This window comes from Streptomyces sp. NPDC001604 (assembly GCF_042893475.1).
Classification (GTDB): Bacteria; Actinomycetota; Actinomycetes; order Streptomycetales; family Streptomycetaceae; genus Streptomyces.
Map to the genome: position 1 here is coordinate 1 of NZ_JBIAUY010000010.1, position 111,948 is coordinate 111,948.

Here is a 111,948-nt window from a genome sequence, read left to right on the forward strand (position 1 = left end):
GGGCTCCGGCAGATTCAGTACCGCAGCAACCTCATCGACGGCTGCCTCAAGGAAACCGGCCTCACCCCCACGACATCACGGCAACAACGTCAGTAGTAATCAGTTGATGTGGTTTCGACAGTGTGAATTGACCCCACCCCCGACGGCTCGTTGATCACTGCTGGCCGGAATCGCGGAGGGCGGGCGGGAGGTGGTCGAGGTGGCGGACAAGCGAGGCGAGGGACTCATGCGGGTCTTGTCCGGCGGTGTCGACGATGACGTGCTCCCGATCCCATGGTTCGTAATCGCGGTTGAGGACCTGCTGCCAGTCGGGCAGTGGCAGGTCGGGGATATCGATTGAGCGTGAGGTCAGGCGGTGTCGGTGCTCGGCCGGATCCGAGCAGATCACTTCGACCTCAATGGCGGGGACACCCGCTTTGGCGCCCACGTCCCGCCAGGTGTCGCGGGTAATGGCCAAGGGGTTCACCGACTCCGCGATCACGGTGAGTCCTTGCTGGAGGTGCTCCTCGGCCAGGGCGTATCCAACCGTGTAGCCGACCGGTCCGAGGGGGTGCTGGGCAAGGCCCGAGCGGACGATCGCCTGCTCGATCGTGTCAATGCGCAGGTGGACCGCGCCGATGCGTGCGGCCAGGAGCCGCGCCAGTGTGGTCTTGCCGGTGCCGGGCAGTCCGCCGATGACGATGAGCATGGCCGCATGCTGCCGCAGGCGGCGGAGACGTGCGGCGTTTTGGGCTGGTGAGTACGGTCATTGCGCCTGAGCACGCTGCTGGGCATAGGCCAGGCGGTAGGAGTCGGTGCCGGTCTCGATGCTCCCACCGCCACAAGGCCAGTGGGGCCAAAATTCGCTCACATCAACCTTGCCGTCAACACCGGTGGAGCCAGCCCTGACCGTCAAATGGGGCCACCAACCAGTGTCAAAGCCAAGGGGGCGTCGCAAGTTCTCGACGGGCGGCCCCGTGCTCGTACCGGGCGGCGGTCAGCCGGGCCAGGTGCCGGTCGGGCTGCGGGTGGCGGTGGCGTCGGCGCGGTCGACGGTGGCTTTGACCGCGGCGAAGATCGCGCCCTGCAGGGTGGCGGCGAGCAGGACCTCGGTCCAGGTGCGCTCTTCGTCGGTGGCGTCGGGGCGTCCTCTTCGTGGCCGAGCATCTTCCACGCCTGCTTGAACAAAGCTCCGGCGAGCATGCCGCTGACGGCTCCCAGGGCCAGACCGACCGGCTTGTAGGCGATTTTCGAGGCTTTCATCGGCTCACCCCTTCCTGCGGCGGTACGCCAGCCATACCAGGGCGGCGCCGGTTGCCGCGGCCAGCAGCAGGGCGCGCTTGTCCCGCGCGGCCTGCACGCCCTGGGCTGCCGTGTGCCGCACGGATTCGGGCGTCTTCTCCTGCAGGAGGTGGCCTGCCTCGGTGGCCCTGGTGCGGGCCTGCTCGGCGGCGTGGGCGGCCTTGTCCTTGACCGGGTCGGGCAGCTTGTCCTGGACCTGGTGCGCGACGTCGGCAGCCTTGGTCTTCAGCTGTCCGGCCTTGGCGGCGGCCTCGTGGCGGACCTCGGTGGCCTTCTCCTGGGCGCGTGTCTTGACGTCGGCCTTGCCCGCGAGCGCCTGGACGGTCTCCCCGAGTTCCTCGCGGGTCTGCTCGACCTGCTCGCGCAGTTCCTCGGGGCTGGGGTTCTGCTCGTCGTGCGGCTGGGTCATCGCTGTGCACTCCCCTTGATCTCGGCCACGTCGGCCTTCACGCTGTCGATCGTCTGCTCCGGTGCGGGTGTCCCGGCCTGGTCGACCTGCTTCTTCCCGGTCAGGGCCATCACCGCGGCGACCACACCCAGCGCCGCGGTCACGATCAGCGCCGCGACCCACACCGGCAGCGGCACCGCCAGGCCGGCAATCGCGGTGGCCACCATCGCTTGCAGCATCAAAAAACCGACCAGTCCGGCGCCGCCGAACAGGCCGCCGCCCTTGCCGTAACGCCTGCCCTTCTCCTTCATCTCCGCCTGCGCCAGCCTCAGCTCTCCGCGCACCAGCTCCGTCAGCTGCTGCGCGGCCCGCTGCACCAGCTCACTGACCGGCTCCGTTCCCGAGCCGTGAGTGTCCTTGCCTGGGCCGGCGTACTGCGGTGGTGTGAGCGACACGGCTCTCACCTCCCATCTGCCCTGTTCGCGCGAACCGGGCCGCGCCATGACGGCTGGCCGAGCGTCTCTGCCGGTCGTGCGAGTACCCACAATCCGCAGAACCCGGCACCCTCTCGCTGCCCTTCCACCCGTACTGTTCGCCAACGCCTCACACCTCACGCGCGGGAGTCGGCCCGGCCCGCTGGGTGTCCAGGCACCTGCGGTCACCAGACCTTCACAAAGCTCCGCCGGATTCTGACCCCCGGCGGGCACCCGAAAGGGGGGAGTTCGCCGTCCAGGAGGGGGCTCTGCGTCGTGATCATCGTGGCTGTGCTGCTGCTGCCGATGCTGGGATTGCTGCTTTACGGGATGGACCGCCTCGAGGATCGGCTGTTCGGCACGCCGCCGCAGGCCCTCCCCGCTCGCGGACACCGTCTCCGCCTGATCCATAACGCAAGCCGGCCGCCGACTGACCGCCGCACCGCGGGGCGGGATGCGGAGGCGGCCTGACGCCCGAGCCCGCCGTCGCCGCACCTTTGAGCGGCGCGCGTGAGCACGCCCGGCCAGTCGCCTGCCATGGCGAGCGGTGCCCGGTGACCAGCCGCGCACGTGGTCGCCGAGCACGACGGAGCGGTGATCTGCTCCTTGAACCGCAGCTCCGCGCCGCGATAGGGGTGAGGGAGGGGGTACCCGGCGCCCATGACAAAATTGCATCTTCCAGGACGAAAAGAACACCACGCCCGCGATGAGGCACCCGCGTCGGTCGAGGCCGCGCCCGGACCCGGACCGGAGGTGGAGCGCAGGGCGCCTGATGCGCCGACGGAGCTGCCGAAAGGGTCGTGGGGCAGGATCCTCAAGGGCGCCCTGCGGGAGTTCAAGGACGACGAGCTGAGCGACCGGGCGGCGGCGCTGACCTACTACGGAATCCTGGCGCTGTTCCCGGCGCTGCTGGTGCTGGTCTCGGTGCTGGGCCTGACCGGCAGGTCGACCACCGACAAGGTGCTGAACAACATCCGGCAGTTCGCCCCCGGCTCCGCACGCGACATCATCACCAACGCCGTGCACCAGTTGCAGGGAAATGCCGGTATCGGCTCCCTCATGGCAATCGTGGGCCTGGTGCTGGCGGTGTGGTCGGCCTCCGGCTACGTCGCCGCCTTCATCCGCGCCGCGAACGCCGTCTACGACATGCCCGAGGGCCGGCCGGTGTGGAAGATCCTCCCCGTGCGGGTCGGGGTGACGGTCGTGCTGATGGTGCTGGCCGTGATCAGCGCGCTGATCGTGGTCTTCACCGGCAGCCTCGCCCGCCAGGCCGGGAAGGTGCTCGGGATCGGGGACACCGCCTTGACGGTGTGGTCGATCGCCAAGTGGCCGGTGCTCGTGGTCCTGGTCACGGTGATGATCGCCATCCTGTACTGGGCCACCCCCAACGCGAAGGTGAAGGGGTTTCGGTGGATCACCCCGGGCAGCTTCCTGGCCCTGCTGATCTGGATGATCGCCTCCGCCGCCTTCGCGGTCTACGTCGCGAACTTCGCCTCGTACAACAAGACCTACGGCACCATGGCCGGCGTGATCGTCTTCCTCCTGTGGCTGTGGATCACCAACCTGGCCATCCTGCTGGGCCTGGAGTTCGACGCCGAGACCGTACGCCAGCGGGCCGTCGCCGGCGGCCATCCACCCCAGGCCGAGCCCTACACCCAGCCACGCGACACCCGGAAGTGGGACGAGGAGGACCGCCGCCGCCTCGGCGACGTGTGACCGGACACCCTATGATCTTGAGTGTAGGCTGGTGACCTCGGGATACTTCCCCTCTCATGAGGCTAGTGACGGGGTTGCGTGACGCTGATCGGGCAGTGACCAAACGGGTGGGCTCTTGCATACCGTCCCGTATCGGGATGGTGCTCTCCGCCGTGGAGGAGAGCGTCGAGAGTTCGAAGCTGTGGTGCGGCGTCGCCGTCGCGATGGCATTACTGGGCGGGTGGCGCGGCCGCAAGGCGGCGGCCACCGGCCTGACCGCGCTGACGATGGCGCAGCTGATCTCGAACGGCCTGTGCAAGCAACTGGCCGACCGCCCGCGCCCACCGAAGGAATGGTTCCCCCACGACGAGGTCGACGACCGCCCCGACTCCTCCTCCTTCCCCTCCGGTCACACCGCCGCGGCGGTCGCCTTCACCGCCGCCGTGACGCCGGCATGGCCGGCCGCCGGCGCCGCGTGTGCCCTGCCGACCGCCATGGTGGCGCTGCAGCGGGTGCAAAGCGGCGCCCACTACCCCAGCGACGTGGCCACCGGCGCAGCCATCGGCCTGGCCACTGCCTGGCTCACCGGCCGCACCCTGCACCTGATCGCGCGGGACTGGCTCTCAGCCTGAGGGGAGCGGTCGCATCTCCATGATCAGCAGATTGAGCTTCCGGAAGCGGGCCAGCAGGCCGAACAGATGCGCCTCGTCGATGACGTCACCGTAGAACAGCGTCTGGCTGCCCATCGTCACAGCTACCAGGTCCGGGAACGCTTCTGCGACGTCCTCCGGGACGGGGCCGAGGACACGGAACTCGTATCGACGTGCCGTACTTCCAGCAGGCATAGCCTCACACTGCACCGGACTGGGCGCCTCAGACATCCCCCGTACCGGGTGGTCCCGCCGCTCCTGAGGCAAGGCGGCACAACTCCTCCCCTTCCGGCTGGGCCGGCACGGCTCCAGACGCTACCGCGGCACCGCCTTCGGCCTTCTGCGGCGAGGGGGCATCGCGAACCTGTAGAGCGGCAGACAGACCCGGGGAAGGTCGATCCGACCCACCCGCCCGGTGGCCACCCAGGGGCCTTTGTCTGCAGACATGACCACCATCATGAAGCGTGCTGCCCCCCGCCGAAGCCAGGCCCCCCTGTGTGGAGCTCTACTTGGGAAATGGCTCGCGTGGCGTCTCAGCGCGCCTGGCGAGCTGGGTCAGTTCGATGCCACGCTTTGCCCGCAGCCAGCGCAGGAACGCGAAGGCCCCGGTGCCGATCACACCGACACCGACACAGTCGGTGCTCAGGAAGACTCGCGGGCCGTCGCAGTCGATGAGGTACCCGGCCACGGCTCCGCAACAGGAGGCCACGACGGCGTTAACCCGACCGTCCGAGCGCAACACCCAGTCCACCGGGCGCCACAACGGCCGCGTGGTGTCGCTCAGGCGAATCCTGACGGCAGCGACGAGGAATCCCACGGCATAGGCGTCACGCTCCCGGGCCGAGAGCTCCGTGCCGGAATCCGAAGGGCCCGCCAGATGCGCCGTCCATTCGGATCGCAGATGAGCGTGGCGCTTTCCGGCCACCGCCGCCGCCAAGGAGGCTTCGGCGGAGTGCACTCGCGCTCGTATCGCCGATCCCACACGCCTGCGCGTCTCCGTTTCCGGTACCACGACGCTAATCAGCATGAGTGGGATAAATACCGCCAGGTACAGATGATTTGGGTGGTTTTTGGTTCCAATGAACCGTTGGAGGCCCACGCCGATCGCATAGACCCAGCTCTGCGGCAGAGCCTTGAACAGCGCGATTACGCCGACTGTCTCGCCCCAGGCGATCCCGAACAGGGCGCCGGCCGCCAGGAGCAGTACGGCGATGCACAGCACAGGTACTTTCATGCGGACCAATGCCGCATGAACCGGTGCGAGGGCCGTCGTCATGCCGTCCCCCCAGCCCAGCGGGCGCTGGAGGAGGACCGACGGGCCCTGCGGGCTTCGAGCGCCGCATGCGCGGAGGCACGGCCGGCGCCGGTGAGTTCGTAGTAACGACGCGGCGGTCGGCCGGGGTGATCGCCGGTCTCCTCCCGAGCGGTGATCCAGCCGTGGGCGAGGAGGCGTTCGAGGATGGGGTAGACAGTGCCGGAGCCGAGGTCGGTGTCCTGGCAGATCGAGAGGCCCCAAGCCGGCTTATCCGAGGTGGTGGCCAGAAGGGCTTCGAGGACTCGAATCGTTGTTGTGGTGAGTCGAATTGACGCCATGTCACCAGTGAAGCACCGCGCCAACCATATGTCGAGAACGAGATATGGAACCGCCTGTACTGGGCGCTCCTGGCTTCAAGTGCCGGGTGCCAGAGGCTCCGGCGGAGCCGTCTGGCTAGCCCGAGAAGGCATCCCGCTCCGCACGACGCGTGCCGGCCCGCCCGGAACCTGCTCGAGCGGGCCGGCGTGTGTGCCCGGCAGCCCCAACCACCAGACAGCATGTCCACCGGTGCTGGCAGCAGCTGCGAACACGCGCCGACCCGCCCGAGTGACCTGCGTCTGGCCTGAGCCTGCGACGGTCCCGGCAAAGCACCGCGGCCCGATTGCTTCGTCAGCGGGGCCGACGTGCAAGACCCCGAATCGGCGGCGATGCCGGCGCCGTCGCCAGCGGCGTGGTCGCCTGTGCGGCCGTACGGGCGCCGCCTTACTCTGGCCGTCGCTGCCTCCGCCGCTGCAGTGCAGCCTCCAGCTCCTGACGGACCTGTTGCGGCATCTGCTCGCCCAAGGCCCAGGCAATGACCTCATCCGCGATGAGCGCGGAGGAGCTGAAGCTGCGCCAGCTCGCCCCGTTGTTCGGGATCTCGAAGTCGGCTTCCCGAGGGCACGGGATCATTTTGGCCGCGGAGGCCCGAGTCGCTGACGCGTGCTGTGTCACCGGTTGTCGCCCGTCAGAGCTTGACGAGGGAGGCATCTTGGTAGCAGCCGCCCAGCCATCCGGGGTCTTCAGGGAGGACCGGCCGCCAGGCGGTGGGTCCGGGGCTGTCGGCCCGTTCAAAGTAGCCGCCGCGCAGGAACTCGTGCCGGGGCACGGCTTCGACGGCGGCCCGCCATGGGTCGGTGCGCAGGTGGCCACTGTCGGCCAGACGCTCGGCGAGCGCGAGACGGAGGCCCTTGTCGTCGTCGGTCACGTCGCGGTCTTCCTCTCCAAGAGGTCGGCCAGGGCTGCGCACATGGGCAGACCCGTTTCAGGTTCCAGCCAGTACCACTGACCGGAGGGGTTGCACTCCAGGAACCACCATTGCCCGTCCTCGGCCACGCAGAAGTCGAAAGCCCCGAAGACAAGCCCGAAGTGGTCCATGTAGTGGCGCAGCGCTGGAGCGATGCCCGATGGCGGCTCCACGGGCGTGTAGGTGAGCCGGTCGTAGTCGGTGCGCCAGTCCAACAGGTCGGAGTCGATGCGGACACAGAACGCCCAGGTGCCGATGACGGTCACCCGTACGTCCGCGGTCTTGGCGACGCGCTTCTGGAACAGGTGCGCCGTGCCCGCCACGCCGTCATCGATGTCCGCGGCGGACACCTCGGCGACCTTGACGACGTTCGACACCCCGTCCACCCGGTACACCGGATTGTGGAGCGGCTTGTAGATGACCGCGCCCTCCCGCTTGATGAAGGCCCGTGCCGCGTCTGGGCTGGAGGTGATGAGCGTGGGAGGCACCAGAAAGCCGGCTTCCACCGCCGCGGCGAGACCGGACGGCTTGAACTCCGCGTCCCGGATGCGGTGCGGATGGTTGACGTACAGGCAGCCGGGCAGGGCGGCCAGCACCCCGCCGAGCCCGTACCGGGCCTGCATGATGGCGAACCGCGCGTCCTGGTCGCTGAGGTGCGGGAAGGCGAAACCAGTCGGCCGGCGGTAGTACATGGCGCGGACGTGGGACAGGTCCGCGGTGCGGGAGGGGGTGAGGAGGCGGCCCTCGATCCCGTGCGGGGTGATCTCTGCCTCCACCGACAGTGATGCGGGGAAGTCCCCCGAGTCGATCCGCACGACCGGGATGTCCCGGCCGTGCAGCTCGCGGATCACCACGTCGGCGGTGGGGTCGTGCAGGCTGGTGACGACCAACACCGGACGCGTGCCAGTCACTGGTCGCTGTCGCTCCCGGTGTCGCTGTCCTGGGTGGTGCCGTGATCGGGGACAGCGGTGGCCGCGGCTTTCTGCTGCTTGGTTCCTGCTCGGGTCATTGTCAACGCCTTGGTCAGGGCGGAGGGGGGAGCCCCGACCGCGGGCCTCGGGGAAGTGGCCTGCGGGCGGGACAGCCGAGGGGGAACGTTCACGGGTGCATCCCTCGTGGCTGCAGCCAGTCAACGACGACCGGGCCAGGTAGGGAGACTCCACAAGGTGACTCCAACACGGAGTCATCGCATAGTCGTTGGACATAGCATCGAGTCACCGCTACTCGGGGGAGCCGTAGATGAGCCATCAGTCACCGGATCCGCGGGTGATCATTTCCGGCCTGCTCGGGGCGACCGTCTGCTGCGCGCCCTGGCCGAGCGGGACATGGGCACGGTATTCCGCATGCTCAACAGCCGGGGTGTGAGCACGCGGCGGCTCGCCGCGGCGGTCGACATCACACAGGGGCGGCTCTACGACTACATGAACGGCAAGAGCCGGGTAGAGAAGCTGGCCCTGTTCGAGCAGATCGCAGACGCCTTCCACATCCCCGGCCACTTACTGGGTCTGGCCCGCCGGACATGGGAACCCGCCGCCGTACCGGAGCACCAGCGAACGGACCATCCACCACCGGACGGTGACGATCTCGCGGCCATGGACCACTTCCGCAACGCGGACCGGCAAACCGGCGGCGGCCGTCTGTACGGGGCCGTGGTGCGGCATCTGACGGACCAGGTGGCGCCCCGACTCGTCGCCACGGCGAGCGGTCCGCAGGTGTTCGCTGCAGCGGCGGCTTTGACGGAGATGGCCGGCTGGATGGCCCACGACTCCGGCCAGGATGATCTTGCCGGCCTGCACTTCGCGCGGGCTCTGCCTCTGGCCCGTACCTCCGGTGACCTCCCCTTGGCCGCCCATGTCGCTGCGAGCAGCAGCCACCTCGCGCTTCAGACCGGTGACCCGGCGGCGGCCGTGGAGTGGGCGCGCACGGGGCTGGACCTCGCTACGCAGGGGCCGAAGATTCCGGCGCTGACCGCGCGGTTGTACACGATGCAGGCTCGCGCCCTGGCCGCCGCCGAGCAGCACGCCCCGGCAGCCAGCGCGCTCGAAGCGGCACAGCGGGATCTCGAAGGCGGCGCGGATGCTGAGCATCCGCGGCTGAGCCCGTTCGACGCCGCCGCCCTGGCGAGCGAGTCCGCGCTGATCCTCCGCGACCTGGAACGGCTCGACGACGCCCTACAGCATGCCGAACAGGCCGTCGCCCTGCGGGAGACCGGGCGGGCGCGGTCGCTGGCACTGCGCCAGATCAGCCTCGTGGACATCCAAGTGCGGCGCAGAGAGTTGGACGCCGCGGTGCACGCCGCACACGCACTGTTGAGTACGAGCCCGACCCTGGGGTCTGTCCGGCTCGTCCAGCAACTCGACGAGTTGCGCCGACTGCTGGAGCAGCACAAGGCGTATCGGCCGGTTCGTGAGTACCTGGTGCGCTTCGACGATGCGCGCAGGGCCAGAATGCTTCTCTTGGCCGATCTGATCCCGCCATCACCGGGAGGCAAACCCGTATGAGGCCCACCGCACCCGACCCCGGCGACACAGAAGCCTGGAACGCCTATCTGGCCGAAGGCAACGCCAAGCAGGCCCGTAAGCGCGTTGCGGCTGACGTCTTGTTGCGTGATCCGGCCGGGCGCGTACTCCTGGTGAATCCCACCTACAAACCGGACTGGGACTTGCCGGGAGGCATGGCAGAGGCGAACGAGCCGCCCGAGGAGACAGTGAGCCGCGAACTCCTCGAAGAGCTCGGTCTGACGATTACGGTGAGTCGCCTGCTGGTGGTGGACTGGGTGGCACCGCATGGCCCATGGGATGACCAGATCGCCTTCATTTTCAACGGAGGCACACTGCCCCAGGACCATGCCGACCGGCTGCACCCACGGGACGAAGAGCTTGCCGAGGTCGCGTTCGTCGAGCCGGAAGAAGCCCACGCCCGGCTCGGCGAACGCATCCAGCGCCGCTTCACAGCCGCGATGGCCGCCCTCGCGGCGGAACGCCCTCTCTATCTCCACGACGGCGTGGCAGCGCACTGAAGCGTTGTCCCCCGGCGCGGGCCTTCTGCGGGTCGGTCCTTGCGGTTCGTGGGGCAAGAGGAAGCAAGCCCCGTCGCCAACCGGCCGCAATGACGAGGACCAGAGCTGCAGCGGCTCCCCCGCGGCAGGCGGCCTCGGCTGGTTGCGGGAGTATCGACGCCGGTCGACGCCGGGGCTGTGCGCATTGGCCGGGGTGACGCGCGACGCAATCGAATGCACATTCCGTGCCGAGAAGCCAAACTACAGCGGAAACAAGATGACGGGCGTCAGCGGCGGCGGAGTCCCGCTGGTGACCGGGGTGCTGCTGGCGACAGCCGGGCCGACTTCTCCGAGGACCGCCGCCGCCACGGGATGAATGTGCAGGCAGTGGCCGACCCCGCGGGCAACCTGCTGTGGATCTCGCCCCCTCTGCCCGGCCGCACCCACGACCTGATCGCGGCCCGCTCCCACCGCATCATCCGGATCCGCGAACGCCAGGGTGCCCCCGTCCTCGCCGACCGCGCCTACATCGGAGCAGGTCCCTGGTTGACCACGCCGGTCAGACCCCCACCGAAGGGTGAACTCACTTCTATACAGCAGGCCGTCAACCGAGCACCGACGGCGGCGCGAGCGCCGGTCGAGCGAAGCGTCGCGAGGCTGAAGTCCTGGCGGACCTTCCGGAAGCCCCGGTGCAGCCCCAATCGCCTCTCGTCGATCGCAGCCGCTGTCCTCACCCTGGAGAGACAATGCTGAAAAGGCTCAGTAACTCATACGATTCAGCGACGCGGCCGAACCAGAGCTCTCGATGCACCGCTCGGTCAGCGTCGGGCTTTGGGGATGCGGGTTGCGTCCCGGATCAGCCAGTCCCGGTGGTGTTGATGGCGGAACTGCAGCTCCTGCCCACTCATCCGGAGCAGGCCCACGTCGATGCACCAGTCCAGGAACTCCGCCGTACGCCGTGGCAGGACGCCGTGGCGTGCCGCACTCCGGGTGCCGATGAAGAAGGTCAGCCAGCCATTTCCCTTTCCGATTGTCAGGCTCATCAGGACTGTGAGGGCACTCCAGTCGATCAGATTGTTCAGCCACGAGACCTTGACATAGAGAAGCGCGTTGCACAGGACTGACAAGAGCGCTCCGATCAGCAGCGAGTAGCCCAGCGACTGCCGGAGCAACTGCCTGATCGAGGCGGCGTTGACGTCCACCACCAGGTCAGTGGTGATCACGCTCAGAAGGGCACTGGCCAGCACAAGCGCGGCTGTGGCGGGCAGTGCCTGGAGACCGCCGAGGAGATATCTCATCATGACGAGTCCTTGGATCGAGCCAAGGACCCAGGCGCAGGCGATGAAGGTAGCGCGGTGACGGACCGCCCGAGCGCGCAACGCGTTGACATTGATCCGGCTGAAAGTAAGCCTGTGCGGGATCGACAGCCCGATGCCCGCGGCGACAGGTAACTCAGTCGCCGCGAAGGCCGCGTTGAGCACCGATATGTCGGATCGGCCGGCGGCATGCCAGGCAAGATAGACGATGCAGTTGGTGGCCACGCCGCCCAACAGCAAGGCCAAGCCGATAAGTCGCATCATCCGCCTGTGCGTAAGCCTGCCCAGCGAGGGCAGGTCGATGGAGGACCCCTTCGTCTCATCCGTGTCGGCCAGGGCCTGCTGGTAACAGGCGATCGTACCGAGCCACGAGGTCACCTGCTCGGGTGTCCCCCCGGGGTCACGCTCGCTGGTGGCGTATTTGTGGACGGCCGGAACGAAGCCAGCGAGCAGGTGATTGCGCAGTTTGTCTGGGCGCATGCCGATCAACTTTGCAGGCTTGGTGCGATGTCCGGCATATAAGGTCACCGCCAAATGCAGGTAGAGCGGTACACACAGGGTCTCCCACAGTCTTTTGCCGCGCCGTACCTCGGCCAGGACGGACTTCCAGCGGGCAGGTTCGTGGAAACGAAAACGATGACTGATATAGGACGCGACTGCCTGGGGGGTCAGCGGTTGCAAGACGACGTGACGGGCGTCGTGTAGCAGGCCGGACAGCCCATCCCGGCCGGCGATCTTGCTGGCGTCTTCCAGGCGGCAGGCCACTACGACGCGTCGCCGCTCATGATTGAGCGTGGCCAGCATGGCGGTAGCCTTCGCCCGCATAGCCCCCCGCTTTCCGGAAGCGTCCATTTCGTCGAGGCCGTCCAGAATCGGGAGTATACGTTCGGCGCGGACCAGGGACTGTGCCTCTGGCAGGCGCAGCCCGTAGCGCTGAGCCAGAGCCCCCTCCAGCCACGATGTGAAGTGGTCGTATTGCTCCTGCGACGTGCCGCCGATCGGTGTGAAGCCGCTCAGGCTGAGCAAGACAGGGATCACGCCGGTCGACGGATCGGCGGGCATCAGATCGAGGGTGAGCTGGGTGAGCAGCACGGTCTTGCCCATGCCGGGGTCGCCGAGCACCATCAGCCGGCCATCGGCCTTCTCCAAGAAAAAGGTGGCCACGTCGCACAGCGTGCCGGCGTCATTCCCGGCGAGGTCCTGCCACTGCAGCAGCAACTCTTCGGCCGCGTCCGGCAGGTCGTCCGGCGCCCAATTGGAGAACGGCTGGTCGGCTGGCCGAGTCTTACTGGTACGGCTGCCCAGTGCCAGATCGAGGAAGCGTTGTTGCTCCGCCGCCACGGCTCTGGCCAGCTTCGTTGCCGCCCATCCGGCATGGAGGTGGCGTGCGGGCCTCAGGAGCCATCCGGTCGTGATCACAAAGGCGAGCGCAGCCAACGCGAGGTAGAGGCTCGTACCCTTCTCGCCGCTGCCATGCAGGACGATGAGGAGCACGGCAGTCAGGGCAGTGACACACGCCAGGGCTGTCCAGCGCCATTTCCCCATGTACAGGCGGTCGGCGTCGGCGGTGAATGGCGGTGCGTCGTTCGGCGCCGGTGCCGCGTAGTACGTGACCTGGCCGATCTTATGAGCTGCGATCGCATGTGCGATGACCGCCTTGTCGGTGACGGTCTGCGCGGCGGGGGTAGTGCCGGGCGCGGTCAGCTCTGGTCCGGGCCCGGCCGGTAAGGGTCCGCCGGGCGGGCTCCGATTGTCACGTCGCCCATCGTCATTGCGGCGGCCCCGCCGTCCCCTGCCGTGATGGTCACGTGGCCACCCACTGCCTGGCCGCTGCCGAACGCCGACACCCCACCATGTGCAGCCGCCGCGGCCTTCTCGGTAGCCCGCAGCTGCTCCACCAGCTCCTGCAGCACCTGGGCGAAGTCCGGGTCGCGCTCGGCGGCGTCCTCCAAAGAGTCAGCCAGCCGGCGCCGGGTGCGCTCACTGGGCTCGCCCTGCCCGGCCTCGGCCTCCTCGACGGCGCGCTCCAGCGCGGGATCCTTCCCGAGCTTGGTACTGACCAGGTCGTGCAGGCGGTCCATCCCGGCGTCCAAGCCTCGGTCGACCTCGGCGTCTGCCCGGCCCGCCACGCGCTTACCCTTGCGGACCAGGTAGGCGAACACATAGCCCACCGCGACCTCGATACCCGTCACCGCACACCCCCCACTCGGTGCTGCCCACGCATCTGACTTCGCATCAGACCCTATCGCGACCCCTACTTCGCAAGGGGAGGATCTGCCCGATTGAGCCGATATGCATCCGCACTACCCCTTGCACGCCGGCTTGCGCCGCCCCACGCGGCAGGGCGTCCCGGTCGATGCACCGATGCGAAGGACCGGCCTCCCGGGCCCATGTCACGAACCGGAGAACGAACTCGTCCAGCGTGGTGTCGGGGGTCCCGTAGAGCTCCTGCACCCACCGCCACCGCAACTCGGCCACGGCGGTTAACTCATGGGCTGGGCAGGGCGGCAAGTGATGTCATCCACGACGTCATCCCGACGCAGGTTCATCAGCACGGCGGCCGCTTCCACGACTCCCGCACCATCAGGGCGGTAGCCAAGGCCCCGCTTCGTTAAACGACAACTCAGGTGAGTTGATCGCGACGAGTTCGACTTCGAAGCCGTCGTCGTTCTCCACGTAGGCGGCGTAGTGCTGTCGGCCGCCGGCGTAGGGATGCTGCTCGGGAAACATCAAGTGCCAGCCGTGCTGGGTGGCGTGGGCCACCAGTCTGTCCACCGTGCTGGCGTCTCGATCTCGCGGCAGGCGTCGCCGACGCGCAGGCCGCTGTCGTGGAGCTTGGGGCGGCGGCCGTCTTCGCGGACGGTGGTGGCGAGGATGTGGATGTGGTCGTCGGCGTGGCGCACGGCGATCCAGCGGCAGGCCAGGTCGTCACCGGCAGGGGCGATGCCAGCGGCTCGGACGATGCGCTGGGCGATCTCGGCCCACTCGGCGTCGGAGAGGTAGCGGTCCTCGGGGGCGGCGCGGACCGGGCAGTGCCAGACGTGTTCGGTGACCGGTTTGCCGAACTCGCTGTTGCGCAAGGAGACCGGCTCGTCCAGGTAGCGGGCGAGTTCGGTGAGGGTGGCGTCCTCCACTCGGCCGGGGTCGGGCATGCCGAGCATGGCGAACCCCGCCACGATGTGCGGGTCGAAGTGCTCGTCTTGGCGGCCGGGGCCGTAGAGGTAGGCAAGCAGACCACGGGTGTTGGACCCAGCGGGCTTGATAGCGGCGACCACGCCGACGCCTCCGTCTCCGGATCGACGGGCCGGCGCAGGGCTTCGGCGATCAGCTCCAGCAGGTCGTGGAGTTCGGTCAGGCGCTGACGGATGTCGGGTGAGGTGCGGTCGCTGTTGAGAGCACGGGCAATCTGGTTGACGTTGACGCCGATCCGGTTGAGCTGACGCAGGACCTGGGCGCGGAAGACGTGGGTGCGGCGGCGGTCCTCGGACAGGGGCAGGTTGGCGGTGAACCCGCCGGTGATGAAGGCGAGGACGATGTCGGCGGCGAAGCCGGAGTCGCCCTTGTAGCCGTGCTCGGCGGCGGCCTCCTGGAGCTGGGTGTGCTCGTCACCGGTGAAGCGCAGGGGACCGACGCGGACGACGCGCTTGGTGCCGGTGAAGCGGCGGATCGTGGGCTGCACGCTCGGCACGGCGGGTTCGCCGGCAGCAGTCTCGGCGGCGCGGGCAGGCTGGAGCACTTCGCGCTGAAGGGCATGGAGCATGTCCGGGTCGGGGCTGCCCTCAGCCCTGGCCCCCTGGTCCGGCGCCCCCTGGCGCGGGGTCGTCTCCGCCACCCCCGGGGCGGAGACCCCCGAAGACCGGCCTTGAGTCGGACTCGGGGTACTACTGGCTCCGCCCGGGGCAGCCCGTCCGAACGCGCGGCGCCAACGGTCCATCAGCGTAGGGGACTTCGTCAGAAGCGGCGGCTCATCGGGAGTGTGGTCGGCGCGGTAGCGGTCGTGCGTCATGGATAGTTCTCCGGAAAGCGGCGGGGAGGGCATGCGGGTCAACGCGAAGATCAGACGGAGTTTGGGCGGCTGCCCCCTCATCCACAGGTGTGGACGATTGCGCGGTGCGAGGGGCGGTGACCGGCAGGCCGGGTGACCGAAAGGGTTCCGGTCACCCGGCAGTGGTTCCGGTCAGCCGCCAGCCCGATCGGTCTCGGCGGAGGGTTCGAGTTCGGCCCGGAGGATCTCCATCACCTCGGTCAGCCGCCTACTGCCGATCGTCAGCCCTGCAGGCGTCGCGCCCCGCCCCAGGTTTCTCCCGGTCCGGTAAGCGGAGCGCGACGGCCCTCAGCGCGACGATGTCGCCGCGCCGGCCGCCTGGGTCAGCACGGCGGGCAGTTCGGAAGCGGCGGCGACACATGGCGACGGCCCCGACCAGACACATCTGGTCGGGGCCGTCGCGCATGCCGAGGTCGGTTTCCGGCGCGCAGGTGTGTCTGTCGGGCATAAACCAGGCCGCGCCATGCGGTGCGAACGGCGGCTCCGCTCTTGGCCCAGCGGATGATCGAGGGCTCAGGCGGGAACAGGCCGGCCATATGTACGTCGCCGGCATCAGTTCCCCGGCCGACCGCAGCGTCTACCCCCTGGCATTCATCGCGCTCGGACACCACAAGTGGAGTGAACTCATCGAGGCCGCCGCCGCATACACGGACCACATCCACGGCCGGCGAACCCTGCACATCTACCCCGGCGACGACCCGACGGAGGTCACTCCCCCGCATCCCGCGTGCGGGGCCGGCAAGGGGCGAGACCGGTCAGGAATGGAGAAGCCCCGGCCACCGTCCAGCCCCTAGCGTGATGGACATGGCAACCACCACTTCCACCGCAACCCACACGAGCCTCGCGTCCGTCACCCTCGAGGTGGCCGACCCCGAGGCCGCCCGCCGCTTCTACGGCGCCTTCGGCGTGGACACGTACATACGCCTGCGGGCGTCCGAGACGCACTCGACTGGATTTCGCGGCTTCACCCTGGCGCTCACGGTGTCCGGGCCGGCCACCGTCGACGGCTTCGTCGCCGCCGCCGTGGACGCCGGAGCCGCGGTGCTCAAGCCGGCCACGAAGTCGCTGTGGGGTTACGGCGGCGTCGTCCAGGCCCCGGACGGGACGATCTGGAAGATCGCGACTTCGGCGAAGAAGGACACCGGACCCGCCACCCGCGAGATCGACGAGGTCGTCCTGCTGCTGGGTGTCGAGGACGTGAAGGCCACCAAGCAGTTCTACGTAAGCCGGGGCCTGAGCGTGGCCAAGAGCTTCGGCGGCAAGTACGCCGAGTTCACCCCCGGTCAGTCCAGCCCCGTCAAGCTGGCCCTGTACAAGCGCCACGCACTCGCCAAGGACCTCGGCGTCCCCGCCGACGGCACCGGCTCGCACCGCATCGCTCTCGGCAGCACCGCCGGCTCCTTCACCGACCCGGACGGCTTCACCTGGGAAGCCGCCGCACCGCCCGCTCCCACACCCTCCTGATTCCCGATCCTGTGCCACCGCACCGCCGCGTCTCACCTTGTACGAGAGGAAAACCTGCCCTCCCGTCCACGAAGCCGCCCGCAGAAAACTCCGGCACGACCACCGACAAGTACGCCGGATTCACCGCGCAGGAGCAGGCCGCGATGAAGAAGCACGCACGCGAGCGGAACAAGACTGCCGCACGGCGTGGTTCGTCCCCGGCGGAGAAGGAGGCCGCAGCGGAAACTGGACGTGCTCGCGCAGATCACCGAGACGCCGGAAGCGGACCGGGTCCTCGCCGAGCGGATCCACTCCACGGTCAGGGCCGCACCGGCCATCGCGTTCAGAAACGTCTGCAGCGCCTTGTACGTCGCGGGTCCGGTTGCGCCGTCCTGGACGAGCCCGGCGTTGGACCAGACGTTCAGGTGGTGCTGGAGCGCCCGCTAGGAATCCGGCCCCCACCGGCCGTCCACGGTGACGCCGATCGCGGGCTGCGTCGCCCGAATGGTCGCGGGCCCGAAATCGCCGTCCACGACCGGACCGGCGCCGTCGTCGATGTACGCGCAGTACGCCGCCTCTGTGGCCGGGCCCCACAGCGCGTCGGCGCTCAACACGGACCTTGCCCTGCAGCCAGCGCACACAGGTGGCCGTCAGCGGTCCCAGGCACCGTCTTCGTCCTGCGTCGGGCTGTGGCCCAGGCCGTTGACCGGCTCGGGGCGGAAGATGCTGCCGGCGGCGAGGCAGGCGACCGGCCTGGCGCGGCTGATGGTGCGGTTGGCGAGGTGCGTGCGTCGGCTGTGCAGGGCTGGGTCGCAGCGGTACAGGCCACCGCCGAGCTACGGCAGGACGTACACCCACCGTGGGAGAGGAAAAGTTGCTCGCCAAGTAGCCGCTGTGGTAGCCGAGTTACCGAGTTACCAGGAGGAAAACGGTCCTGACAAAGCGTCACTGCTCGCTGTGGTGCGCATGTAACCTGACGCAATCATCCGCCAAGGAGTCGTCGGGGCTACACGAGGGGGCCGATGAGTCTGCAAAGGTCGAAGCGTACCGGGGGACTTGTCGCGAGACCCGAGGACGAACGGCGGCGGTTGTCGGTCTACCACCTGGTCGGCCTCGCGGCCGGCGGGGTGATCGGTTCCGGCTGGCTGATCGGCCCGGGCCAGGCGTATGAGCGGGCCGGGTCGTACGCCTGGTTGTCCTGGCTCCTCGGTGGTCTGCTGACGCTGCTGATCGCCTGGGTCATGGTGGAGCTGGGAACAGCCGCGCCCAAGACTGGTGGTCTGGTGTTCCTTCCCCTGCAGAGCAGCGGCCCGCTGGTGGCGACGGTGGTCGCGGCGGGCCTGTGGATCCTGTACGCCGCCAACGCGGCCGGCGAAGCGATCGCGATGACCAATGGGCTCGCCTGGAGGTTCCCGGGACTCCACGACCCCGCGCGCACCCCGTACTGGATCTGCACGGTCGCCTTCACCGCGCTCATCTGCGCGGTGAACCTGCTGGTCCCGCGGATCTTCTTCGCCTTCAACTCCGCGTTGACGGTGGCGAAGGTGGCCGTCCCCGTCCTCACCTGCGTACTGCTGCTGGTCTCCGCATCCCAGCTCGACGGGACCGGCGTGACCGCGCAGCATCCGCAACCGAGCGTGAGCGGGGCACTGGCTGCCGTCGTCGACGGTGGCGTGATCTTCGCCTATGTGGGCTTCCAGGGGCCGCTGGACTTCGCCGGGAACATCAAGCGCCGAGGCATGGGCGAGTCCGCCCGGCTGCGCTGGGCGGTCTTCGGCACGATCGTCGGCTCGACCGTGCTGTACACGGCCCTCCAGTTCGTCTACGGCAGTCACGTCGGGGCGCTGACCGGCAGCAGCCTCCAGACTCCGTGGGGCCAGTTCGCGCTGGCCGCGCAGATGAACGTGCTGCTGTGGGTGATCCAGATCGATGCGGTCGTCTCGCCGATGGGTGCGGGGCTCGTCTTCGCTCACTCGCTCACCCGTGAGGTGGCGGCGCTGAGCCGGGCCCATCTGACGCACCGGGGGCTGCAGACGAGCCGCAACGCGTCGCTGCGGGGACGGTACGACGTGTACTGGCTGGTGCTGCTGGTGGACTTCGTCGTCGGGGTGGTCCTGCTGGTGGCGTTCCGCGGGGACTGGGGATCTTTGACGTCCGTCATAGGGGTGCTGGTCCTGGTCGTCTACGCCGTGCCGGGTGTGGTGCTGGTGGCGCTGGGGGACCGCCTGCCCAAGTGTTCCACCGGGCGGCGCAGGCTTCGGGTGGGTCTGGCTGTGCTGGCCTTCGTCCTGATTGGGCTGATTCTGTACTTGGCGGGCGAAGGCAACGTGCTGCGCGCCATGGCGACACTGGCAGCGGGGTGCGTCCTGCTGCTGGGGCTTCCGGTGCTGTCCCGGCGGCGGCCCGCCCTGGGACGGTTCTACGACGCCAAGGAGCACGTGACGGCGTTCCGGGAGTGGCGCACTCATCCGGCCGCCCAGGCCGCCCTGGTGCTGATCGGTTACCTGCTGGCTCTGCTGCTGTTCACGGTGTGGGGTTCCACCGGGCACGCCGCCAAGATCTCCGGCGGCTGTCTGGTCGTCGTCGCGGCCTGCGTGGCGTTCTGGGGCCTGGTGGTGCTGTCGAACCGCTACATGAGCGAAGTGGCCCCGCTGCTTCCCAGACCGGCGGACTGGACCACGCAGGCCGGGCCGTCGCGCTCGCCGGTCAGCGCAGCGAGCGAATGACCTGGTCGGCCTCCGCGTCGAATCCCTGGTCCTTCAGCTCGTCGACCGTCTGGTCACGGTGCAGTACGTCGGACCAGCGGCCGACCGTGGCCCGCAGCACGAGGAACCTTGCCTCCTCGGGCATCGCACTGTCGCGCAGCTGCCGGACGATCGCGCACACGTCCTCGGGGGTGATGAGCTGTTCGTTCTCCAGACAGCGTTCGAGCAGGTCCTCGCCGTCGCGCATCAGCCGCCGGTCGTAGAGCCCGGCGACGATCCTCCCGACGATCCTGGCCGATCCCTGGGCCCAGTCGGCCGCGGACGGGTCGGCCAGCTCCTTGCGGGCGAGGTGCACGGCGGTCTCGGCGCCCGCGCCGGAGGATCTGCGCAGCGTGTCGACGTAGTCGACGAACAGGTCGGCTTCGGCGTCCTCCTTGAGGAGGTGGACGGCGAGGCGCCGGGCGATGGTGCGTTCCGCGCGACGGCGGTCGGACGACTGCTCGACCTTGCACAGCAGATGTGCCAGGTCCGCTCCTGAGCGACCCTCGGTGTGTGCGGCCGCCGCGTTCCAGAGCAGCCGCCTGCACTCGGGATCCGCGTTGACATTGCCCAGGGCCGTGGCCAGGGACTCGAGGTCGGCCACCGGTCGCGGTCCGGCCCTCCCGGCCCCGCCCCGAGCCACGACGTCGGCGAGCAACTCTTTCGTCGTCCCGGCCAGGACCCCGTCGGGACGGTGCCATTCCTTGACGATCTTGGCCAGGTCGTCGAGATTGACGCGTGCCGCCACGTGCTCCCGGATCAGCCGGCACTTCGCGGGCGCCTCTTTCGTCAAGTGGCTGCAGATCCCGGCGACATGGTTCTCCGACAACCGTGTGCCGACGTGTTCGGCGAGCGTGTCCTCGCCGTCCTGCGAGCCGGCGATCAGGGCCGCGACGATACGTCTGGTGGGCGGCACGTGATCCGGCACGTCCAGCTGTTTGTCGACCCACTTCTCCAGGATCCGCTCCGAGGGGCTGAGCCTGCGCAGCGAGCCGACCAGGTCGCGGAACTCCGCCGGATCGGCTTCCGCGGTCCCGGTGGCACCGTTCGTGTCGATCGCCTCGAGGGTCCTGTGCAGGAGGTCGCCAGCCGCGTCGTCGCATCCCTCACCGCGCAGCGCGATGTGGAGCAGCGCCTTGTCGAGGTGCGTGCGTCCCGAGCTGGGCCTGATGAACGCGTCCAGCGTCTTGTCCACCAGTTGCGGCCTGTCCGATTCGCTGCACTTGCGGATGAACGTCGCGACGTCCACGGCGGTCCGCTGGCATGCGACGTCGTGGATGATGCCGTCGGTGTACGGAGTGGCCCGGACGCCTCCTTCCTCCCGGAGCTCGGTGTCGTACTGCTCCACTGCCAGTGCCGCCGCTTCCCACGGCTCCCGGCACAGCGCCGCCACGGCCAGCATGTTGATGGCGTCCTGAGGGTGATCGAACTTCGTTGCCGACTGGACGAGTTCGTCGATGCGGCGCAGGACGGCGAAGGCGTGCAGGGCCCGGACCGCGTTGGCGGGCTGTGGCTTCATCGTCGCCCCGCCCTCGCGGAAGGACTTCATACGGCTCACGAAGGTTTCGACCGAGCAGGTCGAGGTCCACTTGTACCGCTGGATCCACGACTCGGGGCTGTGCTTGGGCTCCGCCCCCTCCTGACTGTCCGTCATGCCTGGGGTGACCGTGTCGGCTCCACGTGGCTCCAGTAGCGGGCGAAGGTGTCGGGCTCGACGAAGAACTCGTTGGCCTTGGCGTCTATGTCCGCCGCGAGGTCCTGGCTCTCCGGGTCGGAGAGGCTGCTCAGGTGACGGACGACATCGCCGGTCATGTGTTCGTCCTTCAGCAGGTCCGCGAGGGGCGAGAGGCGGTCCACCTTCAGGAGCCGGACCCAGTCCGCGGGCTCGACGGGCGCCGGACGCTCGCGGCGTTCGCCCTCGTCCATCCGGTTGGTGAACAGCGGAGTGCTCTCCCGGGCGTTGTTGAGGGACATCCTCGGCGCCCTGTGCCCTGTCGGGCACCGTTCCATCTCGGTCCGGACGGCCTCCCGCAGGTGGCCGATGGTGAGCTGGTCCGTGTCGTCCCTCGTGCCCTGCTCGAGCACCTTCAGCAGATGTCCGCTGAACGGCGTGCAGCCGGCGAATCGCGTCGGCAGCTTGGTGCAGCCGGCGGCGGGTGCGTAGGACTCGCGTTCGTCTTTGAGAGCGGTGAAGACGCACGTGCCCTGGTCGCGCTCGCCCAGGACGCCGGGCAGGACCGACTCGCCCCCGAGGTGGGGCAGCCGGCCCGAGAAGCAGCAGTCGGCGATGAGGACCTTTAGCCGTGCGTCGGCCTTGCGCATGACGCGGTAGACGTACCAGCTGGACAGCCAGGTCCACGGCCTGTCCTTGTACGAGGAGCCCACGGCGAAGTGGACCTGGTCGCTGACGGGGAGATCGCTCCAGTACTTGCCGTGGCCCACGTAGACGACGAGGAGGGTGTCGTCGGGGCCCGTCGCGTCGGCCGTCTCCTGCAGCGCGGTCATGACACCGTCGGCCGTCCGCAGCTCTTCCTCGGTGAGGATGCGGCATGCTCCCGGTCCCCACATCGCGTCGCTGCTCAGGACCTCCAGGTACCGCCGGGCACTCTCGGTGATCTCGTCCCAGCTGCCGATCTCCGGGTCGGCGTACTTCCCCGCTCCGATGACGAGCGCGCGAGATGCCATGTCAGCCGTCCAGCCCTTCCGCGTCCGTCGCCCCATCGTCGCTCTGCGGTTCGGGGTCGGTCCGGATCGACGCCTCGGGAGGGTCCAGCCTCTCCTCGCGCCAGCGCCCGATGACGTCCTTCACGGCCTGGACGGCAGCCTCCACCGTCATGTCGGCGGTCTTGGTGACCACCGCGATGAGGACGATCTCGACGATCCCGCCGAGGTTCTTTCCCCTGTCGACTTCCTGCTGGTGCCACGGCAGCCGCGTCCTGGCAGCAAGCTCGTCCAGAAGGCGCTCGGGCTCGTCCAGCCCGAACAGCCCCTTCACGGACACCGAGATCCTGGTTGCCACGCTCGCGCCCCCACATCGAGGAAGACCAGTACCCGACCAGAGTACTCACGGTGGCAAGACCTGCCGTGGCTGCTCAGGTAGTTGACGGAGCGTCAGTAGCCTGTCGGTTGCGTGTTCGGGGCGTGTCCGACCCGCTCTGGCGGGGCCGACACGAGCGCCTGGACGCGGGACTGGGGGGACCGGAGGCAGTCCCCCTCCGCGTGGCGGCACTTGCCGCCCTGGGAGCAGACGCGATGGCGGGCGGCATGCTGCCGTTTTCGCTGCATCTGCGGCCGCGGGGCGGAAGCCAGAGCGAACCACAAGGGCTGCGAGGCGCAGAACTGCTGCGGGGTCCGACGAGTTCCGCCCGGCTCCACAACAGGGACGCCGAGCCCACCGTGCTCTACCGGCACCAGCAGCACGTCCTGCGCCCGTGACGCACACGACCGCCACTGCGCCCCGCACCGACGCCGCACCGGCGTCCGGTGCATCCGACCGCGGCCGTCCTCGCTCGCACCGCCGGCCAAGGAGCCGGGGGCGCCCTCGTCATCCCGGCTACCCAGCCTGCTGATGATCCCCGATGTGGCGGCAGCACCCGGTGGGCGGCGCCCTGGCCGACTTGGTGCGCCGGTGTCGTCTCTTCGCCCCCCTACTCACCGGAGGGCTCACCAGCCTTCTGGGCGTGCCTGCCACGACTGAGGCGGCCACCGGCGGGTCGGAGAAGGTCTTGGTGTCTGAGAAAGCGCAAGGGGGAAGGGCCGCTTCGACCTCCCCAGGCTTGGGCGGCCCTTCCCCGGCAGGCACCGTCCGGATACCCGGAAGATCCGCACTCATGCCCGACCGGCCCGCCAAGTTTGTACGGCAGCCTCCACATGCTCCTGCCGCGGGCCAGGCATCGGCTTCCCGGTCGTAGCCGAGGTGATCGCCTCGGCTGCTTCCGGCAGTTTGACATTGGCGTGCTGGGCGACCGTCAGCAGGATCTTCCAAGCCTCCTCGGATCCACAGGCGAAGTTCGCCATCGGGAGGCCGCATCGCCCATGTTCGCCAGGGTCCCTTGCATGATCGAGGTCTGTCCGGATTCATCCTGTGAGGCCGAGGGCGGTCAGGAGTCTGCGGCTGCCGCGGGCGGTGAGGCTTTTCCAACCTCACCGTGACACTGCGAGGTTGGATCAGCCTCAGGGCGTGTGGAAAGTAGTGTCGGCTCAAGCCGCGTTCACCGCTTCGGCACTCCCCCATCTCCCGTGCTGGTGATAGACGCGGTTCCAGTCTTCGCCGGTGGCATCATCGGGGACCGCTACGAGCATCGATTTCGCTTCGTTACAGATACGACCGGCCTGAGCAGCGGTCAAGCGTCGGCAGTTCGAAAGCAGCCCCGCAATCTCGCCCACCAGCGGATCGTCGGGCCGTGACGATTCGGGGAGCTCGACACCGATGATGGCGGCGAGGTCACCAGCGAAATGCCGAGGGCGGACGCGAAGCCCGTCACGAAGTCCTGAGTTAGAGATCTTTATGGGTGCGGGTTACGTCGGCTGGGTGTGACTGCGCTTGATCGAGCGGCGACGTGAGCCGGCGACGGAGCACTGCGTTCCGACGGCGCGGGACGGCCGGTGGGTCCTGGCGTTGATTGGCGACTCTGGGGGCTGTTGTGTCAGTGGCGCCGGTTATGTTGCTGGGCATGACAAGTTGGATCGACTGCGGCGTCATGGCGTGGGTGGACGAAGAGCGATATCGGGAAGACGAAACCGTCCTGGTGTACTTCAAGGGGACCAGCCTGGCCGCCATGGCCGAAGGTCTGTCGGCGCAGCAGCGGCCGCCGTTCGCCTACGGCAACGACACAGAACCCGGCGACTGGGGCGTGATCGTGCACCACATGTTCAACCGTGACGACTATGACGAGATCGACTACCGCGAGCTGTGCCCTTCGGGCGCTGAGCTGATGGTGTTCGTTCCCAATCCGTGCGTTGCCAAGGCCCACGGGCCCAAGGCGTACCACTACAAGGACGGCCAGGCATCATCCTGCATCGACTACGAGGACCCCGACCACGTCGGAGAGTACTGGCCCAACAAGATGGCCCCTCTCATCACGGCGGCCGGTCTGGACCGTCAGAGCGAGACCTACGAGGAGCAGCTGACCCAGCTGATCTGTGACCACATGGGGCTGCCCGCACTGGATCGCGACACCATCACGGTGGACCGCGACCTGGTGGCCTCCTACTACTAGGAGGTCTGTGACCTCCGGGGTTACGGCGGTTGGATGTCGAGTCCGCTCTCGGCGATGAGTCCTCGATGAGGCGGGGCCGGTACTGCATTCGTTTCAGCCGCGTCTTCACCAACGTGGTGAGTTGGTCGAGGCTGTGTCTGGTGAGGTTGGCCAACGACCTCTTCAGGCGCGACCACACCCTCTCGACGGGGTTGAACTCGGGAGCATACGGCGGCAGCTGGTAGACGGTCAGCCATGATCGGGCGGCGATCAGACCGTCCATGGTGCGGCTGACGTGCGTGTTCAGATGGTCCCAAACCAAAACGATCGGCCCGCCGAGCTGCCGGTGCGCGGCATCCAGCAGGCGGGCGTATTCGGTCTCGGTGAAGCCCTTACGACGGCCCTTGGCAGGGCCGCGGTCGAGGTGGATGCGGTAGATCAGCCGGGCCGGTGGTCGGCTTTAATGCAGATCAGCGCCGCCATGGAGACACGTTTGCTGCCCTGGGCGGTGACCCGCACGACCGGGGTGCGGCCGGCCCCGCTGGCCCCAGGTGCGGCCCTTGGGCGGCCTCAAGACCTGATCAGCTTCGTCCTCGAAGCAGAGCCAGGCGCCCAAGTCCCCCGCCCTCTTTTTATGGCGGGCCACTGCTCGTCCTTCCAGGCGGCGATCTTCGCCTCGTTGCGCTCGGTGCCGGTCTCGGCAGCGAGGCCGGCGAGCTGGGTCTTCCACCCGCGGGTGCGGTAGCCGTTGGAGCCCCCGCCATCGGCGGTGATCAGCAGCCGGCGGGCGCGGGGGTAGTCGTGCCGACCGCGGGTCTGCTACCAGCGCCGGATGGAGGCGACGGCGAAGGCCGCGGCTGCCACGCCGACAGTTCGACGAGCACGACCTGCACCATGAACTTCCAGGTCAAGGCCGGCACTCGCGACATGACCAACGTCGTGTCGGACGCGAAGGCCGGCACGTGGCACATCTACGCCAGCGCCTTCGGGACCTGCGAGCTGAGGACCACCGTCGAGGCCACCGCCGACGACTACTACCGCTGTGCCTTCCCCAACACCACGACCACGCCGGCCATCAACGCCGCCGGCGACTACGTCGACGTGACGTACAACGTGCCCGGAGGGGTTATTCCTAACAGCCCTACTCGTGACGCCCGGCGGCACCGGCACCAAGACCCTTCGACCGCCGCAAGGACAGGGCCTGGAAGTGCAATGGTCGACGCCGGATGAGCTGGACGAAGGGCCCGTAGGGTTGAGTCGGGCCGGCCCTTTCCGCCGCCGCAGTAATGCCAGCAAGCCCACTGGTGTGCACTGATAAGCTCCCGTCGCCCACTCAGGGCATGCACATTTCATTCACAGGCTGTCGGGGCTCTCGGGGCCGCGGCCGGCAGGGTGAGGGGCCGGGGGGTTCCGTGGAGGTCAGCAAGGTCGTGCGACGCTGTCTGTTCGGCAGAGGGGGTGCGGCCCTGGTAGTGACCGTCGTCCTCGCCGCGGGTGCTCCGGGCGCCGTGCCCACCGGGATGACGGCTGTCGGGGCTGACCAGGTCGTCGGGGCGGGCGAGGTCGTGCTCCCCGCTGCGGACCGCAGAGCCACGCGCAACCCGGTGTTCATCGGCTTCGGCGACACCGGTGTGTTGTCGAATCCCGAAGGCTCCAGCGGCTGGCTCTGGACCGACTACGCGACGCGCCAGACCCGGCAGGTGACCGAGTTCGCCGGCACCCAGCAGCCCAATGGACTCGCTCAGTCGGACACCACCTACACCCTGTCGACCGACGCCGAGGGCCGACGCGTCGTGCGGTTCCGCGCGATGGGCTCCGGCGAGGACCAGGGCTCGGTGACCGTCCCGAACGGTCTGACCTATGCGGGGGCGGCCGGCAAGGGTGTCGTGGTCGCCTACCTGGGCGGCTCGACCAACGTACGCGAACTGCACCTGCTGAAGCAGGCGGCCGGGGGCGGCACCGAGGACACGAAGGTGACCGGCTGGCCCGCCGACGCGAAGCTCCTCGCATTGAGCGGGATTGACGACCGCTCCCTGCTGCTGCGCTACCGCGTGCCGACCGAGGACCCCCAGGTCTTCCTCTACCAGCTCGTCCTCGTCGACGTCCGCGACGGGACCTGGACCAAGCTGTTCGCCCCCTACAACACGAACTCGGCCCGACTGCCCGTCCTGAGCGAGGACTACGTCGGCTGGTGGTACCCGGGAGCCGGCGCGCGGCTGCTGCGTCGTGACGCGCTGGACGGACCGGTGACCACCGTTCCGGCCCAGGGCACCGTAGGGAAGACCGACTTCACGGTCATCGGTGACGACGTCGTGGTGGCCACCTACGGCGACGAGACACGTGCCGTGCTCACCCGGCCCCTCACCGACGCGGGCGAATGGCGCACGCTGCTCCCGGAGATGGACGGCTGGGTCCACGCGTCGGCGGATGGATCGGCTGTCGTGGTGGGCGGTCCCGACAAGGCGCACTGGGCCATGCACCGCATTTTCGAGGCGTCGGACGGGCAGATCGTCACCGAGGAACTGATGGACCTGCCGCCGGTGCCCGCGCCCGTCGACGGACTGTCGCTGACAGGCGGCACCCTTGCCTGGACCGACCAGACCGCGCCCCCGTCCTACGACGTCATGTTCAACACGCGCACCGTGTCGGCCGACGCGGTCCCCCAGGTGGGGCCGGTCCGCCCGGCCGGCGGATGGGTCAAGCCGTGCATTTTCACCTACAGCTGTGTGCGGCTGTTCGGCACCGACGACGGATCCGTGGTCTACAACGACTTGGACAACTCCCAGCAGGTGCACCGCCGTACACCCGCCGGCGAGATCCAGACGCTGACGGTTGACGGCTTCTACGGCGAGGTGAGCGCTGCGCAGGGACGGTACGCGCTGCTCTCGGGCGGTGCGAACCACAAGCAGTTCCTCGTCGACTGGACGCAGTCCAAGGTCGTCTCGACGCGCACGGCGACGGCTGCCACCCTGTGGGACGGACAGATGTGGACCACCACGTCCACCGCCGGACACCTGTCGATGAGCCGCCTCGGCTCGACGGCCGCGGCGGTCGACGTCAACGTCGGCTCGGCGTGCGTGCCCAGCGAGCTGCAGGTCAACGGCCGGTTCCTCTACTGGGCGTGCGCCGCACAGAAGAAGGCCGGCGTGTTCGACCGCTCCCGCGGACGGTCGGTGGCCGTACCCGTGGGGGACGCGCTGCTGGCCGACGGGTTCCTGGTCCGCCATGACAACGAGCGCGGAAAGCTGGTGCGCACCGACGTCCGCTCCGGGCAGGCGGTGAACTTCGACCTGGCCGATCTGCCCGCGACGAAAAACCTCATGCCCGAGGGCAGCACCTCGGACCGACGCGTCCGCTGGACCCTGGATCCTGACAGTGGCCGCGTGGCTTTCGTGGACGCCGACGAACGCATCCATCTGATGCCCGCCGGGACTCTCGCTGCTCCCGTGCGGCGCGATCACGCGGGCCGCGACGGCATCGGCGACCTGCTCACCCTCAGCTCCTCCGGCGCTCTCACGTTCCAGCAGGGCACCGGCAACGGAACGTTCTCCGACGCATTGAGCGGCAGCGGTTGGCCGACCTCCATCAAGGCCGTGCCGTTCGGCGACCTCAACGGCGATCGCTGCAACGACGTCCTGGTGCGGCTCAGCAGCGGAGCCCTTCGCGCCTACGAGCCGGGGTGCGGCGTCGCGCTGACGCCTTCGACGTCGTACACCTCTCTGGGCACGTCCGGCTGGAACCAGTACGACGTGCTGACCGCGCCCGGTGACGTCACCAAGGACGGCCGCCCCGACCTGATCGCACGAAACGCCTCGACCGGGACGGTGTACCTCTACAAGTCCACCAGCACCGCGACGTTGTCGGGACGGGTGAAGCTCTACGACAACTGGAAGGCGTACAAGAAGGTCGTCGGGGCCGGGGACCTGAACGGTGACGGCATCGGCGACCTGCTCGCCCAGGACACCGCGAACAACCTGTACCGGTACTACGGCACCGGCACCGGCACGTTCGGCGCCCGCACGAAGATCTTCTCCAACTGGGGCGGCTCCTACAACGTGATCGTCGGCGTCGGTGACATCACCGGAGACGGCAGGGCCGACCTGGTCTCCAGGGACAGCGCCGGCAACCTCTGGCGCAACAACGGCGACGGCAAAGGATCCTTCGGAGCGCCCGTGAAGATCGCCACCGGCTGGCAGGGCTACAAGGGCCTCTTCTAGGAGGGCACTTCTTGGCCACCGTCGCGACGTGTGTCATGCCCAGCACTGACGCCTCAAGCGCAAATGCGTGGAGCCGGCCGGGACCGGACACGTCTCGAAGGAGACGCCGGCGGAGCGCTCCTGTGGTTGTGCACCTCGCGCATACTCTCGCCGACCCTCCCTGTTCTTCATCGAAGGTCCAAGGAGAGGCCTGTCGAGGGCGAGGAGCAGACGAGGAGCAGACGAGGAGCAGCCGCACGTCGGCTACCAGGGCACGGTGAGGCGCAGAGGGGCGGGCCCCGAGCGGTCCATGGGGATGACCACGTCGGCTTCGAAAGGTTGCATGCGGTCGAGGAGGGCGAGGGTGTCCGTGTGATGTCCCAGATCGGCGGCGATGCCCAGGTCTTCGATGTCCAAGGGCCGGCTCTCGCGGCGCGGCCGTTCAAGGCGGCGATGAGCAGGATGAGCGGCTGCCCCAGGGACTCGGTCATGGCGGTCCGTTTCAGTTCGAGCGACACCGCCTCCGCCGACACCGCCTCCGCCTGGTCGGGCTGCGACAGCCAGCGGAAGGGACGGCTGTCACCGCGCGTGCCGCACACCTGCAGGCTACCCGCCGCGCCTGGCCGACCCGGCTGTCGCGGAGGCGGTCGAACGGCAGACCGGAGCGCTGCGCGAGCTCGGCGCCCCTGCGCTTCCCGAGTCTGAGACTGCGCCGGATGGTGCGCCGGCCGCGATCGCAACGGCGCGTGCCTGGCGTCGGCGTGACCACGTCCCGACCTCAAAGAACTACGCGCCGCGGTCCGGAACGTGCGTGGCTGACGGCGCTCCGAGGGGCTCTTTGCAGTGCGCGCCGGTCCGGCAGACACAGACCGGCGTGGCTCCGGGGCTGCGGGGGCCGCCGCAGCCAAGGCCGAGGTCCTGCGCGTCAACGGCATCGTCGACGCGTACCACGGTGAAGGGCGCCCGGTGACTGCCGGGCGCCCTTTGTTCGTTCATGGCCGAACAGCAGTGCCTCCTCTGCTCCTGCACACCCCCTTTCGGGACCTTGGCGTCGCTTTTCGGCCGCATCAACAATCCCCATGGGAGTGCACGTAGCGCACATATGAGCCAGAGGAGACACAGCATGGGGCGGGATTCGATCAACCAGCAGAAGTACCCGAGCCGGAGAAGACGGGTCGGCCTAGGTGTGGCAGCGCTGGTGGGCGGGTGGCTGCCACCGATGGTGGGCGCTGACAGTGCCGCGGCTCAGCCACCCCAGCAGTTCAGCTTCACGTCTCCAGGGCAGTTCACCTTCACGGTTCCCGGCAGTCCCACTTCGGGCGCCCCGAAAATCCTGACCGTCAGGGTCTGGGCTTCCGGGGCCGGCGGGAGCGGTGGAGCCGGAGCAGGCGGCGGAGGCGGTGGCGGGGGAGGTGGAGGCGGAGGCGGCGCAGCCGGCGGAGGCGGAGGCTCCGGAAGCTTCGTGAAGTGCACCGAGGTGGCCGTCGCCGGGGAATCCCTGACCGTCGTGGTGGGAGCCGGTGGCGCCGGCGGCAACGCGGGGACCGGCGGGGCCGGTGGCTCCGGCGGCGGCAGTGGCGGCCCCTTCGGCGGCGGTCCCGGCAGCACAGGCACCTCCGCCGCCCTCGGCACAGCCGGTGCGGAGAGCAGGGTGACCGTCACCACGGGTGTGGACCTGGCCTTCGCCCCGGGCGGCAATCGCGGCACCAGGGCCGCCACGGGCGGCTCGGGCGGCGGAGGCGGCGCTCCCGGTCTGCTCGGCGGGGCCGGCGGGCTCGGCGGTGGCGGCGGGGGTGGCGGCGCCATCACCGGTTCCGGCGGTACAGGCGGCGGAACAGCACTCGGTGGCGGAACACCACACTGCCTGACTGCTCCCGGCATCCCGGAGAACATGGTGAACGGCAACGACGGCAGCGCCGGCACTGTGGGCAGCCCCGGCGGGGCCGGTGCCAGTGGCGCGAGCCGGTCGGGCGGCACAGGCGGTGCCGGCGGAGGTGGCGGCGCAGGCGGCAGCGGCGGCGGTGGCGGGGCCGGTGGCCCGGCCATCAGCGCCGACGGATTCACCTTCGGTGCAGGCGGCAACGGCGGCGGTGGCGGCAAGGGTGGCGTCGGCGGCACCGGCGGTACCGGCGCCACCAGCGGCGGTGCCGCCGCCACGAACGGCTCCGCGGGCAGCACCGGGGACAACGGCACGGCCGGGAGCCCCGGCGGTGACGGGGCAGTCGTCATCGACGTGGCATCGGTTCCGTAGGCAGCGCCCCAAAGGGGCGCGGGGCTGTGACACATACGGCTCCGCCGCAATGGGGGTCCCCCTGCTCGAGCGAAGCCGAGAGTGGGGAGCGACAGCCCCGCAGCCAACCGACGGCCGATCGCGGCGCCTCCAGCGAAGTGGCTCCCAGCGACCCTCACCGCCCTGAACGGCGGGGGCCGTCTGTATGAGAGCGCTACCCGCGGACTGGGCGTGACCCGCGTCGCCACCGACGACGGCACGCCCGTCTCCATCGGTATCTTCCGGGCCCTGGCCAAACGCGGCCTCGTCACCCGCGACACCAGCACGCCCCGGTCATCGGCCAGAAGATCACCGTGCCCGAGCAGGGGCAGCAGGCCGTTGCGCGGCCGCGCCCCCACGCCGCGCTGCGTACCGCGGTCTCCGCCCCGCCCAAGACCGCGGTCGCGCAGTGAGCCCACCAGTGACCGCGTACGCGCCCGACGACCGGGTCATTGTCTCCGCCAGGACGATTCCGACGCCGTGATCACACCAGCCACATGGAGATCATTGCAGCTCTGAGCAGCTGCCCGGCGAACATCCGTCCGTTAGGGACAGGCAGAACTCGTTGCCTTCGGGATCGGCCAGGACGATGTTGTCCGCGTGCCGGGCCTGAACAGTCGCGCCAAGAGTGGTCAGACGCTGGATCTCAGCTTCCGGGTCCACAGCAATCAGGTCCAAGTGCACCCGATTCTTCCCGGCCTTGGCCTCTGGCACGAGCTGGAACCACAGACACGGTCCTCCCTCTGGCGGCTCGACAAGAACGGTGGGGTCATCCTCGGTACTGGTGATCCCCAGGGAGTGCAGGCGGGCAAGTTCCGCATCATCGTACGGCGCGATGGCATAGCCGTCCAGGGCCGCAGACCAGAAGCGGGCCGTGGCCGCAGGGCGAGCGCAGTCGAAAACGATGTCGTGGAGTCGCGCCATCCACCCATGGTCCACGCGTCTGGTCGACGGTGTCACCCAGATGTCAGAACACGGGTGACGCTGGGGGCTGGTGCCCGGGAGGTATGGCTGCAGATGCGGCTGAGCCGCCACGATCTGCACGCCGAGGGGGTTCGCCCCTGCTCTCCGACGTACAACGCCCACACGGACGGGCCGCGCACCAGGAGGATGGCGGCATGGCAGCCCGACCGTTCACGAAGGTGCACGGGCACCCTCCCAAACACCTCGAGGCATCTCACATCCCCATAAACGGGAGCAAGTGGGACGCTTAGGTCATGGCCCTTCGACCACGGCCGGACTTCCGAGGCTCCTGGCAGCCGGGGCACACACCCGCGCTTCTCATCATCCCACTGGGGCTGATCGTCACGGTCTGTGTAGTCGATGTGCTGTCTCCGCCGCACATCCACCTCGGTCCGCTGCTGGTGGCAGCACCCGCGATCACGGTGGCGTTCGCCGGGGTCCGAATGACGGCACTGATGGGGGCTCTGGCGGTGGCAGCCCAGGTGCTGATCGGCGCGCTCAGAGGGGTCCTGCCCACCGCCAACATCCAGGCGCAGATCGCCGCCCTGATCGTCGTCTCCTGCATCTGTGTCGCCATCTGCATGGTCCGAGACCGGCGTGAGCGCCAACTCCACCAGGTGCGGTCGGTGGCCGAGGCAGCGCAGAGCGTGCTGCTGCGACCGTTGCCCGCACACGCCGGCCCACTGCGGATCGCCGGCCTGTACCTCCCCGCCGAGGAGGAAGCCGAGCTGGGCGGAGACCTCTACGCCGCCGCACGGACCGCCCACCACAGCACCCGGCTCCTCATCGGCGACGTACGCGGCAGCGGCCTGGCCTCGATCAACAACGCCGCCCTGCTGCTGGGTGCCTTCCGCGCGGCCGCCCATCGCCAGGCCACCCTCCCCCGCCTCGCCGTCCACCTGGACGCCGCGTTCCGCTGGGACAACAGCCAGTGGCGACCACCGGCGGAGCAGGACACCCACGAGGACTTCGCCACCGCCACACTGCTCGACATCCCCGACCACGATCCGGTCGTCCACCTCATCGCCTGCGGCCACCCACCGCCGCTCCTCCTGCGCGGCACTCAGCTCACCCCCCTCACGGCCGAGGCGAGCCACCTCCCGATCGGATTCGGCGGGGTCTTCGGCATCACCGCCTACGAGGTCCAGACCTTCCCGTTCGAGGTCGGCGACCTGCTACTCCTGTACACAGACGGCGTCATCGAAGCACGCAACGCCGACGGACTGTTCTACCCCTTCACCGAACGGGCACCCGAGTGGACCAAGGACGACCCTGAGGAACTCCTGCGCCACCTCCAGGACGACCTGCTGGCCCACGTCCACGGACACCTCGACGACGACGCGGCCGCAGTGGCCATCCGCCGTCTGGCCGTCTGAACCCCGGTCACCTGGGCCCGCCCGCACGGCCATCAGACTCCGCTCATCCTCGCCCCGGCCCAGCAGTGTCAGTGCAGGGCGCCGAGCGCGTTTTCACCTGCGTGAGGGTCCGCCGGCATTATTCACCCGGAAGTGTGCCGGGGTACTGCGTCTCGCGCCGCGCCGCGTCGCAGTGAGCACGTGGTGTGTGCTGGTGGAGACCCTGTCCTGAGTGCCGGCGAGATCAGCTTCCGCGAGGAGTCCGGGCGGTGGGCGGTCGACGAGGTCAGCAATCAAGCGACCGGCTACTGCCCGGACGTCAGCTCGTGGTCGGCCGTCGTCTAGGCCCTGGCCTTCGCGAGGCTCTGGCTCCTTGGCCGAGGACATAGATGCCGGACACGGGGGCGAGGAGCGCAACGGTCCTCGCCCCCGCCTGTGTCTACGGCCCTTCTCTTCCTTCTCTTCGCAGTCGTCCGGCACGAAGCCCCCCACGGGAACGTGCACAACTGCATCGCGTCGCCGAGAACCGATTGCGCCGACGAATGCGAACAGAGGATGGCTGTCTCATTAAGCACCGAGGCATCCGTCGACTCGCGGATCGGGTTGCAGCAATGCGTCGTCGACATGGACCCTCGCCTGGAGGCGGGCGATCGGCGGACCATCGTCGCCGCTGTCATCTGTCTGCACCTGCTGCGCCGGCCTCCGGGTGACAGCGCCGCGCCGGGGTAACTGGAGTGTGGCTGCGGCGCCCGGGGACTACTGCGCGCCGGTTCCCTGATCGACGAAAAGCCCGGCCCTGGTGGCCACGAGCGTGCCGTTGGCCGCGGGATCCTGTGGCGCGGCAAGGACCTTCTCACTGTTGCACAGCAGCTGGACCTTTCCCGCCGCCGCCAGGGTGACCGTCCCCGTGGCGCTCAGCGAAGCCTCGTTGTAGCCGCTGCCGCGAGGCGTGGCCATGTTGGGGCCACCGGTGACCCTGCAATTCCCCTTGTCGGCGTAGATGAGGAAGGCGGATCCGGTCAGGGTGTACGTCCCGGCAGGAAGGGACAGAGCGACGACCTGCGTGTCCGTCGTCCCGATGGAGTGCACTGCCGTCGCCTTGTAGACGTCGCCCGGAGCGGCGGACGCGGCGGCGCTTTGCGCGGCATTCGCAGTGGCTCCCGCGTAAGTCGCTCCCAGGGCGGCCATGACGATGGCTGACATCCCCATGGTTCTGATCTTCACGATTCTGCGCATGCCAACTACCCCCTGAAATGCAAGATTGACGTCCGCTCAAAGTACCGTCACTGCAGTTTTATTGGGCGGAGTGCGGTCCGCTCGCCCGAATGGCCACCGGCCCGTGGATTTCGGTTCCCTTTCTGTTTACGGAGCGTCTTCAGCGTGGCCACTGAAAACGTAGGGATAGGGCGACGCCGGTGAGGCTGAGGGAAGGGCCGCAACATACAAAGCCCCCGTGCCGTTGGGGGGAGGCGTTCGAAGGCCAGACCTGCTCTTGTGCCTCACCCCGCGGGCCGGCTGTTGTCAATGAAGCGGGTCCGCCCGGCCCAGCGGTCGCGACCATGACCGGTCAAAGTGCGATCCGACCCTCCCGGGCCGACCCTCGGTTGCCGCCCGAGGGGCATTCCCGCCCGACGCTCACCGCGTCGCGACGTCGTGGGCCGTGCCGTCCGTGATGGCCTGGAGTTTGTCGGGATTGGCGACGTTGTGGATGGCGGTGATACGACCGTCGGCGTCGAAGTCGAAGGTGACGGTGGCGATCACCCGGTTCGGGGCGCTGAACACCATGCCCGGGCCGCCATTGATCTCGACCAGCTCGGCGCGCATGTCGGCGGGCTGGACACCCTGGTAGGTGACCGTGCCGATGGCCGAGAACCACGAGGCAACCGTCTTCGCCCCGACGACCGGCTTGAGTGCTTGACGGACCTTGCCGCCGCCGTCGGTCCACAGGGTGACGTCCGGGGACAACAGCTCCATCAGGGTGTTGATGTCACCACCGGTCGCAGCGGCGAAGAACCGCTCGGTGACCTCGCGCCGGCGAGAACGGTCGGCGGCAAACCGGGGTCTGCGGGCCCGTACGTGCTCTCGCGCGCGGTGCGCGGCCTGTCGTACCGCCGCCTCGGACCGTTCCACCGCCTCCGCGATCTCGGCGTGGCTGAAGCCGAAGACCTCCTTCAGCACGAAGACTGCGCGCTCCAGCGGGCTCAGCGTCTCCAGGACCACCAGCATCGCCATCGACACCGACTCGGCGTCCATGACGGCATCTGCGGTGTCGCCGCTGGTGAGGATGGGCTCCGGCAGCCACGGGCCGACGTAGGTCTCGCGCTTGTGCCGGGTGGAACGCAGGCGCTCCAGCGCCAGGTTGGACACGATCCGCGTCAAGTACGCCTTGGGATCAGCCACTTGGGAACGGTCGGCCGACGACCACTTGATCCAGGCGTCCTGCACCGCGTCCTCGGCGTCGGCTGCGGAGCCGAGGACGCGGTAGGCCACGGAGAACAGCAGCCTGCGGTACTCCTGAAAGACGTGCTGGTCGGCGCTCACTCGGCACTCTCGGCGACGCGGGTGAAGCGGCCGCCGTGCGGCCAGAACGCGCCCGAGGCGGGCATCTTCTTCATGCGGCCGAAGGTCGGCCAGGGCGAAGCAGTCACCGTCTCCTTATAGCGGGCCGCCATCCGGCCGGTCAGATGAATTCGCCGCGGGCTGTCGTCGGGGCGGGTGAACTGCACCACGGCGTCGTGCCGGCCCAGGCTCACCGGCGTGTGGTAGTAGCCGAAGCGGAACGGCTTGGGCCGCTTGCCCTTCAGCGTGCGGACGATCGACACTGCGGCGTGCACGCCGGTCGGCATCCCGCCCTGGCAGGTGCCGTGCATGACGCCGTACCCCTGGCGGATCGCGGCGGCGTCACCGATGGCGTACACGTCGGGGTGCGACACCGAACACAGCGCGGTGTCGGTGACGATACGGCCGCGTTCGTCGACGGCCAGTCCGGCGGCGGCTGCCAGTGGCGACACCCGCGTACCGCTCGTCCACAGGACGACATCGGCGGTGATGCTCTCCCCGCCCGCCAGTTCGACCGACCCGGGCAGCGCCTTCACCACCTCGACGCCACTGCACACCTCGACGCCGAGGCGGTCCAGCGCCGACTGCAGGTACGCCCTGGCCTTCGGGTTCATGGACGCACCGGGTTCGTCCCGGCCCAGCAGTACGACGTTCAGCTCCGGATGCCGCTCGGCGATCTCCGCGGCCGACTCGACGCCGGTCAGCCCGCTGCCGACGACCACCACTGTGCCGCTGCCGAGCCGCGCCAGCCGATCGGCCAGCGCCTCGGCATCCTGGGGGCTGTTGAGGGTGTAGGCGTGGTCGTCGACGCCCGGCACCCCGATCGTGTCGGCCACGCTGCCCAATCCGTACACCAGCGTGTCGTAATGCAGGACCCGGTCGTCGTCGATCCGCACCGTCCGTGCGTCCGCGTCCAACGCCGTCACCCAGCCACGCACGAACTGTGCGCCCGTGCCCTCGAGCACCTCCGGAATGCTCAGTTCGGCAAGCTGTTGCCCAGTGGCCGTCATGTGCAGCCGCAGTCGCTCGGTGAACCGCTCCTGCGCGTTCACCAGGGTCACCTGCACGTCCTCGCGCCGCTTGAGCCGCGACGCGAGCTGGATGGCCGCGGACATGCCCGCGTAACCCGCGCCCAGGATCAGAACGCGGTGGGTGGTGGTCTCCGTATCGGTTTCGTGCCGTGCACTCATCGCTTTGCCTTTCTCCACTCGCTCTTGACGACCAGTGGATGGAGGCTGCGGGCCAGTCCGTGACATGAGATCGATGTGACGCATGCCACGGTCGCCTTGGTGGAGGGTGCACCTTCTCGTCAAGACGCCATTTCAGTTGGTGAGCCTGCGGTACACGAGGGTGGCGGCGATGGCTGTGAGGGCGAGGAAGTGTTCGGGCTTACGCCCGTAGCGGCGGTGGCGTCGTCGACAGCCCGATAACCAGGACAACCGGCGGGCGGGTCTCCACGCCGGTCATGGTGTGCCGCGTCGGTCCCCGGTGGGTGAGGCTGCGTGCGGACCTCCGTGCTGTTGCGGCCGCCCGGCTCGTGCCGCACGACGAGGCGGCTGCCAGGCGTGAGGCGCTCCACCCAAGTCGCCAGTCCGGCATGGCATTCCCGCTCAGGCGCACCGCTTGACGGGAACGGACAACCTCCTTGAGAAGCGCCCACGTATGCGCTCCCTTGGCGCGCCGGGCTGTACTCCAGCCGTAGATCGCTGGTGCGACGTGCGACCGACCGCGCCTACGGGTGCGTGTCCGTGATCGCGATGACCTCGTCGAGGCGGTCCAGAGCGGCCTGCAGGTCGTCGACCTTGGCCTGGATACGGTCGCGTTCGGCGCGCAGCATGGCTCGTTGCTCGGCGTCGGTGTGCCCGGTGTCCCAGCACGGAAGGAGTTCCGCGATCCTTCGGCTGGTGAGACCGGCGGCAAACATCTGCTGGAAGAAGCGCACCAGGGTGACGGTGTCCTGCCGGTAAAGGCGCTGGCCGGACGGGCTGCGCTCCGCGACTAGCAGCCCCTGCTGCTCGTAGTAGCGCACGGCGCGTACCGAGACGCCGGCGCCCCGCGCCACCTCGCCGATGCGGATCAGCCGCCCGGCCGCGGCTTCCGTGACGGACATGGTGATTCCTCTCGCCCCGGTCCTGACAGCCGGCACTTGCCTCTGACGCCAGCGTCAGGTTTTAGCGTACCGGGCATGGACATCAACAACTCCGTCGCCCTTGTCACCGGAGCCAACCGCGGCCTGGGCCGCGCCTTCGCCCAGCGGCTGCTCGAACGGGGCGCCCACAAGGTCTACGCGACGGCCCGCCGACCGGAGACCGTGGACCTGCCCGGGGTCGAGGTGCTGCCCCTCGACATCGCCGATCCCGCATCCGTGAGGGCCGCCGCCGAGGCCGCACCGGACGTCACGCTACTCATCAACAACGCGGGAATCAGCACCGGGACCGATCTGGTGACCGGTTCGCTGGACGCGGTGCGGCACGAGCTGGAGACCAACATGTTCGGCCACCTGGGAATGATCCGGGAGTTCGCGCCGGCGCTCGCCAGGAACGGCGGGGGCGCGATCGTCAACGTCCTCTCCGCCATGTCGTGGTTCGGGGGCAAGGGCGCCAATGCCTACCACCTGACCAAAGCCGCAGCCTGGGCCATGACCAACGGCGTCCGCCTGGAGCTCGCCGAGCAGGGCACGCTCGTGACAGCGGTACACCTCGGCCTGGCCGACACCGACATGGCGGCGGGCTGGCCCGTGGACAAGATCGCTCCGTCGGACCTGGCCGACGCGGCGCTCGACGGCGTCGAGGCGGGCTCCGCCGAGGTCCTCGCCGACCAATGGAGTCGGGACGTCAAGTCCCGGCTGCCGCTGACGCCGGAAGAGTTCAACGCCGCGATGGACCGCGCCCTGGCGGCACTGATGGCGGCCTGAGGGGCCCTCGGACCGTGACCGCTGCCGGGTCGTGCAGCGCGAGCCGCCAGCCGATCGGGCCGCCGTAATCGTGCACGTACATCGCGTACCGCTCGATACCGAGCTGCCCGAGCAGGTCCCGGGTCAGCTCGGTGAGGGCGTCGAAAGTGTAGGTGAAGCGGGTGGCCTGCGGCGCGTCGGAGTGAGCGAAGCCCAGACGGTCGGGGGCGACGAGATGCCGCCGGTCGGCGAATAAGGGGAGCAGGTTGCGGCACATGAAGGAACTCGCGGGGAAGCCGTGCAGCAGCACCAGCGTGGGTGCGTCGGCGGGGCCGGCTTCGCGGTAAAAGAGTCGTCGGCCGCGGACTTCGGCGAAACGGTGATGGATCTTCGCCATGGTCTCACCCTCCGCGCAGGGCCTACCCCCTGGTCTTTTCGGCCAGCGCGATCAACTCGAGCGCGGCCGGACCGGAGGATGCCGGGTTCTGGCGGGTGACGAGCAGTCCGTCGGTCACCACGTACGGTTCGAAGTCACCGGCCTTGGAGAAGTCGGCTCCCTTGGAGAGAGTTCGTCCTCCACCAGGAAGGGCATCACCTTCGTCAGGCCCGTCACCTCTTCCTCGCTGTCGGTGAAGCGGGTGACCTTGCGGCCCGCCACCAAGGGCGTGCCGACCGGGGTACGGCAGTGCCGCATCGCGCCGGGGGCGTGGCCCACCAGCGCCAGTGGGGTGCCCAACTCGACGGCCCGTCCGCGAGTGCGGTCGACGTCGGGTCCTCGGCGAGGTCCAACAGCGGCCCGTGTCCGCCCGGGTAGAACACCGCGTCGAAGTCGTCGGCGTTCACCGTGTCCAGCGGCACGGTGTGTCCAGTTGGGCCTCGGCCCAGGTGTCGGCCTCGAACCGGCGGGGCTGGTCGGTCTGGAACTGCGGCTCGTTGCTCTTGGGGTCCAGGGGTGGGCGCCCGCCGCAGCGCACCCCTGCCCCCCCCCGGGGCCCTCCGCTACCGGTGCGTGCGCAGTCCGTCGAGGATGAGCGCGAGCATGTGGGGGGCCCGGTCCACCGGGGTGGTCGCGGCACGCCACAATGCGCCGGTCAGCTGGAGGAAGTCCCCAGGCGCGGCGTCCACGCGGATGCTTCCGTCCTTCTTGCCGGCGTCGAGGAGTTGGGTGATCGCGGCGATGACCGGCCCGTAGCTCTGCTCGCTGATCGCCTGGTGCACGCCCGGGGTGAGTGCGTCGCCCAGGCCGTGCTTTCGCCGCATGGCCTCGACGAGGTCCATCGTCCAGTGCCGCAGGGCTTCCAGTGGCGGCATCTGGGCCAGTAGGTCGGGCACGGTGCCGGTGATACGGGCGACCTCGTCCTGGTTGACGGCCAGGACGAGCGCCTCGCGTGTGGGGAAGTTGCGGTAAAGGGTGCCCGCGCCGACTCCGGCGCGCTGGGCGATCTGGTTCATCGACGTGCTGCCGTCCGCGGTGAGCGCTTCGCGTGCGGCGGCGAGGATGCGTGCCCTGTTCTCACGGGCGTCTGAACGGACCACGGGACCTCACGTTGCTAAGTGGAGAGTTCTCCACTACGTTATGTGGAGAGCTCTCCACATACTTTAAGGAGCGTCATGCATTACATCAAGCTCGGCATGACCGGCCTCGACGTGTCCCCGATCGCGATCGGCGCGATGACCTACGGCGAACCCGACCGCGGGCATCCCGTCTGGTCGAAGGGCGAGGAGGACGCGCGCCCGCTCATCAGGTACGCACTGGAGACGGGGATCAACTTCTTCGACACCGCCAACATGTACTCCAACGGCTCCAGCGAGGAGATCCTCGGCCGCGCGCTCAAGGACTTCGCCGACCGCGACGCCGTGGTGATCGCCACGAAGCTGCGCCACCCGATGCGGCTGGGACCGAACGGCCGCGGCCTGTCGCGCAAGGCGATCATGACCGAGGTCGACCACTCGCTGCGCCGCCTCGGAACGGACTACATCGACCTCTACCAGATCCACCGCAATGACCACGCCACGCCGTGGGAGGAGACGCTGGAGGCACTCAGCGACCTCGTGAAGGCCGGCAAGGTCCGCTACCTCGGCGCCTCGTCCATGCACGCGTGGGAGTTCGCGAAGGCGCTGCACCTGCAACGGCAGCACGGCTGGGCACGGTTCGTGTCGATGCAGGACCACTACAACCTGCTCGCCCGCGAGGAGGAGCGGGAGATGATCCCGCTGTGCCTGGACGAGGGCGTCGGCACGATTCCCTGGTCGCCGCTGGCCCGCGGCCGTCTCGCCCGCGCGTGGGACGATGCCCGCTCGACGGCGCGCTCCGAGACGGACGGCGCGTACACGGACACCCTCTACTCGCCCGAGCAGGAAGCGTCCAACCACGCCATCATCGACGCGGTCGGACAGGTCGCCCACGCGCACGGCGTCAGCCGCGCACAGGTCGCGCTCGCCTGGCTGCGCCGCCAGCCGGTTGTCACCGCACCCCTGGTCGGCGCCGGCTCGATCCGGCAGATCGACGAGGCCGTGGCCTCCCTCGACATCGCGCTGACCGACGACGACGTGCGCGCCCTGGAGGCCCCGTACACCCCCCGCCACGACTGGCAGGGCATATCCGACGAGGCCGAGCTGGAGGCCATCCGCAAGCGCGTTCCCGGCATGGCTCTCGTATGAACCGCCCTACCGAGAGACTCCCCTTGACATTCGAATCCCGAGCTGAGGGCACACAGATGGCACAGGTACTGGTCACCGGAGGAACAGGATTCGTCGGGAGCTGGTGCGTCCTGGCCCTGCTCGACGCCGGGCACACCGTCCGCACCACCGTCCGAGACCTGCGACGCGAACCGGCTCTGCGCTCGTGGCTCCACGCGGCCACGGCGTTCGACGACGACCGTCTGACGGTCGTACGCGCCGACCTCGAACACGCCGAGGGCTGGGACGACGCCGTCGCCGGCTGCGACTTCGTCCTCCACGTCGCCTCGCCGACGCTGCGCCGCACCCCGGCGACCGACGACGAGCTGGTGGTCCCGGCCCGAGAAGGTGTCCTGCGGGTGCTGCGCGCCGCCCGCGACGCCGGCGTGCGTCGGGTCGTCCTGACGAGCGCCTTCGGCGCCATCGGGATCGGGCACCCGCCGCGCTCGACGCCGTTCACCGAGGAGGACTGGAGCGACGTCGACAGCGACATCCCGCCCTACCAGCGCTCCAAGACGCTCGCCGAGCGCGCCGCCTGGCAGTTCGTCGCGGACGAAGGCGGTGGGCTGGAACTGGCAGTGGTGCATCCCGTGGGGGTCCTCGGCCCCCTGCTCGGCCCCGACGACCCGCCCTCCCTGCGCCTGGTGCGCAGAATGATCGAGGGACGGGTGCCTGCCTGCCCTCCCTTCGGTATGGGCTTCGTCGACGTGCGCGACGTCGCAGATCTGCACCTGCGTGCGATGACCGATCCGGCGGCCGCCGGCGAGCGGTTCCTCGCAACCGCCGGGAGCAGCCTGCGGGTTGTCGAGATCGCGCGCATCCTCCGTGACCGCCTGGGAGAACGCGCCGCCAAGGCCCCAGCCCGCGAACTGCCCGTGTGGCTCGCACGAGCGCTGGGCACCGTGAACCCGGAACTGCGACTGCTCAGGCACCAGCTCGGCCGGGATCTCGAGGCCACAAGCGCCAAGGCGGAGCGGCTTCTCGGCTGGCGGGCCCGGCCCATCGAGGACACCATCGCGGAGACCGCCGAGAGCCTCCTCGCCCACGGCGTCGGGAAATGACCGGCTCGTGACCGGCCGACGCGGCAGTTTTGCGGGAGACACCGAAGGTGCGTCGGACTGGTGCCCCGAAGCGACTGGGTCCGCCAGGCGGTTTCGTTTGGATCATCGGGCGGACCAGAGGAAGGCGCCTGCGATGTGCAGTCCGGCCAAGTAGATGGTGGCTGTCCGCCTGTTCGAGGGAGAGGGCATCGCCACCGCGCCCAGGCCGAGTCACCACTTCGACCAGCAACACCGGGCGCTTCGCCGGCCCTTCCCGGTCGCTTCGACCGAGCCGGCGATCTCCTTCACCCTGCCCGTCGCCCTGCCGCGCCGGGGTGACGCGCTGGAAGTCCGGGAGCTCACCCGGAAGGAGATGCTCCGGATGGACCGCCTCGGCTGGATACTCGACCGGATCGACAGGACCAGGCCGGCCCGACGGTACGAGTACCAGGTCGGCAGGATGGCCGTCCAGCTCACGCCCGTCCTGCACCGCATCGCAGCGATACCCGAACGCCACCCCGGCGACCGGCGCAACACCCTGCAGGGACATGGCATCCGCGACGCCGACGCTCAGTCGAGGCCTTCGATGATGCGGAAGTCGCGCTCGACGCAGTCAGCCAGTACGGCCAGCGCCTCCTGGTAGGCCGCGCTCGCGCGTGCGGCCACCGCCTGTTCGAAGCTGTCGAACTCGATCAGGATGGTGCGCTCGGCAATTCCGGCGTCGTGTGCGACGACCCGGCTGCCGCGGGAGAGTACCCGCCCTCCTGCGGCCCTGACGGCTGGACCGGCCAGCTTGTCGTAGGCAGCAAGCCTCTCAGGGTCCGCGATGGTGCGGTAGACGCTGACCCAGTAGCCCTTGGCCACGGTTACCTCCTGTGTTCGGAATTGATGATCAGAAGCATGCTCGGATCCATGGCCGGCGCGCCTTGGGCCGGCGAGCCGACCGAGACGGCGTCGAAGTCGGACGGCTTCGCTCAACCGGCTGGGCTGCGATCGGATGGGGGTCGGGTGAGCGTCGGCGTGCGAGGACGAGCCAGAACCGGTCGATGCGATGACCGGCCTCGCTGGAAGGGCGGCGGCCCGGACTGGGACGAAGAGGAGCCGACAAGCAGGTACGAGTCGCGCCAGTACGACCCCTGCTCCAGATGCCGCCAGAACTGGCCCGGCTCTCACAGGAGCAGTTGGACCTGCTGCGCACCGGCACCCTCGCCTCGAACGCGCAGGCCTCACCGCATGACCGTACGCACGATCGTTGCCTGGCCGCCGACTCGGATCCGGTCTCCCGTGCGATCGCGGTGGACGGTCGCTGTGATGGTGGACGGGCTGCCGAGGTGGTCACCCATGTCGACAGCGAGGCGGTATGTACCGAACCCGGCAGCATGCGCTGCCAGGCAGGCCGTGCTGTTGGCGTTGGCGATGTCCTCGGGGACGCCGATCGACGGGGCGAACATCCGGGCTGCTGCTCGGCCGTCTCGATCCGGGAGCGAGTAGGCGTAGCAGCCCAGCAGACCGTAGCGGTCACAGGCTGCGCGCAACAGGGTTGAGTCCGGCGTGAGTTCGGCCAGTGCGGCGCGGGATCGGAGGGGCAACAGAAGCCTCGGCCGCCCGTTCGACGCCACGCAGGCGTCGCCGGCGACCGCGTCCTCCGTCAGTCCGAGGCCGCCCGCGACCGCCCTCAGTTCGGGTCCACCGGCGCTACGCAGGCTGACCGGGCCCGGGTCGAACGACACGGTCAGGCCGTCACCGTTTCGGCTTGCCCGACCGTCGAAGCTGCGGTGGACCGTACGTAGGACGGCACGGAAGTCGTGGTCGCAGCCTTCGCGTTCGGCGAGCACGGCGAGGGCGGCGACGGTGCCGTGGCCGCAGGCGGGCAGTTCGCCCTGGGCGGTGAAGAACCGCAGTGTGTACGCGGGCCGACGACGCTCGATTCCCGTAGCGCGGAGGAAGACGGCGTGCGATGTTCCCAACTCCACGGGAATGCGGCATCGCTCCTCGTCGGTGAACGGCGCATCATCCACCACGGCGGTCGGGCTGCCACCCGCGCCGTCTCGCTGGCACGCGTCGACGACCGCTACCTCGGACATGGCACCGGACCGGTCGTCAGCAGCATGGTCAGGTCCAGTGCGGGCGCGCTGTGCGTCAACGCCCCGACCGAGATGAGGTCGACGCCCGTCCCGGCGATGGGGGGAACGGTGTCCAGGCGGATGGTGCCCGAGGCCTCCAGCAGGATCCTGGAAGCGTCGGCCCGCCCGGCCCGGACCTTCACGACCTGCTCGATGTCGGACACCGGCATGTTGTCGAGCATGATCCAGCGGGCTCCGGCGTCGAGGGCCTCGACGGCCTGTGCGACGGTCTGCACCTCGACATCGCTCTCCACGGTCTGCCCGGTGCGCCCGATCCCGCGCCCGACCGCCTCGATCGCGGCGGTCACCCCGCCCGCCGCGGCGATGTGGTTCTCCTTGAGCAGGACCATCGCCGCGAGATCGAGGCGGTGGTTGTGGCCGCCGCCGGCGGTGACCGCGTACTTGTCCAGGGCGCGCAGGCCCGGCGCCGTCTTGCGCGTGTCCAGGATCCGCGCCTTGGTCCCTGCGACAGCTTGGACGTAGCGGTCGGTCAGCGTCGCGATGCCGCACATGCGCTGCAGGAAGTTCAGCGCCGTACGCTCCCCGGTGATCAGGCTGCGCGCCGAACCCGACAGCTGCACCAGGACCTGGCCCTCGGCCAGTCGGACGCCGTCGGCGACGGCCGGTTCGACCGTGACCTCGGGGTCGAGCTGCGCGAAAACCTCGGCGACCACGGGGAGGCCGGCGGCGATGCCGCTGTGCCGGGTGCGGATCTCGGCCGTGGCCGTCAGGCCCTCGGGAACGCTTGACTCGGTGGTGATGTCCTTCCCTGATGCGTCCTCGGCCAGGGCGGCAGCAACGGCGGCCCGTGCAGCCGCCGAGGGGAACTCGGTCGTGGTCATCTGCTCTCCAACTCTGAGTGGACGTCGGCTCGGTGGCGGCAACCACCGACGAGGCAGCACCGAAGTTCCGCCGGGCCGTTTTGCAGGACCCGGTGGATCCTGAAGTCGCTCTCCCGCGTACCGGTCACCCCTCCCCCAGGCACGAACAGGTTCCGGGTGAGCCGTCCGTGCGACTCGTCGCCGGCCTCGAACTCGGCACCATCCGCAGGTACCGGTCCTCCCGGCCGGTCTCGCCTCCGTCGAACCGTGCTTTCAGGAACGCCTCTCACCCAGGTCTGCAGGGCAGGTGCCACAACAGACCCCTCTGATTCGATTTCCGAAGCGGTCACCGATGCTAGCGTGTCGGAATCCGAAGCATCAACCCTGGAGAGCTGGACATCCCGACATGACAACACCCAGACCTGGCAGTCCTGTTCGTGGCTCGACCACCGGCCGCCCCCTCATGGCCGCACTCGATCTGTTCGGGCGGCGGTGGAGTCTGCGCATCCTGTGGGAGCTACGCGAGGGCCCGCTCGGATTCCGCCCCTTGCAGAAGCAGTGCGACGACATGTCCTCCAGCGTGATGCGGCAGCGCCTGACAGAACTGCTGGACGCCCAGGTGATTCACCAACTACCGGACAGCCGCTACGAGCTCACCCCCCTGGGACAGGAGGCGCGCCAAGCCCTCAACCCCCTCGCCCGGTGGGCGGAACACTGGGCGGCCACGATCGAGCCGCAAGAGCCGGACCACACGGACGGCCCGTCCGCCGGCCGCGTCCCACAGCCGGACACAATGGAGGACGGGGCGCCGCAGAGAAACTCCGCGGACTGACGCCCCGCCTCGGACCGGACGCGGGGCGGGACCGCCGGGGTCACCTGGTTGCCGTGGCTCGGTCGAGCGCCGGGGACAGACGCGAAACCTTTGTCCATCCTCGCGGAAGCAACCCCCAGGCCAACGCCGAAGACCGGGCCCACCCGATGTGCTGCGCATAACTACGCGGATCGAACGGCCCGGTGCCGTTGTCCCGATCCGTCAGAGCAAGCCACCCCCCTCCCCCGCTCGGCGGCCCTCCGCACCAAGGCCTCGGCACAGGACCCCGCCCCGGTTCGCCCACCACCTCGAACGCGACCTTGACGCCGTTGTCGCCGGACTCCCCCAACCGTGGAACTCCGGTTTCATCGAGGGCCATGTCAGCGGGCCTGATCCGACTGCCTGGGATCGTCATCGATCCTGCGGGGCATCACGCCGAGGATCAGATTTTCGAGGGCGTGCGGCATCGGGCCGAAACTGGCGACCCAGGTCTCCACAAGATAGATCTCACTGCCCTCGTCGATACCGAGAAAGAATCGGCCGTGATCGAGCTCGCCGAGTGGGAAGAGACGTCTCCCCAAGGAGTCGCTCCACTCGGAGAACCGGTCATCCTCTCCCCGAGCCAGCTCCGGGTCCAGCTCGAATGGTTCCCGGGCACGGTTGATTCCCGGGCCGCCGATGCTGACGGCCAGTCCTCCGAACTCCTGGAGAAACGTCTCGGCAGCGTCGTGCATGCCGATGCCGACCGCTTCGAACACGGACCGCCAGCCGGCCGTGTCGACCTGCCCGCCCGCTGTCCATCCAGAAGCCTTCAGGACCTCAAGCACGTCCGGCGACCATTCGCTCATGACAGGCCCAGCCCCCCAGCTTGAAGCACGAGGCGATCATCCCAGCAGACAACGCAAGAGAGAACAGCATGTGACCGCACCACAAGCAATGGACCAGAGCCCAAGCAGAAGTGACACAGCCATGCCGCTGCCCGGACCGGCGAGTCCGGGCAGCGGGGTGCCGTCTGTGCGGCAGGGCGTCAGGGCGTCAGCTGCCAGCGCGCGATGTATCCGACGTCGATGGATGCCCGGTCCTGCACGCGCAGTTTCCAGGTGCCGTTCAGCGGCTGCGCGGAGGCGTCGACGGTGAAGGTCTGGTCGACGTTGTCGGCGGAGCCGCCGCTGCGGTTGAGCAGGGAGTAGACGGTGCCGTTGGGGCCGACCAGGTCGACGGTCAGGTCACCGCGATAGGTGTGGACGATGTTGACGTAGACCGAGGTGGTCGCGGAGGCGTTGCCGTCACGGCCGGTGATGGTCACTGGTGACTCCACGGCGGGCCCGTTGTCTGGTATGTCCACACGGGTGGCGTTGGCGTAGACGTAGGCGATCCGCCAGCTGAAGGTCTTCGAGACGGACGCTCCCGTGCTGTCGGTGACTTTGACGGTGACGTCGCCGGTGCCGAGTGTCGTCGGCGTGCCGGTGATCAGACCGCTGGGGCTGATGCTCAGGCCGTCGGGCAACCCGGTGGCCTCGTAGGTCAGTGTGGCTCCGGTGTTGGTGGTGTAGGCGTCGAGTTGGAGGCTGACCGCCTGGCCGATGCCGCTGGTCTGGTCGGCGATCGGGGCGAGGTTGACCCCGAGGGCGACGCGGTTGCCGACGTTGATCGCCGCCCAGGCGTCGGCGACGGCGAGGTAGGTCGGGCTGTAGGCGCCGAACAGATCCGCGGCGGCGGAGAGGGTGGCGGTGCGGGCGCCGGCGTAGTTGGTGGTCGAGGTCATGTACGTCGTCAGGGCGCGGTACCAGATGGCGGCGGCGTTCTGGATGCCGACGCCGGTGACGGGCTGGCCGTCGTAGGTCGGACTGTCGTAGGAGACTCCGTTGACTGTTTTTGCGCCGCTGCCCTCGGAGAGCAGGTAGAAGAAGTGGTTGGCGGGGCCCGAGGAGTAGTGGACGTCGAGGCCGCCGAGGGAGGGGCTCCAACTGTCGGCGGAGGCACCGTCCTTGGAGGGCTTGTCCATGTACCGCAGCGGGGTGCCGTCGCCGTTGATGTCGATCTTCTCGCCGACCAGGTAGTCGCCCGGGTCGGCCGGGAGGTTCTCGTAGAACTCCACGGCGGCGGCGAAGATGTCGGAGGTCGCCTCGTTCAGTCCGCCGGACTCGCCCGAGTAGTTCAGGCCTGCCGTGGCCGCGGTGACGCCGTGGCTCATCTCGTGGGCCGCGACATCCAGCGCGGTCAGCGGGTGGTTGTTGCCCGAGCCGTCGCCGTAGGTCATGCAGAAGCAGGAGTCCTGCCAGAAGGCGTTGACGTAGTTGCTGCCGTAGTGGGCACGACTGTAGGCGGCGACACCGTCGTTGCGGATCCCGTTGCGGCCGTACGTCTCCTTGTAGTAGTCCCAGGTGGCCGCGGCGCCGAACGCGACGTCCACGCCGGCGGTCTGACGGTTCGACGGCAGGCCGTCTCCCCAGACATCGTTGTCGTCCGTGAAGAGGGTGCCGGTGCCCGACGTGCCCTGGTTGAGGTCGTACGTCTTGTGTCCCGCGCGGTCGGGGTCGGTGAGCTGATACGTCGATCCCGACTGGGTCGTGCCCAGCGGGACCGTGCCGACGTACTGGCCGGTGCCGGTGCCGGTGTCCACCTTCTCGGCCGCCAGGAGCTGTTTGCCGGTGGTGGCATCGGTGACGACCTGCAACTCGCTGGGGGTGCCGTCCCGTTGGACGCCTTCGACGACGCTCTCCCAGGCCAGCACGGGCTTTCCGGAGCCGGCCCAGATCACCAGGCGGGGCTTTTGCTCGACCTCGGAGCCCTTGACCCGGGCGTGCTTCGAGGCCGCTTCGGCCTTGTCTGCCGCGACGGCTGGGCGGATCCTCGGAGTGAGCGAGGGCACGGCAAGGGCCGCCCGGCTCGCCCTGGTGACGGTGGTGCGGCCGCTCCTGTCGTGGACGACGAGATCGCCGCCGAGGACGGGCAGGCCGGCGTAAGTGCGCTCGTAACGGGTGTGCGTGGTGCCGTCGGCGTCCGTGATGACGTCCTTGACGACGAGTTTCTCCTTGACGCCGAGGCCGATACGGCGTGCCGTGTCGGCGGCCGAGTCCTGGGCGTTCTTCAGCAGAGCGGTGCGGCGGGCGGGCGTCAGGGACGCCGGCAGGGCACCGGCCCGGGGCTTGGCGGTGATTTTCGCGGGGCTCGGGCCGGTGGGCGCGGCGGTGGCGTGGCCGGGAAGGGTCAGGGCGAGTAGAGACCCCAGGGAACTGAGAGCGACGGCGGCGGCGCGTCTACGCCGGGCAGGGGTGCGGTCTCGCAGGGGCAACGGTTTCTCCTTCGATATGACGGCCCATGAGGGCCGCGGGCGGCACAGAGCGGCGGAGGACGCCGGTCTGGAGGCTGCACGGCATGCGGGTGGAAGGAGGTGGGGGGTGAGGCGGGGCTGGGGGTGACGCTGCGGGTGCACCACGTGGTGAATCTGTCAAGGAATGGTGAACTTCCTGCAGAAGAGTGACACCGCGCACGCCGAACTGTCATGCGCCGGTCAAATGATCGGCTGGAAATGGCTATGCAGATCAGGCAAATCGGAACGGACGACGCCAGTTTTCGGCCGCACCCGACGTTGGACAGTCGTCATCGTTTCGACGTCGCACCACCGGCCCGTATCAGGAACCGCCTCGTCACTTGTTGCGGGCGCCGAAGTCGCCGCCGCGAGCAGCACCAGCCTCTTGAACACTGGGCGTCGCGCCGCCCCATCCGCTGCCCGCTCTCGACCTGCCCCGCTTCAGCGTCGAAGAAGAGGTTCTGGTCCGTCGATCTTCATCGGGTTTCCTCCGTGGATACTCCGTCCTTCAGGGCGGAGAGGAAACGGACTCCTGCGGAGCAGGGCAAGGGGCTGCGATTCGCCGTCAGGGCGGATCGCAGTGCTCTGGCCGGCAGGTAACACCACCGACATGCCGCCTGACCGGCATGGATGAGGTATCCGGCAAGCGCAATATCAGGCTCGGAAGGAACCCCAGCCGACGCACGGCTGGGGTTCCTCGAGGTGGTGGGTGTCGGTCTGCAGGTGGAGTCGTCCGCGCCGTCAGCACATTGTCTACGCGGCGTCGGCGGGCCTCACAGCATCGCGATCACCGTGTTATCAGGCGGGTCAGCGCTGCAGGGTGAGCAGGCCCGGGCGGTACGGCAGCTTCTCGTAGGGGGTGCTGCTTGGTGTGTTGGGGTCCAGGCCCTGGTAGAGGAACTGCAGGTTGCAGGGGTCGATGGTCATGGTCTGGTCGGGGTTGTTGCGGACCAGGTCACCGTGGCTGATGCTGTTGGTCCACGTGGCGCCGCTGTTGGCCTTGCCCGCGAAGGGGTTGCTCTCGGTGGCGGCCTGTGCGGTCCACGGACCGTTCAGGCTGGAGGCCGTGAACGAGCGGAAGAAGCGGTCCTCGTTCGCACCGCGGGCCTCCACGATCATGAGGTACTGGTTCTGTCCCTGGACCTTGTAGACCTGCGGCGCCTCGAACAGGTTCTTCACCGTGTCGGTCATGACCGTGGTGTACGAGGAGCCGAAGCTGCCCGGGAAGTTCCCTATCGGGATGGTCGACTTGAAGATGCTGCCGTTGTCGTTGGCGAAGAACAGGTACATGTTCTGGTCGTCGGCGATCAGGGTCGGGTCGATCGGGCCGCCGCTGGGGAGGCTGCCGGTGAACAGCGCCTGCGGCGCGGACCAGCCGTTGGGGTTGGTGGGGTCGCTGGACGTGCGGTAGGTGAAGGCCCAGTTGGTACCCCACCCCAGTGAGGCCAGCACCCAGATGTTCTTGGGTGCGAAGTAGAACAGCTGGGGCGCCACCGCGGACGAGTTCATCGCGGTCTGGGTGGCCGTGGACATGTCCGACCAGTTCGTGAAGGGGGCGAAACCCATCGAGTGCCAGTTGCCGTCGGAGTACGTGGCGTAGACCAGGTGCTTGCCGTTGTACGTCGTGGTGGTGAAGTCCTTCAGCGAGAGCCACCCGTTGGCCGGCTGCGCGAGCGGACCGGTCGAGGTCCAGCGGTACGTCGACGGAAGAGCACACGAGTTGGTCGTCCCCGACAGGCCGGTCCACTTCTGGTTGCTGCTGCCGGTGCAGTTCCACAGCTGCACCGCCGTGCCGTTGGCCGTGGCGCCGCCCGACACGTCCAGGCACAGCCCGGACTCCACGGCGACGATGGTCCCGTCTGAGTTCACCCGCCACTGCTGGTTGGTACCGCCGTTGCAGGACCAGATCACCGGCCGGGTCCCGGCCGTGGTGGCGTGGCCCGGAACATCCAGGCACTTATTGCCGTACACGGTCAGCTGGTTGCTGTCCGTCAGCGTCCACTGCTGGTTGGGCCCGCCCGTGCAGTCCCAGATCTGCACGTTGGTGCCGTCGGTCTGGCTGGCGCCCGACACGTCGAGGCATCGGCTGGAGGCAACGCCTCGCACGGAGCTGGTGGTGGCCGCCTGGGCCGGGCCGGCGACGAGCATCGCGCCCAGGAAAGCCAGGGCCGAGACCGTGGCAGCGAACACCACGGACAGAGGTTTGCAGCGGGAAGTGCGTCTGTGCATGGGGACCTCGTCATCATTGAGCGAGCGGTTCTGGCGTCCTCGGCGGAAGCTGTGCGACTGCCGATGCAATGCGGCTCTCGTGCGTTCGGTATATCGGACGCAGGTCGGGGTATCGATCAAGCTGAGATGATGGGAGAACCCGCGATCGGCGTCAATACTTCTCACACGGTTCGCGCACCTGAACATTCGCCGGGCTAATGCGGTAGAGGGATCACACCTCCGCGCTCCCCAAGGGCGTACACCCCGGGCGTTCGGTCAGGCATCGATGTGGCGCGCGGGTATGGACCTTCCTGAGCAACCATGCGCAACGAGTGCCGCCCGCCGACGCGAGCTTCCCCGTCCGCCGCGTCTGCCCCACCCAGACGGTGACCGGAAGCGCGGGAACCCGCTCCGGGCTGGGCTCGGACGCGGCGGCGAGCGTACCGATGGCCCCCTGCACCAGTACAGTCGGCGCACTGAAGGAGCAGAGGAGTCTCGGTGCGCAAGAGAGACAGCAACGCTGATGGCCGCGGTCAGCGGGCCGTGGCCATCAGGTGGATACAAGTCGTGCTGTTCGGACTCGTTGTCCTGCTGGTCGGGTTCCGTGTCTGGGAGCGGGAGCACGGCGGTGGTTCGAGTTCGACCGTGTTCGGGCTGATGGCCGCATCGGCGCTGTCCATCGGCGTGCTGGAACGCTGTCGGGCAAACGCCGCCAAACGATCTCGGTGACTCACCTTCCAGCCTGTTCAGGCCGCTACTGACAGGGGTCGGCCACCCCAGCGGACGGCTTTCTCGCTGCGGATGCGGGCGCGTTCACGTCGTTCGGCGGCGAGGACGTCGCGGTGGCGGGCGTTGACGTTGCGCCGGCGCAGGTAGGTGTGCAGGGCTCGGGTCTGCACGGTGTGGTCGGGGTGGTGGGAGTTGGCGATGGTGAACTGCCGAAGCGGTCCGAAGTGGGCCTCGATCGGGCTCGCCCAGGATGCATAGGTCGGGGTGAAGCACAGCCTGACCTTGTTCTTCTTCGCTCAGGGGCAGATGTCGGCGCCCTCGTGGGCGGACAGGTTGTCCAGGATCACGTAAATCAGGACGCCCCGTCCGGGCGGGCGGCATGGATCGACTGCGGCAGTTGACGCCCCCAGAGTGTCTTCCCCGACCGAGTAGCAGCCATGGAAGTAGCGCACTCCATGGGTGCGGTGACAGGTGGCGGGCAGCCGGTCGGGACGTCCCTGTTCGGCCCAGGACGAGCCCGCGGTGGGACGGATGCCGAGCGGGCCGAACTCGTCGAAGGCGAAGACCGGTCCGGGAAGCGATCCAGGCCCTCCTCGATCCGGTCCAGTTTGGCGTCACGCTCGGGGTCCGGGGATTCCTTCCAGGTCTTGGTGCACTGGAAGACGATGCCGCGGCGGGCGAGCAGGCCGTGTAATGGTTCGCGGCTGATGCAGATGATCCGGCCGTGGACTTTGCGCAGGTAGGCGACCAGCTTGCGCAGCGCATCATCGCGCGCCGATAGGCACCGAACTGGTGCTGCCACGGCGCACGATCTGCTGCGGCTTCTGCCCCTCCTGATCGGTCAGTCTGCGCACACGGACAGGCTCGGCCACCGCGCCTCCAGCGGTCGGATCGGCCGTCACCGCACCTCCAACCGCCACGACCACCAATGAGCAGTCTGCATCGTGAAAGGTGCAGGTCGGGCGGGCTGGTGTGCGCGGGGTCGGGGGTGCTCGGGCTGGTCGGCGGCGGGTGTCCATGGTGAAGATCGTCTGACCCGTCGGCCAGGAGGGTTCTCTGGTTCTGCTGCGCCTGCGTGAGCGGGCCGCCTACGATCCGTCCCCGTGTCGATACGCCGGGGATCGTGGGGAGGGTGTGGGATCGTCCGATCTGGAGCGGATCACGGCTCGCCGTAGCGAACTGGACGCGCTCGCCGAGGAGTTGGCCAAGCGGCTTCAGGAGGTCGAGGCCGAGCGGGAGGAGCTGGGGATCGCTGAGCGGGTCCTGCTCCGCCTGGCCGAACAGGACCGGGCGGATACGGAGGCCGCTGGGGCGGGTATCCGGCCGACGTATTCCATGGGTTCAGTGGCTGTCGGAGTTCTTCACCGCATCAAGTACAGGGCGGTACGGCCCTTTCGGCGCCGTACCGCCCTTCCGTGATGGGTCAGACGGCGGGTTCGGCGGCCGGCGCGGCCGCGGTTGCCTCCGCCTGTGCCGCGGCGGCCCGGCCGGGCAGGGTGAGCACGGCCAGGAATCCGGCGACCGCCACGGCGGCGAAGAAGTAGAAGCCCCAGGGGTGGCCGATGCCTGCCGCCACGAGGGCACCGGTGATCGACGGGCCGACGATGGAGCCGATACGGCCGATGCCCGAGGCCGAGCCGAGGGCTGTGCTGCGGACCGAGGCCGGATAGAAGTTCGTCACGTACGCGTAGATCAGCACCTGGGCGGAGAAGACGAACACGCCGGTGAGGAAGACGACGGTGTCGAGGAGCAGGTTGCTGTGCATCCTGATGCTGAGGCAGGCAAGCATGGCCACCGATATCGCGAACCAGCCGAGCGCAGTGGGCTTGATGCCGCGCCGGTCGGCCACGAAGCCGCCCAGCACCAGGCCGGCGACCCCGCCGACGTTGAGGATGAGCAGTTGGGCGACCGCCGTGGGGATGGGGTAGCCGGCCTCGTTCATGAGCTTGGGCAGCCAGGTGTTGAGGCCGTAGACCAGGAGCAGGCCCATGAAGGATGCGACCCAGATGCCGATGCCGGCGCGGAGGTAGGCGGGCTTGAGGAGTTCGCTGAATGCGACGCGCTGAGAGGCGGGCGCTTCCTTGGCGCGGACGAACGCCTCCGACTCCGGCAGGCGGAACCACTGGATGACCGCGATGACGAGGCCGGCGATGCCGAGGACGTAGAAGAGGACCTGCCAGTTGTCGGTGACCTGCAGGGCCAGCAGGGACGTGATCACGGCACCGGTGTGGTAGCCGGTCATGGTCAGGGTGCTGGCGCGCGCTCGGCGTGCTGCGGGCATGTGCTCGGCCATCATGGTCAGCGACGCCGGCATGCAGGCGCCGAGACCGATACCGGCGACGAGCCTGAGCGCGGCGAACGTCGCGACGGAGGTGGCCTGGGGCAACAGGAGGGTGAAGACGGAGAACTCCACCACCGAGCCGATGAGCAGCAGGCGTCGTCCGAAGCGGTCGGCGAGCGGGCCGACCAGGACGGCGCCGATGGCGACGCCTACGAGTGAAAGCGTGGCGACCGTGGTGGCGTCCGCGGCTGTCATGCCCAGGTGATGGGTCTTGAGCAGGGTGGGGATGATGGCGCCGAGGACGACGAGGTCGTACCCCTCGAGCATGACGGTGATCCAGCACAGGACCACGGTCCAGACGTTGCGGTCGGACGTGCCTGTTCTCGAGGCGGCGTCGGTGGTGTTCGGTGAGGTGATGGGTGTCATGGCTGCGTTCCCTTTGTAGCGGCTACGGGGACGGGATGGGGACGGGGGACGGGGGAGCGGGGATCAGAACGGGTAGTCGGCGATGTCCGGGCGGACGGTGACCCACTGGACCTCGGTGAAGGCCTCGACGTTGGCGGCGGCTCCACCGAAGCGGGAGCCCGTGCCGGAGGCCTTGACGCCGCCGAACGGGGCGTTGGGCTCGTCGGCGACGGTCTGCTCGTTGATGTGGATCTTGCCGGAGTCGATCTGGTCGGCGAGCTTCATCGCCGTACCGACGTCGCCGAGGATGCCGACGGACAGGCCGTACTCGCAGTCGTTGACGATCCGGGCGGCTTCCTCGAGCGTGGAGAAGCCGATGACGGGTGCGACGGGGCCGAAGATCTCCTCGCGCCATGCCCGCATGTCGGTGGTGAGGCCGGTCAGGACGGTGGCCGGGTAGCAGGCGCCGTCGATCTCGCCGCCCGCGGCCAGCGTCGCGCCCGCAGCGACGCTGTCGGTGACGATGCCGTGCACCCGCTCCAGCTGCCGCCGGTCGATGATCGGGCCGAGCGCCACGTCCTCGCGGGCGGGGTCCCCGACGGGCAGCGCCCGGGCCTTCGCGGCCAGCGCGGCGCTGTACTCGTCGAGCAGCGACTCGTGCACGATGTGGCGGCCGGTGGTCATGCAGATCTGCCCCTGATGCAGATACGAGCCGAACGCACCGGCGGAGGCCGCCTTCTGCACGTCCGCGCCCGGCAGCACCACCAGCGCGTTGTTCCCGCCGAGTTCGAGGTGGGCGCGCTTGAGCAGGCGGCCCGCCTGCTCACCGATCGCGCGGCCGACCGGAGTGGAGCCGGTGAAGGAGATGACCCGTACCTCGGGTGCTTCGACGACCGCCTGGCCGACCGTGCTGTCGCCCGGCAGCAGGTGCAGCAGTCCGGAGGGCAGCCCGGCCTCCTCGAAGATCCGGGCGATGACCACGCCGCCGCTCACCGCTGTACGCGGATCGGGCTTGAGCAGGACCGCGTTGCCGAGCGCCAGGGCGGGTGCCACCGAACGCAGGCCGAGGGCGAGCGGGAAGTTGAACGGCGCGATCACGCTCACGACCCCGGCGGGGCGGCGCCGGGCGAGCGACCAGCGAACCTCCTCGGAGGTCAGTACTTCTCCCTGAGGGTGCGTGGGCAGTGCCGCGCACTCGAATGACTCGCCGATCGCCAGCTGCACCTCGAACGCCGCCTTGGCGCGTACCGAGCCCGCCTCGCGTATCAGCCAGTCCTCGATCTCGGCTGCGTGCTCGGTGAACAGCTCGCCCGCGCGGCGCAGTACGGCCGCCCGCTGCTGCGGGGGAGTTGCCGCCCAGGAGCGCTGCGCCTCGGCGGCCCGGGTGGCGGCGCGGCGCACGTCCTCGGGCGTGGCCAGGCCGGCGGTGCCGAGCTGCGCGCCGGTCGCCGGCTCGGTGACCTGGTGCTCGCGGGTGGCGTCCTGCCAGCCGTCGCTGAGGAATTTCTTGCTCCAGACGTCGTTGTCCAGCAGTGTCATCGCTCTTCCTTCCGTTACGTGAGGGTTACCTGAGGGGGATGGCTTCTGTGAGGTGTGTTCGTGGGGTGGGCATCGTGGTCAGGACGGTGTCGTGAGTGCTGTGTCGACCTGTACGAGCCGGGGTCCGTCCGGGCGTCGGGACAGCACCGCCCGTAGTTCGTCCACGCTCTCGACGTGCTGGGCGGGCACGCCGTAGCCCTCCGCAATGCGGGTGAAGTCCAGGCCCGGGATGTCCATGCCCGGTGCGTCCGGGACACCCAGCAGGCCGCTGAACCAGCGCAGCGCGCCGTAGGTTCCGTTGCGCAGCAGCACCACGGTCACGGGCAGGCGGTGCTGGGCGGCCGTCCACAGGGCGGTGATGCCGTAGTTGGCCGAGCCGTCCCCGATCACGCCGACGACCGGCCGGCCGGGCTGGGCCATGGCGACCCCGACGGCGCCGGGCAGGCCGAAGCCGAGTCCGCCGGCTGCCGGGAAGTAGTAGGAGCCGGGGCGCCGCAGGTCCATCTGGCGCCACCACGAGGAGTTCGTCGAGGTCGACTCCACCACGTACGCCGTGTCGTCGGGCAGTTCGTCCCTCAGGGAGGCGAAGACCTCCTCGGGATGCAGCCGCGTCCCCTGCCCGGTGGCCGGCGCGGGGACGGGCCGGTAGTCGCCCGCCGGCTCCGTCGCCGCGTCGAGCTCCTTGAGCAGCAGGTCGATGACGGCGGCCGGGTCGGCGACCAGAGCCTCGCCCATCGGCGCGCGGGCGGCGGCGGAGGCGTCCTCGGTGACCTGGATCAGCCGGGTGCCCTCGGGCAGATACCGGCCGGGCAGGTACTCGTGGTAGCGGAAGACCGGGGCTCCGAGCACCAGTACGAGGTCATGACTCTCGAAAGATCGGGAGATGGGGTCGATCCCCGCCGGCAGTACCCCGCGGAACTGCGGGTGGCGGTTGGGGAAGGGCAGCCGGAACAGCGACGGCGCCGCCCACACCGCAGCGCCGAGCCGCTCCGCGAGCCGCACCGCGTCGTCGAAGAGACCGGCGGAGTCGATGTCACCGCCCAGCACCAGCGCGGGCCTGCGCGCGGCGGTCACCGCATCGGCCAGCCGGCGTCCCTGCTCCGTGCCGGGCACTGCGGCGCGGTGCACCTGCCGGTCCAGCACGGCCGATGCGTTCTCGTCCGCGTCCACCGCCCAGTCGTCGTAGGGGACGGAGAGGTAGGTGGGCCGGCGCTGCAACCGCGCCTCGAAGACGGCCTGGGCGAGGGCCCGGGGCACGTCCTGGGCGCAGGCCGGTTCGGCGGCCCAGCCGACGAGCGGCTTCATCAGCGACGGGGCGTCGACGTTGGCGAGGTTGGCCTCCGGTCCGATGGCCGGCCGCACCTGCTGGCCGGCCACGACGACCAGCGCAGTGCGCGAGGCCACGGCGTTGGTGAGCGCGCCCATCGCGTTGCCGGAGCCGGACGCGGCATGCAGGTTGACGAGCACCGGACGCCCCGTGGCCTGTGCGTAGCCGTCCGCCATGCCCACCACGGCGCCCTCGTGCAGGCCCAGCACGTACCGGAAGCCGTCTGGCAGGTCGGCGAGGAAGGGCAGCTCGTTGGAGCCGGGATTCCCGAAGACGGTGGTGAGCTCCTGCCGTTGGAGGAACTCATGGCAGACACTGCGCACGGAGGGCACGGACGTTCCTTTCACAGCGACGTCGAAGTGACGCAGGCCACGCTAGGCGCCGCACTACATTCGGACTAATAAATGTTGGCCGGATGCGATATAGACTCGCTCGATATGAGCAGCTTCGATCTCAACCTCGCCCGCGTCTTCGTGCTGCTCTACGAGACCGGCAGCGTCACGGCGACGGCGGAGACGCTGCACGTCACCCAGCCCACGGTGAGCTACAGCCTGGCCAAGTTGCGCCGGCACTTCGACGACGAGCTCTTCCGGCGCACCGGCCGCGGCCTGACCCCGACCGCCGGCGCTCAGCGCCTCTACGAGCCTTTGCAGCGCGCGCTGGCCGGCATGGACGCCGTGATCCGCCAGGACGACGACTTCGACCTGACCGCCATGTCAGGGCGTTTCACCATCGCCCTCTCCGACCTGGGCCAGGCCACCCTGCTGCCCCGGCTGGCCGCAGCGGCCCGCGAGCGGGCTCCCGGTGTGTCCTTCACCGTCCGCCCGCTGGACGTGGACGCCGCCGAGAGCCAGCTGCGCCGCGGTGAAATCGACGCCTTCGTCGCCACCCCCGTCCTCACGTCCCACCGCACCGTCCGCATCCCGCTCTTCCACGAGCGTTACGTCGGTATGGTCGCCGCCGACCACCCCCGCATTCGCGGCGCCTCCGTCACGCTGGCGGACCTCGCCGCCGAGCACCACGCGACGGTGTACGGCCCCCACGGCCACGTCCTGCCCCGCTTGCTCCTCGCCACCCACGGCCTCCTGGAGCGCGTCACCGTCGACGCCACACGCTTCACGGTGCTGCCCTACCTGCTGGAACACACCGACCTCTTCGCGATCGTCCCCGAATACGTCGGCGAGGTGTTCATCGCCTCCCACCGCCTGCGCCTCGTGAGTCTCCCGTTCGACACGGAACCGATCGAAGTGGCGCTCTACGCCCGGCACGAGGCATCACGCAGCCCGTCCCAGCGGTGGCTGGTGCAGTTCATGGCTGACGTCCTGGGGGAGCTGGTCAGCCCTGCACAGCTGCCGCCGAGTGCGGGCTGAGCGGCCGGCCGGGCTCTCGCCGTGCGCAAAACGCGCCGGTAGTGCCTTGCAGGGCGGCCTGGTCGGCGGCGGAACTGCTGGTGATGGCCAGTAAGCTGCGGCGGTGCGCGCAGTCGAGCTGCTGTTGAACCAGTCGGCCTCGGATCCGTGCGGACCTTGCGGGGCGGCAGACGGCCCCAGCTCCTCACCCACCCCCTTGACCTGCACCGGGCCGCCAGCGGCCCGCACGATCGCCAGGATCCGGCGGTAGTCGGCGGGCAGCGCGGCCTCGTCGCCCGGCTCACCCCGGTGCGGGATCAGCAGCACCGCACGCCCCGCCACCTGCGCTTTCACCGGAACCGCCGCCCCAGCGGCCTCCGTATCGGCCCGGTCCTGTTCGGCCAGGCGGAGCAGGACCCGCTCAGCGATCGCCAGCTCCTCCCGCTCGGCCTCGACCTCCTGAAGCCGCTTGGCCAACTCCTCGGCGAGCGCGTCCAGTTCGCTACGGCGAGCCGTGATCCGCTCCAGATCGGACGATCCCACACCCTCCCCACGATCCCCGGCGTATCGACACGGGGACGGATCGTAGGCGGCCCGCTCACACAGGCGCAGCAGAACCAGAGAACCCTCCCGACCGACCGTCAGACGATCTTCACCATGGACACCCGCCCCCGACCAGCCCGAGCACCCCCGACCCCGCGCACACCAGCCCGCCCGACCTGCACCTTTCACGATGCACACTGCTCAATCCGGCGAACCTACGCGGTCACAGCACTGGCTGACGAATCGTTGGGTACGTCTTCTTGCGCCCCCACCGAGCCGGGTGACCGTCGTCATGGCTACCCGCGGGGGTGAGGAGGGTGCGGTCGGCGGTCAGGCCCTGCGTGGTGGGTCGTGCAAGGCCGGAACTGGAAAAGATTTTCCGTTGACGAGTCCGTTACGTGCCAGGCATCCGGGTGCAATACACAGGCCGTTGTCTGACGCCTCAACCATCCGGTGCGATGCCGGAGGCATACGTCGGAGTCGGCACCAAGGAGCACCACATGACGGCGACGGACAGCGCGGACGCGGACAGAACTGCCACCCCGCCGGGGTATTCCCCGCGTCTCTACAACGAGGATCTCGCCCCGGCCACCGAGCGCAAGTGGGGCGCCTTCAGCATCTTCAACGTCTGGACCTCGGACGTACACAGTCTGTACGGCTACTTCCTGGCCGCCAGTCTGTTCCTCGTCGCGGGCAACACCTTCAAGTTCCTCATCGGTATCGCCGTGGGCTCGCTGGTCATCTACTGGCTGATGACCCTCATGGGCAGGGCCGGCGTCAAGACAGGTGTCCCCTACCCCGTCCTCGCCCGCGCCTCGTTCGGCACCTTCGGCGCCAACGTCCCGGCGCTCGCCCGGGCCGTGGTGGCCACCTTCTGGTACGGCGCCCAGACCAGCGCGGCGGCCGGCGCCATCGTGGCCTTCCTCATCCGCTACGACGGCCCCAGGCACCTGCACGAGACCACTCATCTCTTCGACCACAGCGGCCTCGAAGTGCTGTGCTACCTCGGCGTCTGGGCCGCCCAGCTGCTCATCATCAGCAAGGGCATGGAGACGGTGCGCCGCTTCCAGGACTTCGCCGGACCCGCGGTCTGGCTGATGATGCTGGTGCTGGCCATCGCGCTGTCCGTGAAGGCCGGCACGCTGTCCTTCTCGGTCGACATGCCGGCCAAGGAGCTGGGCGCGCTCGCCAAGAGCGCCACCGGACTCGACGTCAGCCCCGGCTCGTTCGCCGCGATCGCCGCGATAGCCGCCACCTGGGTCACCTACTTCGCGGCCCTGTTCCTCAACTTCGGTGACTTCGCCCGCTTCACCCCCGACGTGAAGACCCTGAAGAAGGGCAACGTCTGGGGCCTGCCCGTCAACCTGATCCTCTTCTCCCTCGTCGCGGCGATCACCACGGCCTCCGCCAGCAAGGTGTACGGGGAGGTCATCCTCGAACCGGCCAAGATATCCGCCAAGTTCGACAGCGCGGCCCTCGTCCTGCTCGCCGCCCTGACCTTCGCCGTCGCCACGCTGGGCATCAATGTCGTCGCCAACTTCGTCAGCCCCGCCTTCGACTTCGCCAACGTGGCACCGAAGTACGTGACCTTCCGACGCGGCGGCCTCATCGCCGCCCTCATCGCGCTGCTGCTCTACCCGCTGCACCCCTGGGACAACGCCCCCAGCTTCGTCAACGCCATCGGCTCGACGATGGGCCCGCTCTTCGGCGTGCTCGTCGTCGACTACTACCTCATCAGGAAGACCCAGCTGAACGTGCCCGCGCTCTACCAGGAGGACGGGGAGTTCCGCTTCCAGGGCGGCTGGAACGTCCGGGCGCTCGTGGCCGCCGCGGTGGGCTCGGTCTTCTCCAGCATCCTGCCCGTCTACGGCCCGTCCGGATACGGGGACAACCTGGGCCCGTACTCCTGGTTCATCGGCGTCGCCGTCGCCGGGGTGGTCTACCTCGCCCTCAGCAGGGGCAGGAGCCCACTCACCGCCCCAACCGCCGACGCTCCGGCCGTGCACGGGCAGGCGGACGCCGCCACCGCGTCGTAGACAACGCGGGCAGAACACATCATGTGGCGAGGCGCGACCGGTGCGGCACACTGGTTGCGCCTCGCCGCCTTCCTCGTCCGCAGCATGTTCTGCAGGACCTGCATGAAGAGCTGTGCGCCAGAGTCGCCGATGACGAACGGGTTGTCGGCGCTGTCCTACGCGGCGCGCAGCTCCCCCATACGCGCCAGGCCCTGATCGCAGAATCCGTGGTTGCTGAGTTCGACGTCCCCCGGGCCCGCTTCATCATCGGCTCGCTGGGCACCCGCCGGACCAGGCTCTTGGCCTTCTGGTGCAGGCCGTCGGCACCGGCTTCATGGTCTTCCTGCCCGCGGACAGCAACATCCCGCTGCTGCTGGTGTCACCTCCGGCGCGATGGGCTGCGGCCACGTCATGGCCGTCGTCGCCTTCATCGCCGCCCTCACCTCCGGCCTGCGCACCAACCAGCAGGGCGTGGCCGGCGCGCTCTCGCAGACGCCTCAGTTCGTCGGGGCCATCGGCGTGCCCGGACCGGCCGCCATCCTCACCGCCCGCTCCGCCGCACTCGCCTCCACCACCACGGCGAAGCTCGCCACCCTCGGCGGACTGCACGCCGCAACACTCACCGCCGGAATCGTCTGCGTCGGAGCCCTGCTCGTCGCACTCACCCTGCTGCGCCGCGCGGCCCCCGCTCCGGAACCCGCGCCCGCGGCCTGAACCCGCTCGGCGGTGCCCCACTTTGTGAAGATCCCTGCTCGGGAATGAGGGCGGTTACGTGTCGAGCAATTCCGCGGCGAAGACGTCTTCGATCCTCCACTGCCGGCTGGTCAGGCCCTGCTGGTGGTGATAGCGCAGACAGGTGTCGAGGGCGGCGCGGTTGGCCGCGATGCCGTAGGGCCACCAGTCCTCGGGGAACTCTTCGCCGTTGCGATCCACCAGGGCGTTCATCCACGGAATCATGGTCTGGACCTGATAGAGCCTGCGGCTTTCGCGGTAGCGTTCGGCAGCGGCGTCCTTCGCCCGGGAGAAGGCACGGTAGACGCTGTGCGCGAGTCCGGGATGGTCCCGTAGAAGTTCCCGCCGGATGACGATGGTGTGCATGATCGGGAAGATGCCGGTACGTCGGTAGTAGTCGCGTTCCAGCGGCTCGAAGTCGGGGAACAGCCGGGTGACGTTCACCGATCCGTCGAGCATGCACTGCGGGACGTTCGCCGAGAACAGCGCGTCGATCTCACCTGCGTCGAGCATCGCGCTCAGTGTCTTTCCCTCGGGTGCGACGCGCACGTCGACGTCGGCCGGGTGCGGATGGGGGATGAAGTCGAAGGGCGGCGCGGGGTGTTCGAGGCCGCCGATCACCCAGCGGCTCTCCTCGGGTTTGAATCCGTACTCGTCCATCAGGATCCCTTTGGCCCACACACCGGAGTCCTGCCCGTAGACGCCGAACTCGCCGATGGTCCTGCCTGCGAGGTCGCTCGGTTTTGTGATCCCGCTGTGGGTGTTGACGAAGATGCACGAGTGACGGAACACGCGGTTCGGGAAGACCGGCAACGCCACGAACGGCAGTCCGGTCTCCCGCAATCGCAGGTAGAACGTGAGACCGAGTTCAGCCACGTCGAACTCGTTTCCGCGGATCAGCCGGTCGAAAAGCTCCGGCAGGGTCGCCGCGGTTTTCATCCTGATGTCGATGCCGTCGGTGCTTTCGGTCCCATCGAACAGCGCCCGCGTCGTGTCGTACGGGAAGCACCCGACTGTGAGGGCAGGGGCGGCCATGAAAACTCCTCCTCGTCGGCTCTGCTGCTTCCATCGTTGGCCGTCGCGCTGTCGGGTGTCCAAGACCCGTTGGGAACGCCCGATACCGCACGGGTATCGTGCTTGAGGTGGACCTGCGCTCGCTCCGGTACTTCATCGCCGTCGCCGAGGAGTGCCATATCGGCCGGGCCGCGCAACGCCTGCACATGACGCAGCCGCCACTGAGCCGCGCGATCCGGCACCTCGAGGACGAACTCGGCGTCCTCCTGTTCGAACGCACCCCCAAGGGCGTCACCCTCACGCCCGCCGGAGAGGTTCTCTACGACGAAACGGGGGCCTTGTTGGCCCGAGCCGACCGGATCCGCCGGCGAGTGACCGCTGCGGCGGGTACGGCACCCCTCACCGTCGGAACCCTGGCGGACGCGGCCGAACACGTCGGCGGCCGACTGGTCTCACTGTTCCGGGCCCGCCATCCGCACGTCCACGTCACCCTCCACGAATCCGACCTCGGCGACCCGACAGCCGGACTCCGCGCCGGGCTGGTCGACGTGGCCATCACCCGAACTCCCTTCGACGACACCGGCATCGGCACGTACGTCCTGCGCTCGGTACCCGTCGGCGTAGTGATGCGGGATGACGATCCACTCGCCGGCCATGCCTCGGTCTCGTCGACCGACCTCATCGGCCGCCGGTGGGTGCGGCTGCCGGATGGCGCCGATCCCGTGTGGACGGCGTACTGGACCGGCAGTGGAGACAACGGCAACAACGCGTCGCCGGTCATGCGAACGATCCAGGAGTGCCTCCAAGCGGTGCTGTGGAACGGCACATCGGCTCTCGCTCCCGTCGATCAGCCGTTGCCCGCCGGCCTGGTCGTCGTCCCGCTGAGCGACCGCCCGCCCAGTGATCTCGTGGTGGCCTGGCCAAGGACGGCATGCAGCCCACTGGTACGTGGCTTCATCCAAGTCGCAGAGCACTGTCGGCACGTCTGAAAAAGGCACCGGTGCTCCTGGACCCAGCTCCTCACCACAGCTCGGGGCCACCAACACTTGAGAGGCTGCTGCCACCTCCCGCGTGCTGATCTGAGACCTCCAGCTCCATCCACTGAGGGCGGCATGCGTGGTCAGGAAGGCCACCGGCGTCAAGCCGAACTGGTAGGCCTGCAGCCGCCGCACCCACCTCTCCCCCACCGCCGCGCCCCACCGGCTCCGACGGCCGGCCTGAGGTGATGCCTCACCAACCGTCCGGGCACCCAACGGGGGTGGGCGCCCGGACTTCGGCGCATGACGCAGCTTCCGAACCGGATGGGGCTCCTCCGAAGGAAGCATTCAGGTGCGGCAAGGCTGCCCGGGGATTCCTCGCACGGTCTGCCTCCACCATGCGTCAGCCCAGACGTTCCGCTCTTCACCCGGGGCCTGCCGGACTGTGCTCCCTCTCGACACGTTGTGTGACTTCTACGGCTTGGCTGACGAGGTGATCGGCGACCCGACCGGGGCTGCGGAGCACGGCGCCCCTGTGTACTCGGGCAGCTCGATGCCGTTGATCGCATGCCCGACCAGCTCGGTGAACCATTCGCCGGCGAAATCGGGGAGCGGCTCGGCGTCTGGCCCGGGGACATCGCGGCTGCGGGCGTTCAATCGGCCGATCTCCTGGTTGGCCTCGGCGAACGAGCGCAGCCGCGCCTCGTAGCGGGTGAACCCGGTGTCGGGGTCCCATTCGGCTGCAGCCAGCTCTCCGGCCAACACATAGGCGCCGACCAGTGCCAGCCCGGTGCCCTGCCCGGACATCGGCGACGAGCTGAACGCCGCGTCCCCGAGCAGCCCCACCCGTCCGCTCGACCAGCGGTCCATCACTACCTGGGCGACCTGGTCGAGGTAGAAGTCCGGGGTGTCGTCCAGGTGCGCGAGGATGTCGGGGACCAGCCAGCCCAGGCCCGCCATCCGCTCACGCAACAGGCGCTTCTGGGCCGCGACGTCACGGTAGTCGACGTCGAAGTCAGCCGAGGCGCAGTAGAACATGGCCATTGCCCGGGTGGCGTCCTGGATGGGGCGCAGGAGGGCGGAGCGCCCGGAGTCCTGGTCCTGGTACTCGAGCAGCCAGCGGTCCAGCCCGAACTCATTGGGCACGCTGTAGAAGGCCAGCACGTGCCCGAGGTGGCGCAGGAAACGCTCGTGCGGCCCGAAGACCATCGCCCGCAGCTCCGAGTGCAGTCCGTCGGCCCCGACCACGAGGTCGAAGCGCCGCCGGTCGCGGCCCGCGAAGACCACGTCGACCCCGTCCGCGTCCTGGGCGAGGTCGGCGATTCGGTCGCCGAAGATGTACTCGACCCCGTCGCGGGTGTCGTCGTAGAGCACCTGGGACAGGTCCCCGCGCAGGATCTCGATGTCCGCGATGAACCCGTCGCCACCGTGGTCGTCCGCGCGGAAGGTCTCCAGCACCTGCCCGTCCGCGTCCACGGTGTAGGCACCGGCGGTGTCGGTGCACACCGCGCGGACCGCCGCGTCCAGCCCCATGCGCCGGATGACCTCCTTGGCGACTCCGCGCGCGTCCACCGCCTGCCCGCCGGGACGCAGCTCGGGAGCCCGCTCCACCACGGTCACCTCGGCCGCCCACCGGCGCAGCCAGTGGGCCAGCGCGGGTCCCGCGATGCTCGCCCCCGCCACCAACACCCTGGGACCGCTCACCCGTGTCCTCTCCTCGCCGGTCCGGACGGTGTGCTGCTGCTCGGAGTCGTCGACACTCATCACTGCCTCCATGTGCTTCCTCCCGCGCTGGAACGTTCCCAGCACAGGCCCGCCGCTGTCGGTGGATCCAGGGGTATCGACTGCGGGTCCGCGCCCAACTCATCGGCACGGCCGAAATCGGGGCTCTCACGCACTGAGCTTCTTCGAGCTGGCGCAGGGTGCGGTTCGTGCGCCAGTACACGGTGACCAGCGGGGCCCGGTCCTCCAGCGGCAGGCTTCAGGGGCGGCCCTTGTAGACCGGGGCCACTCCTTCAGCCGCAACGGAGTGATCAACTTGCCGAACTGACGTGCACTCAGCCCGCTGAACGGCGCCATCCAGAAGGGCTCCGGCGCCGTGATCACACCAGCCACAGCAAGATCTTGTCTCACCGAGGTGTGATGAGATCCCCATCCGCCCGTCGCCGGCCGGGCCACATATCGCCATACGCGGCCTCCATGTACTCGACCTGAGCAAGCCACACATCATCGACGAGGCGCCCGAGCTCGGCCGTGGTGCCGCCGGCGTCCGAGCGTGTGGGCGCCACCTTCTCCACCTGCAACGCAATCCTGACGAACTTCAGTACTGCATCCTTGAGTTCTGCCCTGTGAGCGGCTGATTCCTGAACTTCGAGCTGTCGAGTGCTGGCACGCGAGACCAGGTACTGACCAAACAGCGACCCGCCCGCGCCGAGCGCAATCCCTGCGAGAGACAACAGCGCCGGCCCCATGATTCCCCAAGATCCCATAGGTGGAGTCTTTCAACATTGATCCACCCTCGAGGAGTGCCCGCCTGGGCTGGAAGCACTGTCTCGGCCAGGAGAGGCATGATCCGGGGTTCGACTGCACGGTCCTGAGCGAATTCCGTGACCGGGTGGCCCAAGGCGGCCGGACGGACCGGCTGTTGGCGCTGGTCGTGGATCGGCTCGTCGAGGCGGGGCTGGTCAGGCGACGGGCCGGCTCGGCCAGGAGACCGAGCGAGGGCAGCACCGTTACGCGATCCGCGCCGGTTGTCGAGGCCAGCCTCTCGAAGAACATCCGGCCCAGGGGCTGCGACGTTCCCGCTACCGCGGCCTGGCCCGCATCCACGTCCGACACGTCCTCGCCGCGATGGCCTGCAACGTCGCCCGCGTCGCCGACCAGATCGACACTGCACCCAGAACACGACGCCGGGCCGATGCGGGTCGGTCTGCGAGGCGGGGGCCGAGGCCCGTAACTGGAAGATGTCGACGTGTTCGAAGGGGTCGGCGGAGGTGGGTTTGATCAAGGTCGCGCGTCCATCACGTCCCGCGGCTCGGGCGATCCGGCCGATCGCAAACCCCGGCGTGTCAATGGGACATATTGCGATTGTTCATATTAACGTCCTATCACTGTACGAAGTCGGTCCATTACGGATCGCACTGACCTCACTCCATCGGAGATGACATGCACAAGCTTCTCAAGGCTGCCGTCCTGACGGTCGCCCTCGGCAGTGTTGGACTCCTGAGCGCCGGCACCGCCACCGCCACCGGGAACGACGGTCACGGCGGCGGCAACGTCCTGCAGAGCTCCCACTGCAAGTCGCACGACCTGAACGTCGATGTCCTCGGCCAGGTCGGCGTCCTCAACGGCGCGCTGGGCAACGCGCTCGGCGGCGAGGGCAACTCGGGCGGTCAGAACTCCCACATCGGCTCGTCCATGGGCTGCGACAACAGCGCCTTCTAGGCCCTGTCGTAGAACGAGGGGCCGCTGTGCCCTGTTGTGCAGGTCGGCATGCCGTCCGCATGTCGACGAGGGCTGATCGATGTGAGTCGCCGGCGGGTGCAGACCAGCGCCCCATGGCGAGACCAACCGGTGGAGCACGGGCCGTGCAGACGGCCTGTGGGTTGTTCCGCTGATGGCAGCGCGCCAGTCTGGCGAGCCGTGCTGACCAGGCCGCAGGCCAGGGCCGATGACACCGAGACGCCTCCAGAACCAGTTCAGGGACCTTGTCCGCTTTCGCGGATCAGGTCCCTGAACTGGTTTGTCTCTGTCGGGGGTATCGGGGTCTTGTCGACTCAGTGGGCCGGGGCACTCGCTGGGCGGGGCCCACCTGCTGGGCCGCCCGCTGAGTCGAGACGGAGCGCCGCGTTCAGCGGCCGCTGCAAGCCGGCCACCTGCAGGCGAAACCTGCGCCCCGCCAACCGGCACACCGCCTCATGCCGAAGGGATGCGAAACTCGAATTCGGGACGGTCCCACGGTACGGCGGGCGGGTTCGCGAACACGGTCCCGGTCCGCACCGCACCGACGCGGTGGTAGAAGCCCTCGGCGGGAAGATGCGACACGACCTTGAGACGGTCGAGCCCGGCGGCACGGGCCTCGGACTCCATGTGCGCAACGAGCAGTCGTCCAATACCCCGCCCCTGCACGTCGTCTGCGACGAACAGCAGGTCGAGCTCCGGCGGAGCGAGAACGAGCGAGTAGAACCCAAGCACCCGCCCTCCGTACTCGTCGGCACTGACGGCCACGAAAGCGCGGTGAGCCTCGATGTAATCAGGGCCGACCCGGTAGCCCGCGACCGCGGCTGCGTACTTACCCTCGTAGGCGCCTGAACCACGCACGAGCCGTGTGAGCCGTTTGGCATCCCGCGCGACGGCCCTCCGTATCGTGATCGGCTGGCTGACCGGGGAAGTGCGAGAACTCATCCGGAGAGTATTTCGCACCCGGAAGCGCCTTCCCGCGGCGGGTCGGCTGCTCGCAGGCGCTCTGCCACCGCTCCGGGAAACCGCCCGCACGGGCCCCGATCGGCGGCGTCCTGGCCACCCCGACCGGTCGGTGAACCCTTTCCAACCTGATCAGTGATCCTGCCCCGTACTGCTCGCATCGAGGGGCAGGCACCTTCAAAAACGCAACGGATGCCAGGCGTCAAGTTGCTTCGGCATTCCGAGGTGGTCGTTCTCATCCGGTTGGGTGCGCCTATCCCTCAAGCCAGGCCATGAAGCGCATGCGCTCTTCGCCGCACCGGCCGCTGCCGGAGGTATGGGAGCTGTTTGGGGTGAAGGTGGAGCCATACGGTCCGGAGGTAAGCGTGCAATCTTCCCGTACGGGCTGCAGAGCGTAGTAGCCGAACGCGGCCAGTCCCACGACCAGCAGAATGGTCAGCAAAGAGCGGCGGGCTTTCGGGGAAGGCATGCCGGGATTCTATGGCGCGTCACATGCATGGGGCGCCCTGAGGGCGCGCCGCCGGGAGCTCGGCACCCGCTGGCGGCGACTGAGTGCCGGCCGACGGGGCCTGCTCAGACCGGCACCGGATCCTACGTCTCGCCATCACCGAGGCCTGGGCCGCAGCGCGCCAAGCGCCTCCGGGAATCGCTTGGCCCGTGCCCGCCGGAGAGATCATCATGTGGGAATGTCTGAGAACTCATCCCCTGTGGCGCTGACTGTGGTGGGACTTGCCCACTACACGAGGGCGGACCAGGAGGAAATCCTTGGCGACAGCGATGACCCTTTCGGTGTCGCCTGGACAGGCCTGACCTGGCTGCCGAAAGAAGATCACTTCGGTATCAGACACGACGGCCGGCTTGTGGCACACGCCGGCCTGCTGCGAGTGCCTGTCGCGATCGGCGACACCGAGACAGAGGTGGTGGGCGTCGGCGGAGTCGCCGTCGCACCCGACATGCAAGGTCAGGGCCTGGCTCGACTCGTCGTCACAGCTGCCCTGGAGCACGCCCGCACGATGGGTCCTCAGCACGCACTCCTGTTCTGCCTACCTCCCCTCATGCCGCTCTACCAGCACCTCGGATGGCACCCCCTCGACACCGACGTACTCGTCGAACAACCCGAAGGCCGACTGGCGACCATGCCGCTGCGGACCATGGTGACGCCCCTGCGCGACGACGTCCGCTGGCCCTCAGGGCCAGTGCGGCTGTTCTCGCTCCCCATGTGACGGGCCTCTGATGGGGTCGCCGACGGCGACTGCGCCCTCGCGCGCGGGCTTGACCTGCATCCCGGCGGCCCCGGGTGCATCACGCGGGTCGCCACGGCCGGCGACAGCACCCGAGGATGCGTACCAACGCGGCAGCGCGGGCGTCACGGCCGTCATAGACGGCAGGTTCCAAGAGTTCGGCCCGGCGGCAGGCGGCGGGCACGGGCACCCCGTAAGCGCCAAAAGGGGGATCGGCCGCGCACGCGATCTCCACGCCCCGTGACCCGCGCGACAGAAGTAACCGATTCCCTGAACACACGCACGGGCTGGCGTTAACCTCGTCTTCCACTCGCGTGAACTGACGTATGTCGAACGTGTCTTCGGGAGAATTCTTGTTAGGAGAGCAGCCGGTGCCGGCGGACGATGCGGCTGCCGCGCTGCGGCAGACCGGGGCCTCTCCACTGCGGGTCGGCGACCCCAGGCACGTCGGCCCCTATGCGCCGATGGCGCTGCTCGGCAGTGGTGGCATGGGACGGGTCTTTCTGGCTCGTCCCATGGACGACAGCCCCGGTCTGGTCGCCGTGAAGGTGATCAGACCGGAATACTCGGAGGATCCCAGGTTCCGGCGCCGGTTCGAGCGGGAGGCGTCGGTGCACGCCCGCCTTCGTACACCGCACGCAGCACGACTGTCCGGCACCGGCTTCGACGACGAACTGCTGTGGATGGCCACCGAGTACCTCCCCGGCTTCGATCTGGCGGAAGCCGTACAAGAGGACGGTCCCCTCCAACCGGCCGCGGTCTGGCGGCTGGTGGCGGAGCTGGGGCAGGCACTCGCAGACCTCACCGTCGAGGGAATCGTCCACCGGGACCTGAAGCCGTCCAACGTGCTGCTGTCCGTCCGGGGTGCGCACGTGATCGACTTCGGTATTGCAAAGGCTGCGGACGCGAGTGCGATCACCGGTACCGGAAACCGGGTGGGGACTCCCGCCTACATGTCGCCCGAGCATCTGCGGGAGGGACTCTCCGACACGGCGTCGGACGTCTTCTCGCTGGCCGGAACGCTGGTCTACGCGGCAACGGGACGGGCGCCGTTCGGCGACGGGACCGGCGTCGACGTGATGCACCGGGTGGCGTTCGAGGACCCCCGTCCCGAGGTGATCGGTCAGATCTCGACGGCGGACGCGGAGCTTGGTGCACTGCTGACCGCCTGCCTGGCCAAGGAGCCCGAGCGGCGGCCCACTCCACAGGACCTCGTCGACGCATCCGGAGCGCGCATCATCCTGTCCGCCTGGCCGGAGCCACTGGGCGGCAAGGTGCTGGCCCGACAGCGGGCGTACGAGACGCTGCACCGCATGCCTCTCGCAGACATGACCGGTTCAGGGTCTCCCGGTGGCCTGCCGCCGGTCCCGTCCGCGCAGACGCCTGAACATGCTCCACCTGACATGGAGCCCCCGCTGAAGGCCGAAGGCCGCCCGACGAGAGCGCCTGCCCAGGCCCGGAGAAAGTCGTGGCTGATCGCCGTCGCATGCATCGCGGCCTGCGCCGTTGCAGCGGTGGCCCTACTCCTCACACGCCAGGGCCCTCCCGCGACCGACTCCGCGAAAGGCGGTGTCACAAAGGCCGTCGGCACCGCGCCCCGTGGCGGCTCCAGCACGCAGGCGTCCCCTGGCACGAACGGACAGCCCCGCCCGAACGTCGACGGCGTCGCAGTCGAAGAGCACGAGAGCAAGACCGGCTCCACCCGGCGGCCCGGCGCTTCCGGCTCAGCCGACGACCGGCACGGCGACGCCTCTCCCCCAGGTACCACGCCGGACACCACCCTCTCCCCCGCCCCGTCCACCGGCGGGCCGTCCGCCGGAGCCAGCACCACTCCCTGGCTCTCCGAGTGCACGTACTACTCCGGCAACGGACGCACACGCCTTGGCGACAGCGGCAAACGCGTACAGCAGGTGCAGTGCATGCTCACCAAGCGCGGATACAGCGTGGGAAGCACCGGCGTGAACGGCGAGTTCGGACCCGACACGGAAACCGCAGTCCGGACCTTCCAGACCGACCGTGGACTGAATGCCGACGGCATCGTGTCACACGACACATGGGGAGCGCTGCGCAGCACAGAGTGACGTTCCGGCTGCACGCTCGCGGAATCGTTCCAACCATCATGCCGTCCGCCAGAACGACAGCGCCGACCGCGGTGCTCGACCTTCAGGCTCATCGTCGCCGCGGCGGCGAGTCTTGAGTCCGGTCGGAAGACTGCCGAGGTCGCCCAGCTCCTCGGGATCAGCGAATAGACCGTCTACGTCCGGCGCTGCCGGCAGCAGATCGACACCGGGCAGATGTCCGGCGTCCCCAGCCGTGAGCAGGCCGAACTCGCCGCGGCCGACAATCGGATTGCGGAGCTGGAAACCGAGCTGGCCGTCCACCGGCGGGCCGCCGAACTGCGGGCGAGGTGACTTCCCCCCACTCAGGGCAGGTCCGAACCTCCGTCAGGCCCCGAGCAGTTCACGAGAGAGGTGCGGCCACCTCGCCGCCGGCAGGGAGAAGCAACCTTTCCCGGGAGTGCGGCAGTCTTACCTGACGCAGTACTCAGAGGAATCAGCCTCTGTCGATTCGTACTGGCAAACCGACTGGAAAGGGCGCGCCCCATGGTGCTGCATCCCGACTTCTGCCTGGACGTTCCGGAGGGTTTCGACGACTCGGACGCTGAAACCGGGGTGCACCCCATGGCCAGGAAGCTGTTCCCCGCCACGACTGCTGCGGAAGCCTTCAAGAAGGCCTATGAGTGGGTGCGGGAACAGAACATCCGTCTGACAGACGTGTCGTGGGATTTCGTCCACGACGAGGACGAGCCCTACTGTTTGAGTATCTATTTCACCTTCGAGTTGGATCCCGAAGAGACCTGACCGCCCCTGTGCTGTTTCGTCGGGATAAGACAGGCTGAAGCACTACGGGATCGGTGGAAGCTCTACGCGTTGACTCCAGCCGCCGGTCGTGGCTGGAGTTGAGCGTAGTAGTTGGTCTCGTGCTCGCGGGGCGGAATGGCACCGACTGCCGTGTGGATGCGCGGGTTGTTGAACCAATCGACCCATGCCGCGATGGCGAGTTCGGCGTCGGCCAGGCCGCGCCAGGGCCTCTGCAGCTTGATCAATTCGGTTGTGTAAAGGTCGATCTGGGATTCCATGAGGGCGTTGTCGAGGTCGCGCTCATGGTCGAAGTCTCCCGGACCGTGGTCGCCCGCCTGGACCGCGCATGCCCGAAGACACACGGAGTCGCGAACGGCTCACCGGTGCCTGGAATCGCTGATCATCGGGGCGCGCGCACGATGATGCCCAGGCGCAGCGCCAGCGTTTTGAACAGCATCGAATTCATGGACGAGGCGGCGTAGCGGTCGGAGGGTTGGGGCGACGACGGCAGGTCGCGGGCCCGGCACATGGGGACGGTGGCTCTGCTGGAGCGCCGGGCACGCCAGCACCTTGGTGCAGGACAGGGCCCGGCGCGCGTAGCAGAAGGACCGGTCCGGCATGGGCCGAGTACCGGTGGTGAACGGTCGACGGAAGTCGGCCCGGACGGAGGGACACCACAATGCGCAGGATCACACGCGGCGCCGCCGCGCTCGCGCTCGCCACGGCGGCGATGGCAGCAGTCGGCACGGGCTCGGCGCACGCGAACGACAGGACCGTGTACGGCTGCCCGGGCGGGGCGGTGTGCATCTACCCCGAAGGGGCAGACATCCACACGAGCTCGCCGACGAACATCTTCTACAGCTACGGCGCCCACAATCTGAGCAACCAGTTCGGCTACCACTATGTGCTGAACAACCAGTACGGCAGCGCCAACGCCACGGCCCAGTTGTGCAACGGCTACAACGGCGCCGACTGCACAGTCACCATCGGGCTGAACGAGTTCGGCGTCTACAACCTGACGCCGGTCAACTCGGTTGTACTGAACCGACCGTGACGACACGTCAGCAGATGACGCCGGCGGCGCAGCACGGCAAGGCGTCCGCGAGACGACGCTGATCACCGCCCCAACGGTTGAGAGCCTGGAAAACCAGCTCAGGGCGTGTCACCGGAGTAGTAGAAGCGGCACGTCACGCCCGGGCCCGGCCTGCGTGGTTCGCCGGGGTGCGGGTCGTACAGGGCGCGGCCGCCCGGCCACCGCGACAGCTCGGTGGACAGGGCGGCCCCGTCCTCGACTTCCTCCGGCCGCCAGCCCGTGATGTCCAGCAGCAGTCCGTCCAGCGGCCCTCCCACGAGCGCGGCGTAGGTCCGCCACGGGCGTGGGCCGGGGTCGGGGTCGTCGTGGTCGAAGCCGTAGACCCGGCCCCGCAGCAGTTGCTCATCGCCGTTCATCGCTCCAGCCTGTCAGCCGCCACCGACAACGCGGGCCTGCCCAGGAACACCGCGGGCCCACCCGCGCCGTCGGCGGGAGACTTGCCGACCGAGCACTCGGGCAGTCGGCCTTTGAGCAGCAGGATGAGCACGCCCAGGCCGAAGACCGCAGCGAGGGAGTCGGCGAGCGGCTGCACACCGACGCCGTGCGACAGCTCGGTGGCCTGGATGCCGGAGCCGACCACCACCGTCGCCAGCAGTCCGGTACCGGTCGCCTCGGCAGTGACGCTGCGGCCGAGCGGTGCGTTCACGCGGTGGCTTTGGCCGGATGGGTGGTGGCCAGGAACACGGCGAGCTTGTCCAGGACGCCGGGCAGCCCCCAGTGGGAGACCCAGGTCCCGCGGCGCACGCAGTCGATCAGGCCGGTCTGCGCAGCAGCTTGAGATGATGCGAGATCGTCGGCTGGGACAGGTCGAAGGTCGGAGTCAGCCCGCACACGCACGCCTCCCCGTCCACTCCGCGTGAGGCGATCATCGACATCAGGCGCGGCCGCACCGGATCTCCCAGGGCCTTGAAGCTTCGCCAGATCCGCGGCCTGGTTCTCGCCCTGAGTGCCTGATGGGCCCCACCTTGATGATGGGCCCCACAGGCTCGGTGTCAGGCTGCGGCAACAGTGTCCTGAGCTGACCTGCGCACAGCGATGATCCGCGCAGTCACTCCGGCTTGGCCGTGCTCACCGCTGTCTCTTCCGGCCCCGCAACGCTTGCCGTGCCGTCCGCCATGACGAAGGGCTCATGACGGGGCTTTCGTAGGCCGACGCATGCGAGGGTGAGCGCGGCGGTCACGGCCAGGACGACAACGGCGGCTCCCGAAAGCAGGAAGGCGTTCGCGGCTCCGGCGAGGGTGATGGCGGTCGAGGCGATGAAGGGGGAGATGGCCAGGGCTCCTGCCACCCCTGCCTCCCACAGGCCGAGCGCCTTCGCCAGATGGTGGCTCGGTATGCGCTGCTGCACCAGTGCGATCAAGGGAATGTCCGTGAGGGCCGAGGCCAGCCCCGTGGCGGTCAGGAGAACCGCCGCCACAGCATGGGAGGTGACCCATCCCAGCGGGGCCCGGAAGGTCCCGAGCAGGGCCCACGCAAGCACCGCGGCCAGTGCGAGTCTGCGGATGCGCAGGCCGGCCAGGAGCAGGGCGCCCACCACTTCGGCGACCCCGGCGACCCCGAGCAGCAGGCCGTACTGGCCGCCCTGTCCCACGACCGCGACCAGCCCGACGGTCAGGAATCCGTTGGTCAGGGCGAGGGCGAGCACGAAGGTCACGATGACCACGAGTACGTCGGGGGCAGCCCGCACGGCCCTGAGCCCGGCGCCGAGATCGGACCACAGCCCGGTCTGACCGGTGGTCGGGGCGGGGCGAGTGACACGAATGGCAGCCACGGCGGCCGCCGAGCCCAGGAAGGTCAGTCCGTTGACCGCCAGCGCCGACTGCAGGGAGCCGAAGGCCAGCAGCGGCGCGAGCATGAGCGGTCCGACGAAGAAGGCGGCCCGGAAGGCGACTTGCAGCAGCCCGTTGGCCTGCTGGAGGCGGTCGTCCGGCACGATCTGCGTGACGATGGCGTTGCGGGCCGGGGCGAATGGTGCGCCGACAAGCGCCAGCAGTGCCGTGGTCGCCACGAGGAGAGCCAGGTTCAGCAGGTTGAGAGAAAGCAGGACGAACGCCACGGCCACCACGGCGACCCGGGCGAGATCGGTGGCGATCATCAGCTTCCGGCGGTCGCGGCGGTCGGCATACGAGGCGGCAACGAAGGTGGCCACGAACGCGGGCGCGAATGCGGAGACGCTCACCACGGCGACGGCGGTGGGGTCCTTCGTCAGCGACCAGGCCAGCCATGCGGTCGCGGCGGTGTACAGGCCGTCGCCGAAGCGTGAGACGCCCTGGCCGGCGAAGAGAAGCAGGAAGTTGCGGTCCCTCAGCAGTGACATGCCGCCACTGTCGGTCCCTTCGGGGGCCTGATCCACTTATTAGGCAGATGGCTAATCAGTCACTCTCACTGTCTCCGTACAGGAAGCTTTCCAGGCTGGGGGTCAGGCCCGTCACCTGTCCGAGCACCAGCCGGTACAGGACGTAATAGCCCTCGCGGCGGCGCTCCAGCAGACCCGCGTCCGCCAGCACCCGCAGGTGCTTGGACAGGGCGGCCTCGCTGACGCCGACGAGCGGGGCCAACTCCTGCGTGCTGCGTGGTCGTTCGGCGAGCAGTCTCAGGGCGCGCAGCCGGGTGTCGTCGGCGAGCGCGCGGAGCAGGCCGACGAGCCTGGTCGGCGGAATTCTCGGGCGGGCTTCGCGGACGATCGAGGAGACGGGGAAGACGAGCCCGAGGGGCCACGGACCGTCGCAGTTGACGCGTACGTGCGGCCACACGTAGGCGCTGGGGGCGAGGACGAGGGTGTTGTCCGGGCCGATGGCGACCTCGTGGTCGTGCGGCCGCTCCAGCCAGAAGCGTTCAGCGCCCGGATCGCTGCGCACTTCCGGCCACAGCCCGCGCAGCATCCCGTAGAGGCCGCGTTCCTCGATCTGGCGTCCGGCCTCGCTGACGCCGGCGGCGAGTTCGGGTTCGAGCCGCGCCCATTCCTCCTCGAACGCCTCCCGCCAGTAACGCTCCAGCATGCTCAGGAACCGTTCGAGCAACGCGCCGGGGTCGTCGAGGAGCATTGCGGCCATCGCTTCGTCGCTTTCCCTGGCGACTCTCTCCCGCAACAGGCCACGTACCTCCGGTTCGTCAAGCACCTGCGGATCTCTGCCCTCGCCGCCGCCCGGCCAGGGCGTGAGCAGGGGGACGGCGAACTCCAGGCGGACCAGCTCCGGATCCGCCCCGCGCAGGCCGACCAGTTCGTCCTCGAAGTCCGCCAGTTGGCCGGTCGGCTGCGGAAAGAGGAACTCGGGGAAGTACGAGCGCACCGCATAGGAGAACGCCTCGATCTCCCGCTTCAGCGCCGGGGACAGATTGCGCATCGCACGCACCCAGCCGTGCTGGACGGGGTGGTGCTTGGGCTCCACCAGCACATGGAGACTCAGTACGGCTTCCATCGTCGGCGAGTAGGCGAACCCCACCCGCTCAGCACCGTCGGCAGGGACCCGGAACACGATCGTCATGACCCGTCATCCTTGCCGCACGGCTTCCTCGACGGGAGACACGCCGCGCCGCCGGACGCCTTCACCTGTGAGCGGCTGCCCGTCCGTCCCATCTCGGTCAGCACCACCGGCCGACGGCGCCATGAAGCCACCGGCCTGCTCGAGGCGCCAGGAGACACCGAGCCCGGAGGACTGATGCCCGGCAGCGGCGGAGTCCTGCGACTGGCCCTCCCAGCGACGAAGTCATGGAATTCACGCCCCACAGCATCAGCCGGTCCCGGCTCCCGGCCACCGGCCACCGGCCACCGGCCACCGGCCACCGGCCACCGGCCACCGGCGAGATCATCCCAAACCCGCCGACGCCGCTGCCGCTGCCGTTCCAGCGCCGCGGTGGCTGCGAGCACCGCGCTTTCACACCGACCGCGACGCGCAAACTACTGGGCAATGCGCTGGCCTCGACGGGGCCGGCCAACGCCGGAGGTGGGCTGCCGGCATGGCTCCCGCCCACGACCGAGAACAGGTTCAACAGAAGCGTGCCTCACACGCCCTTCAGAACACGGCCAAGTGCCGCCCGGCCTGCAGGTCCCCAGTGCGGCTTGCCGCCGGGGAGGCCCCGGTCTCCGTTGTGCCCCATGAGCATCAGGAAGAGGCTCTTCATCACGGCCAGCCCGCGGGCGCGCCGGATCGCCGCCTCGTCTGCATGCGCGTACACGTCGAAGAACCGTGAGGCCATGCCCGCGGGCAGCAGCACCCATGCGGCAGCGAGGTCCCACGCCGGGTCGCCTGCGACCAGGGCACCGAAGTCGACGATGCCCGAGAGGGTCCCGTCCGAGACAACGACGTTCGCGGGATGGAGGTCGCCGTGCACCCACACCGGCGGGCCCTCCCACGCGTCGGCCGCAACGGCGTCGTCCCAGACGGCCCGCACGTCAGCAGCGATGTCTTCGGGCACAACGGCCCGGAAAAAGTTCTCGAAGCCGTCGGTGCAGTTCCTGGGATGGGCACCGAAGTCCGTCGAGATCGGCGCCTCCGCGGGCGCCTCCACATGGAGCGCCCGGAGGAAGCCCGCCAGCGTGTCGGCCGCGTGGTGGCCGCGGCTGATCGATCCGTGGTCCAGCGGCTGGCCGGGAACCCACGTCATCACGGTCCAATGCTTGGGAAAGCGCTCGCACGGTTCGCCGAAGCGCACCGGGACCGGCACCGGGAGCGGCAATCGCGGGGCCAGCACAGGTAGCCACCGCCGCTCCTTCAGCTGGAGTTCCGGAGTGGGGTCCATGCGCTGCATGCGAACAGCCAACTCATCCCCGAGACGCCACATTTGATTGCCCCAGCCACCCGCGACCTCCCGGATGGCCAGCCCTGCAAGGTCTGGATGCTGCTCCTTCAGCAGGTCGCGCACCAGGTCTTCGGTGATCTCGGTCTCGGTCTCGGTCATGCGAAGTCACGGTACCCAGCCGGCGGGCGGAGCAGTTCTCGCTTTCCGGAACACTCCCTGTGATTCCTCTGGCATCACCAATCCGGCTGCAGAGAGCCGCAGATCAGAGCTCTGGGGATGCCCAGCCTCCAACCGGACAAGCCTGGATCCGCTGCTCCATGCTCGCCCCGCCCTCAACCAACAGGGCCTCTGGTCGAGAACCGCGACAACCTCCTTGCTCGCATCACCGAGGCCGAACGCGAAGCGCCGGCTAGGTGCACGGGCCGAACTCGATGCCGGACAGGCCCGCCCGTCCACCGTCGTGGACCTCGTCATGCTCGCCTTCCGCGACGTCGCCGGTCGGGTCGACGTCACCCGCGGCCCGAAGGACCGGGCCGCCCGTCACACGTCGCTCCTGCCTTACGCGTTTGCACTGCATGGGGCCGGCCCAGGGCCGCCGGGTGCGGATCGGCGGCGGCCCTAGGTTCAACGGTGCTGTCTTGGCCGAACAACGGCCGGAGGGTGTGCTCAGGAGCCGCTGGTGTCGGCCGGTGTCGCCTCACCGAGCATGGCGAGGGTCAGCACGCTTCCGGAGATACCCCAGCCGCCGTCGGCGACTTCTTCGACCAGAACCATGGTGTTGGCACGGGCGCGTTCGCCGTAGATCTCGACGTACAGCTCGGTGGTACGGGTGACGATCTGCTCCTTCTGCTTCGGCGTGAGGGTCTTCTCGGGGACCTTGAAATTCGCGAAAGGCATGGCTGGTTGTTCCTTCTCTCAGGGGATTACAGGGAGCTTCCTGCGGTGGGCAGGCTGTTTGGTCCAATGCGGTGGAAGAAGTCGGCACGGGCGCGGTCGGCGGCCGCCGAGACGACGTCGTAGGTTTCCGCACGGTCGGTGTCGGTGAGGGGCGCCTGAGTTGGCGAAGTGTCTGGTGCCGTGGTGAAACGCACCGGGCGCAACAATCGCCATGTCGATGCCGAACGGGAGTCACGCCCAGCCGGTCTCGCTCGGCGAAGATCCGGTGCCGGCATAGCCGACCACGACGGCGTACCCGTCGGGGGTCGGGCGGCTGACGGTCTGGTGGCCGATGCCGCGCGAGCCGCTGGCGACGATCGCGCCGGGGGGTGTGGCGGAGGGCCGGGCCGGCGCACCGAGCCCCTCAAGGGAAGTGGGATGGGCATTGCTGACTCCTGTGGTGAATGCGGGTCGGGCCGCGGTCTCGCCGTCGTGCTGCGGTGTCCCCAACGATCGGCCGGTCCCCCCACCCCTTGCCAGGGCTGCGTCTACCCAGGGGATGCCACCCCCTGGCTACGGCACGGCGCACGAGCGACCATGAAGGGGTGAACCTTCCAGAACTCGGCGCCTTCCTCAGGACACGCCGCGACCGCATCCGCCCCGCCGATGTGGGTCTCCCCCAAGGCCCTCGCCGGCGCGTCCCCGGACTGCGTCGTGAGGAAGTCGCCCAGCTGGCAGGGCTGTCGGCCGACTACTACACCGAGTTGGAACGAGGCGGCGCCAAGAACGGCGTACAGCCCTCGGCCCAGACCCTGGCCGCCCTCGCCCGAGCCCTGCGCCTGAACGGAGACGAGCGCGACCACCTGTTCCACCTGGCCGAACGGCCGGTCCCCCCGTCAGCACACGGACCTTCGGCACACGTGCAGCCCGCGCTCCTCGGCCTCATGGACCGGCTGTCCAACACCCCCGCGCGCGTCATCACCGACCTGCACGAAACCCTGGTGGAAAACGACCTCGCCCAAAACCTGCTCGGCAGGTCCCCGGCACACCGCGGCCCGGCGGCGAGCTTCGTGTACCGCTGGTTCACCGACCCCCAAACCCGCGAGAGGTACCCGGTCGAGGACCACCCGCACCACTCCCGGGTGTTCGTGGCCGACCTCCAGGCAGCGGCCGCCCGGCGCGGACGGGACGCGGAGGTCACGAAGATGATCGCCGCACTGCGCCGCCGTAGCCAGGAGTTCGCAGCCCTTTGGGACACCCACGATGTCGCGGTGCGCCGCATGGACCACAAGAAGATCGTCCACCCCACGCTCGGCGTCATCGAACTCGACTGCTACAACCTCCTCAGCGAGGACGGACGCCAACGTCTGCTGTGGTTCACTGCGCCGCCCGGAAGCCGGGGAGCCGAGCAGCTGGAACTGCTGTCCGTCATAGGAACCCAGGACCTCAGCGACACCGAGGGCAGGGCGCCGGAGAGACTGTCCGCGGCGGAACCCGGATCGCTGCGCTGACCCGCTCCGCAGAGGGAGGGCTGCCTTCCTGGACAGAGGTGGGTCGGGTCGGGTTCTTCTCGCGCCGGACATCGCGGTGCAGGCCGGGAGGGTGTGTCTGAAGCTCAAAAACTCGCTGTCGTCCAGGCGCGGCGCTGTGCCAAGATCCAGCGCATGCCCGTTCGATACCCGCGCCCCCTGCGCCCCGGTGACCGTGTCGGTGTGACCGCTCCGTCGAGCGGAGTCGCGAATGCAATGCTTGAGCGGCTGAATGTCGCTGTGCGGGACGTGCAGGCACACGGGTACGAAGTCGTCCTCGGGCAGTGCATGGACGGTGCCGGACACGTCAGTGCCTCAGCCGCCGACCGCGCAAGCGAGTTGATGTCGATGCTGACCGATCCCACCATCAGGGCCGTCGTGCCGCCATGGGGCGGAGAGACCGCGATCGACCTGATCCCGCTGCTCGACTGGGACCGGCTGCGCGAGGCGGAACCGACCTGGCTCGTCGGGTTCTCCGACATCTCGACCCTCATCACACCGCTGACGCTGCTCACCGGAACCGCAACGCTCCACGGCGACAACCTCATGAACACGCCCTACCGCGTGCCCGAGGGACTGCGGTCATGGCTCGACATCGTCGCCGCACCCCCCGGCCACCGGTTCACGCAGACCCCACCCGGCCGCCACCGGACCACAGGCTTTGACAACTTCGCCGCGTTCCCCGGCGTACGCGAGTACACCCTAGACGCGCAGGGCACCTGGACCCGGCTCGACAACAGTGGCGACATCGAGGCCGAAGGCAGGCTGATCGGCGGCTGCATCGAGACACTGTGCAATCTCGCCGGGACGCCCTACCTCGACGTCGCGGCCTTCGCCCGCGACCAGGCCCCCGAGGGACTCCTCGTATACGTGGAGGCAGCCGAGAACGACGCCTTCACCATCTGCCGCAACCTGCACGGCATGCGCCTCGCCGGCTTCTTCGACCATGCGAACGCGATCCTCGTCGGCCGGACCGGCGCACCCGACAACACGTCCCTCACCCAGCACGAAGCCGTCCTAGATGCTCTCGGCTCCCTGAACGTGCCGATCATCGCTGACATCGAGTGCGGCCACATCCCGCCGTACATGCCGATCGTCAACGGAGCCCACGGCCACATCGTGCACTCACCGAGCCGAAGCGAACTGACCCAGACACTGGACTGACATCCCACCCGGGGCAGCCGACGCTCAGACAGGTGCGGCAGTCCAGGCGCTCTGCCTTCCCGCGTCTCCTCCAGCGGTGCAGGCCCTGGACGGTCAGCGCCAGGTCGTCGTCGTGGTGGCTGCCCAGTTGGTACTGAGGCACGACACGTGCAGCGTGCCGACGGCCCCGAACCGCTCCTGGCGTTGCCCCAGGACCACCGTGCACCGGTGGCCAGCCGGCCTTGGCGGGTCCCCAGCCCAGGCCCCCGGGGGCGAGACCCTACGGGGCAGACCGAGGCCGCCGGTCCGCAGCGAAAGACGACGGCCGGCCACGCGTCCGCCAGCGCGATGCCAGAACGTCCAGGCGCTGGAACGCACCGCCGCCAACGCATCGGCTGTGCCGCCCTCTTCACGCTCCCGCCCAAGTGGCGCGACTGAACAAGCGCAGCAACACAGACACCACCGGCTTTCACCGCCCTGCCGAGAGGATCTCCGGACAACAGCCCAGCGGCCTGCGCCAGAAGTGGCTCTTCACCAACGGCAACCGGGCTCGTCACCGATGGAGATGACACGGGTGGCCTGGCGGCGACGCGTTTGACGCGCCACTGGCCGGTCAAGAAGGCAACTGCTGTAGGCCGTAACCGGAACGAGCGGCCCCGGCCAGACGCTTCCCGCCCCGGACGGGTTTCGGTGAGCCCATACTGGCAGCTATGTCGATGCACGGCACCGCCGCCTACAACGCCCCCACCGGCCCGCTGCCGCCGCTCGTCGAGCGCGCCGTCCACGCCGCCCGTCAGCATGGCTTCGGCTACTCCTGCCGCCCGGAGCAGGGCAGGCTGCTCCAGCTGCTGGCCGGCGGCGCCCGCACCGCCATCGCCGAGACCGGCACGGGCTGCGGAGTGGGCCTGGCCTGGCTGGCCAGCGGGGCGGCACCGGACGTCGAACTGCTCAGCGTGGAGCGGGATCCGGCGCGGGCCAAAGTGGCTGCCGACGTCTTCGCCGACGTGCCGCAGGTGCGGGTGGTGTGCGCGGACTGGACAGAGGTCTACGCCCACGGCCCCTACGACCTGCTCGTCCTCGACGGCGGCGGCCAAGCCAAGGAGGGCGGCGCGGCAGACCCCGAAAGGCTGCTGGAGCCAGGCGGCGTGCTGGTCGTCGACGACTTCACGCCGTCGCGGACGTGGCCGCCTTCCCACGCCGGCCGCACCGACACCGCCCGCCTGCACTGGCTGCAACATCCCGCCCTGCGCACCGTGGACCTACCGTTGGCGAAAGACCTGAGCGCGATAGTCGCCGTCCGCCGCACCGAAGCGTGAAAGAACGCCCCCCCCCCCGCCACGAGCTGATCAGCATGCCGGCAGGCGCTGCCCACATCAGCGCCGCACCAGGCCCGGCCGAGCCGGGACGAGCGGGACGTCCGGAGGTCGCCATGCCGCCCGGGCCGCGCACCCACCGCGGTGCCACCGCCCTCGCTCCCACCCCCCGGCCAAGGGCGTCCGGCGCAGCATGAGCGAGCGCGACTTCATCCAGCTCCTGGACGGGGTCCACCAACTGGTCAAGCCTCCCCTCGTGCTGGTGTGGGACGGGCTCAACACCCACGTCTCCCACAACAAGCGCCGACTCGTCGCCGAGTTTGAATGGCTTGCGGTGTTCCTTCTGCCCGCCCGCCTACGCACCGGACCTGAACCCCGTCGAAGGAGTAGGGGCGCATATCAAACACAGCCTGGCCAACTTTGCCATCGTCGGCCTCGATCGCCAGGAGGCCCTCGTATGCAACCGACTCAAACGCCTCCAGTACCGCCCCGACACCCTCGACGGCTTCATAGCCGGTACCGGCCTCCTCATCGACGTCCCTACGTCTTCCTGACAAGCCATAGTCAGTAACCTCCGAGGCCCGTCATTTCAACAGGGCAGCCGTGAACGTCTCCCGGTGGGCCGCCAGCCACTGCTGGATGCGGTCCCAGCGCTCCCAACCACCGTGCTCGGACAGCGCCTGGGTGTAGACGGGGTCACCGTCGGCCACCCGGCCGGCGACGAAGGCCCGGCAGGAGGCCGTGGCCTGCTCGATGACGCCGGGCAGTTCAGCGCGCTCCTTGAGGGAGAGACCATAGCCGTCGGCGAGGATCCGCAGTCGCCGCGGGGCGTCCAGCCCCGCGGGATAGAAAACCGCCGCCGAGGTGCGATCGAGCAGAGGAACCCAGTAGCGGGCGGTCATGGCGACGTCCCATACGGCCCGGCCGGGGGCCGCCAGGTCGAAATCGATCAGCGCTGCGGCACGGCCGTCGCGGAAGACGACGTTTTCCGGGCACACATCGTTGTGGCAGAGCATCGTTCCTCCCTCCGGGTCGGCCAGGGACCGTGGCCACTCAGCGGATGCGTCAACGGCGATGGCCGCGCTGGCGTCGTGCAGGCGTCGCAGCAGGCTGCCCACCGATCTCAACGCGGTCTCGGTCATCGCCCAGCCGGGGTACGGCGGCAGAGGGACATCGCCCGGGATGAAGGTCAGCTCCTCACGGCCGTCTGCGGTGAGCCGGAGCGGCCTGGGAGCCGCGTCGAACCCCTGCTCTTCGAGCGCGAGGAGATGGGCGTGCAGGGCCCGCGCGGTGCGCGGCGCCGGGCGTTCCACCAGGCCATCGCGGCGGAAGACCGCACCCGCGTTCAGCATGCCGCCGGCCAGGGCCTCGCCCTCTGCCGTCCCGCCCTCAGCCGTCACGTCGATCACGCTACCGTCAGGTCGGCCGGGTGTGGGGCGGTCCCGTCATCCGTTTCGAACCAGCGCCGCATCAGGCATCGTTCGTCCGCCCTCACTGCCGGAAATCGTGCTGCTGAGGGTGGGATGTGCGGCGTAGCCTGCGCGGCTGTGGACAGAGAACGCAGTGCTCGGCAGCTCGGGCTGATCGGCGAGACGGTGGAGATCGCGAACGCCCTCGGTGCTCAGGTATGGCTCCGCGGGGGTTGGGCCATGGACTTCTTCATCCGCGAGGTGACGCGTGACCATGGGGACATCGACTGGTTCGTCTGGGCGAAGGACGCCGCCGCTCTGACCGCCGGCCTGATGCGTTCCCGCTATGAACCTCTGCCCGGGCCACCTGCCGACCAGCAGCTCGATTTCCGCAAGCAGGGCGTGGAGAGCAGCTTCGCTCTCCTGGCCGAGGACCGGTCCGGGCGCGTTGTGGTCGCCGGCGGCCCGTGGGCCGGGGAAGCGTGGCCGGAGGGCATGCTCGATGCTTCCGCCGGCCGCGTGGGGGCGCTGCGGTGCCCCATCATCAGCCCCCGCGCCCAGATCGAGATCAAGCAGTTGATGCCGGTGTGGATGCCGGGACGACCCCGGCGTAAGAAAGACACCGAGGACATCACCCGGCTGCAGGCGGCCTCGCGTGAACAAGACACCAGCCCGGCATGAGGGCTTGAAGAGCGCAGCCCCCACCGTCTGCGCGTGGCAGAACGGGTGCGCTGACGCGAGATCGATGACGACGAGGGCCGACGGCTGCTGGAGATCATTCGCCGCGGCTCCGGCTCGCCAGTGACCTGGCGGAGCACAGATGCTACCGCTGTCTGTACAAGACAGACCGGCGACGAAGATCTCCGAAGTGACCTTCCACCAGCACGGACAGGGCCCGGGACGTCATCCGCAACTGGGCAGCATGATCCGCCGCGACATGGCCAGAGGCCGTACAGGGATGCCCGCGGGAGCGAGTCGGCCGGCCCGGCTCCAGGACTCACTGCTCAGCCTGCAAGCAGGCTCACCACACCACGCACCACAGGCATCCCGAGCGGCACCTCCGGTCGTGGGACGCCGTCCCTCGACAGCGGACGGTACGGTGCCAACCACCTTCCTTCTGCGCTCAGTTCGGGGCATCATGCGACTTCTTCTCACGTCTGCCGGTATCACCAACCCGACCATCGAGAACGCGCTGGTGGACCTCCTGGGCCAACCGATCGCGCAGTCCAACGCGCTGTGCATCCCCACCGCGGGCTACGGCAGCTCCTACGGGCCGGCCGGGCCATGGCGTTTTTTGCGTGGTGCCGACATGGGATGGAAGTCCGTGGGAGTACTGGAACTCACCGCCCTGCCCAGCATCGACACGCAACGCTGGATCCAGTGGGTCCAAGACGCCGACGTCCTACTGGTCAACGGCGGCGACACCCTCTATCTGAGCCACTGGATGCGTCAGTCCGGACTGGCCGACCTCCTGCAGTCACTGACCGAGACGGTCTACGTGGGATTCAGCGCCGGAAGCCTCGTACTGACTCCCCGCATCGGGCAGCGCTTCACCGGCTGGACACCGCCCACCGGTGACCACCGCACACTCGGACTGGTCGACTTCTCGATCTTCCCCCATCTGAACAACTCCGATCTGCCCGAAAGCAACATGGCCGCCGCAAAGCGATGGGCTGCCCAGATCGGAGGCCCCGCCTACGCAATCGACGACGACACCGCCATCAAAGTCACCGACAGCAGTGTGGAAGTCGTCTCCGAGGGACACTGGAAACTCTTCACCCCCGCGCCATGAACCCCGGCAATCCTCCCCGCCTTCGACGACGCACGGCTCCGGCGACAGGCGCAGGTGGGTCTTCAACGATCCGGCCGAAGAAACCCGTTGCGAGTGACCTGCATCGGATGTCTGATGGACCAGCCACAGATCAAAGGAGGGAACGTGAGGGCGTCGCTGCCCACCCCCTCGTTGCACACCGCTCGCCTTCGACTGCGTGCCTTCGACGACGCGGATGCCGACGGCCTCTTCGCACTGCACAGCAGCGCCTATGTGCTGCGCTACTGGGACGCGCCACCGTGGAGCGAACGCGTGCGCGCGGAGAAGTTCATCACGGCTTGCCGGCAGATGGCACAGGAGGGCACCGGGGCGCGGCTGGCCGTGGATCGTGACTCCGACGGTGCGTTCATCGGCTGGTGCAGCCTGACCGGGTGGAATCCGGACTACCGCAGCGCATCGCTCGGCTACTGCTTCCACGAGGCAGCGTGGGGCCAGGGCTACGCGACCGAGGCCGCACACGCCCTGCTGCGGTGGGCATACGACACACTGGACCTCAACCGCGTCCAAGCCGAGACCGACACACGCAACCTGGCTTCTGCCCGCGTACTGGAAAAGCTCGGCTTCGTGCGCGAAGGGACGCTGCGGGAAGACTGCATTGTCAACGGCGAGGTCTCTGACTCGTGGGTCTACGGGCTGATCAGACGGGAATGGCAGCCGTCGTCCGAACCGGCTCTGGCCCAGTGAAAAGCTGTGTCAGAACCGCTGATCTGTGACGCTCTGTGCGGTGGGTGCGTCTCGGCAAGCGAATTCGAGATCGGTTCGAAGGTAGAAGGCTGAACTCAGGACTCGCACGGTGGGAGTTCTTGCGCAGCCAACAGCCCCCGAATGGTGCCGAGGATCTTCTTCGGCGCATCGGTGAACTGATCAACGATGACGCTGCATCCCACCCAGGTGGCCGCGCACTCCTCGACCATGCTCCTGACGGCCGCAGCCTGGCTTCCGGTCTCAATCCAGTCATCAACCAGCAGAACGCGGTCTCCCGGCCCCAGCGAGGATCGCTGGAGTCGCAGTGTGTGACGAAGGCGTCGGTAGTCGGGAGACGACTGACGCACGACTTTATTGCCTGGGAAGAGGCCCTCGCCCTTCCGGATGGGAACGAAACCGACGCCGAGCGCGACGGCCGCGGCACCGCCCAGAAGGAATCCCCGCGACTCGATCCCGCAGACTGCTGTGATCTGCTCATCCCGAAACGGTTCAACGAGTCCACCCACCACCGCGGCCAGTGCCCTGGCATCCCGAAAGATCGCCCACACATCCGCGTGACCACCGCTCCACCGGAAGTGCTCAAGCGCCAGGTCACGTGCAGTCGTCGACATGAGCGGAAGTCTTCCGATCGCCGAACAACGCAGCAAACCATTAACGGCCATCCAGGCATCCTCGATCTCGCCATCGACCTCGTAGGCAGGCCCAGCTGGTGGGCGCCGGCTTCTTCGCCCAGCTGGGGGCGAGTGGTTGTGCACGAGAACGGGAGGCATCCCGTCTCCGGAAGGCGTCGCTTGTAGGGCCCGGTTCCGTTGGCGAGGGCGGAACGCGGCCCGTGGCTTGATCGGTCCGCGAGTCTTGATCGCTACCGAGCCTCCTGATTGGGTGTCTGCATGACTGAGCTCGGACCCGTCGCCTGGCCACCTTCTCCGATCAAAACCGAGAGGCTCGTACTCCGTGAGCCCGAGGCCCAGGACCGTGCGGCGTTCATCGAGCTGCTCGCCTCGCCAGAGGTGCACACCTACCTCGGCGGCCCCCGCCCGCGTGACGAGCTTGAGCGTGAGCTGCCCGAGGCGCCCGAGCGGTGGCCCGGGAGTTTCGTTGTTGATCTTGACGGGGGGATGATCGGCCAGATCCTGCTCAGGAGAGCACCGGAGCACCGTCGCCCTGCTGCCGAGGGGAAGGTCGATCTCGGCTACCTGTTCCTGCCCCGGGCGTGGGGATTCGGATACGCCGCCGAGGCGTGCGCGGCGGCACTCGACTGGTTCTCCAGTGTCCTTCCCGGCGAGCCGGTGGTGCTCACCACCCAGACCGCCAACGTCGGCTCGATGCGCCTCGCGGCAAAGCTGGGGTTCACCGAGGTAGAGCGGTTCCAGGCCTGGGACGCCGAGCAGTGGCTCGGCATGTGGTCTCCGGTCACGCCCTCTGATTGAGCCCGTCCTCCAGGCCCCGGCGCCCGTCATCGCCCAGGCACTGGGCTACCACGACAAGAGCACCACCCGCATCGCCACCGACTCGGTAGCCCCTGGAAGAACTACGCTCCGAGCGCTCACAGCAACTGGCAGCCCCAGTGGCAACGGCCGAGCGGATCCAGGCGGTCCGTTCCCGTCGACTTCGGTATCCCTCGGCGGACGGTGTACGGGTTCTTTCAGCGATGGCGGGCGAGCGGGGACCTGGCTCGCATCCATGCTGAGCTGCACCAGCTGGTCCGCGTTCACGACGGCCTCAATCCCCGCACCGTCGCGGTGATCCTGGATTCCCAGTCCGTCAAGGGATCCGAGACCGTGGGCCAGGACAGCAAAGGGTTCGACGGCGGCACCGCGGTGCGCCTCGCCACCGGGGCGTTCGAGAAGTTCACGAGGCGGTCGGCTACGGCGATTGCGTAGCGTCGTGCCGCGACGACGCCCGCCGCTGGCGGCAGGTCCGCACCCGGCAACGGTCGCCATCGCCGCTGCATCGCAGCCGCCCGCTGCCGGGTCCGCCGAAGCCGCCGCCGCCATCGTCCGCGGCAGCGCATCACCATGCTCCCGGCAATTCCGCCGCGCCTCCCACCGACCGCCACACCACAGATCATCCAGCCGTACCCACCTCACGGCCAGGGATCAAAGTCGCCTACCGATGCACGGCGTACGTCAACCCCTGGGCGCGCGTGCCCGCACACGGTTCTGCAACGTGCCCGCGGGCAGGCCGGGCCGGTCCGTCCCCACCTCAGGCGCTGAGCCGGCTCAGTTCGCTGTGCGCCGCTCGAACGCGCGTGCCGCCTTGCGACGGCGCGGGTCGAAGGCGTCGGTCGCGCCCGCGCCGTGGTTGCCGGGGCCGGTCTGCCAGCCCTGGATCTTCCGGGCCACGCCTTTGAGGCGGGGGTGGCCGGGGCGGAGCGTGAGTTCGAAGTGGGATTCCTTGGGTGTCGCGAAGTCGCCGCCCCAGGCCACCGTGCCGTCGAGCTCGCTGAGGATGTCGCGGATGACCACCAGTTCGTTCGGGTAGAAGTTGCCCTTCGAGCCGCTGGGGTAGCAGAGCGGGCGGATCGCCAGGGCGCTGCCGGACAGATAGTTGGATTCGTAGGGCTGCGTCACATCCGCGTCGGCGGTCCAGCCGTGCACGTCCCCCGCTCTCAGGGAGTCGATCTCGTAGTGGAAGCGGCGGGCGACATGGAGGAGGATCACCGAGGCGTCGCCCTCCGCCAGGCGCACCTTCCGGCTGCTGCCCTCGATGCGGTGGCTGGGGGCCTGCGTGAGGACGGGCCAGCCGTTGCGGGACTTGTTCCCCTTCCAGGCATGGGGCTGGTGGCCTTGGCCCGTGGCGGCCACAGCCGTACGCGCACCACCGACGTCGATGAGCGTCGCAGCGGCGGCGGCCGAGGACGCGGCGCCTATGAAGCGACGGCGTGACAGACCAGTCAGGGTCATGACTGGTGCTCCTTTCTCGCAGGTTGGGAAAGTCTGATGGCGTGTGCGGTCACGAACCACAGGAGGACCGCGGCGGCGGCCAGTGCGACGACTCCGCAGACCGCGATCGTCAGGTTGACCCAAGCGGGGACCAGGTCCGCGTGTGCGTTGCACATGTTGTGCAGCGGGAAGATCTTGTCGAACTCGGCGGCGTGGGTACGCCGGTACGCCTCGTCGTAGCGCTCGTGGTGGACGAAGAGGCAGGTCTTGCGGGAGTCCAGGCCGGTGGCGAACAGGCCTCGGATCCATGCGGCGACACCGGCGAAGAGCGCGACGGAGCACAGGCGTGTCCACCACATGGGCCGCCGCCATGAGCCGTCCCGTGCGCCGGTGACGAGGCGGAACACGTTCCACGCGTTCCACACCAGCCATGCGCCGAGTACGGCGATGACCGCGAGGAGTCCTAGTGCCTTCATGCCCTCATGCCTTCTGCCTGGCTCTCTGCTGCGTTCAGCTTCTTGCGCGGGCGCGCGCCGCCTTCAGGTAGCGCGCGTGGTTCTCCTTGTACACGGACAGCTTCTGCTTCTCCGTTCCCATGCGGGCGAGCAGTGCGTCGACGAAGCCCTGCTCGAAGTTTCTGAGCTTGTCGTAGCCGCCCGGCAGGTTCTGGTAGTCGGACGGGAGCACCGCCCCTGCGCCGGTGATGAGGTACGCCTGGGCGACCGAGAGGGTTCCGTCGAGCGCGGTGAGCGCGTTGTGGGCGGAGTCCTTGCAGTCGGAGGCGTTGCCCCAGCGCCCGGTGAAGTAGGCGTTGAAGCGGGTCAGGCCGCCACTGCCGTTGTAGTGGTCCTTCACGGCGTCGACGATGTTCTTCCCGCCGAGCACCGCCCTGGCGAGCAGATAGCCGTCCGCGTCCTCGATGAGGTCGTCGAAGCCGAAGGACGAGGCGACGCCGGGCACGCCGAGCTTGTCGTGGGCGAACTTCAGCGGGTCCGCGTACTGCTGCTCGGAGTTGCGCCAGTCGGCCCAGAAGGTCATCAGGTCACCGGCCCAGCCGCCGACGTCGCCGCCGTTCGCGGACTTCTTGTTGTCCGGCTGGTTCGTCAGCAGGTGGGCGTTGGCCGTGGCCATCATGTGCTCGGAGCCGAGCTGGTAGCCGGTGAACGGGTCGGTGAACGATCCCTTGATGCTCATGCCGTGGTTGTCGCAGTAGTCGACGAAGCCGGAGTCGTACGACCCGATCAGGTACCACCAGCCGAGCTTGTTGGCCGTGCCCCGGTTGCCGTAGGCGTAGTGGCGGATGTACTCCATGACCAACTGGCTGCGCTTCTGGCCGCCGGCACCGTAAGCGCCGGCGAGGTCGTACAGCTTCTGGATGTACGCGATGAAGTCGTCTGCCGGGCCGCCCTTGTCGTTGACCGACGACACTCCGCGGTCGAGCCCGGAGACGACGTCGCGGTCCAGGTCGAAGGTGTCGGTGCCGTTGGTGACCTTGAATTCCTTGATCTGGTTGAAGGACCAGTTCCTGGGGATCGGGAAGCCGAGGTTGCCGGAGAAGCCCCAGGACATGCCGGAGACGAAGGAGAAACGCGCGAACGTCTTGTTGCTGACGATCGTGCAGACGTTGCGTGAGCCGTACACGCCGTGCGTGTACTTCTTGCCCTGGCTGGCCAGGGCGGCCTGCACGCCCTGGAAGTAGGGCACGACCGCGCTCTCGATCTCCTCGCCGGTGGCGTCGTAGTCGACGGCGAAGTAGATGGTGGTGCCCCGGTTGAAGCCGTAGTCGGAGGCGTGCTTGTGTGCGTTGAGGCCGTGCTGGTAGCCGTTGGTGTACGTGAAGTCGGACAGTTGACGGGCGTTGTCCTGATAGATCGGGAACACCTGCAGGCCGGCGGCGAAGATGGTGTCGAGTTCGCCCGGCTTGATCTCCTTGTCGAGCGTGGAGTTCGGCGGGTCGTAGATGTAGCGACCGACGATGCGATAGCCGTTGCTGTACAGCCACTTGGCGCGCGAGGCGGTGATCTCGAACCGGGTGTCCGAACCGGTCGCCGGGCGGTCCGGGTCCCCCATCGAGACGAGGAGTTGCGACCAGGTCTGGTAGTCGCCCCGGCCGTTGACCGTCAGCCTGTTGAACTGCTGGAAGACCGAGACCCATTCGGCGAGGCCCGAGTCGAAGCCGGACCGCCAGGAGGTGGTGACCGGGTTGTCGTTGCTGTCGTACGTCGGCGAGTTGAACAGGCACGCGGCGGAGAAGAGCTGGACGAAAACGCCTGAGTCACCCTGGGCGAGGGGGTGGCTCCGCAGGCCCGACTGGGTCGCGGGGCCGAAGTTGCCGTTCGGCGAGGCGATGCCCAGCTCGTACTGGAGGGCGATCACCAGCGCTTTCTGGACGTCGCGCGAGTAGATGCCGTCGCACGGCCCGATGTAGTAGGCGCTGCGGTCCCAGTAGCGGCCGTTGAGCCACTGCTGGATCGAACGGATGCCGTCGGTGCCGCCGGCCACGACCACGTAGGCGTCCATGTTGAGGATGGCCTTGGCTATCTTGGCGTTGATCACGCCTTCACCGCCGATGCCCATGTCGCCGCGGAGCTTGGCCACGGCGTCGCGGGTGACGCCGGTGAACCAGCCCTCGCTGCCCGGCTCGACCGCCCAGTAGCCCTTGCACCACAGTCCGTACTGGAGGATGGCGACGATGTTGCGGTTCTGGTCCCAGCCGAAGCCGATATTGCCGAGGGCGTCGAACTTGGCGTAGGTGCCCGGGCCGAACGAAGCGACGACCGGGCTGACGCCCAGCTCGTGCTGGAGGCCCATGATGAGGGAGTACATGGTCCCCCAGCCGGTGTGGCCGTCCTCCGGACAGGCGACGTAACCGGTGACGTTTTTGTAGGTGGCGTTCACCCACTTCTGGGCTCTGAGCACTTGTTCGTCTGCCACGATTAGTTCCTCTCGTGCGGGTGCGCGGATGAGCGTGGTGGTGGTGCCTGTGCGTCAGGACGGGTACGAACGGGCGAGCATGCCGGTGGCGAGGCCCGGAACGGGGGCCGCGCCGAGGGCCAGGGGTCGAGGACCGGGGGCCACTCGTTGTGGAACGAGACGCCGACGACGACTGCAGTGCTGATCCGTGTTCCGACGCTTCCCCCGAGCAGACCGAGCGCGGCCGATTCGGTGGGGAACTGCCAGGTGATGTGCCCGGCGTCGGCTTCAACGGCGCGTCGGAGCACGAAATCGGCGATCCGTTCCCTGACGGCGATCAGGGTGGTGTTGGCGATGCCGACCGCAGCAGTCCCGACGAGGCCGCAAGGACCGACCGGAGGTTGCAGCGAGTGCTGATCCCCGCGGCGGATGAAGCAGACCGCCGCAAACAATCACCGATGGCTGGCTGCGGCGGATGGCAACAGATGGTCAGGCTGAATACGCCCTGGCAGCGGCCTGCTTGACGGATCCGGCTGCCGTGGACGTGACCTCCAGCACGGCCGCAGCCGCGATCAGGCCGGCTGTCGGAATGCGTCGCTTCGGTACGGCACGTTTCGAATGCACAGGACCCCCCTGAGATTGAGCTCGGCGTACGGGAGCGGCCCCGTATCCGGTCGCGCTGCGCCCATCGATCATGTGGTGGTCTGAGCCACTGCTCGGGGCATGATCACCTTAATCGAACATGTACACGCTAGGTTCCGTGTAGTGAAACACGGCCGGAAAACGCTTCTGTCACCTCGTGGCCGGAATGATGCTCCACCAGTTCACCGCATGCCTTGTGCGGCGATCACAGATGGACCTGAGGCGAGGCGCCACTGATTGGATTGGCCGGTTCTCGCCGCATGGGTTGGCCAACCCCGCGCGCGCCAGGCGCCGCTGCAACATGAACAGCCGTAGGTTCGCTCGACTGTCCACCTTTGGGATCGGGGTGAATCCCCTGGCTCTGGGAGCGCGTTGGACGATTTCAAGGTCAATGTCGAGGGAGCGACGGGGCAGCAGGTCGCCGTTGCGGTCCGGGGTGGGGCCAAGAACAACATCCGCCGGCTCGCAGAGCGCACTTGGTCGAATGCGAACGCCCCCTGAACATCGAGGGGCGCCATAGGATCGTGGAACGCTGCCGCACCCGCCCGCCGCCCGACTCCGCCGAGGCCGGTGTCTCCCGCCCCTGCCTGTCCAAGCGGAAGAAGCACTACGACACGCACGGCGGAGTCGGACTGCAGGACGGCCCCAGCGTCCCGCGATCCTCACCGTCGCACGCCAGGGACCAAGTACTGGCCCGTCAACGGGTGGTGCCGCACTGGTAGAGGGTCTGCGTCGCGCCGGCCTCACCCCTACCGGGTCCGGGGAACTCGTTGGTGGCCGCCGACGACGACTGCGTTCCGCCGTAGGCCGAGGCCGGGACGAGGGTGCAGGTGGACTCGACCCATTTGGTGATCTGGGTGGTGCTCGTCGTACCGGCGGCGCTGTTGCCGAACGTCGCGCCCATGCCCCGGCTGCTTCCGCTGACCAGTACGTACTTGAGCTTGCCCGACTTCACCAACTGCTGGAACCGACTCTGCGTGGGGAACGGCACCCGGCCGGTGAAGCCGCCCATCGGAAGCACGTCTGCGCCCTTGGCGAGGATGTACGGGGAGGCGCCGCTCCAGCTTGTGGTGGCGAACACATACTGCGCGGAACCTCGGTGTTCGGTCGTGTAATCCAGCAACTTCTGCTGTTCTACGGTCAGTTGGCCGCTGCTGTCACCGAAGGCGCCCAAGCCGCCGCCATACGCCGTGCCGTTGCCGCGGGCGCCGCCCCACGGCGACTGGCCCATCCGGCCTGCCACCGGCTTCGGCTGGCCGTGGCCGCCCCCGCCGCTGGACGGACCGACCGAGCCCATACCGGAGCTGCGGTACGACGGGTTGAACACCTGCACCGCCCACGCGCTGGGCGCGAACAGAACCGCCACCAGTGACGCGGCGAGACCGGCGAGGGCGAGCCGCCCACCGGACCGTACGCCGGTGCGGGCGAGGACGAGCAGCACGACGGCGACCACCCCGAGCACGCCCACGGCGGGCGCCAGCCACGGCAGGAAGGTCGGGAACCCGCTGGCTATGTACGCGCCCCACGCGGCCGTCGCGGCGACCGTACTGGGCAGCACCCAGGCGCAGCGGCCACCGGCCCGGTACGCGTGCCACAGCAGCGTCATACCGCCACCGGCGAGCGCCGCCATCGGCACCGCGATCACACCCATGTAGTACGTGTGGCCTCCGACGCTGCCCGCGCTGAAGACCAGGAAGTACGTGGCCAGCCAGGTGCCCCACATGAGGAAGCCGATGCGGATGCGGTCCGTACGGGGCTTGTTGCGGCGCCACCACAGGCCGCAGACGAGGGCGATGGCGGCCGGCGGGTAGAGCCAGCCGGTCTGCGAGGCGAGCGACGAGCCGAACATCTTCGACCAGCCGTTCTCGTCACCACCCCAAGCGCCGCCTCCGCCGCCATGACCCTGCAGGCCGCCGCGCCCGGTGGCCTGCTGCTGCCCGGCCGTCTGCTGCGGGGCACCGCCGGCCCACTGTCCGGAAGCGGAAGCGGAACCGAAGTGCTGACCCGAGGCGGAGTCGGAACCGGAGGCACCGCCGAAGCCGCGTTGTGCACCGCGACGGTGAGCCCCGGAACCACGGTGGCCCGCGCCCGAGTGCTGCCCCGGCCCAGCCGTACCGGGCAGGCCGGACGCGGTCGCGGCGGACTGGCCGCCGTTCTGGGCCACGCCGTACCATCCGCCCGCGTTCTGACCCGCACCCAGGGCGCCTGTCGCGCCGCGCCGGCCGCCTCCGTGGCCGCCGCCCTGCGTGGCGCTGACGCTGCCGGTGGAGGCGGCGCTGATCCCCAGCGACGAAAAGCGGTTCAGGAAGTTGTAGCCCACGACCATGCTGAAAGCGGAGTTGTTCGTGGTGCCGTCCACATAGGGCCGGTCCTTGGCCGGTGTGAGGGTGACAGCGAGCGTCCAGGAGCAGGAGACCGCGGCCATCACGACGGCGGACACTGCGAGGTGCGCCAACCGCTTGCGCAGCGCGATCGGCGCCGAGATCAGGTACACCAGCGCCAGCGCGGGCAGCACCGCCCACGCCTCCAGCATCTTGGACTGGAAGCCGACGCCGACCCATACCCCCGCCACGACCAGCGGGCGCAACCTGCCTGCCTCCGCGGCGCGTTGGGTGGCCTCCGCGGCCAGCAGCACGCAGAGCGTGAACAGCGGGTCCTCCACCGCTGTGCGGAACAGCCCCACGGCGACCGGCGTGACCAGGAACGCCGTGTCGGCGATCAGCGCCGCGTTGACCCCGGCCCAGCGGCGGACCACCCGGTGGAGCACCAGGAGGCTGGCCACTCCCTCGATCACCTGAGGAAGCGTCAGCGCCCAGGGGTGAAATCCGAAAATGCGGGCTGAAATGGCTTGCGGCCAGAGGAAGCCAGGCAATTTGTCCAGCGTGATGGAATTGCCGGGGTCGAAGGAACCGTAGAAGAACGCCTTCCAGTTTTCGGTCATGCTGCGCGCGGCGTTCGCGTAGAACGTGTGGTACTGGCTGTGGTCGATCCCCCACGTATAGAGCACGGCGGCGAGCACAGTGATGACCAGAAGAGCGGGCCGCGCGTAGGCCGGTTGCCCCACCGGCGATCTCCATGGCGCGCGACGGATCGCGCCGGTGGGGACGGTCGGGTCGAAGACTGTTGTAGCCATGTTCGGCAGTCTTCGTCACTCACGAGGGTCCCCCACGCCAAAGCGGCCATATTCAAGGAACTTCTCACCGGAACGAGGAAAAGCTTTGAAAACACCCTGGGGCTGCCTTTAATCAGCATGGCCCCGTTCATCTCCCCTCGAACAATTCGGAACATAGAGTAGAGGCACAGCTCATACACAGGGAATTCATGGAAAGGCCAGCGTCCGGCGCCTGCTGTCGCTCAGGCTTGTCCCGTACCCCCTGTTCAGGGCGAGGCCATGTATCCGGGGCCCGGGCCTTTGCTCAGTTGTCGGCGACGGCGATGTCCAGGAGTTGTTGATGGAGTCCGGGGCGCGCGAAGAGTGCGGCTCCGGTGTCGGTCCGGTGCTGGCCGGCGAGGTCGCTGAAGGTGCCGCCCGCTTCTTGGACGATGGGAATGAGAGGGGCGATGTCCCACGGGCCGGCTCCCAGGAGGAGGAAAGCGTCCAGCTGACCGGTGGCGACGAGAAGGGCGCCATGGCAGGTGCCGGACCCGGTGGACGGTTTGCGGGGCGCTGGCGCGGTGGGATCCACTGTGGTCCAGTCCAGCAGCGGCCGGACCTGCGTGACGCCCCGGGCGAGTCTCGCGGCCGCGGCGCGTTCCTGCTGGTTCAGTCTGGACGGAGGTGGCCAGATGCCGATGGCAGCGTTCTGGGCACTTCCGCCTTCGGTGAGGGTCAACCGGTGTGCCGGTGCGTCCGGACTGGAGGAGCATGGCCCTGTCCAGGAGCCCGAGTCCGGCCTGGCCCACCACCGCCGGCCCAGGGCGGGGGCGGAGACCATGCCCAGGGTGATGCAGCCGTCCTCCTCCAGGGCGATCAGTGTGCCCCACTCCGGTTCGCCTGCGACGAAGCTCGCGGTGCCGTCGATGGCGTCGATGATCCATCGCCGTCTGCCGTGTCCATGGGTGCCGAACTCCTCACCGATGAACGCGTCGCCGGGATACTCCTGACGGATCAAGGAGCGAAGGACGATCTCGATCTTCCGGTCGGCATCAGTGACAGGGCTGCCGTCGCTCTTGGCCCGGGATTCGATGGTGGCGCTCGAGAAGTAACGTCGGGCGATGGCATCCGCCTCATCGGCCAGGCGATGCACCAGTTCCAGGTCTGCCAGGTCCGTCACAAGGCTGCCCTTCCCACAGTGGGCCGCCGTCAAGCTCCCCATGGACCGTGTAGACGCGGACACATCATCAAGGCGTGGCTGCTGTGATCACGGCCTCGGAGCCGTCCTGAAATTCTCCCTTCACCGAACTGCACCCGCGGCGTTTCGCCAAGTTGGTGACCGCACTGCGCCGCTAGGGCGCCGACAGAAGCCGAACGGGCCGACCGTGGAGCCTACCGCTGGACGACCGCGTCCTGCTGGTCACGGCCTATTGGCGCACGAACTTGACACTGCGCCAGTTCGCCCCCTTGTTCGGCATCCCGAAGTCCGCTACGGACCGCACTGGCGCCCACCTCGGTCCGCATCCTTCGCGACTGCCGCCTCAAGGGCGATGGAGTACACCACTCCATGCTCGGCATCGCACGCCTGTACAACCTCGCCCTCGCCAGATAGAGGGACGGATCTCATCGCCGCTTAGCGCACGCGTCGATCTCAAGATCGGTTACGGGACAAGCCGGGCACCCGCTTGCCGTTCTTTGTCCGCTCAGCCCGGCCGGCCGTGGGAGCCCGCCTCGAGAGTCGCGCGAAGAGCGGCCAGGGTTGCGGCGATGCGGGTCAGCTCGTCAGGGGGAACCGCCGCGGTCAGCGAGACGAGTTCGCTTTCGACAACGGGGCGGGAAGCGGCCAACTGCTTCTCACCCTCGGATGTGAGGCGGAGGACGGACGAGCGGCGGTCCTTGGGGTGCGCGACCCGCAGGCACCAGCCCGCAGCCACCAGCCGGTCGACCGCCTTGCTGACGGCCCCCACGGTGATCGCCAGTTCGCCCACGAGGTCGAGCACGCGGCACCCCGGCACACGGTCGATGATCTCCAGGAACTCGAACTGCCCCAGACTCAGCCCTTGTTCGGCACGCAGCCGGGCGCTCACCGCGTTGTAGAGCCGGGTCTCGACGCGGACGAGGTCGGTGAAGATCGGGGTGACGTGGCTCACAGAACCTCCAGTAGATTCCCAGGAATCATCTTCCTTGGAATCCGGTTGACTACGGCAGATGGATTCCAAGGAATCCATCCTCGCACCCCGACCCGGAGGCCCGATATGTCCCAACAGCAGCGCGACGCCCTGGACGCCATGCTCCGTTCCGCCCCTCGCAGCGAGACGCGGCCCTCTCTCGAGAAGCAGCGCAGCGGTTTCACCGCAGCTGTCACCCGCCCCGCGCCGGAGGGCGTGGTCACCCGCAGTACCGTCCTGGGCGGGCAGCCGACCCTGGAGCTTGAGCCGGCCGAAGTCCCCGGCCGCGGCCGGCTGCTCTACCTGCACGGCGGCGGCTACGTCGTCGGCTCACCGGACACCCATGCAGGGCTGGTCGGCGAACTGGCCCGCCGCGCCGGGCTGCGAGCGTTGTCGGTAGGTTACCGACTGGCGCCCGAGCACCCCTTTCCCGCGGCCGTCGACGACGGGCTCGCGGCCTATCGCGAGCTGCTCGCGGCGGGTACCGACCCACGGGACCTCGTCATGGCCGGTGACTCCGCCGGTGGCGGTCTGAGCATCGCCACACTGCTCCTGGCCCGGGAGGCCGGGCTGCCGCAACCAGCTGCCGTGGTCGTCTTCTCCCCCTGGGCCGACCTCACCCTCGCTGGCGGAAGCATCCGTTCCAAGGAGGGCGCCGACCCCATCTTCACCCAGGCCGACTTGCGCGCCTACGCCGATCTGTACGTCGGCGCAGGCGACCGGGCGCATCCCTTGGCCAGCCCGGTGTTCGCCGACCTCACCGGACTGCCCCCACTGCTCGTGCAAGTCGGGGCGAACGAGGTGCTGCTCGACGACGCGGTCCGGCTGGCCGGCCGCGCGGGCGCCGACGGCGTCGAGGTCACGCTCGAAGTCGGGCCCGGCCTCCCCCACGTCTTCCAGCACCACTACGAACGCCTCGACGAGGCGTCCGCCGCACTCGACCGCGCCGCCCGCTTCCTCACCGCCCACCTGGGCGCCGACCATCCCGAACCGGTCCACTGACGCCGACTGCGCCAGCAGCACGCCCGTACGCTACATCTGGCTCGGCGCCCGGCAGCGCTCCGGCGAGACACTCTCCGGACTCACCCTGCCGGGCGCGCGCGTCTACGACTCCGCCACCGGCCGGTTCCTCCAACTCGACCGATCGGCGGGGGCGGTGTCAACGCCTATGGCTGTCCGCCGGACCCCATCACCATGTACGGCCCGAACGGCAGGGGCTGGTTCTCCTGAGGCCGACATGGCGGACCACCGTGTGGGTGGGCGCCGTCCTCTGATGCAGCCGTCACCCGCGCGATGAGCGCACGCACCCGCCACCTGAAGGGGGAGCGCCTGCCCACCATGCTTCTCACGGCCAGTGCCACGATCCTTGGCCCCGACACCGTCTACGGCAACTGCATCAAGCCTGGCTGAGTCGGCAGTGCGGCGGGAAGCGCTCGGGCCCGTGCTGTACGAGTCCGTACCGGCCGTCCGCCAGCGGTATCGACCTGGCTACTCCTCGGGCTCCCAGGCAATGAGCTGCTCGAACACCTGCCGGTCACCCTCGATCTTGAGGTCGCTCAGCGTGAGACGGCCCCAGACGAAGAGGAGCAGCTGCTCGGCCGTGCCCGTGGCCGAAGCGGAGGGGGGCGCGGCGTCCTCCGTGAGGGGTGCGGGCCAGGCGCCGGTGCCGTCCAGCGCGAGGAGCCAGGAGCGGCCCTCGGTGGCGTGGTAGTGGATGGTGGCGGGCTCGTGCGGCCAGGCCGCCGGGGTGGAGTTGCAGGTGTCGAGAAACTCGGCCACGCCGTCGATCGCGACGTCCGCCGGCATCGGCTGCACGGCGCCTGCGGCGAGCTGGGCGTCGTAGGTGTGCACCAGCACCTCGTGCACCCGGCGCCGGGCAACGCCCCAGGCATTCGCCGGCGAAACGCCGGCACGCCACCACGTCCAGCACTCGCGCTCCGGGCCCGCCTCGCGCAGCGCACTCAGCAGCAGCTCGTTCGACTCGGCGTACCAGGCCAGCAGCGCCTCGAGCTCACGCGGCGCCTCCGCGGCATCCTTGGCCGGCGGAGCCTCGGCCGGGCCCGCGGCGACGATCGCGGCCCACCAGCGCTGGCCCGTACCCAGGTGCTGCACCAGATCGAACACCGTCCACCCGGGACAGGACGGCACCGGCGCGTCAAGGCCGGGCGCGGCGGCAACCGCACTCCGGAACGCGGCCGACCGCTCGTCGATCAGTCGCAGCAGGGCGGAATACTCAAGACTCTCTGTCACATCGCTTACGTATCACCCCAGCTCAGCCGACCGCACCCTGTTTTCCAGGCCGTCAGCTGCGGGCTTGGAGCCGGACGACCTGTACGGGCAGATCGAGCCGCTGCTGCGGTCAGGCGGCGGCGTCCGCGCCGTCCCGCCCGGCTGACCACTGGACGACCGCGGTTGACCAACTGCTTCTCCGGCGGCGTGCAGCCGACCAGCAGCACACCCGCCACCGCCGTACACCCCACAGCCGCCACCATCCGTCGCATCCCGTTGCCCATGGCATCCAGACACATGGTGGCCGTCGTGCTCACGACGGCAGTCGACCGGGTCCGCCACGCTCTCGTGCGGGTACTGGCGGCCGCGGTTCCGCTTCGGCGAAGAGTCGAACCACGTCCCAGCCTGGTCCTGACGCGTGACCTGCCCGAGCTGCAACGCCCTCGGCGCCGCACCTCCGCCGGTCCCACGACCACACCGTGGCCGCAGGGACATAGCGCCAACGATCCGAAGCTCGAGAAACCCGTTCAGGTGATCTTCGTATGAGTCAAGGCGGGACTCGGGGCACGGTATCCGTATGAACACACCGATGCACTGGCCGAAGAACGTCATTCTGCGAACGCTCACAGTGAGCGCTGCCTTGGTCTTTGCTCTTGCAGCGGAGTCGGCGGCGGCCGCGTTCGCCGCCCCAGCGTCGCTCACCCCCCACGTCATCGGAAAGGCACCGGCCGCCGGCGGCGACGAGAGTGTCGCCAACTGCGTCGTCACGGTCTGGCTCCCGGTCTGTCTGTGACAGCTGCGGCAGCAGCCGTCACAGACAGCCGGTTGAAGGGCGGTGAGGGCGCGGCGGGACAGAGAGCGCCGCGGCCTCACCCGAGCCACCCGTTCGCGCGTGCTCGCTCTGGAGCGCGCGATTCGCCGGGGCCACGGCCTTGAGGGGCCGGGCCCCGGCGAAGTCACCACGTCAGCGGATCACGACAGCGGCGGGTAGGCGTTCTGCATGAGCTGCTGGAACTGGGCGGAGAACCAGTGCCCCGCCAGCGGTGCGTTCGGCAGGGCGCCGGTGGGGTTGTTGCCGTTGCGGGCGTTGCCGCCGTAGGTGGGGTCGCACATGCGGTCGAAGCCCTTGCCCTCGTCGTTGGAGACGGCGGAGCTGGAGCCGTCGGACTCGCCCGGCGGCTTGACCCACACGTAGGCGTCGATCCCGGCAGCGGGGGCCGCGGTGGGCCGCTGACCAAGTCCGGCGCCGCTCTGATTGCACCAGTTCCCGGCGTGGACGCGCCGGTCGATGCGGCTGCCGTTGACGTAGTCGTCGACGGAGGTCTGCGGACCGGGGCCGGTGGGCCGGGCGGAGCCGCCCCAGCCGTTGCGGGAGGTGTCGATCAGCATGCCGATGCCGGAGTTGAAGCCGGCCGCGACGAGCTTGTCGCGCATCGCCTGGGCGAAGGACTGCTCGTCCACGTACTGGTTCCAGTCCACCCACTTGGACTGGCGCACGGTCTGCCCGTTGACGGTGTCGGTGATCTTGAAGTTGGGCTCCTTGACGGGGCTGTAGTTGGCGGTGTTGACGATGAAGCCCGCGACATCGTTGACGCTTGCACCGTTGCTGGTGGCGACCTTGGCGAACTCCTGGACGGCAGGGCCGAGGTTGGAGTCCCAGCCGAGCCAGCCGTGGTGGCCGGCGTCGATGTAGTTGTAGACGTTCGGGATGGCGCCGAGCTTGTCCAGGGCGTACGACACGCCCTTCTCGTAGTTGCCGTTGCTCTTCATGGTCACGCAGGCGTCGGTGGTGGTGGGCGTGCCGCCGGCGTTGGTGACCAGGTTGGGCAGCGAGTCGGGTTCGATGACGGTGGCGATCCGCAGCCCCGCGTACTTCGGGTCGGAGATGACCGCGGCGATGGGGTCGATGTACTGGGACTTGTACTTGTCGAGGTCGTTCGGGCCGAGTTCGCCGTTGGAGGCCAGAGCTGCGCAGTCGCGGCCGGGCAGGTCATAGATGACCAGCTGGACGACCAGGTCGCCGGAGCCCTTCTGCTTCAGTGCCTCGTCCAGGTGCGCGCGCAGGCCCATACCGCCGTTGACACCGTTGATCGCGGCGATCCGGTCCAACCACACGGCAGTGGGCTGATCGGCGATACGGCTGCCGCCCGGCTCGGCGGCGGCCTTGGCCGACCACTCGGGGTTCACGTACACCTTGGCCCCGGCATAGGGGTTGTCGACGCGGTTGCCGGTGTCGCCACCGCCACCTCCGCCGCCGGTACCCCCGCCGGTGTCGCCCCCGGTACCTCCGCCGGTACCGCCGCCACCGTCGACGTTGCAGGTGACGCCGTCGAGTGTGAATGTGGCGGGCACGCTGTTGGTGCCGCTGTAGGAGCCGTTGAAGCCGAAGCTGACCGAGCCGCCGCTCGCGAGGGCGCCGTTGTAGCTCTCATTGGCCGCGGTGACATCGGCACCACTCTGGCTGATCTTCGAGTTCCAGAAGTTGGTGACCTTCTGGTTTCCGGCGTACGACCACTTCACCGACCAAGCCGACTTGGCGGCCGCGTTGTTGGTGACGGTCACGGCGGCGGTGAAGCCGGTGTCCCACTGGCTCTGGATCTTGTAGTCGACGGTGCAGGGGACGGCCGAGGTGGCAGCGCCGGCCTGCCCGACGACGAGCGCCGTCCCCGACAGCCCGGCGACCAGCGTCAGGGCCGCGAGCAGCGATGTCCTGGTGTGACTCATGAGTGCGGGTTTCCTTCTTCTGTGGGGAGTTACGGGATGAGGGCGCGCAGGTGGTGACGCAGCCCGACGCCGTACGCGGTGGGTGTGCCGCCGTAGGCGGAGATCAGGGAGGGGCCGGAGGAGCAGTCCCAGGTGTTCCAGGTCCAGCCCAGGTAGGACAGGCAGTGGTCGTCGAACCACTTCATGACCTGGTCGGTGCAGGAGTGCGAGCAGGTGTTCTCGCCGATCTCCCCGGCGACCAGCGGCACTTGGGCAGCGGCCGGGGAGAGGGTGGAGTTCCGGCAAGTCCGGCGCTTACGCAGGCGTTGAAGTTGTCGACTTCTCATTGCCGGCGGTGGCGGTGGTGCCGGACTGGGGCCACTCGGCGATCCAGCCCTGGGTGATCTTCTGGCCGCCTGCGAAGTCGAAGCGGAGGCTCCAACTGCTCGGCACAGCCAGGTTGTTGGTGCTCTTCACGGAACTCTGCAGGCCGTTGTCCCACGGGCTGGTGACCGAGTACTCCACCGAGCAGGCGGGGTGCGGTCCCTGTGCCGTGACGACGGGGATGGCCATGGCCCCGACAAGCGCAGACGCGCCATCGACGGCTAAAAGTACTGAACGCGGGGGGTGTCGCATGAGCGACTCCTTGCAGCTTGGCGCGCCGTGACGGACGCGTCGACTGACTGGAACCGCTCCCACTGGTGCGGACGAACGTAGCGTCAACGGGGCAGGTTTCATAGGGGTCCTGCGAAATATTTCGGTCCGACGAGCCGCTTCGAACTTTCAACTCCTCAACGTCTTGACCGCGCCCGCCTCCGTCTCCACGATGGGAGCGCTCCCACTGGTTTCAAGTCTTGACCCCTCTCCATGAGCCGCGTGATCAAGGAGGAACCAGCACATGGATCCCGGACGTAAACGCAGAGCCGTGCGGCGAACGTGGACCGCCGTGGCGGCGGCGTTCGCCCTGCCTCTGTCGATGCTCGCTGCCGGCGCAACCACCGCGCAGGCGGCCGGTGTTCAGTGCAGTGTCGACTACAAGACCAACGACTGGGGCTCCGGCTTCACCGCCGACCTGACCATCACCAACCGCGGTACGGCCGCGATCGACGGCTGGACCCTGACGTACGCCTACAGCGGCAACCAGCAGCTGAGCAACGGGTGGAACGGCACCTGGTCGCAGTCCGGTTCGGCGGTCACCGTCAAGAACGCCTCGTACAACGGCACGATCGCCGCAGGTGCCGCGGTCTCCACCGGTGCGCAGTTCAGTTACAGCGGTACCAACACCGCACCCACCGGCTTCGCGATCAACGGCACCACCTGCGTCGGCGCGCACCAGCCGCCGGTCACCGTGCTGACCAGCCCCACCGCGGGCGCAATCTACACGCAGGGTGACGCGGTCCCGCTCGCGGCCACCGCCGCAGCGGCCGACAACGCGACGATCAGCAAGGTCGAGTTCTACGACGACACGACCCTGCTGGGCACGGACACCAGCGCGTCACGCTCTCCGCCTCCGGCTTGACCGTGGGCAGTCATTCGCTGGTGGCGAAGGCGTACGACAGCCTGGGCGCGTCCGCGGAGTCCACGCCGGTCGGCATCACGGTCGCCTCGGGTCCCGCCGTGGTGGCCTCGCCGACCCAACTGGGCGTCCAGCAGGGCAAGTCGGGTACCTATGCGGTGAAGCTGTCGACGCAGCCGAGCGCCAATGTCACCGTGACGACGGCCCGGGCGAGCGGCAACTCCGGTCTGTCGGTGACCGGCGGCGCGACGCTCACCTTCACGCCCGCCAACTGGAGCACCGCCCAGAACGTGACCATCACCGCCGACTCCTCCGGCACCGGCTCGGCGTCCTTCGAGTCGACGGCTACGGGCTACACGAAGGCAGCGGTCACGGTCACCGAGCTGGCGGCCACGAAGGCGTACGACGCCCGCTTCCTGGACCTCTACGGGAAGATCACCAACCCGGCGAACGGCTACTTCTCCCCCGACGGCATCCCGTACCACTCGGTGGAGACGCTGATCGTCGAGGCCCCGGACCAGGGCCACGAGACCACGTCGGAGGCCTACAGCTATCTGCTGTGGCTGCAGGCGATGTACGGCAAGGTCACCGGTGACTGGTCCAAGTTCAACGGCGCGTGGGCCCTCATGGAGAAGTACATGATCCCCACCCACGCCGACCAGCCCACCAACTCCTTCTACAACGCCTCCAAGCCGGCCACCTACGCGCCCGAGGCGGATACGCCGAACGAGTACCCGACAAAGTTGGACCAGTCCGTGCCGGTGGGTTCGGACCCGCTTGCCGGTGAACTCAAGTCGACGTACAACACCGACGATGTCTACGGCATGCACTGGCTGCAGGACGTCGACAACGTCTACGGCTACGGCAACACGCCCGGCGGGACCTGCGAGGGCGGTCCGACGGCGAAGGGCCCGTCGTACATCAACACCTTCCAGCGCGGGCCGCAGGAGTCGGTGTGGGAGACGGTGCCACAGCCGACCTGCGACGCCTTCAAGTACGGCGGAAAGAACGGCTACCTGGACCTGTTCACCGGCGACTCGTCGTACGCCAAGCAGTGGAAGTTCACCGACGCCCCGGACGCCGACGCGCGTGCCGTGCAGGCCGCGTACTGGGCCGACGTATGGGCAAAGCAGCAGGGCAAGGGCGCGGACGTCTCCGCGACCGTCACCAAGGCCGCGAAGATGGGCGACTACCTGCGCTACGCCATGTACGACAAGTACTTCAAGAAGATCGGCAACTGTGTCGGTCCGTCCACCTGCCCGGCGGGCACCGGCAAGGACGCCTCGCACTACCTGCTGTCCTGGTACTACGCCTGGGGCGGCTCGAACGACACGAGCGGCGGCTGGGCCTGGCGCATCGGCTCCAGCTACGCCCACAGCGGCTACCAGAACCCGCTGGCCGCGTACGCACTCAGCTCGGGCCCCGACCTGAAGCCCAAGTCGTCGACAGGAGCGGCGGACTGGTCCAAGTCGCTGCAGCGACAGCTGGAGTTCTACCAGTGGCTGCAGTCGTCCGAGGGCGCCATCGCGGGCGGTGCGACCAACAGCTGGGCGGGGCGGTACGCGACGCCGCCTGCTGGGAAGTCGACGTTCTACGGCATGTACTACGACGAGGCTCCGGTGTACCACGACCCGCCGTCCAACCAGTGGTTCGGCTTCCAGGCGTGGTCCATGGAGCGGGTCGCCGAGCTCTACCAGCAGACGGGCAACGCGCAGGCCAAGGCGGTCCTCGACAAGTGGGTCAAGTGGGCGCTGTCCAAGACCACGATCAACCCGGACGGCACCTACCAGATCCCGGCGACACTGCAGTGGTCGGGGCAGCCCGACACCTGGAACGCGTCGAATCCCGGCTCCAACAGCGGACTGCACGTCACCGTCGCCGACTACACCAACGACGTCGGCGTGGCCGCCGCGTACGCCAAGGTCCTGACGTACTACGGCGCCAAGTCCGGTGACGCGACCGCCAAGTCGACGGCGAAGGCACTGCTGGACGGCATGTGGAACAACTACCAGGACAGCCTGGGCATCGCCGTCCCGGAAACCCGCACCGACTACAACCGGTTCAACGACAGCGTCTACGTGCCCAGCGGCTGGACCGGCACGATGCCCGACGGTGACGCGATCAACTCCACGTCCACCTTCCTCTCGCTGAGGTCCTTTTACAAGAACGACCCCGCGTGGTCGAAGATCGAGACCTATCTCAAGGGCGGCGCCGCGCCCGTCTTCACCTACCACCGGTTCTGGGCACAGGCGGACATCGCCCTGGCCATGGGCTCGTACGCGGAGCTGCTCGAATAGCCCACGCCTGGCTCCGCGTGCGCGACCCCGTCACAAGGAGACGGGGTCACCCGGCCGGGCGGCCCCACCCGCACAGGGTCCGCCCGGCCGTCACGCCAACCGGGCCGCCTCGATGGCGAGTTCGCCAACCGGCGGTGCCCCCGTACGCGCATCCCCCACTGCGCCATGGACGGGAGCGCTCCCAAAACACACAGGTCCAGGAGGGAAACGAAACACTGTCCTGATCCATGCGGCCGGGCCCCTGACCGGTTCCCGTGCCCCTGGCAAAGTCGTGTGCTCGCGCCTCCTCCCCCGTAAGATCGGTGATCTCGTGGGGGGAGGTAGTCATGAGCAGACGGCGCCCGGGGACGCCGACGCTGGAGGAGGTGGCTGCCCGCGCCGGAGTGGGACGGGGCACCGTCTCCCGCGTCATCAACAACGCGGCAGGCGTGAAGGAATCGACACGCCGGACCGTGCAGCGAGCCATCGAGGAACTGGGGTACGTGCCCAACCTCGCGGCCCGTTCCCTGGCCGGACGGCGGGCCGACGCGGTCGCCCTGGTCATGACGGAACCGGACTGGCGGCAGTTTGCCGAGCCCTTCTTCTCCGAAATCGTCAGCTCGCTCGGGGACGCACTGTCCGACACAGGAATGCAGCTGATGCTGACCCTGGTCCGCTCGGATGCCGAGCGGCAGCGTTTCCTCGAGTACGCGCGCGGCGGCCGGGTCGACGGCGTTCTGCTGATGTCCGTGCACGCCGGCGATCCACTGCCGGACATGCTTGCCGAGGCACGGCTGCCGACCGTCCTGCTGGGGCGCCGCTCCGGCGACGAGTACGTCAGTTACGTGGACGTGGACAACGTCGGCGGAGCCCGCAGCGCGGTCTCCCATCTGTTGGAGCGGGGCCGCCGAGCGATCGCCACCATTACCGGGCCGGCCGACATGTACGTGACGCAGTGCCGGCTGCGCGGCTACCAGGAGGCTTTGGCCCTGGCGGGCCTCGAGGGCGAGCAGACCCTGGTCGCCGAGGGCGACTTCACGGCGGAGAGCGGACGCCGTGCCATGGCCGCGCTCCTCCGGCGGCATCCGGAGATCGACGGCGTCCTCGCCGCGTCGGACACCACGGCCGCGGGAGCTCTGGAGACGCTGCACTCGGCCGGGCGTCGGGTGCCCGAGGACGTCGCCGTGATCGGTTTCGACGACTTTCCGCTGGCCCAGCGGACGACACCGCGACTGACCACGGTACGGCAGCCGATCGAGGCGATGGGGCGGGCCATGGTCCGGCTGCTCCTGGAGGAGATGGAGGAGGGTGCAGTGGCCTGGCGGCACGTCATCCTCCGCACGGAACTGATGGTGCGCGAGTCCACCTGAACGTCGCTGGACGACATCCCCGCGGAGCGCTCCTCATGCCGCGCGCTGTGAGGCAGGCCCGTTTCTGACCTGGGGCTCCCGAATCGGCTCGCCTCTCTTTGCGCCGGGAGCCTTGTCATGAACCTGAACCAACTCTAGTGTCCGTGCCGAACCGAGGAATGGGAGCGCTCCCAATCGCCGTCGGTGGGAGCGCTCCCGCAATCTCCCCATCCCCCATCCCTGTCCAGAGGATCCGCATGCGACCTTCACGACACCATGCCCACAGCGCGAGGGGTGTGCTCGGCGCACTGCTCACCTCGCTCGTCTCGCTCGCCGCGCTTCTGACCACCGCGCCGGGGGCCCAGGCCGACACCACGGTCTGCGAACCATTCGGGTCGACGACCATCCAGGGCCGCTACGTCGTCCAGAACAACCGCTGGGGCACCAGCGCCACGCAGTGCATCGCCGTCACCGACTCCGGGTTCAGGATCACCCAGGCCGACGGATCCGTCTCCACGAACGGCGCTCCGAAGTCGTACCCGTCCGTCTACAACGGCTGCCACTACACCAACTGCTCGCCCGGCACCAACCTCCCCGCTCAGCTCAGCACCATCTCCAGCGCGCCCACGAGCACCTCGTACAGCTATGTGAACGACGCAGCGTACGACGCCGCTTACGACATCTGGCTCGACCCCACGCCCCGCACCGACGGCGTGAACCGCACCGAGATCATGATCTGGTTCAACCGAGTCGGGTCCGTCCAGCCCGTGGGTTCGCCGGTCGGCACCGCCACCGTGGCCGGGCGCGAGTGGCAGGTGTGGTCCGGCAACAACGGCTCCAACGACGTGCTGTCGTTCGTCGCACCGTCGGCGATCAGCAGCTGGTCCTTCGATGTCATGGACTTCGCGCGGCAAGCCGTCTCCCGCGGACTGGCACAGAACAACTGGTACCTGACGAGTGTTCAGGCGGGCTTCGAGCCCTGGCAGAACGGCACGGGCCTCGCCCTGACCTCGTTCTCCTCGACCGTCAACAAGGGTTCCTCCGGTGACCCGGGCGGCCCCGGCGGCTCCGCGGCCTGCAAGGTGGCGTACACCACGAACGTCTGGCAGGGCGGCTTCACCGCCGACGTCACCGTCACCAACACCGGTTCCTCCCCGGTGAACGGCTGGAAACTCGCGTTCACCCTGCCCTCCGGACAGCAGATCACCAGCGTCTGGAACGCGAACGTCTCTCCCTCATCGGGAGCTGTCACGGCGGGCAACGTCGGCTACAACGAGCAGATCACCGCCGGCGGCCAGGCGTCCTTCGGGTTCCAGGGCACCTACAGCGGCGTCTTCGCCAAGCCCTCCGGCTTCAGCCTGAACGGCACCGCCTGCACCACCGCTTGACCTGGGCCCACCCACCACGGGGCCCGCCCACTTCCGTTCCCACGGCCCGGCGGGCCCCGCAACCTGGGAGCAGTGCCACACCGACGCTCTCCTCCGCACGGACCCACATCCAAGAGGCACGCCCGCGCGACAGCGCAGGCGCAGAGGCCGACTGATGGTGGTCGCCACCGAGGGGACTGGCGGTCACAGTCCCTCACCATGATCCACCACTGGATGAGCCTGGATGAGCTTTGAAAACGGGCCCATGCGGCCCTACGGCAATGCTGCGGTTTCAGCAATCCAGGCAGTACGGAACGGGCACTGGCCAGTCCTCCCTTACGCCATGGCGTCGTCCGCCCCTGCGCACCGCCTCGACACAGGCCCGTCGAGCCGTCCGTCTGCGCGGTGGCCCTCGTTGCTCCAGCGGAAGCGCGTACGGGCCCAGGGCTGGGGCGGAAGACCACGCCGTCTGCATGCCCGTGCCTTGTGGTGCGGCTCAGGTGGATCGCGGCCAGGTCTGCAGCAGGGTGGCGAGGCGTGCGGTGGTGCAGGCTGGATCGCGCAGCATGTCACGGAGGGCGACGGCGTCCTCCCGGGTGGGCTTGACCGGGATCCCGGAGGCCTCCAGGTACATCACGCCTGTCGCAGCGGCCACGGCCATGTTGGAGCGCTCCAGCCAGCGGCAGCGCCCGAGGATGTGCACCAGCGCGGCGGCGCGGGCGTAGGGGCCT

At 68.8% G+C, this 111,948-nt stretch carries 104 protein-coding genes and 13 pseudogenes (1 of these 117 only partly in view); 47 read left to right on the forward strand and 70 right to left on the reverse strand.

Going from position 1 to position 111,948, the window contains the following annotated elements; genetic code table 11:
* Window positions 1-154: 154 nt before the first annotated feature.
* The 4 genes and pseudogenes from ACFY1E_RS25840 to ACFY1E_RS25855 form a co-directional block, all read right to left on the reverse strand.
* Complete coding sequence (locus ACFY1E_RS25840; protein WP_389079832.1) at window positions 155-688, reverse strand: AAA family ATPase; 534 nt, start codon at window positions 686-688, stop codon at window positions 155-157.
* 288 nt (window positions 689-976) lie between these two features.
* Window positions 977-1,242: pseudogene (locus ACFY1E_RS25845) on the reverse strand (DUF4235 domain-containing protein).
* Between the two features lie 4 nt (window positions 1,243-1,246).
* A complete protein-coding gene (locus ACFY1E_RS25850; RefSeq protein ID WP_389079834.1) occupies window positions 1,247-1,690 on the reverse strand; it encodes a DUF3618 domain-containing protein in 444 nt (147 codons plus the stop codon).
* Window positions 1,687-2,133, reverse strand: a complete 447-nt coding sequence (locus ACFY1E_RS25855) for a phage holin family protein (protein WP_389079835.1) — start codon at window positions 2,131-2,133, stop codon at window positions 1,687-1,689. The genes ACFY1E_RS25850 and ACFY1E_RS25855 overlap by 4 nt, the downstream gene beginning before the upstream one ends.
* A 285-nt stretch (window positions 2,134-2,418) precedes the next feature.
* Here ACFY1E_RS25855 and ACFY1E_RS25860 point away from each other — a divergent pair, with 285 nt between their 5' ends.
* From ACFY1E_RS25860 to ACFY1E_RS25870, 3 genes are all read left to right on the forward strand, one after another.
* Complete coding sequence (locus ACFY1E_RS25860) at window positions 2,419-2,613, forward strand: hypothetical protein (RefSeq protein WP_389079837.1); 195 nt, start codon at window positions 2,419-2,421, stop codon at window positions 2,611-2,613.
* Window positions 2,614-2,802: 189 nt separating this feature from the next.
* The gene (locus ACFY1E_RS25865) at window positions 2,803-3,858 is read left to right on the forward strand and encodes a YihY/virulence factor BrkB family protein (RefSeq protein WP_389079838.1); all 1,056 of its coding nucleotides are present in this window, start codon (window positions 2,803-2,805) and stop codon (window positions 3,856-3,858) included.
* Window positions 3,859-3,995: 137 nt separating this feature from the next.
* A complete protein-coding gene (locus ACFY1E_RS25870; protein ID WP_389079839.1) occupies window positions 3,996-4,469 on the forward strand; it encodes a phosphatase PAP2 family protein in 474 nt (157 codons plus the stop codon).
* Here the strand turns inward: ACFY1E_RS25870 and ACFY1E_RS25875 are convergent.
* The 5 genes from ACFY1E_RS25875 to tgmB all read right to left on the reverse strand — a co-directional run bounded on the left by ACFY1E_RS25875 (window position 4,461) and on the right by tgmB (window position 7,938).
* Window positions 4,461-4,682 carry a hypothetical protein gene (locus ACFY1E_RS25875; protein ID WP_389079840.1) on the reverse strand — a complete coding sequence of 74 codons (222 nt, stop codon included), beginning with the start codon at window positions 4,680-4,682 and terminating at the stop codon, window positions 4,461-4,463. The two genes, ACFY1E_RS25870 and ACFY1E_RS25875, sit on opposite strands and share 9 nt — an antisense overlap.
* A gap of 310 nt (window positions 4,683-4,992) precedes the next feature.
* Window positions 4,993-5,763 (reverse strand): hypothetical protein, encoded by a 771-nt coding sequence (locus ACFY1E_RS25880; RefSeq protein WP_389079841.1) that lies wholly within the window; start codon window positions 5,761-5,763, stop codon window positions 4,993-4,995.
* Window positions 5,760-6,080 carry a PadR family transcriptional regulator gene (locus ACFY1E_RS25885; protein ID WP_389079843.1) on the reverse strand — a complete coding sequence of 107 codons (321 nt, stop codon included), beginning with the start codon at window positions 6,078-6,080 and terminating at the stop codon, window positions 5,760-5,762. Before ACFY1E_RS25885 ends, ACFY1E_RS25880 begins: the two co-directional genes overlap by 4 nt.
* A gap of 668 nt (window positions 6,081-6,748) precedes the next feature.
* Window positions 6,749-6,988 carry a hypothetical protein gene (locus ACFY1E_RS25890; RefSeq protein WP_389079845.1) on the reverse strand — a complete coding sequence of 80 codons (240 nt, stop codon included), beginning with the start codon at window positions 6,986-6,988 and terminating at the stop codon, window positions 6,749-6,751.
* Window positions 6,985-7,938 carry an ATP-grasp ribosomal peptide maturase gene (tgmB, locus tag ACFY1E_RS25895; protein ID WP_389079846.1) on the reverse strand — a complete coding sequence of 318 codons (954 nt, stop codon included), beginning with the start codon at window positions 7,936-7,938 and terminating at the stop codon, window positions 6,985-6,987. The genes ACFY1E_RS25890 and tgmB overlap by 4 nt, the downstream gene beginning before the upstream one ends.
* Before the next feature lie 432 nt (window positions 7,939-8,370).
* Between tgmB and ACFY1E_RS25900 the strand changes: the two genes are divergently transcribed.
* From ACFY1E_RS25900 to ACFY1E_RS25910, 3 genes and pseudogenes are all read left to right on the forward strand, one after another.
* Entirely contained in the window at window positions 8,371-9,528 is a 1,158-nt protein-coding gene (locus ACFY1E_RS25900; protein WP_389079848.1) for a helix-turn-helix domain-containing protein, read from the forward strand.
* Window positions 9,525-10,046: an NUDIX domain-containing protein gene (locus ACFY1E_RS25905; protein WP_389079849.1), complete on the forward strand. Its 522-nt coding sequence runs from the start codon at window positions 9,525-9,527 to the stop codon at window positions 10,044-10,046. Before ACFY1E_RS25900 ends, ACFY1E_RS25905 begins: the two co-directional genes overlap by 4 nt.
* A 306-nt stretch (window positions 10,047-10,352) precedes the next feature.
* Window positions 10,353-10,778, forward strand: a pseudogene (locus tag ACFY1E_RS25910) (transposase family protein); the annotation flags it as partial.
* A gap of 65 nt (window positions 10,779-10,843) precedes the next feature.
* Here ACFY1E_RS25910 and ACFY1E_RS25915 read toward each other — a convergent pair.
* The 5 genes and pseudogenes from ACFY1E_RS25915 to ACFY1E_RS25935 all read right to left on the reverse strand — a co-directional run.
* Complete coding sequence (locus ACFY1E_RS25915) at window positions 10,844-12,835, reverse strand: NACHT domain-containing protein (protein ID WP_389079851.1); 1,992 nt, start codon at window positions 12,833-12,835, stop codon at window positions 10,844-10,846.
* A 206-nt stretch (window positions 12,836-13,041) separates the two neighbouring features.
* Window positions 13,042-13,533, reverse strand: coding sequence for a hypothetical protein (locus tag ACFY1E_RS25920; RefSeq protein ID WP_389079852.1), 492 nt, complete (start codon window positions 13,531-13,533; stop codon window positions 13,042-13,044).
* Window positions 13,534-13,924: 391 nt separating this feature from the next.
* Window positions 13,925-14,104 carry a hypothetical protein gene (locus tag ACFY1E_RS25925; protein WP_389079854.1) on the reverse strand — a complete coding sequence of 60 codons (180 nt, stop codon included), beginning with the start codon at window positions 14,102-14,104 and terminating at the stop codon, window positions 13,925-13,927.
* 23 nt (window positions 14,105-14,127) lie between these two features.
* A pseudogene (locus tag ACFY1E_RS25930) lies at window positions 14,128-14,616 on the reverse strand (relaxase/mobilization nuclease domain-containing protein); the annotation flags it as partial.
* Between the two features lie 83 nt (window positions 14,617-14,699).
* Window positions 14,700-15,428, reverse strand: a pseudogene (locus tag ACFY1E_RS25935) (MobC family plasmid mobilization relaxosome protein); the annotation flags it as partial.
* 494 nt (window positions 15,429-15,922) lie between these two features.
* On the opposite strand from ACFY1E_RS25935, the gene ACFY1E_RS25940 reads away from it, so the two are divergent.
* Both ACFY1E_RS25940 and ACFY1E_RS25945 read left to right on the forward strand, forming a co-directional pair.
* A complete protein-coding gene (locus ACFY1E_RS25940; RefSeq protein WP_389079855.1) occupies window positions 15,923-16,180 on the forward strand; it encodes a hypothetical protein in 258 nt (85 codons plus the stop codon).
* Window positions 16,181-16,184: 4 nt separating this feature from the next.
* Window positions 16,185-16,850, forward strand: coding sequence for a glyoxalase (locus ACFY1E_RS25945; RefSeq protein ID WP_389079856.1), 666 nt, complete (start codon window positions 16,185-16,187; stop codon window positions 16,848-16,850).
* Between the two features lie 422 nt (window positions 16,851-17,272).
* Here the strand turns inward: ACFY1E_RS25945 and ACFY1E_RS25950 are convergent, their stop codons facing one another.
* The gene (locus tag ACFY1E_RS25950; RefSeq protein WP_389079858.1) at window positions 17,273-17,440 is read right to left on the reverse strand and encodes a hypothetical protein; all 168 of its coding nucleotides are present in this window, start codon (window positions 17,438-17,440) and stop codon (window positions 17,273-17,275) included.
* Window positions 17,441-17,851: 411 nt separating this feature from the next.
* Between ACFY1E_RS25950 and ACFY1E_RS25955 the strand changes: the two genes are divergently transcribed.
* Window positions 17,852-19,555, forward strand: coding sequence for an APC family permease (locus tag ACFY1E_RS25955; RefSeq protein WP_389079859.1), 1,704 nt, complete (start codon window positions 17,852-17,854; stop codon window positions 19,553-19,555).
* Here ACFY1E_RS25955 and ACFY1E_RS25960 read toward each other — a convergent pair.
* The 3 genes from ACFY1E_RS25960 to ACFY1E_RS25970 are packed head-to-tail and all read right to left on the reverse strand — an operon-like array spanning window position 19,536 to window position 22,592.
* On the reverse strand, window positions 19,536-21,227 hold the full coding sequence (locus tag ACFY1E_RS25960) for a hypothetical protein (RefSeq protein ID WP_389079861.1): 1,692 nt from the start codon (window positions 21,225-21,227) through the stop codon (window positions 19,536-19,538). The two genes, ACFY1E_RS25955 and ACFY1E_RS25960, sit on opposite strands and share 20 nt — an antisense overlap.
* Entirely contained in the window at window positions 21,224-22,258 is a 1,035-nt protein-coding gene (locus ACFY1E_RS25965; RefSeq protein ID WP_389079862.1) for a hypothetical protein, read from the reverse strand. The genes ACFY1E_RS25960 and ACFY1E_RS25965 overlap by 4 nt, the downstream gene beginning before the upstream one ends.
* 1 nt (window position 22,259) lies before the next feature.
* Window positions 22,260-22,592: a hypothetical protein gene (locus tag ACFY1E_RS25970; protein ID WP_389079863.1), complete on the reverse strand. Its 333-nt coding sequence runs from the start codon at window positions 22,590-22,592 to the stop codon at window positions 22,260-22,262.
* Between the two features lie 122 nt (window positions 22,593-22,714).
* Here ACFY1E_RS25970 and ACFY1E_RS25975 point away from each other — a divergent pair, with 122 nt between their 5' ends.
* Entirely contained in the window at window positions 22,715-23,008 is a 294-nt protein-coding gene (locus tag ACFY1E_RS25975) for a hypothetical protein (RefSeq protein ID WP_389079864.1), read from the forward strand.
* Window positions 23,009-24,246: 1,238 nt separating this feature from the next.
* Window positions 24,247-24,792, forward strand: coding sequence for a hypothetical protein (locus ACFY1E_RS25980; protein ID WP_389079865.1), 546 nt, complete (start codon window positions 24,247-24,249; stop codon window positions 24,790-24,792).
* On the opposite strand, the gene ACFY1E_RS25985 is transcribed toward ACFY1E_RS25980, so the two are convergent.
* The gene (locus ACFY1E_RS25985; RefSeq protein ID WP_389079867.1) at window positions 24,755-25,093 is read right to left on the reverse strand and encodes a transposase; all 339 of its coding nucleotides are present in this window, start codon (window positions 25,091-25,093) and stop codon (window positions 24,755-24,757) included. The two genes, ACFY1E_RS25980 and ACFY1E_RS25985, sit on opposite strands and share 38 nt — an antisense overlap.
* On the opposite strand from ACFY1E_RS25985, the gene ACFY1E_RS25990 reads away from it, so the two are divergent.
* On the forward strand, window positions 25,067-25,516 hold the full coding sequence (locus tag ACFY1E_RS25990) for a hypothetical protein (protein ID WP_389080201.1): 450 nt from the start codon (window positions 25,067-25,069) through the stop codon (window positions 25,514-25,516). The two genes, ACFY1E_RS25985 and ACFY1E_RS25990, sit on opposite strands and share 27 nt — an antisense overlap.
* On the opposite strand, the pseudogene ACFY1E_RS25995 reads toward ACFY1E_RS25990, so the two are convergent.
* Window positions 25,462-25,626: pseudogene (locus tag ACFY1E_RS25995) on the reverse strand (ISAzo13 family transposase); the annotation flags it as partial. The gene ACFY1E_RS25990 and the pseudogene ACFY1E_RS25995 overlap by 55 nt on opposite strands.
* Before the next feature lie 39 nt (window positions 25,627-25,665).
* On the opposite strand from ACFY1E_RS25995, the gene ACFY1E_RS26000 reads away from it, so the two are divergent.
* Window positions 25,666-26,001, forward strand: a complete 336-nt coding sequence (locus tag ACFY1E_RS26000) for a hypothetical protein (RefSeq protein WP_389080202.1) — start codon at window positions 25,666-25,668, stop codon at window positions 25,999-26,001.
* A 182-nt stretch (window positions 26,002-26,183) separates the two neighbouring features.
* Entirely contained in the window at window positions 26,184-28,988 is a 2,805-nt protein-coding gene (locus tag ACFY1E_RS26005; RefSeq protein ID WP_389079868.1) for an FG-GAP repeat domain-containing protein, read from the forward strand.
* Window positions 28,989-29,231: 243 nt separating this feature from the next.
* Here ACFY1E_RS26005 and ACFY1E_RS26010 read toward each other — a convergent pair whose 3' ends face one another.
* Window positions 29,232-29,384, reverse strand: a complete 153-nt coding sequence (locus tag ACFY1E_RS26010) for a hypothetical protein (protein WP_389079870.1) — start codon at window positions 29,382-29,384, stop codon at window positions 29,232-29,234.
* Window positions 29,385-30,429: 1,045 nt separating this feature from the next.
* On the opposite strand from ACFY1E_RS26010, the gene ACFY1E_RS26015 reads away from it, so the two are divergent.
* Complete coding sequence (locus ACFY1E_RS26015; protein ID WP_389079871.1) at window positions 30,430-31,218, forward strand: hypothetical protein; 789 nt, start codon at window positions 30,430-30,432, stop codon at window positions 31,216-31,218.
* Window positions 31,219-31,740: 522 nt separating this feature from the next.
* Here the strand turns inward: ACFY1E_RS26015 and ACFY1E_RS26020 are convergent.
* Window positions 31,741-32,160, reverse strand: a complete 420-nt coding sequence (locus tag ACFY1E_RS26020; RefSeq protein WP_389079873.1) for a VOC family protein — start codon at window positions 32,158-32,160, stop codon at window positions 31,741-31,743.
* A 293-nt stretch (window positions 32,161-32,453) separates the two neighbouring features.
* On the opposite strand from ACFY1E_RS26020, the gene ACFY1E_RS26025 reads away from it, so the two are divergent.
* Window positions 32,454-33,575 (forward strand): PP2C family protein-serine/threonine phosphatase, encoded by a 1,122-nt coding sequence (locus tag ACFY1E_RS26025; protein ID WP_389079874.1) that lies wholly within the window; start codon window positions 32,454-32,456, stop codon window positions 33,573-33,575.
* 735 nt (window positions 33,576-34,310) lie between these two features.
* Here the strand turns inward: ACFY1E_RS26025 and ACFY1E_RS26030 are convergent.
* From ACFY1E_RS26030 to ACFY1E_RS26050, 5 genes and pseudogenes are all read right to left on the reverse strand, one after another.
* Entirely contained in the window at window positions 34,311-34,763 is a 453-nt protein-coding gene (locus ACFY1E_RS26030; protein WP_389079875.1) for a hypothetical protein, read from the reverse strand.
* Window positions 34,764-35,189: 426 nt separating this feature from the next.
* Entirely contained in the window at window positions 35,190-36,095 is a 906-nt protein-coding gene (locus tag ACFY1E_RS26035) for an RNA polymerase sigma-70 factor (protein ID WP_389079877.1), read from the reverse strand.
* Window positions 36,092-37,303, reverse strand: a complete 1,212-nt coding sequence (locus ACFY1E_RS26040; protein WP_389079878.1) for an NAD(P)/FAD-dependent oxidoreductase — start codon at window positions 37,301-37,303, stop codon at window positions 36,092-36,094. The genes ACFY1E_RS26035 and ACFY1E_RS26040 overlap by 4 nt, the downstream gene beginning before the upstream one ends.
* 132 nt (window positions 37,304-37,435) lie before the next feature.
* Window positions 37,436-37,558, reverse strand: a pseudogene (locus tag ACFY1E_RS26045) (IS5/IS1182 family transposase); the annotation flags it as partial.
* Window positions 37,559-37,845: 287 nt separating this feature from the next.
* Window positions 37,846-38,223: a MerR family transcriptional regulator gene (locus tag ACFY1E_RS26050; protein WP_389079880.1), complete on the reverse strand. Its 378-nt coding sequence runs from the start codon at window positions 38,221-38,223 to the stop codon at window positions 37,846-37,848.
* A 75-nt stretch (window positions 38,224-38,298) separates the two neighbouring features.
* Between ACFY1E_RS26050 and ACFY1E_RS26055 the strand changes: the two genes are divergently transcribed.
* Entirely contained in the window at window positions 38,299-39,027 is a 729-nt protein-coding gene (locus ACFY1E_RS26055) for an SDR family oxidoreductase (RefSeq protein WP_389079881.1), read from the forward strand.
* A 13-nt stretch (window positions 39,028-39,040) separates the two neighbouring features.
* On the opposite strand, the pseudogene ACFY1E_RS26060 reads toward ACFY1E_RS26055, so the two are convergent.
* The 3 genes and pseudogenes from ACFY1E_RS26060 to ACFY1E_RS26070 form a co-directional block, all read right to left on the reverse strand.
* Window positions 39,041-39,403, reverse strand: a pseudogene (locus tag ACFY1E_RS26060) (alpha/beta fold hydrolase); the annotation flags it as partial.
* 114 nt (window positions 39,404-39,517) lie between these two features.
* On the reverse strand, window positions 39,518-39,742 hold the full coding sequence (locus tag ACFY1E_RS26065; RefSeq protein ID WP_389079883.1) for a hypothetical protein: 225 nt from the start codon (window positions 39,740-39,742) through the stop codon (window positions 39,518-39,520).
* Window positions 39,743-40,005: 263 nt separating this feature from the next.
* Window positions 40,006-40,542, reverse strand: a complete 537-nt coding sequence (locus tag ACFY1E_RS26070; protein ID WP_389079884.1) for a TetR/AcrR family transcriptional regulator — start codon at window positions 40,540-40,542, stop codon at window positions 40,006-40,008.
* Between the two features lie 75 nt (window positions 40,543-40,617).
* On the opposite strand from ACFY1E_RS26070, the gene ACFY1E_RS26075 reads away from it, so the two are divergent.
* The 3 genes from ACFY1E_RS26075 to ACFY1E_RS26085 all read left to right on the forward strand — a co-directional run bounded on the left by ACFY1E_RS26075 (window position 40,618) and on the right by ACFY1E_RS26085 (window position 43,368).
* Entirely contained in the window at window positions 40,618-41,667 is a 1,050-nt protein-coding gene (locus tag ACFY1E_RS26075; protein WP_389079886.1) for an aldo/keto reductase, read from the forward strand.
* Window positions 41,668-41,723: 56 nt separating this feature from the next.
* A complete protein-coding gene (locus ACFY1E_RS26080) occupies window positions 41,724-42,746 on the forward strand; it encodes an SDR family oxidoreductase (protein WP_389079887.1) in 1,023 nt (340 codons plus the stop codon).
* Between the two features lie 154 nt (window positions 42,747-42,900).
* Complete coding sequence (locus ACFY1E_RS26085) at window positions 42,901-43,368, forward strand: hypothetical protein (protein WP_389079888.1); 468 nt, start codon at window positions 42,901-42,903, stop codon at window positions 43,366-43,368.
* Here ACFY1E_RS26085 and ACFY1E_RS26090 read toward each other — a convergent pair.
* The 3 genes from ACFY1E_RS26090 to nadC form a co-directional block, all read right to left on the reverse strand.
* A complete protein-coding gene (locus ACFY1E_RS26090) occupies window positions 43,296-43,589 on the reverse strand; it encodes a DUF1330 domain-containing protein (RefSeq protein WP_359433773.1) in 294 nt (97 codons plus the stop codon). The two genes, ACFY1E_RS26085 and ACFY1E_RS26090, sit on opposite strands and share 73 nt — an antisense overlap.
* A gap of 362 nt (window positions 43,590-43,951) precedes the next feature.
* On the reverse strand, window positions 43,952-44,809 hold the full coding sequence (locus tag ACFY1E_RS26095) for a PhzF family phenazine biosynthesis protein (protein WP_389079890.1): 858 nt from the start codon (window positions 44,807-44,809) through the stop codon (window positions 43,952-43,954).
* Window positions 44,797-45,690, reverse strand: a complete 894-nt coding sequence (gene nadC / locus ACFY1E_RS26100; RefSeq protein ID WP_389079891.1) for a carboxylating nicotinate-nucleotide diphosphorylase — start codon at window positions 45,688-45,690, stop codon at window positions 44,797-44,799. The genes ACFY1E_RS26095 and nadC overlap by 13 nt, the downstream gene beginning before the upstream one ends.
* Window positions 45,691-46,075: 385 nt before the next feature.
* Here nadC and ACFY1E_RS26105 point away from each other — a divergent pair, with 385 nt between their 5' ends.
* Complete coding sequence (locus ACFY1E_RS26105; protein ID WP_389079893.1) at window positions 46,076-46,501, forward strand: winged helix-turn-helix transcriptional regulator; 426 nt, start codon at window positions 46,076-46,078, stop codon at window positions 46,499-46,501.
* A 359-nt stretch (window positions 46,502-46,860) separates the two neighbouring features.
* On the opposite strand, the gene ACFY1E_RS26110 is transcribed toward ACFY1E_RS26105, so the two are convergent.
* The 3 genes from ACFY1E_RS26110 to ACFY1E_RS26120 form a co-directional block, all read right to left on the reverse strand.
* On the reverse strand, window positions 46,861-47,328 hold the full coding sequence (locus ACFY1E_RS26110; RefSeq protein ID WP_389079894.1) for an SUKH-3 domain-containing protein: 468 nt from the start codon (window positions 47,326-47,328) through the stop codon (window positions 46,861-46,863).
* A gap of 179 nt (window positions 47,329-47,507) precedes the next feature.
* Entirely contained in the window at window positions 47,508-49,775 is a 2,268-nt protein-coding gene (locus ACFY1E_RS26115) for a M4 family metallopeptidase (RefSeq protein WP_389079896.1), read from the reverse strand.
* A gap of 825 nt (window positions 49,776-50,600) precedes the next feature.
* On the reverse strand, window positions 50,601-52,022 hold the full coding sequence (locus ACFY1E_RS26120) for a non-reducing end alpha-L-arabinofuranosidase family hydrolase (protein WP_389079897.1): 1,422 nt from the start codon (window positions 52,020-52,022) through the stop codon (window positions 50,601-50,603).
* 477 nt (window positions 52,023-52,499) lie between these two features.
* Between ACFY1E_RS26120 and ACFY1E_RS26125 the strand changes: the two genes are divergently transcribed.
* The gene (locus tag ACFY1E_RS26125) at window positions 52,500-52,730 is read left to right on the forward strand and encodes a hypothetical protein (RefSeq protein ID WP_389079898.1); all 231 of its coding nucleotides are present in this window, start codon (window positions 52,500-52,502) and stop codon (window positions 52,728-52,730) included.
* A 17-nt stretch (window positions 52,731-52,747) separates the two neighbouring features.
* On the opposite strand, the pseudogene ACFY1E_RS26130 reads toward ACFY1E_RS26125, so the two are convergent.
* A pseudogene (locus ACFY1E_RS26130) lies at window positions 52,748-53,602 on the reverse strand (transposase).
* Window positions 53,603-53,864: 262 nt separating this feature from the next.
* On the opposite strand from ACFY1E_RS26130, the gene ACFY1E_RS26135 reads away from it, so the two are divergent.
* Window positions 53,865-54,149, forward strand: a complete 285-nt coding sequence (locus tag ACFY1E_RS26135) for a hypothetical protein (protein WP_389079900.1) — start codon at window positions 53,865-53,867, stop codon at window positions 54,147-54,149.
* A 4-nt stretch (window positions 54,150-54,153) separates the two neighbouring features.
* On the opposite strand, the gene ACFY1E_RS26140 is transcribed toward ACFY1E_RS26135, so the two are convergent.
* The 3 genes from ACFY1E_RS26140 to mdlC form a co-directional block, all read right to left on the reverse strand.
* Window positions 54,154-55,437, reverse strand: a complete 1,284-nt coding sequence (locus ACFY1E_RS26140) for an MFS transporter (RefSeq protein WP_389079901.1) — start codon at window positions 55,435-55,437, stop codon at window positions 54,154-54,156.
* 63 nt (window positions 55,438-55,500) lie between these two features.
* On the reverse strand, window positions 55,501-56,955 hold the full coding sequence (locus ACFY1E_RS26145) for a benzaldehyde dehydrogenase (protein WP_389079902.1): 1,455 nt from the start codon (window positions 56,953-56,955) through the stop codon (window positions 55,501-55,503).
* Window positions 56,956-57,033: 78 nt separating this feature from the next.
* Window positions 57,034-58,614, reverse strand: a complete 1,581-nt coding sequence (mdlC, locus tag ACFY1E_RS26150) for a benzoylformate decarboxylase (protein WP_389079904.1) — start codon at window positions 58,612-58,614, stop codon at window positions 57,034-57,036.
* A gap of 105 nt (window positions 58,615-58,719) precedes the next feature.
* Between mdlC and ACFY1E_RS26155 the strand changes: the two genes are divergently transcribed.
* A complete protein-coding gene (locus ACFY1E_RS26155) occupies window positions 58,720-59,652 on the forward strand; it encodes a LysR substrate-binding domain-containing protein (protein WP_389079905.1) in 933 nt (310 codons plus the stop codon).
* On the opposite strand, the gene ACFY1E_RS26160 is transcribed toward ACFY1E_RS26155, so the two are convergent.
* On the reverse strand, window positions 59,557-60,174 hold the full coding sequence (locus ACFY1E_RS26160) for a hypothetical protein (RefSeq protein WP_389079907.1): 618 nt from the start codon (window positions 60,172-60,174) through the stop codon (window positions 59,557-59,559). The genes ACFY1E_RS26155 and ACFY1E_RS26160 overlap by 96 nt on opposite strands.
* A gap of 458 nt (window positions 60,175-60,632) precedes the next feature.
* Between ACFY1E_RS26160 and ACFY1E_RS26165 the strand changes: the two genes are divergently transcribed.
* Together ACFY1E_RS26165 and ACFY1E_RS26170 are read left to right on the forward strand one after the other, a co-directional pair.
* Window positions 60,633-62,210 carry an NCS1 family nucleobase:cation symporter-1 gene (locus tag ACFY1E_RS26165; protein ID WP_389079908.1) on the forward strand — a complete coding sequence of 526 codons (1,578 nt, stop codon included), beginning with the start codon at window positions 60,633-60,635 and terminating at the stop codon, window positions 62,208-62,210.
* 390 nt (window positions 62,211-62,600) lie between these two features.
* Window positions 62,601-62,903, forward strand: coding sequence for a hypothetical protein (locus tag ACFY1E_RS26170; protein WP_389079910.1), 303 nt, complete (start codon window positions 62,601-62,603; stop codon window positions 62,901-62,903).
* 54 nt (window positions 62,904-62,957) lie between these two features.
* Here the strand turns inward: ACFY1E_RS26170 and ACFY1E_RS26175 are convergent, their stop codons facing one another.
* Window positions 62,958-63,956, reverse strand: a complete 999-nt coding sequence (locus tag ACFY1E_RS26175) for a 4,5-dihydroxyphthalate decarboxylase (RefSeq protein ID WP_389079911.1) — start codon at window positions 63,954-63,956, stop codon at window positions 62,958-62,960.
* Window positions 63,957-64,063: 107 nt separating this feature from the next.
* Here ACFY1E_RS26175 and ACFY1E_RS26180 point away from each other — a divergent pair, with 107 nt between their 5' ends.
* A complete protein-coding gene (locus ACFY1E_RS26180) occupies window positions 64,064-64,924 on the forward strand; it encodes a LysR family transcriptional regulator (protein ID WP_389079913.1) in 861 nt (286 codons plus the stop codon).
* Between the two features lie 462 nt (window positions 64,925-65,386).
* On the opposite strand, the gene ACFY1E_RS26185 is transcribed toward ACFY1E_RS26180, so the two are convergent.
* The 3 genes and pseudogenes from ACFY1E_RS26185 to ACFY1E_RS26195 form a co-directional block, all read right to left on the reverse strand.
* Window positions 65,387-66,676, reverse strand: coding sequence for an FAD-dependent monooxygenase (locus ACFY1E_RS26185; protein ID WP_389079914.1), 1,290 nt, complete (start codon window positions 66,674-66,676; stop codon window positions 65,387-65,389).
* 145 nt (window positions 66,677-66,821) lie between these two features.
* Window positions 66,822-67,027 (reverse strand): annotated as a pseudogene (locus ACFY1E_RS26190) (IS5/IS1182 family transposase); the annotation flags it as partial.
* A 14-nt stretch (window positions 67,028-67,041) separates the two neighbouring features.
* On the reverse strand, window positions 67,042-67,383 hold the full coding sequence (locus ACFY1E_RS26195) for a hypothetical protein (RefSeq protein WP_389079916.1): 342 nt from the start codon (window positions 67,381-67,383) through the stop codon (window positions 67,042-67,044).
* Between the two features lie 694 nt (window positions 67,384-68,077).
* Here ACFY1E_RS26195 and ACFY1E_RS26200 point away from each other — a divergent pair.
* Window positions 68,078-68,356, forward strand: a complete 279-nt coding sequence (locus tag ACFY1E_RS26200; RefSeq protein WP_389079917.1) for a hypothetical protein — start codon at window positions 68,078-68,080, stop codon at window positions 68,354-68,356.
* Between the two features lie 471 nt (window positions 68,357-68,827).
* Here ACFY1E_RS26200 and ACFY1E_RS26205 read toward each other — a convergent pair whose 3' ends face one another.
* Entirely contained in the window at window positions 68,828-69,316 is a 489-nt protein-coding gene (locus tag ACFY1E_RS26205; RefSeq protein ID WP_389079919.1) for a GNAT family N-acetyltransferase, read from the reverse strand.
* 704 nt (window positions 69,317-70,020) lie between these two features.
* On the opposite strand from ACFY1E_RS26205, the gene ACFY1E_RS26210 reads away from it, so the two are divergent.
* From ACFY1E_RS26210 to ACFY1E_RS26220, 3 genes are all read left to right on the forward strand, one after another.
* Window positions 70,021-70,557, forward strand: coding sequence for a GNAT family N-acetyltransferase (locus ACFY1E_RS26210; protein ID WP_389079920.1), 537 nt, complete (start codon window positions 70,021-70,023; stop codon window positions 70,555-70,557).
* 344 nt (window positions 70,558-70,901) lie between these two features.
* Window positions 70,902-72,656: a protein kinase gene (locus ACFY1E_RS26215; protein WP_389079922.1), complete on the forward strand. Its 1,755-nt coding sequence runs from the start codon at window positions 70,902-70,904 to the stop codon at window positions 72,654-72,656.
* Window positions 72,657-73,178: 522 nt separating this feature from the next.
* Window positions 73,179-73,436, forward strand: a complete 258-nt coding sequence (locus ACFY1E_RS26220) for a hypothetical protein (RefSeq protein ID WP_389079923.1) — start codon at window positions 73,179-73,181, stop codon at window positions 73,434-73,436.
* Window positions 73,437-73,498: 62 nt separating this feature from the next.
* On the opposite strand, the gene ACFY1E_RS26225 is transcribed toward ACFY1E_RS26220, so the two are convergent.
* Window positions 73,499-73,714, reverse strand: a complete 216-nt coding sequence (locus ACFY1E_RS26225; protein WP_389079925.1) for an integrase core domain-containing protein — start codon at window positions 73,712-73,714, stop codon at window positions 73,499-73,501.
* A 401-nt stretch (window positions 73,715-74,115) separates the two neighbouring features.
* Here ACFY1E_RS26225 and ACFY1E_RS26230 point away from each other — a divergent pair, with 401 nt between their 5' ends.
* A complete protein-coding gene (locus ACFY1E_RS26230; protein WP_389079926.1) occupies window positions 74,116-74,490 on the forward strand; it encodes a hypothetical protein in 375 nt (124 codons plus the stop codon).
* A gap of 98 nt (window positions 74,491-74,588) precedes the next feature.
* Here the strand turns inward: ACFY1E_RS26230 and ACFY1E_RS26235 are convergent, their stop codons facing one another.
* The 9 genes and pseudogenes from ACFY1E_RS26235 to ACFY1E_RS26275 all read right to left on the reverse strand — a co-directional run bounded on the left by ACFY1E_RS26235 (window position 74,589) and on the right by ACFY1E_RS26275 (window position 80,655).
* The gene (locus tag ACFY1E_RS26235; RefSeq protein ID WP_389079927.1) at window positions 74,589-74,885 is read right to left on the reverse strand and encodes a hypothetical protein; all 297 of its coding nucleotides are present in this window, start codon (window positions 74,883-74,885) and stop codon (window positions 74,589-74,591) included.
* Window positions 74,882-75,175 (reverse strand): hypothetical protein, encoded by a 294-nt coding sequence (locus ACFY1E_RS26240; protein WP_389079928.1) that lies wholly within the window; start codon window positions 75,173-75,175, stop codon window positions 74,882-74,884. The genes ACFY1E_RS26235 and ACFY1E_RS26240 overlap by 4 nt, the downstream gene beginning before the upstream one ends.
* Window positions 75,172-75,513, reverse strand: a pseudogene (locus ACFY1E_RS26245) (ArsR/SmtB family transcription factor). Before ACFY1E_RS26245 ends, ACFY1E_RS26240 begins: the two are co-directional and overlap by 4 nt.
* Window positions 75,514-75,577: 64 nt before the next feature.
* Window positions 75,578-76,846 carry an MFS transporter gene (locus tag ACFY1E_RS26250; RefSeq protein ID WP_389079930.1) on the reverse strand — a complete coding sequence of 423 codons (1,269 nt, stop codon included), beginning with the start codon at window positions 76,844-76,846 and terminating at the stop codon, window positions 75,578-75,580.
* A 55-nt stretch (window positions 76,847-76,901) separates the two neighbouring features.
* Window positions 76,902-78,014, reverse strand: a complete 1,113-nt coding sequence (locus tag ACFY1E_RS26255) for a DUF5937 family protein (protein WP_389079931.1) — start codon at window positions 78,012-78,014, stop codon at window positions 76,902-76,904.
* A 517-nt stretch (window positions 78,015-78,531) separates the two neighbouring features.
* Entirely contained in the window at window positions 78,532-79,428 is an 897-nt protein-coding gene (locus tag ACFY1E_RS26260; protein WP_389079933.1) for a phosphotransferase, read from the reverse strand.
* A gap of 250 nt (window positions 79,429-79,678) precedes the next feature.
* Window positions 79,679-79,813, reverse strand: a complete 135-nt coding sequence (locus ACFY1E_RS26265) for a hypothetical protein (protein ID WP_389079934.1) — start codon at window positions 79,811-79,813, stop codon at window positions 79,679-79,681.
* 122 nt (window positions 79,814-79,935) lie between these two features.
* Window positions 79,936-80,166 carry a tautomerase family protein gene (locus tag ACFY1E_RS26270; RefSeq protein ID WP_389079936.1) on the reverse strand — a complete coding sequence of 77 codons (231 nt, stop codon included), beginning with the start codon at window positions 80,164-80,166 and terminating at the stop codon, window positions 79,936-79,938.
* A gap of 231 nt (window positions 80,167-80,397) precedes the next feature.
* Entirely contained in the window at window positions 80,398-80,655 is a 258-nt protein-coding gene (locus tag ACFY1E_RS26275; protein WP_389079937.1) for a hypothetical protein, read from the reverse strand.
* Between the two features lie 95 nt (window positions 80,656-80,750).
* Between ACFY1E_RS26275 and ACFY1E_RS26280 the strand changes: the two genes are divergently transcribed.
* The 3 genes from ACFY1E_RS26280 to ACFY1E_RS26290 all read left to right on the forward strand — a co-directional run bounded on the left by ACFY1E_RS26280 (window position 80,751) and on the right by ACFY1E_RS26290 (window position 84,133).
* A complete protein-coding gene (locus ACFY1E_RS26280) occupies window positions 80,751-81,656 on the forward strand; it encodes a helix-turn-helix transcriptional regulator (RefSeq protein WP_389079938.1) in 906 nt (301 codons plus the stop codon).
* A gap of 234 nt (window positions 81,657-81,890) precedes the next feature.
* Window positions 81,891-82,838, forward strand: a complete 948-nt coding sequence (locus tag ACFY1E_RS26285; protein ID WP_389079939.1) for a S66 peptidase family protein — start codon at window positions 81,891-81,893, stop codon at window positions 82,836-82,838.
* Between the two features lie 689 nt (window positions 82,839-83,527).
* Window positions 83,528-84,133, forward strand: coding sequence for an O-methyltransferase (locus ACFY1E_RS26290; RefSeq protein ID WP_389079941.1), 606 nt, complete (start codon window positions 83,528-83,530; stop codon window positions 84,131-84,133).
* A 581-nt stretch (window positions 84,134-84,714) separates the two neighbouring features.
* Here ACFY1E_RS26290 and ACFY1E_RS26295 read toward each other — a convergent pair.
* A complete protein-coding gene (locus tag ACFY1E_RS26295) occupies window positions 84,715-85,482 on the reverse strand; it encodes a phosphotransferase (protein ID WP_389080187.1) in 768 nt (255 codons plus the stop codon).
* A gap of 171 nt (window positions 85,483-85,653) precedes the next feature.
* Here ACFY1E_RS26295 and ACFY1E_RS26300 point away from each other — a divergent pair, with 171 nt between their 5' ends.
* The 3 genes from ACFY1E_RS26300 to ACFY1E_RS26310 all read left to right on the forward strand — a co-directional run bounded on the left by ACFY1E_RS26300 (window position 85,654) and on the right by ACFY1E_RS26310 (window position 88,054).
* Window positions 85,654-86,220, forward strand: a complete 567-nt coding sequence (locus ACFY1E_RS26300) for a nucleotidyltransferase domain-containing protein (protein WP_389079942.1) — start codon at window positions 85,654-85,656, stop codon at window positions 86,218-86,220.
* A gap of 457 nt (window positions 86,221-86,677) precedes the next feature.
* A complete protein-coding gene (locus ACFY1E_RS26305) occupies window positions 86,678-87,331 on the forward strand; it encodes a Type 1 glutamine amidotransferase-like domain-containing protein (RefSeq protein WP_389079944.1) in 654 nt (217 codons plus the stop codon).
* A 114-nt stretch (window positions 87,332-87,445) separates the two neighbouring features.
* Window positions 87,446-88,054, forward strand: coding sequence for a GNAT family N-acetyltransferase (locus ACFY1E_RS26310; protein ID WP_389079945.1), 609 nt, complete (start codon window positions 87,446-87,448; stop codon window positions 88,052-88,054).
* Window positions 88,055-88,149: 95 nt separating this feature from the next.
* Here the strand turns inward: ACFY1E_RS26310 and ACFY1E_RS26315 are convergent, their stop codons facing one another.
* Window positions 88,150-88,686: a phosphoribosyltransferase family protein gene (locus ACFY1E_RS26315; protein WP_389079947.1), complete on the reverse strand. Its 537-nt coding sequence runs from the start codon at window positions 88,684-88,686 to the stop codon at window positions 88,150-88,152.
* Window positions 88,687-88,965: 279 nt separating this feature from the next.
* Here ACFY1E_RS26315 and ACFY1E_RS26320 point away from each other — a divergent pair, with 279 nt between their 5' ends.
* A complete protein-coding gene (locus ACFY1E_RS26320) occupies window positions 88,966-89,505 on the forward strand; it encodes a GNAT family N-acetyltransferase (protein ID WP_389079949.1) in 540 nt (179 codons plus the stop codon).
* Between the two features lie 201 nt (window positions 89,506-89,706).
* A complete protein-coding gene (locus ACFY1E_RS26325; RefSeq protein ID WP_389079950.1) occupies window positions 89,707-89,958 on the forward strand; it encodes a hypothetical protein in 252 nt (83 codons plus the stop codon).
* Between the two features lie 339 nt (window positions 89,959-90,297).
* Here ACFY1E_RS26325 and ACFY1E_RS26330 read toward each other — a convergent pair whose 3' ends face one another.
* Genes ACFY1E_RS26330 through ACFY1E_RS26345 form a run of 4 tightly spaced genes read right to left on the reverse strand, consistent with a single transcriptional unit; the run spans window position 90,298 to window position 94,325 of the window.
* On the reverse strand, window positions 90,298-90,981 hold the full coding sequence (locus ACFY1E_RS26330; RefSeq protein WP_389079951.1) for a hypothetical protein: 684 nt from the start codon (window positions 90,979-90,981) through the stop codon (window positions 90,298-90,300).
* Entirely contained in the window at window positions 90,978-91,436 is a 459-nt protein-coding gene (locus ACFY1E_RS26335) for a hypothetical protein (protein WP_389079953.1), read from the reverse strand. Before ACFY1E_RS26335 ends, ACFY1E_RS26330 begins: the two co-directional genes overlap by 4 nt.
* 34 nt (window positions 91,437-91,470) lie before the next feature.
* Window positions 91,471-93,894, reverse strand: a complete 2,424-nt coding sequence (locus tag ACFY1E_RS26340; protein ID WP_389079954.1) for a glycoside hydrolase domain-containing protein — start codon at window positions 93,892-93,894, stop codon at window positions 91,471-91,473.
* A 2-nt stretch (window positions 93,895-93,896) separates the two neighbouring features.
* A complete protein-coding gene (locus ACFY1E_RS26345) occupies window positions 93,897-94,325 on the reverse strand; it encodes an ABC transporter permease (RefSeq protein WP_389079955.1) in 429 nt (142 codons plus the stop codon).
* Window positions 94,326-95,039: 714 nt separating this feature from the next.
* Here ACFY1E_RS26345 and ACFY1E_RS26350 point away from each other — a divergent pair.
* Window positions 95,040-95,237 carry a hypothetical protein gene (locus ACFY1E_RS26350; protein WP_389079957.1) on the forward strand — a complete coding sequence of 66 codons (198 nt, stop codon included), beginning with the start codon at window positions 95,040-95,042 and terminating at the stop codon, window positions 95,235-95,237.
* On the opposite strand, the gene ACFY1E_RS26355 is transcribed toward ACFY1E_RS26350, so the two are convergent.
* On the reverse strand, window positions 95,213-97,648 hold the full coding sequence (locus ACFY1E_RS26355) for an ArnT family glycosyltransferase (protein ID WP_389079958.1): 2,436 nt from the start codon (window positions 97,646-97,648) through the stop codon (window positions 95,213-95,215). The two genes, ACFY1E_RS26350 and ACFY1E_RS26355, sit on opposite strands and share 25 nt — an antisense overlap.
* Window positions 97,649-97,931: 283 nt before the next feature.
* A complete protein-coding gene (locus ACFY1E_RS26360; RefSeq protein ID WP_389079959.1) occupies window positions 97,932-98,789 on the reverse strand; it encodes an inositol monophosphatase family protein in 858 nt (285 codons plus the stop codon).
* A gap of 128 nt (window positions 98,790-98,917) precedes the next feature.
* Between ACFY1E_RS26360 and ACFY1E_RS26365 the strand changes: the two are divergent.
* Window positions 98,918-99,130 (forward strand): annotated as a pseudogene (locus tag ACFY1E_RS26365) (transposase family protein); the annotation flags it as partial.
* Window positions 99,131-99,312: 182 nt separating this feature from the next.
* Here ACFY1E_RS26365 and ACFY1E_RS26370 read toward each other — a convergent pair.
* Window positions 99,313-99,759 carry a MarR family winged helix-turn-helix transcriptional regulator gene (locus ACFY1E_RS26370; RefSeq protein ID WP_389079960.1) on the reverse strand — a complete coding sequence of 149 codons (447 nt, stop codon included), beginning with the start codon at window positions 99,757-99,759 and terminating at the stop codon, window positions 99,313-99,315.
* A gap of 105 nt (window positions 99,760-99,864) precedes the next feature.
* Between ACFY1E_RS26370 and ACFY1E_RS26375 the strand changes: the two genes are divergently transcribed.
* The gene (locus tag ACFY1E_RS26375) at window positions 99,865-100,779 is read left to right on the forward strand and encodes an alpha/beta hydrolase (RefSeq protein ID WP_389079961.1); all 915 of its coding nucleotides are present in this window, start codon (window positions 99,865-99,867) and stop codon (window positions 100,777-100,779) included.
* Window positions 100,780-101,265: 486 nt separating this feature from the next.
* Here ACFY1E_RS26375 and ACFY1E_RS26380 read toward each other — a convergent pair whose 3' ends face one another.
* Window positions 101,266-102,027 (reverse strand): maleylpyruvate isomerase family mycothiol-dependent enzyme, encoded by a 762-nt coding sequence (locus ACFY1E_RS26380; RefSeq protein ID WP_389079962.1) that lies wholly within the window; start codon window positions 102,025-102,027, stop codon window positions 101,266-101,268.
* A 556-nt stretch (window positions 102,028-102,583) separates the two neighbouring features.
* Between ACFY1E_RS26380 and ACFY1E_RS26385 the strand changes: the two genes are divergently transcribed.
* Entirely contained in the window at window positions 102,584-102,799 is a 216-nt protein-coding gene (locus tag ACFY1E_RS26385) for a hypothetical protein (protein WP_389079963.1), read from the forward strand.
* A 179-nt stretch (window positions 102,800-102,978) separates the two neighbouring features.
* Here the strand turns inward: ACFY1E_RS26385 and ACFY1E_RS26390 are convergent, their stop codons facing one another.
* The 3 genes and pseudogenes from ACFY1E_RS26390 to ACFY1E_RS26400 form a co-directional block, all read right to left on the reverse strand.
* Window positions 102,979-104,730, reverse strand: a complete 1,752-nt coding sequence (locus tag ACFY1E_RS26390) for a glycoside hydrolase family 6 protein (RefSeq protein ID WP_389079964.1) — start codon at window positions 104,728-104,730, stop codon at window positions 102,979-102,981.
* Window positions 104,731-104,759: 29 nt separating this feature from the next.
* A pseudogene (locus tag ACFY1E_RS26395) lies at window positions 104,760-105,049 on the reverse strand (hypothetical protein); the annotation flags it as partial.
* Window positions 105,025-105,447 (reverse strand): cellulose binding domain-containing protein, encoded by a 423-nt coding sequence (locus tag ACFY1E_RS26400; RefSeq protein WP_389079966.1) that lies wholly within the window; start codon window positions 105,445-105,447, stop codon window positions 105,025-105,027. The gene ACFY1E_RS26400 and the pseudogene ACFY1E_RS26395, both read right to left, overlap by 25 nt.
* A gap of 160 nt (window positions 105,448-105,607) precedes the next feature.
* Between ACFY1E_RS26400 and ACFY1E_RS26405 the strand changes: the two are divergent.
* The 3 genes and pseudogenes from ACFY1E_RS26405 (at window position 105,608) to ACFY1E_RS26415 (ending at window position 111,238) form a co-directional block, all read left to right on the forward strand.
* Window positions 105,608-108,522, forward strand: a pseudogene (locus ACFY1E_RS26405) (glycoside hydrolase family 48 protein).
* 326 nt (window positions 108,523-108,848) lie between these two features.
* Complete coding sequence (locus tag ACFY1E_RS26410) at window positions 108,849-109,871, forward strand: LacI family DNA-binding transcriptional regulator (RefSeq protein WP_389079967.1); 1,023 nt, start codon at window positions 108,849-108,851, stop codon at window positions 109,869-109,871.
* A gap of 236 nt (window positions 109,872-110,107) precedes the next feature.
* Entirely contained in the window at window positions 110,108-111,238 is a 1,131-nt protein-coding gene (locus ACFY1E_RS26415) for a cellulose binding domain-containing protein (RefSeq protein WP_389079969.1), read from the forward strand.
* 475 nt (window positions 111,239-111,713) lie between these two features.
* Here ACFY1E_RS26415 and ACFY1E_RS26420 read toward each other — a convergent pair whose 3' ends face one another.
* Window positions 111,714-111,948: the 3' portion of a fic family toxin-antitoxin system, toxin component gene (locus ACFY1E_RS26420; protein ID WP_389079970.1), read on the reverse strand. The gene runs 143 nt beyond the window's last position; 235 of the gene's 378 nt are visible here — the last part of the coding sequence; its start codon lies beyond the right edge, outside the window; its stop codon occupies window positions 111,714-111,716.

Excerpts from the sequence above, each read along its gene's own strand:
- ACFY1E_RS25840 (WP_389079832.1), bottom strand. The coding sequence starts at position 688 with ATGCTCATCGTCATCGGCGGACTGCCCGGCACCGGCAAGACCACACTG.
- ACFY1E_RS25850 (WP_389079834.1), bottom strand. The coding sequence starts at position 1,690 with ATGACCCAGCCGCACGACGAGCAGAACCCCAGCCCCGAGGAACTGCGC.
- ACFY1E_RS25865 (WP_389079838.1), top strand. The coding sequence starts at position 2,803 with ATGACAAAATTGCATCTTCCAGGACGAAAAGAACACCACGCCCGCGAT.
- ACFY1E_RS25870 (WP_389079839.1), top strand. The coding sequence starts at position 3,996 with ATGGTGCTCTCCGCCGTGGAGGAGAGCGTCGAGAGTTCGAAGCTGTGG.
- ACFY1E_RS25875 (WP_389079840.1), bottom strand. The coding sequence starts at position 4,682 with ATGCCTGCTGGAAGTACGGCACGTCGATACGAGTTCCGTGTCCTCGGC.
- ACFY1E_RS25880 (WP_389079841.1), bottom strand. The coding sequence starts at position 5,763 with ATGACGACGGCCCTCGCACCGGTTCATGCGGCATTGGTCCGCATGAAA.
- ACFY1E_RS25885 (WP_389079843.1), bottom strand. The coding sequence starts at position 6,080 with ATGGCGTCAATTCGACTCACCACAACAACGATTCGAGTCCTCGAAGCC.
- ACFY1E_RS25900 (WP_389079848.1), top strand. The coding sequence starts at position 8,371 with ATGCTCAACAGCCGGGGTGTGAGCACGCGGCGGCTCGCCGCGGCGGTC.
- ACFY1E_RS25905 (WP_389079849.1), top strand. The coding sequence starts at position 9,525 with ATGAGGCCCACCGCACCCGACCCCGGCGACACAGAAGCCTGGAACGCC.
- ACFY1E_RS25940 (WP_389079855.1), top strand. The coding sequence starts at position 15,923 with ATGTACGTCGCCGGCATCAGTTCCCCGGCCGACCGCAGCGTCTACCCC.
- ACFY1E_RS25945 (WP_389079856.1), top strand. The coding sequence starts at position 16,185 with ATGGACATGGCAACCACCACTTCCACCGCAACCCACACGAGCCTCGCG.
- ACFY1E_RS25955 (WP_389079859.1), top strand. The coding sequence starts at position 17,852 with ATGAGTCTGCAAAGGTCGAAGCGTACCGGGGGACTTGTCGCGAGACCC.
- ACFY1E_RS25960 (WP_389079861.1), bottom strand. The coding sequence starts at position 21,227 with ATGACGGACAGTCAGGAGGGGGCGGAGCCCAAGCACAGCCCCGAGTCG.
- ACFY1E_RS25965 (WP_389079862.1), bottom strand. The coding sequence starts at position 22,258 with ATGGCATCTCGCGCGCTCGTCATCGGAGCGGGGAAGTACGCCGACCCG.
- ACFY1E_RS25980 (WP_389079865.1), top strand. The coding sequence starts at position 24,247 with ATGACAAGTTGGATCGACTGCGGCGTCATGGCGTGGGTGGACGAAGAG.
- ACFY1E_RS26000 (WP_389080202.1), top strand. The coding sequence starts at position 25,666 with ATGAACTTCCAGGTCAAGGCCGGCACTCGCGACATGACCAACGTCGTG.
- ACFY1E_RS26020 (WP_389079873.1), bottom strand. The coding sequence starts at position 32,160 with ATGGCGCGACTCCACGACATCGTTTTCGACTGCGCTCGCCCTGCGGCC.
- ACFY1E_RS26025 (WP_389079874.1), top strand. The coding sequence starts at position 32,454 with ATGGCCCTTCGACCACGGCCGGACTTCCGAGGCTCCTGGCAGCCGGGG.
- ACFY1E_RS26030 (WP_389079875.1), bottom strand. The coding sequence starts at position 34,763 with ATGGGGATGTCAGCCATCGTCATGGCCGCCCTGGGAGCGACTTACGCG.
- ACFY1E_RS26040 (WP_389079878.1), bottom strand. The coding sequence starts at position 37,303 with ATGAGTGCACGGCACGAAACCGATACGGAGACCACCACCCACCGCGTT.
- ACFY1E_RS26050 (WP_389079880.1), bottom strand. The coding sequence starts at position 38,223 with ATGTCCGTCACGGAAGCCGCGGCCGGGCGGCTGATCCGCATCGGCGAG.
- ACFY1E_RS26055 (WP_389079881.1), top strand. The coding sequence starts at position 38,299 with ATGGACATCAACAACTCCGTCGCCCTTGTCACCGGAGCCAACCGCGGC.
- ACFY1E_RS26075 (WP_389079886.1), top strand. The coding sequence starts at position 40,618 with ATGCATTACATCAAGCTCGGCATGACCGGCCTCGACGTGTCCCCGATC.
- ACFY1E_RS26080 (WP_389079887.1), top strand. The coding sequence starts at position 41,724 with ATGGCACAGGTACTGGTCACCGGAGGAACAGGATTCGTCGGGAGCTGG.
- ACFY1E_RS26085 (WP_389079888.1), top strand. The coding sequence starts at position 42,901 with ATGGTGGCTGTCCGCCTGTTCGAGGGAGAGGGCATCGCCACCGCGCCC.
- ACFY1E_RS26095 (WP_389079890.1), bottom strand. The coding sequence starts at position 44,809 with ATGTCCGAGGTAGCGGTCGTCGACGCGTGCCAGCGAGACGGCGCGGGT.
- nadC (WP_389079891.1), bottom strand. The coding sequence starts at position 45,690 with ATGACCACGACCGAGTTCCCCTCGGCGGCTGCACGGGCCGCCGTTGCT.
- ACFY1E_RS26105 (WP_389079893.1), top strand. The coding sequence starts at position 46,076 with ATGACAACACCCAGACCTGGCAGTCCTGTTCGTGGCTCGACCACCGGC.
- ACFY1E_RS26110 (WP_389079894.1), bottom strand. The coding sequence starts at position 47,328 with ATGAGCGAATGGTCGCCGGACGTGCTTGAGGTCCTGAAGGCTTCTGGA.
- ACFY1E_RS26120 (WP_389079897.1), bottom strand. The coding sequence starts at position 52,022 with ATGCACAGACGCACTTCCCGCTGCAAACCTCTGTCCGTGGTGTTCGCT.
- ACFY1E_RS26140 (WP_389079901.1), bottom strand. The coding sequence starts at position 55,437 with ATGACACCCATCACCTCACCGAACACCACCGACGCCGCCTCGAGAACA.
- ACFY1E_RS26145 (WP_389079902.1), bottom strand. The coding sequence starts at position 56,955 with ATGACACTGCTGGACAACGACGTCTGGAGCAAGAAATTCCTCAGCGAC.
- ACFY1E_RS26155 (WP_389079905.1), top strand. The coding sequence starts at position 58,720 with ATGAGCAGCTTCGATCTCAACCTCGCCCGCGTCTTCGTGCTGCTCTAC.
- ACFY1E_RS26165 (WP_389079908.1), top strand. The coding sequence starts at position 60,633 with ATGCCGGAGGCATACGTCGGAGTCGGCACCAAGGAGCACCACATGACG.
- ACFY1E_RS26170 (WP_389079910.1), top strand. The coding sequence starts at position 62,601 with ATGGCCGTCGTCGCCTTCATCGCCGCCCTCACCTCCGGCCTGCGCACC.
- ACFY1E_RS26175 (WP_389079911.1), bottom strand. The coding sequence starts at position 63,956 with ATGGCCGCCCCTGCCCTCACAGTCGGGTGCTTCCCGTACGACACGACG.
- ACFY1E_RS26185 (WP_389079914.1), bottom strand. The coding sequence starts at position 66,676 with ATGAGTGTCGACGACTCCGAGCAGCAGCACACCGTCCGGACCGGCGAG.
- ACFY1E_RS26195 (WP_389079916.1), bottom strand. The coding sequence starts at position 67,383 with ATGGGGCCGGCGCTGTTGTCTCTCGCAGGGATTGCGCTCGGCGCGGGC.
- ACFY1E_RS26200 (WP_389079917.1), top strand. The coding sequence starts at position 68,078 with ATGCACAAGCTTCTCAAGGCTGCCGTCCTGACGGTCGCCCTCGGCAGT.
- ACFY1E_RS26205 (WP_389079919.1), bottom strand. The coding sequence starts at position 69,316 with ATGAGTTCTCGCACTTCCCCGGTCAGCCAGCCGATCACGATACGGAGG.
- ACFY1E_RS26210 (WP_389079920.1), top strand. The coding sequence starts at position 70,021 with ATGTCTGAGAACTCATCCCCTGTGGCGCTGACTGTGGTGGGACTTGCC.
- ACFY1E_RS26215 (WP_389079922.1), top strand. The coding sequence starts at position 70,902 with ATGTCGAACGTGTCTTCGGGAGAATTCTTGTTAGGAGAGCAGCCGGTG.
- ACFY1E_RS26220 (WP_389079923.1), top strand. The coding sequence starts at position 73,179 with ATGGTGCTGCATCCCGACTTCTGCCTGGACGTTCCGGAGGGTTTCGAC.
- ACFY1E_RS26225 (WP_389079925.1), bottom strand. The coding sequence starts at position 73,714 with ATGGAATCCCAGATCGACCTTTACACAACCGAATTGATCAAGCTGCAG.
- ACFY1E_RS26230 (WP_389079926.1), top strand. The coding sequence starts at position 74,116 with ATGCGCAGGATCACACGCGGCGCCGCCGCGCTCGCGCTCGCCACGGCG.
- ACFY1E_RS26235 (WP_389079927.1), bottom strand. The coding sequence starts at position 74,885 with ATGAACGGCGATGAGCAACTGCTGCGGGGCCGGGTCTACGGCTTCGAC.
- ACFY1E_RS26250 (WP_389079930.1), bottom strand. The coding sequence starts at position 76,846 with ATGTCACTGCTGAGGGACCGCAACTTCCTGCTTCTCTTCGCCGGCCAG.
- ACFY1E_RS26255 (WP_389079931.1), bottom strand. The coding sequence starts at position 78,014 with ATGACGATCGTGTTCCGGGTCCCTGCCGACGGTGCTGAGCGGGTGGGG.
- ACFY1E_RS26260 (WP_389079933.1), bottom strand. The coding sequence starts at position 79,428 with ATGACCGAGACCGAGACCGAGATCACCGAAGACCTGGTGCGCGACCTG.
- ACFY1E_RS26270 (WP_389079936.1), bottom strand. The coding sequence starts at position 80,166 with ATGCCTTTCGCGAATTTCAAGGTCCCCGAGAAGACCCTCACGCCGAAG.
- ACFY1E_RS26285 (WP_389079939.1), top strand. The coding sequence starts at position 81,891 with ATGCTTGAGCGGCTGAATGTCGCTGTGCGGGACGTGCAGGCACACGGG.
- ACFY1E_RS26290 (WP_389079941.1), top strand. The coding sequence starts at position 83,528 with ATGTCGATGCACGGCACCGCCGCCTACAACGCCCCCACCGGCCCGCTG.
- ACFY1E_RS26295 (WP_389080187.1), bottom strand. The coding sequence starts at position 85,482 with ATGCTGAACGCGGGTGCGGTCTTCCGCCGCGATGGCCTGGTGGAACGC.
- ACFY1E_RS26300 (WP_389079942.1), top strand. The coding sequence starts at position 85,654 with ATGTGCGGCGTAGCCTGCGCGGCTGTGGACAGAGAACGCAGTGCTCGG.
- ACFY1E_RS26305 (WP_389079944.1), top strand. The coding sequence starts at position 86,678 with ATGCGACTTCTTCTCACGTCTGCCGGTATCACCAACCCGACCATCGAG.
- ACFY1E_RS26310 (WP_389079945.1), top strand. The coding sequence starts at position 87,446 with ATGGACCAGCCACAGATCAAAGGAGGGAACGTGAGGGCGTCGCTGCCC.
- ACFY1E_RS26315 (WP_389079947.1), bottom strand. The coding sequence starts at position 88,686 with ATGTCGACGACTGCACGTGACCTGGCGCTTGAGCACTTCCGGTGGAGC.
- ACFY1E_RS26320 (WP_389079949.1), top strand. The coding sequence starts at position 88,966 with ATGACTGAGCTCGGACCCGTCGCCTGGCCACCTTCTCCGATCAAAACC.
- ACFY1E_RS26330 (WP_389079951.1), bottom strand. The coding sequence starts at position 90,981 with ATGACCCTGACTGGTCTGTCACGCCGTCGCTTCATAGGCGCCGCGTCC.
- ACFY1E_RS26335 (WP_389079953.1), bottom strand. The coding sequence starts at position 91,436 with ATGAAGGCACTAGGACTCCTCGCGGTCATCGCCGTACTCGGCGCATGG.
- ACFY1E_RS26355 (WP_389079958.1), bottom strand. The coding sequence starts at position 97,648 with ATGGCTACAACAGTCTTCGACCCGACCGTCCCCACCGGCGCGATCCGT.
- ACFY1E_RS26375 (WP_389079961.1), top strand. The coding sequence starts at position 99,865 with ATGTCCCAACAGCAGCGCGACGCCCTGGACGCCATGCTCCGTTCCGCC.
- ACFY1E_RS26385 (WP_389079963.1), top strand. The coding sequence starts at position 102,584 with ATGAACACACCGATGCACTGGCCGAAGAACGTCATTCTGCGAACGCTC.
- ACFY1E_RS26390 (WP_389079964.1), bottom strand. The coding sequence starts at position 104,730 with ATGAGTCACACCAGGACATCGCTGCTCGCGGCCCTGACGCTGGTCGCC.
- ACFY1E_RS26400 (WP_389079966.1), bottom strand. The coding sequence starts at position 105,447 with ATGAAACCTGCCCCGTTGACGCTACGTTCGTCCGCACCAGTGGGAGCG.
- ACFY1E_RS26410 (WP_389079967.1), top strand. The coding sequence starts at position 108,849 with ATGAGCAGACGGCGCCCGGGGACGCCGACGCTGGAGGAGGTGGCTGCC.
- ACFY1E_RS26415 (WP_389079969.1), top strand. The coding sequence starts at position 110,108 with ATGCGACCTTCACGACACCATGCCCACAGCGCGAGGGGTGTGCTCGGC.